The sequence below is a fragment of the Dactylosporangium sp. NPDC000555 genome (assembly GCF_040300025.1).
Lineage (GTDB): Bacteria > Actinomycetota > Actinomycetes > Mycobacteriales > Micromonosporaceae > Dactylosporangium.
The window spans coordinates 1-115,343 of sequence record NZ_JBEPDB010000008.1; the positions used below are offsets into that span (position 1 = coordinate 1).

Sequence of the window (115,343 nt, forward strand, 5' to 3'; positions counted from 1 at the left end):
CCCGCACACGCGGACTGGCCCGCATCGCCGCCGACTTCAACCTCCTCGCCGCCGCCACCAACCTGGCACGGCTAGCCATCCTCGGCCTCACCCACACCACCAGCCACGGCTGGACCACCCACCCCGCCTGAAACGCCACCACCCCGACACCCACCCCTCAACAACGGCTCCCACCACCCAAACCCCTTACCCACCAACACATCCACACTCCAAACCGCTCGCCACACACCACCAACCCACCGCGGCCAAACGACAACGGTGGCCGATCGGACCCGCCGATCAGACCACCGTTTAACACCAGCCACCTAGCCTGGCTCTTGCTTCGCTCGAGCATCGGTGGGGGGGGTTCCCACCCCACACCCCCCATGCCCGCTTCGCGGGCACTGCATTGCTTCGCTCGCCCTGCCGGGGGCTTCGCCCCTGCGACCCCATCGGCGCGCGCTTCGCGCGGGCGCCGGTGGGTGAGTGAGGTGGGTGGGTGTGGGTGTGGGTCAGTTTGTTTCGCCGGCGCGGAGGCGGTCCAGCCAGGTCGCGGCGTCGGCGAAGTCCTCGTCGGACAGTCCTGGGGCGGGGCGGGGCGGGGCGTCGCCGTTGGCGGCGCGCGGGTACGAGCCCAGGAACCGCACGTCCGCGCAGATCCGGCGCAGGCCCTGCAATGCCTCGCCCATCTGCCGGTCGGCGACGTGGCCGCCGCAGTCCAGGAAGAAGACGTATCGGCCCAGGCGCTCGCCGGTCGGGCGGGACTCGATCCGGGTCATGTTGACGCCCCGGACGGACAGCTCGGTGAGCACGGACAGCAGCGCCCCGACCCGGTCGTGGGCGATGTAGACGGCGAGCGTGGTGAGGTCGTCGCCGGTCGGCGGAGGCGGCGGGCCGGGGCGCGACACCAGCGCGAAGCGTGTCATCGCGTTCGGGTTGTCGGCGATGTCCTTCGCCAGGACGCTGAGGCGGTAGCGTGCGGCGCTGATCTCCGCGCACACGGCCGCGTCGAACTCGCCCTCCGCGGCGCCGATCGCGGCCGTCGCGTTCGACAGCACGTCGATCACCGCCGCGCCCGGCGCGTGCGTGCGCAACCACCTGCGGCACTGCGCTCCGGCCTGCGGGTGCGCGGCGACGGACCGTACCGAATCCAATGGCCTGTCCTCGCGGGCGGCGAGCACGAACTGCACCGGGAGGACCACCTCGCGGGTGATCACCAGCGGATCGCCGCTCGCCAGCTCGTCGAGGGTCACGCCGACCTGGCCGCCGATCGAGTTCTCCAGCGGGACCAGCGCGGCGTCGGCCTCGCCGCCGCGCAGCGCGTCGAGAGCCTCCGGCACGCTGCGTGCTGGAGTCAACACCCCGTGCTCGGTGGCCGGGATCGTCTTGAGTGCCTGTTCGGAGAAGGTTCCCTCCGGACCCAGGTACACGAATCGCATCGGCGGCACACCAGGCATGCCACCCAGCGTAGTCAGCAGTCGACGGTGGCCAGCAGGGCGGGGGGTGCCGTCGCGCGCACCTCGGCGGTGCACGGATCGCTGCCCATCGTGACGACCGTGAGCGCGGCCGGGTCGCCCTTCGTGATGACCCGCAGAGGCTCGCTGCCGGTCACGGTGAGCACGGTGTACTGCCAGGTGCCCGAGCACACCGGCGCCTTCCACACGGCCACGCCGTTGCCGGCCGGCAGGTTGGCGCGGTTGCGCCGGACCACGGCGACGACCTGTTCGCCGCTGGGCCGGCCGTTGCAGTAGGTGACATACGCCTCGGAGAAGCCGCTGGGACTCGGGGAGCCGCTACGGCTCGGCGACGCGCGCGGGCGGATGGGCTCCGGCGATGCGAAGGTCCCGGGGGGCGCCAGCGGATCCTGGCTGATGACGCTCGGGGCCGGGCGGGGCTGGGCGACCTCGGTCGGGTGCCGGCAGGCAGTCAACAGGCATCCAAGACTGACGATCGCAAGCGCGGTGGCCGCGGTTCGCATCCGCCCATCGTATGAGCGCCGGATGGCGGCGGGAAGTCAGGTGGTGACCCGGTGGCCGGCCGCACCCAACGCCGCCAGGGCCTCGTTGAGCCGCACCGCCGGGACCAGCAGATAGTCGGTGTCATACGTCGAGAACGCGAAGATGTTCACCCGCGCGTCGGCCAGTGGCGAGACGATGGACGCGAGGATGCCCGTCAATGCGAGCTGGACCGGACCGGCGACCCGCAGGCAGCGCCACGGGGTCTCGACGGCGGCGCCCTCGGGGGCGAACTCGGCCGGGCAGAGGATCGAGACCTCCTCCGGCGTCCAGGTCACCGAGAAGACCTCCATGCGCGACGCGTCGGCCTCGGCGAACCCGGCGGGCATCGGCGATCCGGCAGGTAGCCGACAGATCGCGTAGTCGCCCGGCAGGAGCGAGAGGTCAAGCATGACAACGAGCGTACGGCCCCAACGCACACCGTGGCGGCGTGCGTGACGACAGTAACTCCGCATTGACGGACTTAGCGCCTCGTTCATGACTGAGGCGGGGCTGCGCGGGCCTACTGAATCGCGGAGAAGAACGTCAACGAGCCCACTACCTTGCTTCCGTCGGTCAGTGGCGCCGCGATGGCGTCGAATGTGCACGGTCCGGTGGCGCAGCGGATCCGGACCAGGCCACGGGCGAGCCGGCCGGAGGAAAGGGCCAGCAGCGGGGGCATCCGCGCGACCTCGGTCTTCTCCAGCGGCTTGCCGTCGCCGAAGTCGAGCACCTGCATCACCCCGTCGCCGTCGAGCAGCGGCCGGTTGACCGGCGACGCGGCGAGGCCGAGCATCTCCTCGAACGACGCCGACATCGCCACGACGACGACGTCAGAGTCGACCACCAGACAGGGCTCGGCGGCGCCGTCGACCGTCGCACCCCAGCGGTCCAGCGCCGACTCGGCCGGATCGAGCGAGCGAGCCTGCGCGCGGGGCTGGTGCGGGTCGGAGATGGAGAACTCGACGTGCTGCGGCACAGCGCCTCCTCAGGCACCGGTCGTGCGAATGCGAACACTCGGCGTTTCGGCCCGATCGTGACTCTTCATCGCATCGCTTCCGGCCACCCAGAAGAGGCTACTCCGCGTTACCCCGCTTGTCAGTGCCCACCCGCTCCCCGTCGCGGTACCAGCGGTACTCCTCGGCGAGGTCGTCGTACTCCGGCGGATACCAGGTCCCGGGGTGCGTGGCCAGCGCAAACACCTTGTCGACCGTCTCTGCGGCGAGCCGGTGGCCGCGGGCGTTGAGCACCCTGGGCAGCTCGTGGTACGCGGTGACCAGGCAGCCCTTGGGCAGACCGTAAAAACTGATCTTTCCGCTACCGGCGAACGCGAGGACCGGCATCACCGGGATCGAGACGCCGGCGCTGCGCGAGAGCGCCTCCGTGGCGGCTCGGGCCTCGCGGCGGGCCTCCTCGACATACCGCGGGCGCTTGCCGTCGATCTGGACGACATCCCCCGCGAACGACACGCGGCTGCGGCCGTGGCCCTTGACCGTCACGGCGAAGACACCGCCGGGCCCAACCGCGAGAAAGCCTTCGCGCTCCACGCCGCCGAGCTCGCGCAGGTCCAGCACGTGCCATTCCTCGCCGAGGTTGCCGATGAGGGTGCCGATGCGACGGTACAGCCGGCTGTGTGCCGCTTCCTCCCGGCGCGTTTCGCGCTCCGCCCTACGAGCACGAACCCAGTCAATGGGGGTCGTCCGGCCGGCGTCGACGATGACGCCCGGCTCGTACCCTTCGGACTGCGAATCTTGACCGCGGTGCAAGACGTCGGCCATCTCGCACACCTCCGATGTCGCCGCTTCGGTTGCGTGTGTCCCAACACCGTACGTGAGCGGGCGCACACTCGGAATGACAGGAGGCCGGAATGACATGGAATGAAGTGGATGAATGCCACATTCACGACGCCGCGTGAATTTCACATAGTGACAAACGAAGGATATCGGATCGGCCGAAAGGTTGACCCCGCGAGCGTCTGACAACAAGGTCACAGCAAGGTCAGATACCTGGTCACGGTGCTGTTGCACCGCCTCGGGGCGGACCACGGTGCGTGTCCGCCCCGATCCCAGCGGGGCCCAGGGCTGCTACCGCAGCGGCTGCAGCCGACCGATCAGGCCCTGCTTGCTGCGGCGCTCCGATGCGGTGAGGGGCTCGGTGACGGCCAGTGCCGCCTGGTAGCGCTTGGCGAACTCGGCCACCGGCGCCTCCCAGTGCTCGGCCTCGACCTCCAGCGGCAGGTCCCAGACCGGCGCCAGCAGCCCGTGAGCGCGGAACATCCCGGCGAACTTGGTGTTATCGCCCAGCAGCAGCCCGCCGCCGGCCGACAGGCGCGACAGCGCGTCGAGCGCGCGGTCCTCGTCGTCGCCGAGCACCAGGCGCACGTGGGAGCGGTCCGTCACCCGGCACCAGTACGTTGCCGGCGCGGCGGCCAGCTTCACGGTCGGGAAGATGCTGGCGTTGGCCCGCTCCAGCGACGCGCGCACGTTGGGATCATCGGAGGCGTCGTCGTCGAGCCAGAACTCGAAGCCGGTGTGCACCGTGATGTCGAGCGGGGCGTTCTCGATGACATCCTGGAGGCGGTCACCGAGGCCGGGCAGGGCGGGGATGTCGACGGTCTTGCCGGGCGGGGTCTCCAGCGCGCACTGCAGGGCCACGGCGAGGTCACGGGACACGTCGCCGGACTGCACGTGCCGCTGCAGGCCGATCATGACGCGGCCGTCGGGCTTGGTCATGGCGGGCCAGGCCATCGGCAGGACGGTCGCGAGGGTCACCGGCCGGTCGCCGTACTTCTCGGCGAACGCGGGCGCCAGCTTCAGGGGTGCCGAGGCGGCCGGCACCAGTTCCCGCAGGGCAATCCATTCCGGCTCGTCGGCCAGGCCCTCGAACGGCCGGCCCACGTACACGTCCCGGATCTTCTCGCGCTTCTCGCCGCTGCTGGCGCGGCCACGGGGGGTCTTCGCACGCTTGCTCACGGCGATCCAGCCTAGGCGCTCCCGCTCCGCCGCGTGCGCGCACCGCCGTCGCCGGGCGCGTCACTCACCCGTCCCGGTCCCGTCATTCCTGACATTTCCGGAATGTCGCCCATGGCACCGACCGGGACATGATCACCGCGGAGCGTCACCGGATCAGAGAGTCGCCCAGACGCACTGGCCCAGGCCGTCGCGCTCGACGCCCCAGCCCGTGGCCAGCGCCGCCACGATCGTCAGGCCGCGACCGTCCAGCGCGTCGGGGGCGGCCACGCGCAGCTGCGGGCCCGCCGCAGAGCCGCCATCCGTCACGCGGATCTCCAGCGTGTCGTCGGGCAGCAGGCGCCAGGCCATGCGGATCACGTCACCCGGCAGGGGGGCGGCGTGGCGCACGGCGTTGCCGACCAGCTCGGCGGCGATCGCGATCGCGTCGTCGAGGCGGTCGGCCGGGATCAGGGCGTCGAGCTCGTCCGCGAGCCGGTGCCGGGCGACGTGCGCGCCCCGAGGGTGGTGGGGCACCACGACGCACCAGGCGCGCGGTTCCGCGACGGTTGTGGTCACGCTCTCAAGCCTCCCCGGGGCCCTCGGCGTCAGCTCGGGGCAGTCGCACCTCGGCGACGGTGCCTCCCCCTCGACGTGGTCGCAATGATACCCATCCATGTTGACGCTCGACGATTCTGCGCACCAGATACAGGCCCAGGCCGACACCCCCACCGGTGCGCTGGTCGCTGGTCTCCAGCTGCCAGAACCGGTCGAACGCCCGCTCGACGTGCTCCGGCCGAATCCCGATACCCCTATCCGAGATCCGGAACCAGACGGTCTGCGGGTCGGCCCCGGCCGTCAACTCGGCCTGTACCCACTTCGGGGAGTATTTACCCGCGTTGGTCACCAATTCCGCCAGCACTGTCGCCAGGCTCGCCCGGTCGCCCCACGTCTTCGGCAGCGTGGGGGGCAGCGACACGCTCAGCGACCGGCGCTGCTCGGCATTGAGCTCGTCGACCGCGGCGCCGAGCGACTCGACCAAGTCGAACGGCAGCAGGGTGGTGGGCTCCACCGTCGGTCCGTCGTCGCCGACCGCGTTGAGCAGCCGGTCGACCAGGCGGCTCAGCTCCCGAGCGCGCTGCCCGACCACGTTGATCGCCTCGCGGCGCCCGTCCTCGGTCAGGGACTCCCAGTGGTCGACGAGCGTGTCGGCGTACCCCCGGATCACCGTGATCGGCGTGCGCAGCTCGTGGCCGGTGAGCGCGATGAACAGGTCGCGGCCGTCCGGCGGCTGCTCCGGGCGGGCGCGGAAGGAGACGGCGAGGTCGCTGGAGGCCGGCACGGCGGCGGCGCGGATCTCGATCCAGGTGCCGGAGGGGATCCGGTACTCGACCGTCTCGTCGCCGGTGGGCAGCGGGAAGGGCCACGGCTCGCCGATCGCGCTCTCCGCCGGGCGGGCGGTCAGCAGAGCGGCAGGCGGGTTCCACGAGCGCACCCGGCGCTCGGCGTCCAGCAACACAAACGGCTCGGCGGCCGGCCTCACGGCTTTGCCGTCGCCGTAGACGGGCAGGCCCCGGCCCAGGCCGTACTGCAGCGCCACGAACGACGCCAGGAAGCTCAGCGCGGCGCGCTGCTGCTCGTCGGCGGCGCCCTCGGCGTCGTTGTAGCTGACCACGAGCACGCCGACGCCGGTGCCGTTGGCGGTGACCTCGGCGGCCAGGATGCGGTGCAGGCCGCGGCTGCCGAGCTGCTGCCCGCCCGAGGTGCCGATGAGGCTGCTCGGGAACTCGCGGACCCTCGAGCCGAACCGCATCAGCCCCCGCACGGCGGGGTGGATGAGGTCGATGGGCCGGCCGAGCGACCAGTCCAGGTCGCCGGCGACCGCCACGACCCGGCCGCTGTCCTGCGCGAACTCGATGAACGCCGCGCCCGTCGCCCCGGTGGCCACGGCGGCCACCTCGACCGAGCGCTGCAGGCCGGTGAGGCCGCCGCCGCCGGAATTGAGCTCCTCGGCCACCTCGGCGAGACCGCCGAAAATCAGCGGACCAGCATCGACCATGCTGCGAGTCTCCCTCGCCGGGCGGCGCTTTGAAAGGTGGTCGACGAAAGTTGTCGAGGCTGGATTCGGTCGCACGCGGTGTCCGTGACCAGGGATTCGCGCATGCTAATCGCGCAGGCCCATGTCGCGGAGGCGCTCGATCACGTACGCCGGGCGGTCCGAGATGATGCCGTCGACCCGTAGCTTGACCGCCAGGTCGACCTCGTCCGGCTCGTTGACCGTCCAGACGTACACCGGATATCCCCGCCGATGCAGGCGCTCCACCAGCTCCGGGGACGCGCGCAGCAACTGCACGCCGGGCCCCCCGATCGTGCTGCCGGGCGGGAGCCAGCCGATGCGGCTGGGCACCGACCACACGTCGATGAGCATGACCGTCGGCAGTCCGGGCGCCTGCTGGCGCACCCGCCGGACCGCCGTCGTCGAGAACGACATCACGCTCACCTGGAGCGGGCGGTCCGGGCGGGGCAGGTCGAGGCCGTACCGGCGCAGGAGCCTGAGCAGCTCCATCTCCACCGCGCCGCCGTAGCGGACCGGGTGTTTGGTCTCGATGAGCAGGCGCATCGGGCGGCCGGCGTCGGTCGCCACACCGAGCAGCCGGTCGAGCGTCAGGACCTTGCCGCGCCAGCGGTCGTCGACCTGGTTGCGGTCCACGATGAGGTCGTCGGGCGAGTCGGGCAGGTCGGAGCGCCAGGAGGCGAAGTCGAAGCGGTCCAGCTCCGACAGCGTCTGCATGCTGACCCGGCCGCGCCCGTCGCTGGTGCGGTCGATGCGCGAGTCGTGCAGGCACACCAGGTGGCCGTCGCGGGTGAGCCGGACGTCGCACTCGAGCCCGTCGGCGCCCTCCTCGATGGCGAGAAGGTACGCGTCGAGGGTGTGCTCGGCGTGCCGGCGCGACGAGCCCCGGTGCGCGAAGACCAGCGGCCGCCAGTGTTCGGACGGCTGCTCAGACGACCCGGGGAGCACCGCCGTCCTCGCTCACCATCGGCCGGCCGGAGGCCGCCCAGCTCTGCATGCCGCCGTCGAGGTTGATCGTGCGGTCCCGCCCGTTCTGCTGCAGGAACGCGACGACCTGCGCGGAGCGGCCGCCGACCCGGCAGACCACGACGACGTCGCGGTCTTCGGGGATGTCCTCGATCCGCGCCGGGATCTGCATCATCGGCACGTGGAGGGCGTCCGGCGCGTGGCCGGCGACCCACTCGTCGTCCTCGCGCACGTCGAGGATGAAGGCGTCGTTGGCTATGTCCCCGACCGTCGCGGTCGGGATGGAAGGTCCCCTGAACACCGGATCAGGCTACCTGCGGCCGCCCGGCTACATGTGGTTGACCCACGTGGGGTTCTCGACCGCCCAGGAGTCCAGCCGGTCTGCCCGCAGCGCCGCGTAGAGCGCCTCGGCCTCGGGAAACGCGATCACGTAGGAGATGCGGCCGATGTCCCGCGACTCGGAGGGCAGCTGCAGACCCATCAGGTTTTCGGGGCGAATGTTGCGCAGCGCGAACATCAGATCGGCCAGCGACACGCCGTTGGTGTCGACGGTGAGCGCCTGGCCGATCGCCCGGATGAACCGGTCGGCGGCCATCGGGTTGGTGGTGAGCCCCTGCTCCTTGGCCTGGGTGAGCATCGCCCGGATGAACCGCTGCTGGTTCTTCTGCCGGTCGTAGTCGCCGTTGTGGAGGCTCTTGCGCTGCCGGACGAGGTCGAGCGCCTGGAACGGCTCGAGGTGGTGGCAGCCGGGCTCGTAGACGGCCGGGTGTCCGCCCTTGGCGGGCGAGAGGTAGTTGCCCTTGTCATCCCAGCCGACGTGGATCGAGGTGACCTTCTGGTCGATGCACATGTTGACGCCGCCGAGCAGCTCGACCGCGGTCTTGAAGCCGTCGAAGTTGACGATCGCGGCGCCGTCGAACCGGATGCCGAGCAGGTTGTGCAGCGTCTCCGAGAGCAGCTGGACGCCGCCCTCACCGCCCCCGCCGTACTGGAACGCGCCGTTGATCTTCTCCTGCGACACGCCCCGGAACTTCGTCGCCGGGAACTGGGGGATCCTCACCCGCAGGTCGCGCGGGATCGACAGCAGGTAGGCGCGGTCCATCGTGGCCGGGATGTGCAGGATGATGATCGAGTCGGAGCGCTGGCCGTCCTCGGGGTCGAGCGCGCGCTGGTCGGAGCCGATGAGCAGGAAGTTGAGGGGCCCTTCGACGTCGCCGTGCCGCGTCTCGTCCGGGTCGCCCGCGCGCGAGTTCTCACCGAGCAGCGGGCGCTGGTTGACGCTCGCGGTGTAGCGCTGGTTGAGGAGGTTGACGCCGGCGACCGCGGTGCCGGAGATCAGCACGATCGCGACGCCGAGAACGATGAGCAGCCGCGCCCAGATGGGATCGTGCCCGGGGAGCCTGACCTTCGTCGACCCGCCCGGCTTGCCGGCCTTTACCGCGCCGGATCCGGAGGTTTCGGGACTATCCGGATCATTCTGGCCGACGGCGGAGCCTTCGGCGTTACCGTCGAACTCCTTCTGCATCACTGCCCCCGAACAGCCGCCCACGCGTCAGGCGGGAATTCATCCGAGTCTACGTCCGCGGCGACGAGCCTGCGCGCCGCGAACTCGGCGCGCGATCCCTCGGAAAGCCGTCAACACGCGATTTTTACTCGTTGACGGCCGGTTTCGGCAATGAGATATATGCGACAGCTCGGGCATGCAACCCCACGTGGGAGCCGACATGTCCGAGCTTGCCCCTTTTCTCACTTAGTCTTGGCACTAGCCTTCACCGACGGCGACGTGGACGGCTTCGGACTGTTGGCCGTCCCCATCCAATCGGCCATCTTGTCGTTACGCACTGCGTCGTACAGCGCGGTGGCCTTCTCGCTGTTCGGCACCACGACGTCCTCGCCGCCGATCATCTTGCTGCCGTCGTTCGGGCTCACCAGGAAGGTGAGGTCGTCACTGCGCAGGTTGCGGAACTGCAGCGCCATGTCGGCGAGCGAGAAGTCCTTGTCCACGGTGATCGCCTTGGTGACCGCCTTGAGAAACGCGTTGAGCTTCGCCGGATTGGACACCGTTCCCGAACTGACGGCCTTGTCCAGGATGGCCTTCATCATCTCCTGCTGGTGCCGCATGCGGGCGAAGTCGCTATCGGGGAACTGATAGCGCTGCCGCGCGTAGTCCAGCGCCTCGTCGCCGTTGAGGTGGTTCATGCCCTTCTTGAACTGCCGCTTCGGCGGGTGAATCGAGGTGATGTCCTTCTCGATGTTCATGTCGATGCCGCCGAGCGCGTCGATCACCTGCTTGAACCCGCCGAAGTCGATGAGCAGCACGTGGTCCATGCGGACCTTGGTGTACTCCTCGATCGTCTGCACGGTCAGCGGCGTGCCGCCCCACGAGAACGACGCGTTGAGCTTGGCTTTGGTGTTGCCGTACTGCGTCGTCTTGCTCTTGGGGATGTGCACGTAGAGGTCGCGCGGCATCGAGATCAGGTACGCGTGCTTGTGGTCGGCCGGGATGTGCAACATGATCATCGTGTCGGTGCGCCACTCACCCGCCTTGCCCTTGTTGTCGGGGTCGCGGGAGTCGCTGCCGAGCAGCAGGATGTTGAGCGCGCCGTCCGCCACCTTGGGCGGCCGGCCCTCGGTGATCTGTGAGAACGGGTCGTCACGGTTGAGGCCGGAGTCGACGTACTTGTAGTAGATGACGCCGCCGATGCCGGCGAGGAGCGCGAGCAGAAGGACTCCGCAGCCGGCGACCAGGGCGATGCGGCCCCAGCGCGGGCGGACCTTCTTCCGGCCCGAGTACTCGCCGCCGTTGCCGGGCGTGCGACCGGGCCGGTTGGGCGGAGCACCGGCCGGCCGGCCGTACACGCCGGGCGCGGCGGAGCCGGTCTGGGCCTTGGCCCCGGAGACGCGAGCGCGGCCGTCCGGCGTCGATGCGCGCGCGCCGGGCACTGCGGCCCGACCCGAGGACGGGCCGCGCGAAGCGGGCGTGGTGGGCATGAGACCACCATACGAAGTCGATGCTGCCCCACCACGCAACTACGGCAGGCGCGGCACGAACCCGGGAGAGTTAGCGGCTGCGGAAATACGCGACCGTGCGCGCCAGGCCATCCTCCGGGCCGATGACCGGCTCGTATCCGAGCAGCTCACGCGCCTTGCTCAGATCGGGACGGCGACGCTCGGGGTCGTCCGCGGTCCGCGCCACCAGCGCCACGCGGGAGGTGCTGTCGGAAAGCCGCACGATCGACTCGGCGAGCTCGAGCATGGTCATCTCATGCTCGGTACCACAGTTGATCGGCCCGGTCTCCGTCGAGTCGAGCAGCAGGAGGATCCCGCGGACCAGGTCGGAGACGTAGCAGATCGAGCGCGTCTGGGTGCCCGTGCCGTGCACGGTGATCGGCTCGCCCCGCAGCGCTTGCGAGACGAAGGTCGGGATCGCGCGCCCGTCGTCGGGGCGCATGCGCTCGCCGTACGTGTTGAAGATCCGCACGATGCCCACATCGGCGCCGCGGCCGCGGTGGTAGCCCATGACGGCCGCCTCCGAGAAGCGCTTCGCCTCGTCGTAGACGCTGCGGATGCCGACCGGGTTGACGTTGCCCCAATAGGACTCCGGCTGCGGGTGGACCAGCGGGTCGCCATACGCCTCCGAGGTGGAGGCCATGATGAACCGCGCCCCGTCGGCGACGGCCCGCTCCAGCAGCTGCAGCGTGGCGAGCGAGCCGACCCGCAGGATCTCCACCGGCAGGTGCGCGAAGTCCGTCGGGCTGGCCGGCGACGCGAAGTGCAGGATCGCGTCGAACCGCTCGGCGAGCGCCTCCACCGCCGGCAGCGGCTCGGTGACATCGGCCTCGACGAGGGCGAATCGCGGGTTGTCGTGCAGGTGCGCGACGTTGTCCTTACTTCCAGTGAGAAAGTTGTCGACAACGACGACGCGCGCCCCCCGGGCGAGGAGGGCATCGGCGAGGTGGGAACCGACGAATCCGGCACCACCGGTCAGAAGGATCCGATGTCCCTCGCCGTAACGCTGCGCAACGACCATGACGCACAGCCTAGCGTGTCCCCGCGCCGGGCCCGGGGGGTCGGCAGCGCCCCAGGCCCGGCACGGTCAACGGCTTCGGATCAGTGCGCTCCGGCCCCGGTCAGCGACCGGGCCTCCAACTCGCTGTACTTGTCGGGGTCGCGCTCTTTGCTGGTGATCGCCCCGATCGCGGCGAAGATGAACCCGAGCGGGATCGAGATCAGGCCCGGGTTCTCCAGCGGGATCGGCGCCGCCGTCGTGCAACTGAACAGCGCCGTGGCGTTGGAGACCTGCTTGGAGTTCTGCGGTACACCACAGTCCTTGGCCTGCGCCGCGGTGAGCGTCGCCGGGGTGCGTGCGTCGCTGACACCACCCCAGGCGATCGGGCTGAGCAGCACCACGCCGACGGCCGAGATGAGGCCCGCGTAGATGCCCCAGGTCGCGCCGCGGGTGTTGAACCGCTTCCAGAACAGCGAGAAGAGGATCGCCGGCAGGTTGGCCGATGCGGCGATCGCGAACGCCAGCGCCACCAGGAAGGCGACGTTGAGGTTGCGGGCCACGATGCCGAGCACGATGGCGACCGCGCCGATGAAGAACGCCGCGTACCGCGCGACAAGCACCTCCTGCCGCTCGTCCGTCTGGCCGCGCCGGATGACGTTGGCGTAGAGGTCGTGCGCGAGCGAGGACGACGACGCCAGGGTCAGCCCGGCGACGACCGCCAGAATGGTGGCGAAGGCGACCGCGGCGATGATCGCCAGGAGCAGCGATCCACCGAAGTCACCGCCGAGGTAGCGCCGGCCGAGCTCCTGGGCGAGCTGTGGCGCCGCGGTGTTGCCGGCCGCATCCTGCGCGACGATCGCCGAGCGGCCCACCAGCGCCGCCGCGCCGAAGCCCAGCGCCAGCGTCATCAGGTAGAACACGCCGATGAGGCCGATCGCCCACACCACGCTCTTGCGGGCCGCCTTGGCGTTGGGGACGGTGTAGAACCGGATCAGGATGTGCGGCAGGCCCGCGGTGCCGAGGACCAGGGCCAGGCCGAGCGAGATCAGGTCCAGCTTGCTCGCCAGCGTCGCCGTGGCGTTGTTCGCGAACTCCCGCCCGTAGCGCAGGCCCGGCTGCAGGAACGACTCCGGCGGCGTGCGGCCCGACTTCGCCGCGGCCTCGCCGAGCAGGTTCGACAGGTTGAACTTGTAGGCCGCGAGCACCAGCAGCGTCAGCACCAGCGCGCCGATCATCAGCATGAATGCCTTGACGATCTGCACGTACGTCGTGCCCTTCATGCCGCCGACCGTCACGTAGACGATCATCAGCACGCCGATCAGCGCGATCGTCACGATCTTCGCCGTCTCGGCGCTCATGCCGAGGAAGGTGTCGCTGGCCTTGATGCCCAGCAGCAGGGCGACGAGCGCACCGGCCCCGACCATCTGGGCCAGCAGGTAGAAGATCGAGACGATGATGGTCGAGATGCTGCCGGCGGTGCGCACGGGCGCCTGCCGCATGCGGAACGCCAGTACGTCGGCCATCGTGTACCGGCCGGAGTTTCGCATCAGCTCGGCGACCAGCAGCAGGGCGACCAGCCAGGCGACGAGGAAGCCGATGCTGTACAGGAACCCGTCGTAGCCGTTGAGCGCGATGATGCCGGCGATGCCGAGGAAGCTCGCCGCCGACATGTAGTCGCCGCCGATCGCCATGCCGTTCTGGAAGCCGGTGAACGAGCGGCCGCCGGCGTAGAAGTCCGCGGCGTTGCGGGTCTGCCGGCTGGCCCAGATCGTGATCGCGAGCGTGACGCCGACCAGGATCACGAACAGCGTGAGCGTGAGGGTGCGCTGGGTGCCGACCGATGTGGCGGCGAGGTACACGGGCTCACTCATCGCCGGCTCCCTCGATCCTGGCGCGGAGGTCGTCGGCGAGCGGGTCGATGCGCCGGTCCGCGTATCGCGCGTACAGCCACGCGATAAAGAACGTCGACACGAACTGCAGCAGCCCGAAGATCAGCGCGATATTGATGTGGCCGACGACCTTGGTGCTCATGAAGTCGCGGGCGTACGCGGACAGCAGGACGTACAGCGCGTACCAGAGGAGGAACGCGGCGGATACCGGAAACACGAAGCGGCGCAGGGTGCGGCGCAACGCGTCGAATTCCGGCGTGCGGGCGACGGCGACGTAGCGGTTATCGCCGGTGTCCGCGGATATCGGTGTCTCGGTGCTCATGGATGATCACCACCTGCGGCTTGGGGGGTGCGGGTAACCGCGCACGCTAAGAACCCCGCAGGCATCAAGAAAGATCTCTCCCAGCATCGGTACGCCGCGAGCGCCGAACGGCACCATCCGTGCGCCGGGTGACGTGGTTCACGCCGCTTACCGGCACAGCCCGCGACTCGAGCACCGGGCAACGTATCTGAGTTGTCGCAATCAACGCATTGTCTACTGAGACCTCCTTAATTGGCCAATAATGCGAAAAAGGGTCGACGAGCCTCCGCTGGTCTCTCGACTCAACGGCGGAGCCGTCTTGCCCCCGGCACCGACGTGGTGGTGTGCAGATTTGAACGTGATTGTCCATTTGCCGAAACGATCGTGTTCGGTCGTGCGGGCGGCGCGTCCCGGCCCACTCGAAGGGCGTCGGCACCTGATTAGGCGGCTCGACTGGCTGTTCGTTCGATCCCGAACGACCTTCCGTGTTGTAACGTCGCAACGCAAACATTGCCGGATCTTTGAGCGCTTGGAAGTCGTTGGTGAGGACGTAGACAGCATCTGTTGAGACTCCACAGCCACGACTGGTCCAGTGCTGGCAGTGACAGCCAGCTCGTCCTCAGGGCGTCGCCGTATTTGGTCGAGTCGCCGGCCAAGAAATGGGCCGGTTCGATATCGACAAAGTTATGCCCTACCCGGGGCCGGGCTCCGTCGACGCCTGGAGTCAATCAGTAGGCGGTCCCGCCCAGGTGCCTTTCCTTGAAGGAGAATCAGTGCTTCAGCGCCTCCGCGCGGCCCGTGAGAACGAGAGCGGCTTCACGCTCGTCGAACTCCTCATTGTCATCGTCATCCTCGGCATCCTCGCCGGCATCGTGGTCTTTGCCGTGGGCGCCTTCAACGACCGCGGCGAAAAGGCCGCATGCAAGGCCGACAAGAAGACCGTCGAGGTCGCGGTGGAGGCCTACAGGGCTCAGACGGGCACTTATCCGGCCGCAGGCGGCTGGGAGGTACTCACCAGCCCCAGCGATGCCGCTAAGCGGTACCTCAAGGAAGAGCCAGCTACCAACGACAAATACAAGATCACGCTGGGCGCTAACGGAGAGGTGACCGCAACCGGGGCCTGCAGCTGACGACCGGATAGGGAGGGCCACCGACGGCGGCCCTCCCTATCCGCGTTCCGACATCTGTGCGGCACCTTTGGAGGTTGGTATGCACGATCGCCGCGATCATCTCGATGCGCTGCTCGATACGCTGTGGCGGGAGCGCGGCACCGACCTGCTGCTCACCGTAGGCATGCCCCCACAGATCCGCGTGCACGGTGAGTTGAACCCGGTGGCAGGTCACGAGGTGCTCAGCAGACGCGACACCGACGCCCTCCTCGCCGCGATGCTTACCGACGAGCAGACATTGGCCTGGCACGCGTCCCGCGAGTACGACTTCTCCTTCAGCTGGCGCGACCTTGCCCGGATCCGGGGCAGCGCCTTCAACCAGCGCGGACAGACCGCTGTGGCGCTGCGGATGATCTCGCAACGCGTTCCGACGATGGCCGAGCTGGGCCTACCCCCCGTGCTGTGGCATTTCGTCCGCCAGCATCAGGGGCTGGTCCTGGTCACGGGGCCGACCGGGTCGGGCAAGTCGACCACGCTCGCCGCGATGGTCAACCAGATCAACAGCGACCGGGCCTGCCACATCCTCACCATCGAGGATCCGATCGAGTACATCCACGAGCACAAACGCGCGATGGTGAACCAGCGCGAGGTGGGCTCGGATACCGCGTCGTTTCCGGACGCGTTGCGCTCTGCGCTGCGCGGCGACCCGGACGTGCTGCTCGTGGGCGAAATGCGTGACCTGGACTCGATCCAGTTCGCCCTGACCATCGCCGAGACCGGCCACCTGGTCCTTGCGTCGTTGCACACCAACGACACCGCCCAGTCCCTCGCCCGCATCATCGACGTATTCCCAGCCGAGCAGCAGGCCCAGGTCCGCACGCAGCTCGCGGCAGCGCTCACCGGAATCGTGTACCAGCGGTTGATCCCCCGGATCGGCGGAGGTTTGGTCGGCGCCCACGAGGTGCTCGTCGCGACAAGCGCGGTCCGGAACCTCATCAAGGAGGGCAAGACCCACCAGCTGCGTAACTCGCTGGTGACCGGCCACAGGGACGGCATGGTCACCTTCGAACAATCGCTCTCGTCGCTCGTCCAGGCCGGTACGATCACCCACGACGACGCCGTGGCCCGCAGTCTGTATCCCAAGGACATCGAGACCCATCCTCGACCGCGGGCGGGCGTAACGGCATGAGACTGCGGAATCGGGGACAGTCGGCCGAGCCCGCCGAGGCGACACCGACGCCACGCGCACAGCGGATCGAACCGGGTCGTCCCGACGACCTGACCGTGCAACGGGGTGGCCGTCGCCTCGGCGAGATTCTCGTCGAGGCGAACGTGGTCAATCCCCAGCAGGTCGTTTCGGCCTTGGCGGAGTCGCAGCACGGTCCGGCGAAGTTCCTGGGCGAACGCCTGGTCGAGCTCGGCCTGCTCAACGAGCGCGACCTCGCGTGGGCGGTCGGCGCGCAGTACTCAATGGACGCCATCGACCTCCGCGAGATCACGCCGGAGCCCTCGGCAGTCGAGTTGCTGGACGAGGCGACCGCTCGCGAGCTGGTCGCCATCCCGTTGGCGCTGCGCGGGGAGGCCGTGATCATCGCGGTGGCCTTTCCCGCCACTGCGCAGGCGCTGCATGAGGTCATCGGCCGGCCGCTGATCGTCAAGGTCGCGTCGCGTCCCGAAATCAGCCGCGTGATCGCCAACAGCTATCGTGCGCTTGCCGCGGTCAGCTCCCAGGTCAGGGTCTTCGAGTCGCAACAGTCGTTGCGCAAAGAGGTGGCCAGGCTCGACCCCGCCGTCGCCAACGACGACGCGCCCGTGGTGCAGATCGTCCAGCTCATCATCACGCAGGCCTTGCGGGACCGCGCGTCCGACGTCCACATCGAACCGCAGCCGGAACGGGTCCGGGTGCGCTACCGCATCGACGGTGCCTTGCACGATGTCCTCGACCTCCCGGCGGCCATGGGGCCCGTCGTGGCGAGTCGGATCAAGATCCTCGGCGGGATGAACATCGTCGAGCGTCGCCGCCCTCAGGACGGGCAGATCAGCATGGACATCGAGGGCCGAGGCGTCGACATCCGCGTGTCCACCACCGCCGTCATCGACGGCGAGAAGGTGGTCATGCGACTGCTGGACAAGAGCCGCCCGCTCTTCCGCCTAGAGCAGTTGGGCATGCCGAACGACATGGCCGCTCGGTACTCGGCGTTGCTGCGCTCGCCCTACGGAATGGTGATCTGCGCCGGCCCGACGGGCAGCGGCAAGACGACCACGTTGTACGGATCGCTGAGCGAGATCAACACCCCCGAGCGCAACGTCACGACGATCGAGGATCCGGTCGAGTATCGCATTCCGTCAATCAACCAGATTCAGATCAACGAGCAGGCCGGCATCAGTTTCGCGGGCGGCCTCCGGTCGATCCTGCGACAGGACCCGGACGTGATTCTGGTCGGTGAGATCCGCGATGTCGAAACCGCCCGCATCGCCGTCCAGTCGGCACTCACCGGACACTTCGTGCTCTCGTCCCTGCACGCCACCGATGCTCCATCGGCTCTGCTTCGGCTGCTCGACATGGGTATCGAGGGCTTCCTGGTCGCGTCGTCGGTCACCGCAGTGCTGTCGCAGCGCCTCGTGCGGCGCATCTGCACCCATTGCCGGGAGCTGTACACCCCCTCCGCCGAGGAGATGGGCCTGCTGCACGCGATCCAGGGATTGCCGCCGAGCGGTGGCTTCGTGCGTGGGCGCGGCTGCAACTTCTGCACACACACCGGTTACCTCGAACGAATCGGCGTCTACGAGATGTTGACGGTGACGGGGAGGATTCGCGAAATGATCCTCGACCGCGCATCGCACGAGGAGATTCGCAAGGTGGCGCGGGCTGAGGGGATGCGCACCCTTCAGGAAGAGGCCGCTCGCCTTGTCGAAGGCGGCGTGACCACCCTGGCCGAAGTTTTGCGTTCAATCTATGTGGTGGGGGCCTGAGGTGACCGAATACGGCTACCGCGCTGTCCGTCCGGACGGACAGCGCGCCACTGGTATGGAGCAGGCCTACACCGCCATCCATCCCGACGGACTGCGCGCCGCTGACATGGAGCAGACACAGAACCTACGGGTCGCCGAGCGGGCGCTGCCCGAGCCGCAGTCGCGTGACAGCAAAGTCAGCGAGAAGAAGAGCTTCTGGCAGATCGAGCTCTCCCCGCCCCGGGTCAAGCGTGAAGAGGTCATGCACCTGTCCCGCCAGCTCGGGGCGTTCGTCCGCGCCGGACTGCCGATCATCGACGCGGTTCGCGCGATCGGCGAGGAGGCGACGAACTCCAGCGTGCGGCGCATGATGACCGAGGTGGAGGAAGGGTTGCGCGCCGGGGAGAGGTTGTCGGACTGCTTCGACCGGCACCCGAAGATCTTCCCCGACTTCTATCGCGGCATCCTGCGCTCGGCCGAGCTCACCGGTCAGCTGGACTCGGTCCTGGAACAGCTCGCGAAATACCTGGAGCGGGACCTCGAGGCAAGACGCAAGATCAAGGCAGCCTCGATCTACCCAGGGATGATCGCGCTCATGTCGTTGGTCACCGTGGTGGTGTTGGCCGCGTTCGTCCTGCCCCGGTTCAAGGTCTTCTTCGCCGGCCTGAACGCCGAGCTACCGCTGCCCACGCGCATCCTTATGGCGATCACCGACTTCTTTACGCAGTGGTGGTGGGCCGTGCTGGCGGGCGTTGTCGTCGTAGCGGCGGGCATCTTCCTCGCGCTGCGCACAGAAGGCGGCCGGTATGCGAGAGACCGCCTCGTGCTGCGCATACCCGTGATTGGCGCAGCGGTCCAGTTCGCGCTCGTCGAGCGCTTCTGCCGCATCCTCTCGTCCATGGCCAGCGCCGGCGTCGCTCTGCCGGAGGCGCTGCGGGTGGCCACGGAGTCGTTGCGCAACCTGGTATTCGTACGTTCGCTCGCGCAGGTGGGCGACGCGATGCTCGAAGGTCAAGGCCTGGCCCAGCCGTTGGCCAGCACCGGACTCTTCCCTGCGACCGCCGCTCGGATGATCCGAGTCGGTGAGGAAACGGGCACGCTCGACACTCAGCTGGAGGTCACCGCCCGCTACTACGAGGGCGAGCTCGACTACAAGCTCAAGAAGGTGACCGCGCTCTTCGAGCCGGCCGTCATCGTCGTCATGGGACTGGTCGTCGGATTCGTGGCTGTCGCGCTGGTTTCGGCGATGTACGGCATCTTCAACCAGGTGGACGTTTAGATGAAAACGGACCCGAACGATCGGGGGGAAACGCTGATCGAGCTGCTGGTCACGGTGGTCATCGTGGGAGTCGCGGTGGTGGCCCTCGTCGGCGGCATCGCGACCAGCATCCGGATGTCCGACATCCATCGGAAGCAGGCCCAAGCGGGCGCCTACCTGCGTACCTATGCCGAGACTATCGAGTATTACGTGACGGTCTCCGGCAAATACACCCCGTGCGGCACCTACAACGACGTCAGTTTTGATCACGATCCGGCTTACGAGCCGAAGATCACGGGCGTCAGGTACTGGAACAGCTCGTCGTCGGCCTTCGCGACCGTGTGCACCAGCGACAGCGGGATACAGAAGGTATCGCTGAAGGTCAGCACCAAGGACAACACGGTCACCGAGACCCTCGACATCATCATCCGCAAACCGTGACGTTCGGAGTCGCCATGCACGTGAAACGCGACGAACGCGGTCTGACCCTTGTCGAGGTGCTGGTTGCGATCGTCATCCTGGGCATCATCATCGTTCCCCTCGGCAACGCTCTGCTCAGTTTCATCCGCAACACCGACGACACCACCCGGCGCCTGAGCGAGTCGCACGACGTACAGATCATGGCGACTTACTTCAGCCAGGACGTGCAGAGCATCGGGATGCGGAACTGGGGCGGGGAAGGGTTCCCGCTCAAACAATCCATCTTCCGTAATGTCGACTTCGACGGTCCTCCTTATCGATGCGGTGATGCGAACACTCCGACGGCACTTGTCCGTTTTGCTTGGGACGACCCCGAGACATCCAAGATCGTTCAAGTGTCCTATGTGGTTGTGGTCAAGAATGCGGGCGTAGAGCGTCAACTGCGTCGTATCAGGTGTGTGGACCCGACGACTCCCCCCGACGTCGTCGTGCTCGCCCACAACGTCGACGGGGATCCCATCCTGGACTGCTCCTCACCAACCAACGACTGTTCCGCGGCGCCCGCCGTGCCGCAGGTTGTGACCCTGAAGGTCACCATCAAGGCCAGCGGCGGGCAGCAGCCGCTCATCGTCAACCTCACCGGCCAGCGGAGGCAGACATGACGTCCAGGGTCAAGCACACCGATGACAGCGGCGCGGCCCTGGTTCTCGCGCTCGTTGTCATCACGGTGGTCGCCGTCGTCATCGCGGCGGTGCTGTCGTTCGCGGACACGAGCATTCGCAGCACGCTGCACCTACGCGATCAGGCTGCGAAGGCCGCCGCCGCCGACGGGGCGGCTAAGATCGCGATCAACAAATTGCAACAGGGGAACTACTCCGGCACCGGAAACTGCTTCGAAGCTTTGGACAAGCTAGACCTGGGGAGCTTTTACCAGCCGCCGTCCGGCTCGGCGTACTCCGCAACCGTCAAGTGCACGAAGGACGAGAACAAGAGTTCCGCTTCCCCGGTGGTGATCAACGCAGCGAACAAGCCGGGCAGCGCGATCCTGACGCTGGGAACCACCGGCGATGGCCTCAACATCAAGGTCAGCGGCGGGGGGACCATAAAGGTCCATGGTGGCATTTTCTCCAATTCCAATATCACCATCAGCCAGGGCGTCCTTAGTACCAACACAAGTGTGACCGCGCGCGGCAACTGCACCGGCTCGATCACCAGCGCCCCGGCCAGGAAGTGCAACATCGGAACAGCCGCGGACCCACGTGGCAACGACCCGAACTACCCGGCACCGACGACGACCCCGACGCCTCCGACGTTCCCGACCTGCAGCGGCAACAACAAGGTCATAGACTTCCGGCCGGGGCTCTACGCCGACCTGGCGAAGCTGAACAAGATGACGGATGGGTCTTCCTGTAAGAACAGCATCTACGTGTTCCATCCGGGCACCTACTACTTCAACTTCGGTGGCGAATGGTTGATTGATTCGGGGTATCTGATCGGTGGGACCCCAACCACGAATCCAGTCGGCGGAACGCCGCCGACGATTCCAGGTTCATGCAAGACCCCGATTCCTCCCAATCCGCCGCCGCCCGGCGGCTGGACAAAGCCGGACGACAACGCTGGCGTGCAGTTCGTGTTCGGCGGCGACAGCCGAATCCGGGTCAAGGCGGCGCAGGTCGAGATCTGCGGCACCTACTCCAAAACCAGCCCGCCCATCGCGGTGTACGGGTTGAAGACAGCGGTCGAAAGTGTGCCCGCTCAGAGCGGTTGCATCACTGCATCGGGTTGCGCGGTGATCAAGACGGATAACTCACCGAACAGCAAGCTCTACATCCAGGGCACGACGTACGTGCCGAAAGCGGCCGTAGATATTTCGCTCAACAACGCGACGGCGCAGGTCTTCCGGTACGGCGTCATCGCTCGCAGCCTCGCCATTTCGGCCACCGGCAGCTTTGACCTTTCGAGCGCCCTGATCGAGGTGCCGGATGATTCGCCCGGCTTCGGAATGCGCCCCGTCGTCAACCTCAAGGTGTACATCTGCTCAGGCGCCGCCCCGTGTAGTACCGACGGCGATCCCAATCTGAAGGCGACGGTGGGGCTTTCGGATCAATCAGGCAAGCGGGAGGCCACGGTCTACAGCTGGAGCGTGCAGCGGTAGCCGGACGTTCAGAACGTCATGAAGTCCGCGTAGAACCGTGCGATTGGCGCGGCCGCGAAGAGGGCCACCAGAAACCCGGCGATCATGAACGGGCCGAACGGGATGGCCGTCTTGCGGTCGCCCTTTCGGGCGATTACGATGCCGACTCCGACGACGGCACCCAGCAGGAAGCCGGCGAACGCGCCGATTGCCAATGCGGACCAGGACAGATAGCCGAGTACGCCGCCGAGAATTCCGGCCAGCTTGACGTCCCCGAACCCCATGCCGGCGGGGTAGGCGAACACCAGCGTGAAGAAGAAGGCGAACAACGCCGCCGCGCTGATCGCGGAGCGTGCCAATGCCCACCAGTCGTGCTCCCAGGCCGCCGAAAGCGTCAGCAGGATCGCCAATACGGGATATGACGGCAGAACGATCGCGTTCGGCAGCCGGCGCCAGTCGAGGTCGATCACGGCCAGTGCTATGCCCGCCGCGGCGACGTAGAGGTACGCGGGCAATGCGCTGAGCAGGTCCAGCTGGTGCATGCGCAGCGCGACCGCGACGAAGAGCAAGGCCGTTGTCAGCTCGACAAGCGGGTACCGTACGCCTATCCGCACACCACAGTCGGCGCACCGGCCACGAAGGACGAGCCACCCGAGCACCGGGATGTTGTGCCGATGCCGGACCCCGTTGCCGCAAGCGGGGCAGCGCGACGGGGGCGTCACCAGCGACTCGCCCCGAGGCACGCGGTGAATCACGACGTTGAGGAACGAACCCACCGCCAAACCCAGCAATAACGTCACCGGAAGCAGAAAAGCGAGCTGGGTAACATGCACGGCCCTATCATGACGGCTGGCTCCGGCCGGCTGCGACGGGGAAGCGCAGGCCAACCGCTGCTCAGCGCGCGAACACCGACCTGAGCAACGGACGCCCGCACCGCCAACCCCGCGTCAAACGGCACGGGGACCTGAACGCTTACCCGCGCGGTCGGCTACGGCCCGTCGGCGAGCACGGTGGGCGCCAACCGTTTGCGATAAGCGGCGTGGACGGTGGGCCGAGGCGCTGCGTCCGCAGGCCCTTGGGCGTCAGCCGCGGCGGTACCGGCCGCGCTCGTGGATCAGCGGCGCGGCGTGGGCGGCGGCGAGTTCGACCCGCTCGATGACCGCCTCCACCAGCAGCGACCAGCCCATCTCGGTAGCGCCCACCAGGCGGCAGCCGGCCCAGCTGCGCCCCCGCGGCACCGGGCCCCACTCGGTGTGCTCCCACTCGCCCGTGGCGAACAGCCCGCCGGGCGCCGGCATCAGCCCGGCGAACTTGTCCGCGAGTTGGCGGTCCTCCTCCTCGAGCAGGCTGACCGCGAACCGGCCGGCCGACTCGGCGGCCTCCCACAGGTCGCTCTCCTCGTCGACCAGCCCGAGCACGCGGCCCGGATCGCCGTCGACGACCAGCATGGACGAGACGGTCAGGCCCTTGTCGCCCTGCCGTTCGCCGGCCGCGGTCCACAGCGTGACGGCGGCTGGCAGCCGCCCTCGCAACCGCCGGATGGGCGACTTCAGCTCGTCCGGCGTGGCGAACGGATCGGAGGCGTGGATGCTCATCGCCTCATTGTCGCTGCCTGCGGCTGCCGAGCGGCGCGGCCCTGTTCACCTGGCTGCTCGGCCTGCACTCGAGCTCCTCGCTCGCTCGCCCTGGGCTGCACGCTGATGGGCACCGCCACCGGCGAGGCCGAGTCGTTCGGTCAGGCCCGCTTCGGAGTGACGGCCGCCAGGACCTCCGGCGCGCGGCGCTGCAGCAGGTTGCCGGCCAGCCGGGTGCCCAGCCAGGCTAGGGCGAAGCCCCACGCCAGGCCGATCGGCAGCAACACCCACGACACGGCGTCCGGCAGGAGCAGGAACGCGATCGCCAACGGCGCGGTCAGCGCCCAAGTCGCGAACATGCTCACGAACGACAGAAGGCCCTTCGCGCCGCCGCGACCGGTGTTCATGGCGAACGGGTTGGTGGTGTCGGGCATCGGGTACGGGACGAGGACCGAGGTGATGCCGGACGCGCCGACCGAGATGCCGAAGGCGCACAGCCCCACCCCGAGGGCGGCCGGCAGCTGGGCGGTGTGCCCACCGACGATCGCCACCACGACCGTGACGGCGCTGAGCAGCGGCAACGTCAGGATGCCGACCGCCAGCGCGCGGGCGGCGAGCTCCACCTGGCCGGGCACGCTGGCGAGGATGTGCAGCGCATACGCCGTGCCGTCGTTGCCGAACTGGTTGACCAGCACCAGGCCGACGAACGCGCCCGCGACCATCAGGGATATCACGATGGCGCCGTGGCCGACCGGCCGGTGCTGGCCAGGGTTTGCGAGCCCGAGCGTGAACGCGAACGGGATCACCACGGAGGTGGCCAGCAGGGAGACGAGGCTGGCCCGCCGGCGCGGGTCGCGCAGCCAGTACCGCACCTCTCGGGCGATGAGGCCGGACAAGCGGGTCGGCGGCATGAAGCGCAGGGCGCGTGGGATGAGGGCACGCACCGGGCTCTCGACGGTGGCGGAACGTCGGGCACCGGGGCCGGCCGCGCTGCCGACCATCGCCGACTCGATCGTCCGCAGCCACCACCACAGCAGCAGCGCGACGCCGGCCACGCCGATGAGCAAGCGGGCGGCGACGAGCGCCCAGCGGCCGTCGATGGCGTCGACATAGGCGACGTACGGCGCGGCGAGCGGCGTCCAGGACAGCACCCGGGCGATCGCGGTGGCCTGCGGCGACTCGCCCCGGCCGACGAGCGCGAAGACGAGCTGGAAGATGGGGTTGCACGAGATGCCCATGAGGGCGAGGAGCAGCGCGGCGAGGTCGCGGACCCGGCGCGAGCGCAGCATTCGGGCGAACGCACTGGTCACCGCGCGGCTCACGGCGACGCAGACGCAGAGCCCGACGAGCGCGCCGAGGACCGCGACGATCGCCGGGGCCGGACCGTTGTCCACGGCACCGATGACCGAGCCGAGCGTGGCGAGCAGCGTGACAATCGGTGGGACGCCGATGAACGCGGCGGCGAGCATGCCCAGCACCAGCGTGCGGCGCGGCACGGGCAACAACGCGAAGCGGGCCGGGTCGAGGGTCTCGTCGACGCCGAACAGCAGGGGGATGAAGATCCAGGCGAGCACCACGGCGGCGCCGGCGAACGCGGCCACCGTCGGACGCAGGTGGGGGCCGGCCATACTGCTGCCGGCGAAGGCGGCGAAGCCTAGGAACGCAACCCACAGCCCGAACAGCGCACCGAGGAGCACGACGATGAGCCGCGAGTGCCGGCCGAACCAGCGCGACCTGCCGCCGAGCTGTCGCCGGCCCGGCCGCAGCGTGTTGCGCAGGATGCGCAGCTTGAGCCGCACGAAGTAGGCGACCCGCGGCCGTCCGCGACCGTCAACGGCCGGCGGCGCCTGCAGCTGCGGCAGCGGCGGCTCCGCAGGCGCCGGCCGCTGCTGCGGCATCTGCGCCTCCGGGCCCGACGCCCCTGGGCCCTGCGCCTCCGGGCCCTGCGCGGGCGGGGGCGTCACAGCCACGACAGCTCAGCGCCCGTCGCCACGCGGCCGCCGACGACGTCGACGAAGACGTCCTCGAGCTCGCGGCCGCCGCGCACCTCCTCCGTGGTGCCCACGACCTTGATCTGCCCGTCGGCCAGGATCGCGATGTGCGTGCACAGCCGCTCGACCACGGCCATCACGTGGCTGGAGAAGATCACCGTGCCGCCGTTGCGCACATAGCGGGTCAGGATGTCGCGGATCAGCGCGCCGGAGACCGGGTCGACGGCCTCGAACGGCTCGTCGAGCACCAGCAGCCGCGGCGCGTGCAGCATCGCGCAGGCCAGGCCGATCTTCTTCTTCATGCCGGCGGAGTAGTCGACGACCAGGGTGCGCCCGGCGTCGGCGAGGCCCAGCACGTCGAGCAGCTCGGCCGCCCGGGCGTCGACCACGTCCTGCGGCAGGCCGCGCAGCAGGCCGGTGTACGCCAGCAGCTCGCTGCCGGAGAGCCGGTCGAACATGCGCGCCGAGTCGGGCAACGCGCCGAGGCGCCGCTTGGCCTCGACCGGGTCGGACCACACGTCGTGGCCGAGCACATACGCATGGCCGGCGTCCGGGCGCAGCAGCCCGACGGCCATGGACAGGGACGTGGTCTTGCCAGCGCCGTTCGGGCCCAGCAGGCCGAAGAACGATCCCGTCGGTACATCGAGGTCGACGCCCGCGACCGCGACCTTGTCATCGAAACGCTTGGTGAGCCCCCGTAACGCGAGGGCCGAACTCGGCTCGCGATCCGTCACACCCTGAACGTAGGTCACGCTGTCCACCCCTGCCACCCCGCTGACGGTACGTGGCGGGTTACATCCGCAGCGCGTCGGGCGCGTGCAACCGAAGCATGATCGCTCCAACGCCCGCGGGCAAACGGTGCCTTGTCAGCAGGGAGACCAGGATCATCACCAGAAAGGCCAGCGGTACGGACCAAGCGGCTGGCTGGGTCGTGAGCACGCCGGCCCAGCCGTCGAGCGGGCCGCCGAGGACCGTCAGCAGTACCGCGAAGGCCGCCGCCCCGCCCCCGGCGACGATCCCGGCGGCGGCGCCGAACGCGGTGAGCCCGCGCCACCAGATGCCGAGCACGAGCAGCGGGCAGAAGCTCGACGCCGCGACGGCGAAGGCCAGCCCGACCACCTGAGAGACGTCCAGGCTCGCCACGAACAGCGCGAGTATCAGTGGTACCACCCCGGCGACCAGCGCCGAGCGGCGGAAGTCGCGGACCGAGCCGTGGCCGAGCACGTCGGTGGACAGCACGCCGGCGACGCTGGTCAGCAGGCCGGACGAGGCTGACAGGAACGCGGCGAACGCGCCCGCCGCGACCAGCGCGCTGAGTAGCCGGCCGGTCACGCTGCCTCCGAGGGCCGCGTGCGGCAGCAGCACCACGACGGCGTCGGTGTTGCCGGTCATGAGCAGCTGCGGGGTGTAGACGCGGCCGAGCACGCCGTAGAGGGTCGGAGTCAGATAGAACACGCCGACCAGGCCGAGCACGACGAGGGTGGTACGCCGGGCGGCCGACCCGTCGGGGTTGGTGTAGAAGCGCACGAGCACGTGCGGCAGGCCCATGGTGCCCAGGAACGTGGCCAGAATCAGCGAGTAGGTGGCGAAGAGGTCCTGGGAATGCTGGCCGGGGAGCAGCCAGCCGGCGGGGGAGTTGTCGGACACCGCCGACACCCGGGGTACGACCGCGGCTTCTGGAAAGATCAGGACCGTGCCCTCCGTGGCGGTGTGCTCGCCGGGCGTGAGAACGAGCGGGCCGGTCAGCGGGGCGTCGTCGAGAACGCCGCGCACGGTGACCTCGGTCGGCTCGGTCACGGTCAGCCGGGTCGGGTGGTCGATCGCGATGGTGGTCGCGGCCGCGAAGCGCGGCCCGTCGGGGGCGGTGAGCGCCGGCCGGCCGTCGTGCTGCCACTGCATGAGCAGGAACACCAGCGGTATGGCGAGGGCAGTGAGCTTCAGCCAGTACTGGAACGCCTGCACGAACGTGATCGAGCGCATCCCGCCGAGCGCCACGTTGAGCGTCACGACGACGCCGACGACCAGCGCGCCGAGGGCGTACGGCGCGCCCGTCACCGTCTGCAGCGTGAGCCCAGCACCCTGTAACTGCGGGACCAGGTAGAGCCAGCCGATGAACATCACGAACGCGGTGGCGAGCTTGCGCAGCCGCTTGGAGCGCAGCCGGACCTCGCAGAAGTCCGGCAGGGTGAAGGCACCCGAGCGGCGTAGCGGCGCGGCCACGAAGAGCAACAGCGCCAGGTAGCCGGCGGCGAACCCGACCGGGTACCACAGCACGTCCACGCCGTGCTTGAGCACCAGGCCGGCGACGCCGAGGAAGCTCGCCGCGGACAGGTACTCGCCGCCGATCGCCGCCGCGTTCCAGGTCGGGCTGACCATCCGCGAGGCGACCAGGAAGTCCGAGGTGGTGCGGGCGAAGCGCAGCCCGTAGAGGCCGATGGCGACGGTGACCAGCGTGACCAGCACAACGGCCGTCACCGAAAACGAACTCATGCCGTCACCTCCGCCCAGTCCGGCTCGATAGGGCTTCGCGCTGATCGACCCAGACCAGGCGCCGCTTCGCTCCGGCGGCGGCATGAGTTGCACCTGCGCCCCTGATGAGCGGCCCCTTCGCTCTGCTCCGGACCGCTCACGCGGGCGGCTGCTGGCCGCGGTCCTCGACCAGGGCCAGGAACTCCTGCTCGTTGCGCTCGGCCAGGTGCACGTAGACGAGGCCGATCACGTAGAGAAATGGGTACGCCAGCGCGCCGAGCAGCAGCCAGGGCAGCGAGACGCCGAACAGCCGGGCGTGCGCCACGGCCGGCGCGGCCGCGAACAGCAGCGGCAGGCCGCCGAGCCCGACGGCGACCACGGCGGCGAGCCGGACGGCCACGGACAGTTGCGCCCGCACGAGGCCGCGGGCCAGCGCCGCGCCGACCGGGCTCTGCTCCTCCAGCTCCGCGCGGGCTCGCGCGGGCCGGATCCGGGCGCGGGAGACGTCACCGAGCACCACGCGCACACGCGGAGTTGGCGGCTCCATAGACGGCAGTCTTGCAACGTCCGCGAAACAAAAGCAAGGGCCGACGTCCCCCGTCCGAACGTCGGCCCGGCTCTTTCCGCAGTACCGGGGAGGTACTGCGTCAGGCCGGCAACGTCACGCGAATCCGGCAGCCGGGAAGGTTGTCGGGCTGCTCGACGACGGCGATCGTGCCATCATGCAACTGCGTGAGCCACTGGGCGATGGCCAGGCCGAGCCCGGTGCCGCCGCCAGACGCGCGGGCGCCGCGGGTGAAGCGCTCGAAGACGCGCTCGCGCTCGGCGTGCGGGATGCCGAGGCCCTCGTCGGCGACCTCGATCATGACGCGGCCGGCCTCGCGGCGGCCGAGGATCGTCACCGTCCCGCCGTCAGGGCTGTGCCGGGTGGCGTTGTCGACGAGGTTGGTCAGGACGTGGTGCAGGCGCGCTCGGTCGGCGCTGACCAGCGCGTTCTCGGGGAAGGAGCAGGAGAGGTACTCGACCTTGTGGCCGGCCGCCACCGCCTTGACCTCGGCCTCGGCGACGACCTCGTGGAGGAGGTCCTCGAAGTGGAAGAGCTCGCGGTCCAGGGGTACGACTCCGGCGTCCAACCGAGAGATGTCCAGCAGCTCCGTCACCAGCCGGCCCAGCCGCTCGGTCTGTGCCAGCGCGGTGCGCAGCGTGGCCGGGTCGGGCTCCGCGACGCCGTCGACGATGTTCTCGAGCACCGCCTGCAGCGCGGAGATCGGGGTGCGCAGCTCGTGGGAGACGTTGGCGATGAGCTCGCGGCGCTGCTGGTCGGCGGTGGCGAGCTCGCTCACCATCTGGTTGAACGCGACGGCGAGCTGGCCGACCTCGTCCTTGGAGGTGGCGCGGACCCGCGTGGAGTAATCGCCGCGGGCCATCGCCCGGGCGGCGGCGGTCATCTCCCGCAGCGGGCGGGTCACCCCGTGAGCCAGCACCTGCGAGGTGACCAGGCCGGCGGTGAGCGCAATGTACGTCGTGTTGGGCGGGATCCAGCCGATGCCGATCCAGAACACGCCGAGGCCGGCGCTGGCCGAGGCGAGCAGCAGGACGGCCAGCTTGAGCTTGATCGACCGCAGCGGATCGAGCGGGCGCGGCAGCAGATCGGCAATCTTCTTCAGGCTTCGGTTCACGCCGTGACCTCCGTACCACTCACGCCGTGACCCCCGCTCCGCTCCGGCTGCGGCATGAACTGCACCTGCGTTCCTGATGAGCGGCCACTCCGCTCCGCTCCGTACCACTCACGCCGTGACCCCGCTCCGCTCATGCGGACTCCAGCGCGTAGCCGACGCCGTGGACCGTGCGGATGAGGTCGGCACCCAGCTTCCGGCGCAGCGCCTTGATGTGACTGTCGACCGTGCGGGTGCCCGACGCGTCCGCCCAGCCCCACACCTCGGCGAGCAGCCGCTCGCGGGGCAGGACCGTGCGCGGGCGGGCGGCCAGATTGACGAGCAGGTCGAACTCGGTCGGCGTCAGGTGTGCCTCGAGGCCGGCGCGGGTGACCCGCCGCTGCGCCCGGTTGATCTCGAGGTCGCCGAGAACGATCGGGGTCTGGTCGGGATCCGGCTGTACCTGCGCGAGGCGCTCGAGCCGCCGCAGCAGGACGTGCACGCGGGCGGCGAGCTCGCGCATCGAGAACGGTTTGGTCAGGTAGTCATCGGCGCCGACGGCGAGCCCGACGAGCATGTCGGTCTCGTCGTCACGCGCGGTCAGCATCAGTACCGCGACGGGGCGATCGGCCTGGATGCGCCGGCACACCTCGAGGCCGTCGAAGCCGGGCAGCATCACGTCGAGCACCACGAGGTCGGGCCGGATCAGCTTGGCCGCCGCAACCGCGGACGGTCCGTCGTGGGCTGTGTCCACGGAGAAGCCCTCGGCGCGAAGCCGCACCGCGATCGACTCCGCGATCATGCGCTCGTCGTCCACGACGAGCACGCGGCGACGCTCCCCAGCTGCGTTCATGCATTGCAGCGTATTCGCACGTCGTGCAGGCACTCGGTCGGCGATGTGGAGGGATTGTGGAGACCTCGGCCGCCGTTGGGCGCCCCGGACCGGACCAGATCCGCATATGTCACGACATGGCCGGATGATGCTCGGTGGCGCGGCTGTCAGTCAGGTCCAGGACTTGGCCGCGCGGACCAGGCGGTCCTTGAGCTCGCGCGTGTGCCGGCGCGACACGGGCAGCTCGTGATCGTCGATCAGCACCACATAACCGGTGTTCGTCATGCGCAGCTCGGTGATGAGCCTGAGCTGTACGAGGTACGACCGGTGGATCCGCACGAACCCGGCTTCGGCCCAGCGCTCGGCGAGCGCGGCCAGCGAGACCCGGACGAGGTGCGAGGCGTCCGCGGTGTGCAGGCGCGCGTAGTCGCCCTGCGCCTCGACCCAGCGCACCGACGAGCGGGGCAGCATCCTTGTCGTGCCGGCGAGCTCCACCGGGATCGTCGGGTCGTCCTGGCGGTCGCGGTGGGCGGCGACGGCCGGGTGCGTGGGGACCAGACGGGTGGCCAGCACCCGGCGCAGCGACTCGGCGATACGGTCGCGGCGGACGGGTTTGCGCACGTAGTCGGCGACGCCGAGATCGAACGCCTCGGCGGCGCGGTCGTCGTATGCGGTCACGAAGACCACCGCCGGCGGCTTGGCGAACCGGCCGAGCACGCGGGCCAGTTCCATGCCGTCCAGCCCGGGCATGCGGATGTCGAGAAAGACGGCGTCCACGTCGGCGTCGCGCAGCACGCGCAGCGCCTCGGTGGCGTCCCCGGCGGTGTACAGGCGCCCGACCCGCGGGTCGGCGCGCAGCAGGTACGCCAGCTCGTCGAGGGCCGGCACCTCGTCGTCGACGGCAAGCACGCGCAGAAATCCCTGTCCGGTCACGCGCCCTCCTCGCTTCGCTCGTCGGTTGCGTGACCTGAAGGCTGAGCCAGCCGGTGCCCGGCCCCTCCGCTCCGCTCCGGACCGGTCACGCGCCCTCCTCGCTTCGCTCGTCAGTTACGTGACCTGAAGACTGAGCCAACCGGTGCCCGGCCCCTCCGCTCCGCTCCGGACCGGTCACGCGCCCTCCTCGCTTCGCTCGTCGGTTACGTGACCTGAAGACTGAGCCAACCGGTGCCCGGCCCCTCCGCTCCGCTCCGGACCGGTCACGCGCCGCTCCTCACTCCCGGGTGGAACTTCGGCACGCGCATGCTCACCTTGGTGCCGGCGTCGGGCGCGGTCTCGACCACCACCCCGAAGCCGTCACCGAAGACCGAACGTAGCCGATCGTCGACGTTGCGCAAGCCCACGTGCTGTCCGGCGTCGATCGCGTCGTCGGAGTCGAGCAGCGCGGCCGGGTCCATGCCGACGCCGTCGTCCTCGACGGTGATGTGACACTCGGCCCCCGCGTCCCGCGCCACAATGCTGACCGTCCCCATGCCCGGTTTGCGAGACAGCCCGTGCCGCACGGCATTCTCGACCAGCGGCTGCAGGCACAGGAAGGGCAGCGTCACCGGCAGCACCTCGGGGGCGATCTGCAGCCGGACCTGCAGTCGTTCGCCGAAGCGGGCCCGCTCGATGGTGAGGTACCGGTCGATGGAACGCAGCTCCTCGGCAAGGGTGGTGAACTCGCCGTGTGCGCGGAAGGAGTACCGCGTGAACTCGGCGAACTCCAGGATCAGCTCCCGGGCCAGCTCGGGGTCGGTGCGCACGAAGCTGGCGATCGCGGTCAGCGCGTTGTAGATGAAGTGCGGGCTGATCTGCGCGCGGAGGGCGCGCACCTCGGCGCGGGCCAGGCGGGCCCGGGAGGTGTCGAGCTCGGCCAGCGCGAGCTGGGTGCCGACCCAGCGGGCGGTCTCGGCCGTGGCCTGGACCAGGCCCGGCGCGGGCGGTCCGTCGGACAGCGCGACCAGCGCACCCTCCCGCTGGGCGAGCGGGACGACCACGGCGCCGCGGATCTGGCAGTCGACCACGTCGCACGGCAGTTCGCGGCTGCCCAGGACGGTCGGCCGCCCGGCCGTCACGGCCCTGGCCGCACCCGCGGCGGCCTGATCGCAGTGATGCTCGCCGGCCCCGTCGAACGCCAGCACCCGTCTCGCGTCGGTGACCACGATCCCGGCCGCCCCGGTGAGCGTGCGCAGATGCCGGATCGCCTTGCCGGCCGCCGCCTCGGTGAGCCCGTTGCGCAACGGCTCGGCGGCGAGTTCGGCGATGTGCAGCACGTCGTACGTCGCCCGCTGCGCCGCGGTCGCGATGGCGCGCCGGCCGCGCAGCCGGATGACCGCGTACACGGCGCCGCCGAGCGCGGCGGCAAGCACGACGACGACCAGCCCGGCCGCGAGGTTCGCTCCCACGCCCGCCATGGTGACCCCGCACCCGCGGGTTTGGATAGCTGGGACTGGGAGCTAATAGGCGCCCTTGCGGAACATGACCACGCCGATCGTGCGCCACAGGGTGTGCAGGTCCAGGACCAGGGACCAGTTGTCCACGTAGTACAGGTCCAGGCGCACCGCGTCGTCCCAGCTCAGGTCGCTTCGGCCGGAGACCTGCCACAGGCCCGTGATGCCGGGGCGGACCAGCAGGCGGCGGCGGACGTCGCCCAGGAAGTCGCCGTCCTCGGCGGGGAGGGGGCGGGGGCCGACCAGGGACATCTCGCCCACGAGGACGTTGATCAGCTGCGGCAGCTCGTCGATCGAAGTCGCGCGCAGCCACTTGCCGACCCTGAAGATGCGCGGGTCGTTCTTTATCTTGAAGAGCAGGCCGTCGCTCTCGTTCTGGTCGTGCAGCGTGGCCAGCCGCTCCTCCGCGTCGACATACATCGTCCGCAGCTTCCAAACGCGGAACGTCCTGCCCTCGCGGCCGATGCGCGTCTGGCGGAAGAAGATGGGGCCCGGGTCGGAAAGTTTGATTGCCAGCGCCACGAGCGGGAAGAAGGGCAGCACGATGAGTAGGCTCAGCAGGGCCAGCACCCGGTCGATCACGTTCTTGAACAGCCAGCCGACGCCGGAGAGCTTCGGCTCCTCGACGTATAGCAGCGGGATGCCCTCGATCGGGCGGATGTGCACGCGCGGGCCCGCGATGTCGGTCAGCTGGGGCGCCACGGCCAGGTCGATGCCGGTGCCCTCGAGCTGCCAGGCGAGCCGGCGCAGCTCGACCGGCTCGGCGCTGGCGGAGCCGCAGACGGCGATCGTGTCGGCGTTGAGCTCGCGCACCAGCGAGAGGATGTCGCGGCCGGCGTGCACGGGCACCGGCGTGACGGTGCTCGCCCGCGGGGCGTAGCCCTCGGTGAGGTGGATGCCGACCGGCACGAGGCCGGCGGCGGGGTCGCGGGCGATCGTCGCGTGGACCTCGAGGGCCTCCTGCAGGGTGCCGATGAGCAGCATCCGGTGGGTCGCCAGGTGAAACCTCGTGCGCGCGAACGCGAGCGCGCGCCTGGCGATGTACCGCAGAATCAGCACGTTGACGAGCCCGCAGACGAGCGCGGCGCCGCACGCGAACCGCGACGCGTCGATCTTGAAGGCGAACGCCGCGAACGCGACAATGGCCACGACCGTCCAGGAGGCGCGGACCACTCGCTTGAACTCGTCAGTGCCGGTGCCGAGGTAGCGGCGATCGTAGGCGCCGTGACCCCACAGCGCAAGCAGCCACACCGCGGGCAGCAGCACGAAGGATACGAGAGCGAACAGCTGCGGATTGTTCTGGAAGCCGGAGTCGGCCAGCGGTAGCTTGCGGGCGACGGTCGACGCCAGCGCCGCCGCGCCCGTGTCGAGCAGGACCAGCATCGCCGCATAGGGACGGTGCCAGCGGGCGGCGCGCTTGGTGCGCTGCCAGGTCGAGCGCGGCACTCCGGTGGCCCCCGGGGGAGCCACCGCATGGTCGGGCAGAATCTCGAAGCTGTCGAGTTCACCCAAGGTCGATCTCCGGCTCGGCGAAGTGGCCGGACGTTGGAGACTAGCGGTCACCTCAGTGCGTCCTCTCGCACCGCGATTCGCGGATCGCGGCGCTGCTCTGCTCGGCCGGTCGTGTCTCAAGTCCGCGTGGTCTGCTGGTTCACGGACACCGGAAAGCACGTGCACAGTGTCCCATGGCGGCCGGAGCTACCGATGACGACCGCACGACACTAGTTGCTCAACGTATTCGCTGTCGAGTGCACTGGCGTAGGGCGGACAGAACTCCGTGTGACAATCACCCCGAGTAGCACAGCCCCCACCAAAGCACACAGAAGGGGTGCCACGCTGCCGGCCGGCGGCGTCCAGCCGCCGCCGAACGGGTTGAGGCCCGCGGTGACGCCCCGCTCGAACCGGGTCATGACCCTGGTCAGGGCATAGAGCTGTATCGGTACCGTCAGCGCCGCACAAGCCAGCACCAGTCGATCCAGCCATCCGCGATCCGACAACCACCGTGCGTAGCGGTCCGCCAACGGTGCTAGGAGCACCACGCCCACGCCGAGCGGCATGACGTACCGGCCGTGCGCGAAGTGCCCGACCTTCGGCGCGAAGTACAGCTCCAGGGCCACCAGCAGCGCCACGCTGCCGGCGAACGCGGCAGCGATCCCGAGCCGCAGCCGCCAGTCGCCGAGCCACACGGCGGGCACGACGAGGGCGGCGACGAGGAGGTACCACAGCCCGATCACGGCGATCGAGAGCGTCATCTCGCCGTAGTTGAACTGGCCGACGATCTGGCGGGCCCAGAACTCGGCCCGCGAGTGCAGGATGTCGTTCAGGATCGCCCCGGAGGTCGCCGGCGGCACCGGGCGGCCCTGGCCCAGGTCGCTGCCGCGGGACGCGATGGCGGCCCAGAACACGGCGAACCCGGCGCCGAGCGCGGCCGGGACCAGAAACGCGCGGCGCAGCAGCTCGCGCGGGTGCGTCCGTGTCACGAAGAGCGACAGCGCGAGCACCGCCAGCACGAAGAACGGGCCGAGATCACGAACGGTGAACAGCAGCACCGAGGCCACGCCGGCCGCCCCCCAGGCCCGGCGCGGCACCGCGACGAACAGCAGCGCGGCCGCGCTGATCTCCAGCCCGTTCGGGTTGATCGACCCGGCCAGGTCGGCCAGCATCGGCGTCGTGACGAGGAGCACGGCCAGCGCGAGCAGCCGATTCCCGCTTGCCGACGCGCCCCTTAAGGCCAGTGCCAGGGCCCACGCGAGCAGCAGCGCGGACAACGCGGCCGACAGCAGCCGCGCCCAGATCAGGCCGGCGCCGTCGGGACTGATCCGCAGCGGCAGCCCGACCAGCGCGTAGTAGACCGGGCTGTACCTCGCCGCGGCACTGGGCACCAGCATGTTGGTCCGGTCACCGTTGGCGATCAGGCAGGATGCGGGGCGGTACGCCGGGCCGTCGATCCAGGTGCAGTCCGCGTTGCCGGGCAGCAGGCTGCGTGGGCCGGCGAACGCGCTCGTCTCGATCCCGCTCGCGTCCGTGGCACGCTCGTGTGGCAGCCACTGCCCGGTCCAGACCGCGAAGGCGCGGACGAGGTGCTGCTTCTCGTCGTACGTCCCGTTCACGGGCAGGGCGAGGGCCCACGCGCTGCCGAGGAGGAAGAATGCGGCGAAGGCCGCGACGAACGCAGGGCGAACGCGGCTCAACGCACGAGCTTTGAGAGCCGGCGGTCCGCCAATGGCTTGCCGCTGGTCTGGCACGTCGGGCAGTACTGCAACGACGTGTCCGCGAACGACACCTCGCGCACCGTGTCGCCGCAGACCGGGCAGGGCAGGCCGGTGCGCGCGTGCACGGCGAGCCCGGAGCGCTTCTCGGACTTCAGCGTGGCAGCCTTCTGCCCCACGGAGCGCGCCACGGCGTCGGTCAACACGGTGCGCATGGCCGCGTGCAGCCGCGCCATCGCCTCGTCGGTGATCTTGTTGGTCAACGCGAAGGGTGACATCTTCGCCGTGTGGAGGATCTCGTCGGAGTAGGCGTTGCCCACCCCGGCGAGGATGGTCTGATCGGTGAGGACTCCCTTGATCTGCCCGCGGCGGGAGCGCATGGCCGCGGCGAAGTCCTCGGCGCTCACCGACAGCGCGTCCGGCCCCAGCCGGGACACCCCCGGGACCAGGCGCGGATCGGTCACGAAATACGCCGCCAGGCTCTTCTTCGTGCCCGCCTCCGTCAGATCGAAGCCGGACTCGTCGTCGAGGCGCACACGCAGCGCGATCGGGCCGGAACCGGGCTTGAGCGGCGTCTTGGCGTTGAAGGAGTCGCGGTAGTGCAGCCAGCCGGCACGGGCCAGGTGGACGACCAGGTGAAGATCGGAGCCGATATGCACGTCGAGGAACTTGCCGTGCCGGGAGGCGCCGGTGATCGGGCGGCCGGCCGCGGCGGTGATCGGGGGGTCGAAGGTCTTCAGCGCGCTGATCGCGGAGACCTCGATGCGGTCGATGGTGTGGCCGGCGGCGCGCTCCCGCAGGAACGCGGCGAGCGCCTCGACCTCGGGAAGCTCGGGCACCCGTCCAGTCTGCCGCAAAACACGGTCCGTAGGCTGCCTGCATCATGAAGGTCGTCGTCGCGCACAACCGGTACGCATCCGGGCAGCCGTCCGGCGAGAACGTGATCGTCGATGCCGAGATCGCGCAGCTCGGCGCGGCCGGCGTCACCGTGGTGCCCTTCCTGCGCAGCTCGGACGAGATCGGCACGTTCACGACGGCGCAGAAGGTGCTGCTGCCGCTCTCCCCGCTCCGCAACGGCGCGTCGCTGCGTGCGCTGTCCGCGGTGATAAAAGCGGAAAAGCCGGATTTGGTACACCTACACAATCCGTATCCGCTGATCTCCCCCTCGATCGTGAAGACCGCACACGCCCACGGCGTCCCGGTCGTGCACACCGTCCACAACTACCGGCAGGTCTGCGCGCCGGGCCTGTACTTCCGCGACGGGCACATCTGCACGCAGTGCCGGGGCCGGACGTTCCCCACGCCGGCCATCACGCACGCGTGTTATCGCGGCTCCAAGGCGCAGTCGGCGGTCATGGCGGCCACCCTGACGTACCACCGCGGCACGTGGAAGCAGGTCGACCACTTCGTCGCGCTGACCGACCGCATCGCCGCCCACCTCGCCGACTTCGGCATCCCCGCCGAGCGCATCACCGTGAAGCCCAACGGCATCCCGGACGCCGGCGTGGCGACCGAGCCCGGCAACGGCTTCCTCTACGCCGCGCGGCTGACCCCGGAGAAGGGCCTCGAGCTGGTGCTGGACGCCTGGTCGCGGCACGACGACGGAGCGCTCGGGCCGCTGCGGATCATCGGCGACGGGCCGCTGCGCCCGCGCGCCGAGCGGGCCGCGGCCGAACGCGGGGACGTCACCTACCTCGGGCCGGTCGACAACGCCACCGTGCGCGCCGAGGTGGCCCGCGCCGCCTGCGTGATCGCCGCCTCCACCTGGCACGACGTGCTCCCGACGATCATTCTCGAGGCGCTGTCCGGCGGCCGCCCGGTGCTGGTCACCGACCGGGGCGGGATGCCGTACCTGACCGGCGAGGCCGGCTGGGTCGTCGAGCCCGACGCCACCTCGCTGGCCGACGGGCTGCGCAAGGCACACGAGGGCGCGGCGGCGCTGGCCCCGGTGGCGCGGGCGCGCTACGAGTCGCAGTTCGCCCCGGACGTGCTCACCGAGCGGCTGATCGGCGTGTACCGAGCGGTTCTCGAGCGCGGCGCCGGCCCGGCGGCGGGCTGATCACAGCCCGCTCAGACCGGAGCCTCGCTGGGCTTCTGTGGAACGTCCGCACGCGGCGCGGGTGTGCCCGGCGGCGGGCCGACCGACTTCAGGGCGTAGGCGTACAGGATCACCATGCAGATCAGGCCGACGGTCGAGCCGGTCAGCAGGCCCCACGCGGCGCCGTGCAGCCCGCCCCAGTCCGCGCCGAGGGTCAGGCCGCTGAGCGAGACCGTGGCGAACACGACGTACTGCAGGAACAGCATCCGCGCCCGGTGCATCCCGCGCATCGCCGCGGTGAAGGGCACCTGCAGCAGGTACACCGCGCCCTGCAGCGCGATCGGCAGGGCCAGCGGGGCGGCCTCGGCGAACTTGTGCGTGTGCACGAGCACGAACGAGACCACCGGCCAGACGATCAGCACCATCAGCACGCCGAGGATGGCGAAGACGGTGGCCAGCCGCTGGGTCTGGCGGCGCAGCGCCAGGGCAGCCTCGATGCCCTCCGGGCCCGGCTTGGCGGCGGTTGCGGCGTTGCGGGAGGCGCGTGGGACGAGCAGGCTCTGGATCGCGGTGATCAGGTTCTGGATCGGCGAGAGCTGCACGGTCTGCACGAAGCGCAGGTTGCCCAGGTCGACCTTGGAGAGCCGGCCGGCGACGACGAAACTGATCGCGAGCACCTGCACCTGGGCCACGATCGCGGTGGCGGTGAACCAACTGGACAAGTGTCGGGTCTCCGACAGCCAGGCTGGCGGGCTGCCCCGCCACGGCAGGCGGCGCTCGCGCACCAGGTAGACGGTGGCGCCGGCGGTGGCGCCGAGGCCCCAGACCGTCAGCAGGCCGGCGGCGCTGGAAGTGTGCGTTACGATCATGACGGCGACCATGACCGCCTGGGTGCCGGCCCAGACCAGGTCGATGCCGAGGGCCTTGTCCGGGCGCCGGTCGGCGAGATAGTCGCAGCGTGCCGTGTCGTGCAGCATGATCGGCACCATGAACGGCGCGAGCCAGATGAGCTTGCCCAGGTCGATCTCGCCCGTGTTGGGCCAGACGGCCCAGAGCACCACGAAGATCACGGTGGCGACCACGCCGGAGCACAGCGCGGTGGCCACGCCGTTGCGGGCCAGCCGCACGCGGGGCTCCCCGTCGTACCGCGACGCCAGCGCCAGCAGCACGTCGCCGACGACCGCGCGGTTCATGTACATGGCGAAGTAGCCCACGGCGAGGGCGAGCGCCAGCGCGCCGAACTGCTCCTTCGGCAGCAAGATGCCACCCAGGAGGGTGTTCGCCGAGTTGGCGGCGGCGATGACCACCTGGTCCAGCAGGCCCGCGCCGACGAAGCGAGAAGCGCCGCCCAACCCCTGCAATCGGCGCAATAACGGGCGTAGGTTCACGAGCCGGAATGGTCGCGATCGAGATTCACGAGAGGCACCTTACGTGACCTGCGTGTGACCGGACCATCCGACTTTTGCCGCAATCACCAGCTCACGTCGAGAGGTTTACCCTCCGCGTAACCCGCGGCGCTCTGCACGCCGACCGTCGCGCGCTCGGCGAACTCGGCCATGTCGGCGGCGCCCGCGTAGGTGCAGGCGCTGCGCACCCCGGCCACGATCTCGTCGAGGATGTCCTCCACGCCGGGGCGGCGCGGGTCGAGGTACATCCGGGAGGAGGAGATCCCCTCCTCGAACAGTGCCTTGCGGGCGCGCTCGTAGGCCGTGTCGTCGGCCGTGCGGCGGCTCACCGCGCGGGCCGAGGCCATGCCGAAGTTCTCCTTGTAGAGCCGGCCGTCGGGGTCGCGGCGCGGGTCGCCGGGCGACTCGTGGGTGCCGGCCAGCCAGGAGCCGATCATCACGTTGGAGGCGCCGGCGGCGAGGGCCAGGGCCACGTCGCGCGGGTGGCGGACCCCGCCGTCGGCCCACACGTGCCCGCCGTGGTGGCGCGCCTCGGCGGCGCACTCGAGCACCGCGGAGAACTGCGGGCGGCCGACCCCCGTCATCATCCGGGTGGTGCACATGGCGCCCGGCCCCACGCCGACCTTGACGATGTCGGCCCCCGCGGCCAGCAGGTCGGCGGTCCCCTCCCTGGTGACCACGTTGCCGGCCACCACCGGCACGGCCGGGCCGAGCGCCCGCACCGCCCGCAGCGTGCCGATCATGCGCTCCTGATGGCCGTGCGCGGTGTCGACCACGAGCACGTCGACGCCGGCGGCGATGAGCTTGTCCGCGCGCCCGGCCGCGTCGCCGGTGATGCCGATCGCGGCGCCGATGCGCAGCCGGCCCTCCGCGTCGACGGCCGGGGAGTAGAGCGTGGCGCGCAGCGCGGCGTTGCGGGTCAGGATGCCGACGAGCCGGCCGGCCGGGTCGATCACCGGCGCCAGCTTGTGGTGGCCGGCGGCCAGCCGGTTGAACGCCTCCTCGGGCGTCGCGTCGTCGGGCAGGGTGAGCAGGTTGCGTGACATGACGCTGCCCAGCTGGGTGAAGCGGTCGACGTCGGTGCAGTCACTCTCGGTGACCACGCCGATCGGGCGGCCGTCCTCGACCACGATCACCGCGCCGTGCGCCCGCTTGGGCAGCAGGTCCAGGGCGAGGGAGACGGTCTCGGCCGGGCCGAGGGTGATCGGGGTGTCGTACACCAGGTGTCGCTGTTTCACCCAGGAGACCGCCTCGGCGACGACGTCGATCGGGATGTCCTGAGGGATGATCGCGAGGCTGCCGCGGCGGGCGACGGTCTCGGCCATGCGCCGACCGGCGACGGCGGTCATGTTCGACACGACGATCGGGATCGTGGTGCCGCTGCCGTCGTGCGTGGTGAGGTCGACCTGCATCCGCGACTCCACGGCCGAGCGACTCGGCACCATGAAGACATCGTCGTAGGTAAGATCGTGCCCAGGCGTCTGGTCCTTGAGAAACCGCACGTCGTGCAACTGTATCGCGGGCGCCTTGCCGGGTGAGCAACTCTTGAGAGTTCGTCTCCGAAGCGAGACGATGTCCGTACCGTGCCTTGCGAGGAGTTGATGCGCCATGCAGGTTCACGAAGCCATGTCCACGGCCGTCGTCCAACTCGGCCCGGACCACACCCTACGTCAGGCCGCCGCGCTCATGTCGGGGCGGAAGGTCGGCTCGGCGATCGTGATCGACCCGGACGGTGCCGGCGTGGGCATCATCACCGAGCGGGACATCCTCAACGCGATCGGCACCGATCTCGACCCCGACGTCGAGCGGACCGCCGACCACATCACGTGGGAGGTTGTCTACGCGACCCCCTCGTGGACGATCGAGCAGGCCGCGGCCGCCATGGTCCGCGGCGGCTTCCGCCACCTGGTGGTCCTCGACGGCGACGACGTGCTCGGGGTGATCTCTGTGCGCGACATCATTCGTGTCTGGGTTCAGACGACAATCCTGGCGTGATCGTCGGTCCGCGACGCGGAATCGGCCCCGGCGGGGTCGCCGCACCGGAAAAACGCCGGTCAGGGCCTTCGTCGCCCCAGGTGGCGGGCGGGGAACTCGGCTGAACGGCGGCCGCGCGGCTGCGTAGGCTGCCACCATGCAGCTGATTTCTTTCGCCCGTGGCGCGCCGAGTCTCGACATCATCGACATCGACGGGCTCAAGGCGGCCGCGGTACGCGCCTTCGAGGCCGACCCGGCCGGCATCACCGCCTACGGCACGTCCGTCGGCTACCTTCCGCTGCGCTCGTGGATCGCGGCGAAGCACGGCGTGGAGCCCGACCACGTCATCGTGACCAACGGCTCGCTGCAAGCCGACGCGCTGCTCTTCGAGCACCTGGTCAAGCCCGGCGACGTCGTGGTCGTGGAGAAGCCGACCTACGACCGCACCCTGCTCAACCTGCGCAACCTGGGCGCCACCGTGCACCAGGTGACGGTGCGGGAGGACGGCCTGGACGTCGAGGAACTGCGCGCTCTGCTGGAGAGCGGCGTCCGCCCGCGGCTCGCGCACATCATCCCGAACTTCCAGAACCCCGCCGGCGTGACCCTGTCGGCCGAGAAGCGCCGCGCGCTGGTCGGGCTGGCCGAGCAGTACGGGTTCACGATCTTCGAGGACGACCCCTACGCGGACATCCGCTGGCGGGGCGAGAAGCTGCCCACGATGCTGTCCCAGGACACCGCCGGCGTCGTGGTGCACGCGAGCTCGTTCACCAAGACCATCGCGCCCGGCCTGCGGGTCGGCTACCTGGTCGGTCCGCAGGAGACGATCGCCGCGATCGCGAAGCGGGCCACCAACCTCTACATCTCGCCGAGCATGGTGGCCGAGGCGATCACGCACCAGTTCTGCGTGAACGGCGACATCGAGCGTTCGATCGCGACGGTGTCCGCGACGCTGGGCGAGCGGGCCCGGCTGCTGGCCGAGGGGCTGCGCAAGCACATCCCGGACGCGACGTTCGTCGAGCCCGACGGCGGCTACTTCCTCTGGGTGGAGCTGCCCGAGGACGTCGACACGACGGAGCTGGAGAAGGTGGCGGCCCGGGACTTCGGCGTCGCCGTGGTCAAGGGCAGCGACTTCCTGCTCGAGGGCGGACGGCACTCGGTCCGGCTCGCGTTCTCGGCGGTCCTCACGGATCAGGTCGACGAGGGCGTCCAGCGCCTCGCGGCGGCGATCGAGGCGGTGCGCAGGGCCGGCTGAGGCCATTCACGTCCCGTCGGCGGCAAGTCCAAGCAAGCTGACACCAAAACGTGATGGTGGGGGTGGTTCCCCAGGCGGTACCGGATGGATCAAAATCCAGCCCGGCGCGCTTTGCGAATCGCGCTGCAGGCATCACCCCCCGCCCCCAACGGCACCGGGTGGGCCGACCGCGCCCCCACCCCCCCCACCTGCGGTCGGCCCGCCCGGTGCCAACTTTCGGGCGGAAGTTTGCACCCCGCGGGCCGACCTCGCTCCACACAGGGAGGTCGAGATGGCCGACGATCAACACTCCGGCACCCGTCCGCTGCAGCGCGCGCTGTCCCGGCCGGTGCGGGCCATGTCGCGGATGCTCAACAGCTCCACGCCACTGGCGGCCAAGTCCGCCGCGCAGCCGCCGGAGCAGAGCGCGATCGTGGACTGCGCGCTGTACATCGACGGCGTGCGCCAGCCGGGCAACCGCAACTACGCGGAGGCGCTGCAGACCGCCCGGCGGCACCACGGCTTCGTGTGGATCGGTCTGAAGGAGCCCGAGGCGGCCGAGATGGCCGCGATCGCGGAGACGTTCCAGCTGCACGAGCTGGCCGTCGAGGACGCGGTGCAGTCGCGGCAGCGGCCGAAGGTCGAGCGGTACGGTGACATGACCTTCCTGACCATGCGCACCGCCCGGTACGTCGAACACGACGAGCTGACCGACACCAGCGAGGTGGTCGAGACCGGCGACGTGCTGATGTTCATCGGCGAGCACTTCGTCATCACCGTCCGGCACGGCGACGCGAGCCGGCTCGCCCCGGTCCGCTCCGGGCTGGAGCGCCGGCAGGAGGTGCTGGCCCGCGGGCCCTGGGCCGTCGCCTACGCCGTCGCCGACAGCGTGGTCGACATGCTCGTCGAGGTCGCGACGGGAATCGAGGAGGACGTCGCCGCGGTCGAGGACCAGGTGTTCAACCCGCAGCGCGGCGGGCGTCGCGACGCCGACCGCATCCAGCGCATCTACCAGCTCAAGCGCGAGCTGATGGAGTTCAAGCGGGCGGTGCTGCCGCTGCAGCGGCCGATGTCCGGGCTGGTGACCGGGCAGCTGGCCGACGTGCCGGACGAGATCCGCCGATACTTCCGCGACGTCGGCGACAACCTCGCCCGCGCGGTCGAGCAGGTGCTCTACCTCGACGACGTGATCAACTCGGTGCTCGCGGCGCGGCTGGCGCAGGTGAGCGTCGACCAGAACAACGACATGCGCAAGATCGCCGCGTGGGCCGCCATCGCCGCCCTGGTCACCTCGATCGCGGGCATCTACGGCATGAACTTCGACTTCATGCCCGAGACGCGCTGGGTCTTCGGCTATCCAGGCGTGATGACGCTGATGGTCGGTGGCTCGGCGGCCTTGTTCTGGGGGTTCCGCCGCAGCGGCTGGTTGTAGACGGTGGGCGTAGGTGGGCCGTCCCCCGTGGCCGGGGACGGCCCACCTACGCGAACGCGCCCTGAGGCCCGTTTCATGACTGAGGCGAGGCCAAATCTGGACTTCGCCTCGCTCCCACCCCAGTCATGAAACAGGTCTCAAGAGCGGCTGTTCTTCGACGCGGCCTGCGACATCGGGGACTTCTCGTGCTCCCCGCTGCCGCTCGGGCCCGTGTTGGTGCTCTTGTGGCCGATCAGGTCGGAGGCGCGGTCCTTGGCCGCCTCCCCCATCGTCCGGGCCTTGTCCATGCCCGCGTCCATCGTGGACTTCGCGGACTCGAGCATCGAGCCGCTGTCACTCGTCGTGCGGGTCGCGCCGTACTCGTCCCAGCTCTGCTGGTCGCGGCGTCGGCGCAGCATCGCGCTCGCCACGCCGACGGCGGCGCCCGCCATCAGAAGCCCACCGATCATCTTCGGCCAGCGCCGCGATGACCCCTGCCCGTTCTTCATCATGCCGACTTTCCCCTTGCGCCCCATCTTGGCCGCCTTGCGGCCGGCCAGCCGCGAGCGGTCCCGCGCGATGATCATGACCGTGTCCACGCCGCCCTTGGCACGGCTCATGCCGCTCTCCAGATGCGGCTTCATGGCCCTGCGAGCGGCGTCGACGCGCGGCGCCAAGGCGCCCGAAGCGCCATCGGCGGCGTGCGCCGCGGCCATTCGCAGGTGATCGAGGCTTTCCCCGAGCTCGTCCCGTACGAGCCGGCTGTGCGTCTGCACCTGACGACGTCGAAACACTTGCTCCACCTCCTGAGGCGCGGAAACCCGTCCGTCCCTGGTTACCCCGATCCGACCAGGGAGAACCTCAGGAGCAGGTCCGCTCCGGGTCATCCTGCAACGAACCGGCCGCCCGTACACCCGGATCCGCCAGAATCGACGTCGGATACGGTGATGACAGAATGTCACCAAGGAAAGGGAGAACTGGTGGCCGAGCAACTGTTCGCGACGCTGCACACCAACGTCGGTCCCATCCGGCTTGAGTTGTTCCCCAACCACGCGCCGAAGACCGTGGGCAACTTCGTGGAGCTCGCCGAGGGCACCAAGGAATACACGGACCCGCGGACGGGCGAGGGGGGCAAGGGGCCGTACTACGACGGCGTCATCTTCCACCGCGTCATCGCCAACTTCATGATCCAGGGCGGCGACCCGACCGGCACCGGCACGGGCGGCCCGGGCTACAACTTCAATGACGAGATCCACCCGGAGCTGTCCTTCAACCGGCCCTACCTGCTGGCCATGGCCAACGCCGGCATCCGCTTCGGGCAGGGCACCAACGGGTCGCAGTTCTTCATCACGGTCGGCCCGACGCCGCACCTCAACGGCAAGCACACGATCTTCGGCGAGGTCGCCGACGAGAATTCCCGCAAGATCGTCGACCAGATCTCGACCGCGCGGACGGGTCGGATGGACCGCCCGGTGGACGACATCGTCATCCAGCGTGTCGATATCGAGCGCACCGCGTAGCGAGCCCCGGGTGAGCCACGACAATGCCTGGCTAACCTTGTCAGCATGACTCAGCCGCCGGCGAACGTGGTCCCCGTCTGCTACCGGCACCCAAACCGCGAGACGTATGTCCGGTGCACCCGCTGCGACCGGCCGATCTGCCCCGACTGCATGAACGAGGCCTCGGTCGGTTTCCAGTGCCCGGACTGCGTCCGCGAGGGTACCAAGACGCAGCGCCAGGCTCGGACCGCGTTCGGCGGCGCCCGCACCGGCGCCGAGGGCACGGTGACGATCTCGCTGATCGTCGTCAACGTGCTGATCTTCATCGCCGGCATCATCAGCGCCGGCCGGAATGCGGCCCATGGGCTCGGCGGCGGTGGGATGGGCGGCCTGCTCGGTGGCTCGACCCCGCTCAACGACTGGGGCGCGGTGGTGCCCTACTGGGCCACCCAGACCGGCGTGCGGGTGGCACACAACGCCGTCGCCGACGGCGAATGGTATCGGCTGTTCACCGCGATGTTCCTGCACTACGGCCTGGTCCACCTGTTGCTGAACATGTGGGCCATATGGGTGCTCGGCCGGCCGCTCGAGGCGGCGCTGGGCCGGCTGCGGTTCCTCGCGCTGTACCTCCTGGCCGGGCTCGGCGGCAACGTGCTGGCCTTCATGCTGACCGGCCCCAACGTGCAGAGCGCCGGCGCCTCGACCGCCGTCTACGGCCTCTTCGCCGCAATGATCGTGGTGCTGCGCAAGATGCGGGCCAGCGTCGCCGGTATCGTCCCGGTACTCATCTTCAATCTGGTGCTGTCGTTCAGCATCAGAGGCGTCTCCTGGCAGGGCCACATCGGCGGGCTGATCATCGGCGGGATCGTGGCCGCCGGCTTCGCCTACGCCCCGCGCGAGCACCGCAACGCCACACAGATCGCAACGGTCGTCGGCACGCTGGTCCTGCTCGGCATCGGCTTCGCCGTCGGCCTGTCGTGGATACCGGCGGTGGGCTATCCGGCCTGAGACCGGTCCGTGTGCCAGACGCGGCCCTGCAACAGCGCGTCGGCGCCGACCCAGACGAAGTTCATCATCCGGGTAGCCGTCTGCTCCGGATCCTCCTCCTCGTGGTCGGCGAGCCAGTCCGCGAGGGACTCGGCCGCGCCCACGTAGGCGTAGGCCATCGCCAGGAAGTCGTCCGGGCGGGCCGGTGTCCGGGTCCGGCTCGCGAGGTCGGCCTGCGCGCAGGCGCCCTCCAGCAGCCCGGCGACCACCTCCACGATCCGGGTGCGCATGCCGGCCAGTTCGCCGGCGAAGCGCGGCTCGCTGCGGGCCTGCTGATAGAGCACCCGCCAGCCGTCCCGGTGCGCGCCGACGAACGCGAAGAACGCCCGCAGCCCGTTCCACAGCTGCTCGTCGGGGCGGGCGGTCGGGCGCACGCCACCGGCCACCGCCTCCATCAGGCGTGTGGCCTCGCGCTGCAGGCAGGCCAGGAACAGCTCGTCCTTGGCGCCGAGGTAGGCGTACACCATCGGCTTGGAAATGCCGGCCAACTCCGCGATCTCGTCCATGGACGCCGCATGGAAGCCCCGGTTGGAGAAGACCTTCACCGCGGCGTCGAGCATCTGCTGCTCGCGGACCACGCGCGGAAGCCGTTTCAGCATCTTGCCACCCTACTTACTCGTGCGTAAGGTTACGCATGAGTAGCTTAATATCTGCGGAGGACACACCATGACCGATCTTGACGCCCTGGGCGACTTCACCAGCATCGACCCGAAGCAGTTCGCGCAGCTCGTGAAGAGCACGCCGGACTCCCGGCTGGCCGAGATCATGAGCAGCCCCCAGCGCAAGACCGTCCTGGACACGATCTTCTCCCGGTTCCCCGAGCTGTTCCGGCCCGACCGCGCCGGCTCGACCAACGCGATCATCCACTGGAACATCACCGGCGCGGCGGACGGCGGCACCGACGCTTACGAACTGGTCATCGCCGACGGCGCCTGCAAGCTGTCGCCGAGCCCGGACCAGAGCCCGAAGCTCTCGATCACCGTCGGCCCGGTCGACTTCCTCAAGGTCGTCTCCGGCGCAGGCAACCCCATGATGATGTTCATGACCGGCAAGCTCAAGGCGAAGGGCGACCTGGGCCTGGCCGCCAACATCGCGAACCTCTTCGACATTCCCAAGGCCTGATCCATGCCCGAGTTCTCGCTCGACCTGAACGAGGAACAGCGGGACCTCCGCGACTGGGTGCACGGCTTCGCGGCCGAAGTCGTGCGCCCGGTCGCCGCGGAGTGGGACGCCCGCGAGGAGACGCCGTGGCCGGTGATCCGGGAGGCCGCGAAGGTCGGCCTGTATGGCTTCGAGTTCCTCGCCAACGCCTGGGCGGACCCGTCCGGCCTCTCGCTGTGCCTGGCCAACGAGGAGCTGTTCTGGGGTGACGCCGGCATCGGCATGGCCATCTTCGGCACGAGCCTCGCCGTCGCCGCCATCTACGGCAACGGCACCCCTGACCAGATGGTCGAGTGGGTCCCGCAGTGCTTCGGTGACGCCGCCGACCCGAAGGTGGCCGCATTCTGCACCACCGAGCCCGAGGCCGGCTCCGACGTCGGCTCGATGCGCACCCGCGCCCGTTACGACGAGGCCACCGACGAGTGGGTCCTCAGCGGCCAGAAGGCGTATGCCACCAACGGCGGCATCGCCAACGTCCACGTGGTGACCGCCAACGTCGAGCCGGGGCTCGGATCGCGGGGCCAAGCGGCGTTCGTCGTGCCGCCGGGCACCGCCGGGCTCGACGGCGCGAAGAAGCTCAAGAAGCTTGGCCTGCGCGCTTCGCACACCGCCGACGTGTTCCTCGACGACGTACGGGTGCCCGGCGCGTGCCTGCTCGGCGGCAAGGACGTCCTCGACGAGCGGCTCGCCCGGGCCCGCGAGGGCCGCAGGGCGCAGGGTCAAGCGGCGATGCGCACGTTCGAGCTGTCCCGCCCCGCCGTGGGCGCGCAGGCGCTCGGGGTGGCCCGGGCCGCATACGAGTACGCGCTGGAGTATGCCAAGGGGCGGGTGCAGTTCGGCCGGCCGATCATCGAGAACCAGGCCATCGCGTTCGCGCTTGCCGACATGCGCATGGAGATCGACGCCGCCCGCCTGCTGGTGTGGCGCGCCGCCTGGATGGGGCGCAACAACCGCCCGTTCGAGGCCGGCGAGGGCTCGATGAGCAAGCTCAAGGCCGGCGAGGTGGCCGTGGCGGTGACCGAGAAGGCCGTGCAGATCCTGGGCGGCGCGGGCTTCCTGCGCGAACACCCCGTCGAGCGCTGGTACCGCGACGCCAAGATCTACACCATCTTCGAGGGCACCAGCGAGATCCAGCGCCTGGTGGTGTCCCGCGCGATCTCCGGCACCTACATCCGCTGACCAGCGACGCGCGGGGTTGCCTACGGCAGGACGATGCTTCCCTCCGCCGCGGCGAGCGCGATGTCGGTGCGGAACTGGGCGCCGTCGAAGTCGACACCGCGCACCAGGGCATAGGCGGCGTCGCGGGCCTCGGCGAGGTTCGCGCCCAGCGCGGTGCAGGTCAGCACGCGGCCGCCGGCCGTCACCAGGGCCCCGTCGGCGGTGCGGGCGGTGCCGGCGTGCAGCACGCCCGGCACGCCGTCGGCGCCGGTGATCACGTCGCCCTTGCGGGCCGATTCCGGGTATCCGGCGCTGGCCAGAACCACGCAGACGGCGGCGCCGGAGCGCCACGCCAGCGGCGGGTCCTCGGCAAGCTTGCCGACCGCGGCGGCGTGCAGCACGCCGGCCAGCGGGGTCTCCAGCCGGGCCAGCACCGCCTGCGTCTCCGGGTCGCCGAAGCGGCAGTTGAACTCGATGACCTTGGGTCCGTCGGCGGTGAGCGCCAGGCCGACGTAGAGCGTGCCGCTGAACGTCGCCTCGCGGGCCCGCATCTCGGCCAGCGTCGGCTGGACCACCGTCGCCATGACGCGCTCGACCAGGTCCGGCGGCGCCCATGGCAGTGGCGAGTAGGCGCCCATGCCGCCGGTGTTGGGGCCGCGGTCGCCGTCGAAGATGCGCTTGAAGTCCTGGGCCGGCTGCAGGGGTACCGCGGCCACACCGTCGGTCACCACGAACAGCGACACCTCGGGGCCGGCGAGATACTCCTCGACCACGACCCGCCCGCAGGCCACGCCGTGGGCCAGCGCGGCCTCGCGGTCGTCGGTGACCACGACGCCCTTGCCGGCCGCGAGCCCGTCGTCCTTCACCACGTACGGCGGCCCGAACTCGTCCAGCGCCGCGGCCAGCTCCTCCGGCGTGGTGCACAGGAACGAACGCGCGGTGGGCACGCCCGCCGCGCGCATCACGTCCTTGGCGAACGCCTTCGAGCCCTCCAGCTGCGCCGCCTGCTGCGACGGGCCGAAGCAGGGGATGCCCTTCGCACGTACCGCGTCGGCGACCCCGGCCACCAGCGGCGCCTCGGGCCCGACGACCACCAGGTCGGCGGCCAGCTCCACGGCGAGCGCCGCGACGGCGCCCGGGTCGAGCGGGTCGACGTCGGCAAGCTCGCCCAGCGCTGCCATGCCCGGGTTTCCGGGGGCGCAGATCAGGGCGGTCACGGCCGGGTCAGCGGTCAGGGCGGCGGCGAGGGCGTGCTCGCGGCCGCCGGTACCGATGAGAAGTACACGCACTGCAGCAGACTAGTCGGACGGACTAGAGCAGCTCGTGCCGGACCACGTTTTCCTCCCGGCCGGGCCCGACCCCGATGATGGACACGCGGGTACCGGCGAGCTCCTCGATCCGCTCGATGTACCGCCGGGCGTTGGCCGGCAGGTCCTCGAACGCGCGGGCCTGCGAGATGTCCTCCCACCAGCCCGGCAGTTCCTCGTACACCGGCGTGGCGTGGTGGAACTCGGTCTGCGTCATCGGCATGTCGTCGGTGCGCTTGCCGTCGACCTCGTAGCCGACGCAGATCGGCACTGTCTTCAGGCCCGAGAGCACGTCGAGCTTGGTCACGACCAGGTCGGTGATGCCGTTGAGCCGGGTGGCGTACTTCGCGACCACGGCGTCATACCAGCCGGTGCGCCGCTCGCGACCGGTCGTCGTGCCATACTCCCGGCCGACCTTGCGCAGATGGACGCCGTTGTCGTCGAAGAGCTCGGTCGGGAACGGGCCGGAGCCGACGCGGGTGGTATACGCCTTGGTCACGCCGATGACCTGGGTGATCGCGGTCGGCGGGATGCCCGCCCCGACGCAGGCGCCGCCGGCGGTCGGGTTGGACGACGTCACGAACGGGTAGGTGCCGTGGTCCATGTCGAGCATGGTCGCCTGGGCGCCCTCCAGCAGGACCGTCCGGCCCTCCTCCAGGCCCCGCCACAGGACCTGCCGGGTGTCGGTGATGTACGGGCGGAGCCGCTCGGCGTAGGTCAGATACTCCTCGACCACCGCGTCGACGTCGATCTCCTTGCGGTTGTACACCTTGAACAGCACCTGGTTGCGCTCACGCAGCACGATCTCGAGCTTCTTGCGCAGGATGCCCGGGTCGAGCAGGTCCTGCACCCGGATGCCCATGCGCGCGACCTTGTCGCCGTAGGCGGGCCCGATGCCGCGGCCGGTGGTGCCGATGCGGGACGAGCCGAGGTAGCGCTCGACCACCCGGTCCAGCGCCCGATGGTGCGGCATGATGAGGTGTGCGTCACCCGATATCATCAGGCGGGACACGTCGACGCCGCGCTCGGCCAGCCCGTCGATCTCGGCCAGCAACACCTTGGGGTCGACCACGACCCCGTTGCCGATCACGATGGCCGCGTTGGGCCATAGGGCACCGGACGGCATGAGATGAAGGGCGAACTTCTGCCCATCGGGTGTCACCACCGTGTGACCCGCGTTATTGCCGCCGGAGTAGCGCACGACGTAGTCCACGTCGCCGCCAATCATGTCGGTAACCTTGCCCTTGCCCTCGTCGCCCCATTGTGCGCCGAGGAGCACGATCGCTGGCATGTCTGCTCGCCCCTCCAAGGTCGGGCGACCCGAGTTCGCCCGGATGCCAGGCTAACAACCTTCGGAAAGGCAGGCTGACAACGGTGGTCGACATCGTGCTGCTCGCGCTCGGCGACGACTCGCAGTGTGCCTGTGAAAACGGCGCGTGCGGCACCCGTACTCCCATTCTTGCCTGCCGCGACGCGCTGCGCACGGCTACCGCCGAGGTCCGGACGGTCGTCGCGCACGACGACGCGGAGATCGACGCGGCGCTGCGGGCGCTGCCCGAGTCGCGGCTGATCGTGGCCACCGCCGCCGACGGACAGCTGCGGGCCGTCGTGCGCCGGCTCGTGCGGATGTACGCCCCGGCGCCGAGCAAGCGCCCCGAGACGCTCTCCGAGGACCGCACCCTCCCCGACCTGCCGCCGATCGGCGTCCTGCCGCTCGGCCCCGACCCGACCGATCTGGCCACCCGGCTGGGCCTGCCGCGCGCCCCCGCCGACGTCGCCGCCGCGGTGCTGGGTGGCCGGGTGCGCCGCCTCGACCTGCTGCGCAACGACGGCGGCTCGATCACGCTCGACGGCGCCCTGCTGGGCGGCGTGGACGCCGGCGGCTCCGCGGGCACCTACCTGGCCCGTGTCGAGGTCGACGACGCCGTGCTGGCCGACGGGACCGAGCCGGTGCTGATGTCGGTCGTCGCCAACGCCGCGCGATACGCGACCGTCGACGGCCTGCCGCTGGTCGCCGCGCCGGCCATGGACGACGGCGTGCTCGACGTGGCGGTCGCCGTGCCAGTCGCCTCCCGCGGGCTCTTCCGCCGCCCGCGCGTGGAGATCCAGGTCCGCCGCGCCCATGGCCGGGCCGTCGCCATCTCGCCCCGGGCCGACGTGCCGTTCGTCGACGACGGCGTGGAGGGCACGCTCACCCGCAAGCGATCGTGGTGGATGGAGCGAGGCGCCTGGGGCGTCTACGTACCATAGGGCCCTTCGCGTCCCTGTCCCCTACAGACGTGCCGTACGGCGGACCCGTCGCATACGGTGGTAGCGCACCGTGGGGAGGGAAGCGATCGTGAACGACATGGTCTGGCCGCCGGACGAGAACATCGACGGGCGGCGGGGTGGGTCGCCGGCACAGCCCGGCCCCGAGCATGTCGGCTCGCCGTGGTCGCAGCCGCCCGGCAGCGTGGAACCGCCGGCGTGGCCGGTCCGCGAGGGCTCGCACCAAACAGACTCGCGCCAAACAGGCGATGCCGGCCAAGCGAACCAGCCCGACGACCGTGGACAGCCCGGGCACCCCGACGCCCCGTTGAGCCCGCAGCACGGCCTCGACGGCTGGCCGGGCCCGCAGCACGGCCGGCCGGTGCCGCACGTGCCGACCGGCGGTGAGCCGGTGTCCTCGCCGGGCGGCGGGGGCATCCCCGTGTCCGGCTCGGGCGCGATCCCGGTCTCCGGCGGCGGTGGCATTCCGGTGTCCGGCGGCATTCCGGTCGGCGGGCCGCTCGCGGGGCCGCCGCCCGCGTTCCCGGTGCCCCGGAAGCCCGTCTCGGGACCGCCGCTGCCCGGCCCGGTCTCCGGCCCGCCACAGGCCCCGCCGGCGCACCCTTATCCGCCCCCACCCCAGGGACCGCCGCAAGGCTTTCCGCCGCCGCGACCACCTCAAGGACCGCCACCTCAAGGACCGCCGACGCAAGCTCCGCCGTTGCAAAGACCTCCGGTGCAGGGGCCACCGCCGCAGGGGCCACCGCCACCGCCCGCGGTACCGCCGCTGCCCCCGCTGCCGCGGGAGCACTGGCACGACGGGAGCACCCCGACCGCCGAGGAGTTCGCCCGGCGCCGGCAGGCTCGGCCCGCCGACCCGGTCGCCTCGCGGGGCGTGCGGGCGGCGCTGTCCAAGGGCACGCTGGGGCTCGTCACGCTGCCGCCCGGGCGGCGGGAGATGGAGCACCGGAAGGAAGTCGAGATGGTCCGCCGCAACTTCGGTGGGCTGCGCCAGGTGACCGTGGTCAACCCGAAGGGTGGCGCCGGGAAGACCGTGGCCGTGCTGCTGTTGGCGATGACATTCGGGCAGAAGCGCGGCGGATACGTGCTGGCCTGGGACAACAACGAGACCCAGGGCACCCTCGGCATGCGCGCCCAGCAGGACTTCCACACCCGCACCGTGCGCGACCTGCTGCACGACATGGGAAACTTCCGGGGCGCGCAGGGCCGCGTCGGCGACCTGTCGCAATACGTGCGGGCGCAGGGCGAGGGCATGTTCGACGTGCTCGCCTCCGACGAGTCGGCGACGGCCGGCGAGATGCTGACCGCCGACGCGTTCGGCGAGATCCGTGACGTGGTGAGCCGGTTCTACAAGCTGATCGTGGTGGACACCGGCAACAACGTGCGCGCGGAGAACTGGCAGGCCGCGATCGACGCGACCGACCAGCTCGTGGTCACGATGTCGGCGCGCAACGACTCGGCCGAGACCGCCTCGCGGATGCTCGACCACCTGGAGCAGCACGGCCGGCAGCGGCTGGTGCGCCAGGCGGTGACGGTCGTGTCGATGCCGCCGAGCCGGCGCCACGTGGACGTGCCCGCGATCACCCGGCACTTCGCGGCCCGGACCCGCACCGTGCTGATCGTGCCCTACGAGCGGTTCATCGACTCCGGCGAGCCGATCCGCTACCCGGGCCTGTCCACGGCCGGCCGCGACGCCTGGCTCAAGGTCGCGGCGGCCGTGTCCGAGGGCCTGTGAGAGCCGTGTCCGGGAGGCTGTGACCGGAGGTCAGCCGGCGAGCGCGGCGGTGGCGGCCGGGTCGCTGTCATTGAGGAACGTGGCGCACCGCTCGGCCTCCTCGGCCTCGCCGATCGCCCCGGCGGCCTGGCCGAGCGCGTGGAGCGCGCGCAGGAAGCCCTGGTTGGGCTCGTGCGCCCACGGGATCGGGCCGGCGCCGCGCCAGCCGTTGCGCCGCAGCTGGTCGAGGCCGCGGTGGTACCCGGTCCGCGCGTACGCATAGGCGGTCACCGGCTCGCCGGCGGCCAGCGCCAGCTCGGCCAGGCGCGCCCAGGCGGCGCTGTAGGCCGGGATCGCCCCGGCGACCGCCTTGACCGCCTCTTCGGTGTCGGCCTTGGCCAGCAGCTCGGCGGCGTGCGGATCGGCGGGGAGCAGGGTGGGCGCGGGCTCGGGCAGCAGGTTCGGCATGCCGCAATTACATCAGAGGCGGCCTGGCTGAACGGTTGAGGCCGCGTTCCAGCGCACGGGGGGGTGTGCACACCCACTGCGCGTACTACAAATAAAGGTCCGGAGCCTCCCCAGGACCCGGTTAGCGATGGCTCGATCCTCGGGATCGGGCCATCGCCCTTTGTGCGCACGTCCCAGTGGTGTCCATTTGCAAGGATGTACGCGTGCCGACCCCGCCACCCCCTGACGTCGTCGCCCTGCACGACCATTCGCCGGACGAGATCGAGTCGCCGGAGGAGCTGCGGTTCCACCTCGACCGGAACACCCTGGCCGGCAAAATCATCCAGGGCCTGGACCTCGCCGCCGTCGACCTGTCCACCGTGGACGTCGCCGACGCACTCTTCATCGGCTGCCACTTCGCCGATCTCGACCGTGTCGTGGACCTGATGCTGCGCCGTGCGGTCGTGGTCCCCGAGTTCGCCGGCATCCCGTATCCGACGCACCCGTCGCAGCTGTACGGCCCGGCGGACCTCGCCGCCGGCTTCGTCTCCGACGGCTTCGATGGCATGTTCGACACCACCGTCTACCGGCACTTCCGCGCCACCGGCGGCGCGACGCCGGAGATCCGCGAGGCGGTCGCGCAGCGCATGCACGACTCCGGCATCGACAACGCCCTGGCCAACGTGACCGCCGGGTGGATCGCCGCGCGCGGGCCGGCGGCGGCGATCGGCATCATGGGCGGGCACGCGGCGCTGCGCGGTGCGGCGGAGTACCGCAGCGCGGCGGAGCTCGCGTGGCGCCTGGCCCGCGCCGACCGCCTGGTCGTCACCGGCGGCGGCCCGGGCGTGATGGAGGCCGCCAATCTCGGGGCATTCCTGGCCGACCACCCGCTCGACACGCTGTGCGAGGCGATCGACACGCTGGCGAAGGCGCCCGATTTCCACGATCACGATCCCTACACACAGGCGGCCCTGGCCATACGCGACAGCTTCGCCGACCCCGTCCCGCCCACACCGGACTCCGCCTCATACGCGCTGACCGGCCCGGCCAGCCGGGCGAACGGCGACGCGGTCACCTGGGCCCGGCGCGGCGGCCTGGCGATCCCGACCTGGCTCTACGGCCACGAGCCGGCCAACCTGTTCGCGGCGAAGATCGCGAAGTACTTCTCCAACGCGATCCGCGAGGACACGATCCTGCGCCTGTCGCGCGGCGGCATCGTGTTCGCCCCGGGCATGGCCGGCACGGTCCAGGAGGTCTTCCAGGCGGCGACGAAGTCGTTCTACGCCACCGACGGCACGAGCGGCCCGTTCGTCTTCCTCGACGTGCGGCACTGGACCGACCGCCTGCCGATCCGCGGGCTGCTCGAGCCGCTGCTCGCCGCCTCGCCGGTCGGCGACCTGCGTCCGCTGCTGCACATCACCGACGACGTGGCGGAGGCCGCCGAAATTCTGACCACCTGACTGAGGGCAATTTGCCAATACGATGAGTAACGCAACTGTTACGTTGAGTCATCACGCGTAGGGACGGCGGCACATGCTGCCGTACCGCACCAGAGAGGACCCGACGCAGATGCCGCTCCACCGATTCTGGCGAAAACGCGCCGTCGCGCTGAGCGTGAGCGCGAGCGCCGCCACGGCCGCGATCGTCGCGGGGCTGCCGCACGTGGCGTACGGCGCCACGCTGCCCGGCACCATCACGATCACCTCGCCGACCACCGGCAAGATCGCCGCCGGCACCGACAAGCAGGTGCTCTTGCTCACCGTCGCCGGGCAGACGCTGTCCGAGGCGCTCGTGACCGGGGTCAACCTCGGCGCGGACCCCGACTGCCAGAACATCTCCTCGTATGTCGTCACCAGCGCGACGACGATCGCGGTCAAGACGCCCACCGGCGGCTGCCCGGCCACCACCGCACCGACCGGCGACAACATCGACATCGTCTTCGCGGGCAACAACACTGTGCGAAAGACCGGGGGCCTGTACTTCGTCACCCCGCCGGCGATCGCGGCCGTGAGCAACAAACCGGTCATCAATGAGAACAGCGCGCTGCTGTTGGCGGCGAACCAGATCACCCGGTTCGTCACCAGTGGCGGGCAGACCGTCCGGGTGAAGGCCGACGCCAACTACGCGTTCGACCCCCGCGCCTCGGCCGGCCTCGGGGTCACCTTCGGCGGCAAGCCCGTCACCGAGCTCAAGGTCTACGACAGCAGCGGCACCCAGGTGCTCGCCACCACGACCACCGCGCCCGCCGTCGGCAACTACCTGACCTTCAAGACCGGCGCCGGCATGTCGGCGAACGACTCGAGCCTGACCGTCACCCAGAACGGCGTGAGCAAGACCTTCTCGTCCACCGACACGGGCGTCAGCGTCGTCGCCGCGCCAACCGTCACGTCGCTGAGCGTGACCTCTGGCAAGATCAAAGCGCCGGTCAGCACCATCGTCACCGGCGCGAACTTCAGCAAGACGCTCGCGGACTACACCGGAACGCCGACCTGGAAGGTCAACTTCTGCAACACCGCCGGCACGGTCACCGCCATCAACGCCGCTGGTACCACGCTCACCGTGACGACGCCCGACGTCAGCAACGACGTCGACGGCCTCGGCACCGGCGTCTACGCCGGCACCTGCCCGGTGACGATCGTGGACGTCACCAACAGCATCACCAGCCCGATCAGCGCGGGCGGCTACTTCAACTTCCTCAACGAGTAGGCGGTGCGCACGCGGACGAGCAGGCGCGGTGCGCATACAGCAGAACGGCCCGGCTGGTTCCAGCCGGGCCGTTTCGTACGACGAGAGGGTCGAGCGCCTTACTTGCTGAGCGCGGTGCCGGTCGAGCGCAGGTGCTCGCAGGCCTCGACCACGCGGGCGGACAGGCCGGCCTCGGCCAGCTTGCCCCACGAGCGCGGGTCGTACGCCTTCTTGTTGCCGACCTCGCCGTCGACCTTCAGCACGCCGTCGTAGTTGGCGAACATGTGGCCGGCGACCGGGCGGGTGAAGGCGTACTGCGTGTCGGTGTCGATGTTCATCTTCACCACGCCGTAGTCCAGCGCCTCGCGGATCTCCGACAGCAGCGAGCCCGAACCGCCGTGGAAGACCAGCGACAGCGGCTTGTCCTTGCCGTACTTGGCGCCGACCGCGTCCTGGATCTGCTTGAGGATCTCCGGGCGGAGCTTGACGTTGCCCGGCTTGTAGACGCCGTGGACGTTGCCGAAGGTCAGGGCGGCCATGTAGCGGCCCTTCTCGCCGAGGCCGAGCTTCTCGACCATGGCCAGGCCGTCCTCGACGGTGGTGTACAGCTTCTCGTCGATCGCGCCGACGACGCCGTCCTCCTCGCCGCCCACGACGCCGACCTCGATCTCCAGGACCACCTTGGCCGCGGCGGCCTCCGCGAGCAGGTCCTCGGCGATCTCCAGGTTTTCGGCCAGCGGGACCGCGGAGCCATCCCACATGTGCGACTGGAACAGCGGCTCCTCGCCCTTGGCGACGCGCTCCTTGGAGATGGCCAGCAGCGGGCGGACGAAGCCGTCGAGCTTGTTCTTCGGGCAGTGGTCGGTGTGCAGCGCGATGTTGACCGAGTACTTCTTCGCGACCTCGTGCGCGAACGCGGCCAGCGCGACCGAGCCGGTGATCATGTCCTTGACAGTCGGGCCGGACAGGTATTCCGCGCCGCCGGTCGAGACCTGGATGATGCCGTCGCTCTCGGCCTCGGCGAAACCACGGATCGCCGCGTTGAGCGTCTGCGACGACGAGACGTTGATCGCCGGGTAGGCGAACGCGCCGGCCTTGGCGCGGTCGAGCATCTCGGCGTAGACATCGGACGAGGCGATGGGCATGACGGCGCTCCTTGACTATGTGGATCGTGCGGTTTTGGAGCCGACAGACACGGGCTCCATGCGGACCGCGCTGTCCTACCAGGAGTATCTCGCAGCGGCACGGACCGCTCGACGCCGGGTGACGTGCCCGCCCGGGAGGGGGACTAGGCAGAGAATTGCGCGGCCCGGAGGCAAACCGGCCGGAACAGTCGTACGGTTGAGAGCGGCCCGAACGGAGCCCGAAGCGCGAAGACCACGGGAGACCACGAGCGACAGGGAGCCCCGGCGATGACCCACCCAGACGAGGAACTGCTGACCGTCGACGACCGCCTCGACCCCGACGTGCGGGACCCGGAGGCCTCGCCGGCGGACGCCGCCGAGCAGGCCCTGCCGGCCAACCCGCTGGAACGCCCGCAGACCCCGCACTCGCGCCCGTGGGACGCCAACGAGTACGACGCCATCGAGCAGGACCGCGAGGTCGATCTCAACGACGAGTACTGACCCGGGCGCCGACCGTCAGACCGCATATTGCGGGTGGGCGGCCAGCCAGGGGCCGACCCGGCCGGTGCGCAGCGCGTCGTAGAGGCCGTCGCCGTCGGGCAGGGGCGCCCGGCCGGTGCCCAACCGGGTCGACGGCAGGCGAAGGCCGGACACCCGGCTCGGGTCGATGGCTCGCAGCGTGCCGGCCAGGCCGGCGAGCGAGCCGGCGCCGAGGTGCAGTTCGACGCCGGCACCCACCGCGGCGAGCAGCGCGGGCAGCCGGGCTGGATCGGACGCCGCGGCGGCCAGGGCGATCAGATACTGACGCAGCGCGCGCTCGTCGCCGGCGCCCGCGGCCTCGCGCAGGTAGTCGACGGCCTGGCGGGCGTCATAGTGGCGGCAGCCGGGCTCGTAGACCACGGGCGCGCGGCCGTAGGCAGGCTCGGTCACGCCGCCCCGCCCGTCGTAGGCGAGACGGCGCGACTGGATGCGCCGCTCGACGCACAGGACGACCCCTCCGGCGGCGCCGGTGATCGACTCCAGCGCGGCGATGTCGGCGACCACGCCGCCGTCGAGGTGCACGCCGGTCAGCCGCTCCATCGCGTCCGCGGCGAACCGGTAGCCGCCGACCAGGTAGGCGCCGTCGGCGCGCTGGCGGCCCAGGCCCGGAAGGTCGAACATCAGGTCGCGCGGGACCACGACCGCATACGCGGTGCGCGCCACGGGATCGATGTGCACCAGCATCATCGCGTCCGCGCGCACCTGGGCCGCGGGCTCCTCGCCGGTGCGGTCGATGCCGACGAGCAGCAGGTGCAGCGGGGCCGGGGGCGCGGCGACCTGCCGGTGCGCCGTCTGCCGGGGCAGCGGCGCGATCGGCACCGCGAGCAGCGCGACGATGACGAGGACACCGGTCAACAGGCCGGTCCAGGCCCAGCGGCGGCGGGCACGCCGACGGCGGGCGCCGGTGAAGATCGCCGCGCGCAGGCCGGGCGGAGCGGCCGGGACGAGTTCCTCGTGCCGGGCGAACATGTCGCGCAGCAGCTGATCCATCACGGCGTATCACCGCCGGCCATGGCCGGCGAGACCTGCGCGCGCAGCGTGCTCAGGGCACGGGAGATCCACGAGCGGACCGTGCCGACCGGGCGGCCGAGCACCTCGGCGATCTCGCCGTCGGTCAGGCCCTCGTAGTAGCGCAGCACCAGGGCCGCCCGCTGCTGGCGGGGCAGCCGGCCCAGCCACAGCCACATCTGGTCGCGATCGGCCAGGTCGTCCGCGTGATCGCCGACCGTGCGCGGCGCCAGGGTTTCGTCGAGGTCGACACCGCGCAGGACGACCCGGCGCAGCCACGAGCCGCGGTGCAGGTCGATGTAGACGTTGGTGAGCATGCGTTTGACGTATCGCTCGGGCAGGTCCGCGGCGGCGATCCGGCGCCACTGCAACTGCGCGCGGATCATCGTCTCCTGCACGAGGTCCTGCGCCGTGTGCGGGTCGCCGGTCAGCATGACCGCATAGCGCAGCAGCGCCTGCAGCCGCGCCTCGACGAACTCCTCGAACGTCAACCGACCCCTCCGCCGACCCGGCCGCCAGCCCGGCCGGTCTTGACCCTATGACGGATCGGGACCGGCCGAACATTGCGACACCCAGCGGATTTCGCCGCGCTACGCAGCGTCACGCGACAAGGAGGCGGCAGCGTATCCGACGACCCGCTCCGCGGGGCCACCCTCGTCCGCCGAGGTCGCCAGGTGCAGCAGGCGGACCGTCGGGCGTAGGTCGCGCGCCCACGCCAGCAGGCCGCGCAGCGCGTACCGCCCGCACGCGTCCCACTCGCCGATCCGCTCCGGCTCCAGTCGTACGATCGCGTCGGCGGTCGCCGCGTCGGTTCGCCGCGCCTCCTCCTGGGTCAGATAGTGGGACAAATCGGTGCTGCACAGCACGAGCGAGCCGGGCACCGCGACGACCGACAGCAGTGCGGCCACGGCGTCGGCACCGGCGGCCCCGACGCACACCGGCAGCACCCGGGAAACCCCCAGGACCTGAAGGAACGGCAGCTGTACCTCGAGCGAGTGCTCGAGCGCGTGCGGCTCGTCGTCGGCATGGGCCAGGCCGTCCGCCACGAGGTCCCGGGCGCCCCCGGCGTCGAGGTCGACCGGGCCGAGGGGCGTCGACCAGCGCTCCTCGGCCGGCACGGCGATCCCCCGCAGCGGCACTCGGTGAGCTGGGCCGAGGATCACCACGCGGTCGATGTCGCGGCCGGCCAGCTCGGCGTAGACGTGCGCCGCCGTCGGGCCCGACCAGCGGTAGCCGGCGTGCGGAACGACGTATGCGATCGCCCTGTCGGCGACGCGGCCGGCCTCGCGCCGTACCGTGTCGAGCAGCGTCTCCACCGTGGCGCGCAGCTCGGTCGGGTCGGCCGGGTAGAAGCTGCCGGCCACGGCCGGCGGCCTCAACCGATGCTCACCGGCAGGCGCCGCCTTCCCCACCCGCCCGCGGGGCCCTCGTACACCCCGGGGATCGCGTGGCCGCACGCCGCGCAGCGGCCGTCGTCGGTGATGGCGTAGGACACCAGGTCGTACCAGTTGCGCACGACCGCCGCCGCGCCGCAGCCCGGGCAGCTCGTGGTCTGGCCGTCGGGGTCGTACACGTTGCCGGTGTACACGTAGCGCAGCCCGGCATCGAGCGCGATCCGCCGCGCGCGGCGCAGGGTCTCCGGCGGGGTCGGCGGCACGTCGAGCATCTTGAAGTCGGGATGGAACGCGGAGAAGTGCAGCGGCACGTCCGGGCCGAGATGGGTCAGCAGCCAGTCGCACTGTCGGCGCAGCTCGTCGTCGCCGTCGTTGTGCCCGGGGATGAGCAGGGTGGTCACCTCGAACCAGACGTCGGTACCGCGCAGGTACTCCAGCGTGTCCAGGACCCTGTCCAGCCGGGCGAACGTGATCTTGGAGTAGAAGTGGTCGCTGAACGCCTTGAGGTCGATGTTCGCCGCGTCGATGTGCCGGTAGAACTCCTCGCGGGGCGCCGGGTTCATGTAGCCGGCCGAGACCGCGACCGACTTGATCCCGTGCTCGCGGCAGGCATCGGCGACGTCCATGGCGTACTCCATGAAGATCACCGGGTCGTTGTACGTGAACGCGATGGAGCGGCAGCCCAGGCGCTCGGCCGCGGCGGCGAGCTGTTCCGGGCCGGCGGCGGCGCCGAGCGTGTCGATCTCCCGGCTCTTGGAGATGTCCCAGTTCTGGCAGAAGCGGCAGCCGAGGTTGCAGCCGGCCGTGCCGAACGACAGCACCGGCGAGCCGGGCAGGAAGTGGTTGAGCGGCTTCTTCTCGATCGGGTCGACGCAGAACCCCGACGAGCGGCCGTAGGTGGTCAGGACGATCTCGTCGCCCTCGCGCCGGCGGACGAAGCAGAAGCCGCGTTGGCCCTCGTGGAGCCGGCAGTTGCGGGGGCACATGTCGCACTGGACCCGCCCGTCGTCGAGCCGGTGCCAGTGTGCGGTCGCCACCACCGCCATAGGTCGAGCCTAGCCCGCGGTAATTGCCTCGGCCGTTGCTTTTTCGGCCGCCATGATGAACGAGTGCTGCTGACCGTCACGACCACCCACCGCCCGGCGACCGATCTGGGCTACCTGCTGGTGAAGCACCCCGACCGGCTGCAGACCTTCGGCGTCTCCGCCGGCCGCGCCCACGTGTTCTATCCGGAGGCCGGCGAGGAGCGCTGCACCGCGGCGCTGCTGCTGGAGATCGACCCGGCGCTGCTGCGCACCCGGCAGCAGGGCGAGACGTTCACGCTGCACCAGCATGTCAACGACCGGCCGTACGCGGCGTCGAGCCTGCTCTCCGCGGCGCTGGGCCGGGTGTGGCGCTCGGCCCTGCGCGGGGACTCCCGGGACCGGCCCAAGCTCGCCGCCACGCCGATCCCGCTCGAGCTGCGCATCCCGGCGCTGCGCTGCAAGGGCAGCGCGGAGGAGCTGTTCGCGCCGCTGGGCTGGGCGGTCGAGGCCACGCCGATCGCGCTGGACGCCCAGCACCCCGAGTGGGGGCCCAGCCGGTACGTCGACCTGCGCCTCACCGGCACGCTGCGGCTCGCCGACGCGCTGAACCAGGTGTACGTGCTGCTGCCCGTCCTCGATGACGCCAAGCACTACTGGGTCTCCCCGGACGAGGTGGAGAAACTGCTGCGAGCCGGCACGGGCTGGCTCGCCGGACACCCGCGCAAGGCGCTCATCGCCAAGCGGTACCTGGCACACCGGGCGGCGCTGACCTCGGCGGCGCTGGCCCGGCTCTCGGATCATTCGGAGATGTCGGAGCTGCCGGAGGAGCCGGCGCCGCGCCCCGAGTCGCTGCACCAGCTACGCCGGGCCGCCGTGCTGCGCGCCCTGGCCGAGTCCGGCGCGACCCGGGTGCTCGACCTCGGCTGCGGCCCCGGCGCGCTGCTCGGCGAGCTCGTGCGCGACCGGCGGTACACGGAGATCGTCGGCGCCGACGTCAGCACCGTCGCTCTGGAGATGGCCGCCCGCCGCCTGCACCTCGACCGGCTCCCGGAGCGGCAACGGGCCCGGATCCGGCTCCTGCAGACCGCGCTGACCTATCGCGACGACCGGCTCAAGGGCTTCGACGCCGCGGTGCTCATGGAGGTGATCGAGCACGTCGACCCGCCGCGGCTGCCGGCGCTCGCGGCGAGCCTGTTCGGCCACGCCGCCCCCGCCACGGTGGTCGTGACCACGCCGAACGTCGAGTACAACGCGCTGTACCCGGGGCTTGCCCACGGCCATCTGCGCCACGCCGACCACCGCTTCGAGTGGGACCGCGCGCAGTTCGGCACCTGGTGCGACGAGGTCGCGGCCGGCTACGGCTACACGGTCACCCGCTCCGGCATCGGCCCCGAGGATCCGGCCGCCGGCGCGCCTACCCAGATGGCGGTGTTCAGCAAGTGAGGATTCCCGAGCTCTGCCTCGTGGCGCTCGTCGGCGTGTCCGGATCGGGCAAGTCGACGTTCGCCCGGCGGCACTTCGCACCCACGCAGGTACTGTCCTCCGACGCCTTCCGGGCGATGGTCGCCGACGACGAGAACGACCAGTCCGCCTCCGGCGAGGCCTTCGACGCGCTGCACTACGTCGCCGGCAAGCGGCTGCGGGCCGGCCGGCTCACCGTCGTGGACGCCACCAACGTGCAGCGGCACGCGCGGCAGGCGCTGGTCGCCCTCGCCCGCGAGCACGACGTGCTGCCCGTCGCGATCGTGCTGGACGTGCCGGAGGACGAGTGCTGGGCGCGCACGCAGGCCCGGCCGGACCGCGACTTCGGCCGGCCCGTGGTCGCCCGGCAGCACCGCGACCTGCGCCGCTCGCTACGAGGCCTGGCCCGGGAGGGCTTCCGGCAGGTGCACGTGCTGCGCGGGGTGGCCGAGGTCGACGCGGCCACGATCGAGTACGAGCCGCTGTTCAACAACCGCCGGGAGCTCGCTGGACCCTTCGACGTAATCGGCGACGTGCACGGCTGCCGGGCCGAGCTGGAGCTGCTGCTGGACAAGCTCGGCTACGCGATCACCCGCGACTCGCTGGGCCGCGCCGCCGGCGCGGCGCACCCGGAGGGGCGCACGGCGGTCTTCGTGGGCGACCTCGTCGACCGCGGGCCCGACTCACCGGGCGTGCTACGCCTGGTGATGGGCATGGTCGACGCCGGCAGCGCGCTGTGCGTGTCCGGCAACCACGAGGCCAAGCTGCTGCGCAAGCTGCGCGGGGCCAACGTGCAGCTGACGCACGGCCTCGCCGAGACCATGACCCAGCTGGCCGGCGATCCGGATGTCTCGGCACATGCCGCGAAATTTCTGGAAGGGCTCATCAGCCACTACGTCCTGGACGGCGGCCGGCTCGTCGTCGCGCACGCCGGGCTCAAGGAGGCGTACCACGGCCGCGCCTCGGGCCGGGTCCGCTCCTTCGCGCTCTACGGCGACACCACCGGCGAGACCGACGAGTACGGCCTGCCGGTGCGCTACCCGTGGGCGACCGAGTACCGCGGCCGGGCCATGGTCGTCTACGGCCACACACCCACCCCGAGCCCGGAATGGGTCAACAACACCATCTGCGTCGACACCGGCTGCGTGTTCGGCGGCTCGCTGACCGCGCTGCGGTACCCCACGCGCGAGCTGGTATCGGTGCCGGCCGAGCGGGAGTACTACGCGCCGGTCCGGCCGCTGGCCCCGGCGCCGGGAGGACTGGGAGGCTCGGGGGGCTCGGCTTTCGAGGGGCTCGACCTCGCCGACGTCACCGGCCGCCGAAGCCTGGAGACGCCGGCCGGGCGGGTCACGGTCGCGGCCGAGAACGCCGCGGCGGCGCTGGAGGTCATGAGCCGGTTCGCGGTCGACCCGGCCTGGCTGGTCTGGCTCCCGCCGACGATGGCGCCCGCGTCGACCTCGGTCCAGGAGGGGTACCTCGAGCACCCGGTCGAGGCACTGGCCGACTATGCCCGGGCCGGCGTGGCGCGGGTCGTCTGCCAGGAGAAGCACATGGGGTCGCGCGCGGTGCTCAACGTGCGCCGCGACGGCTCCGGAGCGGTGTACACCCGCACCGGCCGGCCGTTCTTCCCCGACGCCGCCCCGCTGGTCGAGCGGGTCGTCGCCGCGATCGGCCGCGCCGGGCTGTGGGACGAGCTCGGCACCGACTGGCTGCTGCTCGACGCCGAGGTCCTGCCCTGGTCGGCGAAGGCCGAGCCGCTCATCCGCGACCAGTACGCGAGCGTGGCCGCCGCGGCCGGCGCCGCCCTGCCCGCGGCGCGCGCGGCGCTGGTCGCGGCCGCCGGGCGCGGCATCGACGTCGGCGACCTGGCCGGGCGCTTCACGGCGCGGGAGTCGTCGATCGCGGCGTTCGCGGAGGTGTACCGGCGCTACTGCTGGCCGACCGACGGCCTGGCCGGTGTCCGGGTGGCGCCGTTCCACGTGCTGGCGGCCGAGGGTGCGAACCATGCGAGACAGGGGCACGACTGGCACCTGGCGCTGGTGGATCGGCTGGTCGCGGCCGAACCGGAGCTGTTCACGACCACCCGTCGGCTGGTCGTCGACCCCGCCGACCCGGACGGGGTCGCGGCGGTCACGCGCTGGTGGCTGGAGCTGACCGGGACGGGCGGCGAGGGCATGGTCGTCAAGCCCGCGCACGACGCCGGGCCACGGGTGCAGCCGGCGATCAAATGCCGCGGACGGGAGTACCTCCGGATCATCTACGGGCCGGACTACACCGAGCCGGAACGGCTCGCCACGCTGCGCAACCGCAACCTCGGCCGCAAACGCGGCCTGGCACTGCGCGAGCAGGGTCTTGGCCTGGCCGCGCTCGACCTGCTGGCGGCCGGCTCGCCCGCTTGGCGGGTGCACCAGCTCGTTTTCGCGGTGCTCGCATGTGAAAGTGAGCCCGTGGATCCACGGCTGTAAGGAGACTCACGTACCCTGGTGACCCGTGGAAGAAAAGACCAGTGCCGTGCGCGACCTGCTCTCCCTCAACCCTCTCGACGCGAAGGGCTTGCTGAGCAACTTCGGCGTGGTCGGCGTCTGGCTGATCATGTTCGTCGAGACCGGCCTGCTCGTCGGCTTCTTCTTCCCGGGTGACTCGCTGCTGTTCCTGGCCGGCGTCGCCTCGTCGCCGGCCGCCTTCGACCTGCTCGGCGTGCAGCTGAGCCTGCCGATGCTGCTCATCGGCGCGCCGATCTGCGCCATCGTGGGTGCCCAGCTGGGTCATTTCCTGGGTGCCCGCTACGGCCGCCGGATGTTCGACCGGCCCAACTCGAAGATCTTCAAGAAGGAGTACGTCGAGAAGGCCGAACACTACTTCGAGAAGTTCGGCCCGGCGAAGGCCGTGGTGCTCGCCCGGTTCATCCCGATCGTGCGCACGTTCCTCAACCCGGTCGCCGGCGTCGTGGGCATGCCCGCCCGCCAGTTCTTCCTGTGGAACGTGATCGGCGGCATCCTGTGGACCGACGGCATCATCTTCGCCGGCTGGGCCCTGGCCAAGCAGATCCGGGAGCTGATCCCGCCGGAGAAGATCGACACGTACCTGCTGCCGGCCGTGCTGCTGATCGTCCTGCTCTCCGCCATGCCGATCTTCATCGAGATCTTCAGGGGCTGGCAGGAGCGGCGCAGCGGCGGACACGCCTCCGCCGCCGCGCAGGACCCGGCGAACGCGCCGACCGAGGTCCTGCCGACGATCCGCCCGAACGACCACCCCGGCGGCCACCGCGTCCGCGACTAGCGCCTGTTTTCATAGCTGGGGCGGGAGCGAGCCACCGGCGTTCTCCGCGGGACGCCGCCGGGCGGAATCTGGGCCCCGGCGCAGCCCGCCTCAGCTATGAAACAGGCGCTGAGGCCCGCTCGTCTCAGGCGGTGGCGCCGGGCGTGGTGAGCCAGCCGGTCGGCAGCGGTTCCAGCGTGCGACCGACGGCCAGGGCGCGGTAGGTCAGCCGCGCGGCCTCTTCGAGGTAGAACGCCCGCTTGTGGGCGAGTTCGACGGTGTCGGCAACGACCGAGCAGCCGTGCCGGGACAGCACGACGCAGTCGGTGCCGTCGGCGCACGCCTCGGCGGCCAGGGTGCCCACCTCGGGGCGGCCCGGCGGCACGAACGGCGTGGTCGCCACCCGTCGCAGGTAGAAGGCGTGGTCCGTGGTGGCCAGCCTGATCGGCTCACCGATCGCGTCGAGGAGCAGGACGGACTGTGGGTGCAGGTGCACGACCACGTTGACGTCCGGCCGAACGCGGTAGGTGGCGAGGTGGAGCGCGAGCTCCGATGACGGCGCGGCCTTGGCATTGTTGTCAAGAGCCGCGCCGTCGCTGATTCGGATCCGAACGAATGAACCGCGGTCGAGTCGGTCGAGCCATGTCCCGGCCGCGGTTACCCAGCATTCGTCCGCGCCTGGTGCCCGGGCGGAGAGATTGCCACCCGAGCCCACGACGAGTCCGGCCTGCACGACCGCCCGCCCGACATGGGCGAGCTGGTCGCGGAGGTCCCCGGTCGGGTAGTGCCGCAAAGCCCTACCCGACCCTGTTAGCGAGGCGACTTCTTGGTCGCGCGCTTGCGCGGCGGCGTCAGAAGGTCGGCGATGGTGCCGATCGCGGAGGGCACGAGGCGGTAGAACGCCCACACACCCCGCTTCTCGCGCTCCAGCAGCCCGGCCTCGGTCAGGATTCGCAGGTGGTGGCTCACCGTCGGCTGCGAAAGCCCGAGCGGGGCCGTCAGGTCACACACACACGCCTCGCCGTCGGGCGCCGACTGGATCAGGCTCAGCAGCCGGAGTCGGGCCGGGTCGGCAAGTGCCTTCAGGACGCCGGCAAGACGCTCGGCATCGGCGCGGTCAATCGGCTCGCCGGCAAGCGGCGAGATCTGGGGCAGGGTCATCTCAGCCAGCGCAGTTCCCACGTTTCCATCCTTCCACCAACACCATCGACCCGCCTGCATATGCGCAGGTCCGAATCGACAATTTTTCAGCCCTATCGGCCGAGGTCGGCCAACGAAAATGCTGAGCGATAGCTCAGCCCCGCGGCGCGAACCGCCTTTTCCGCGCCTCTATCGACGATCACGGCCACGCCGACCACCTCGGCGCCTGCCTCTCGCAACGCCTCGACGGCCGTCAGGACGCTTCCACCCGTGGTGGAGGTGTCCTCGACCGCGAGAACGCGGCGGCCGGCAACGTCGGGTCCTTCGATCCGGCGTTGCAGACCATGAGCTTTGTCACTCTTACGGACGACGAACGCGTCGAGCGTCCGTCCCCCGCGGGCGGCCGCCGCATGCAGCATCGCGGTGGCCACCGGATCGGCGCCGAGGGTCAGCCCTCCCACGGCGTCGAACTCCCAGTCGTCGACAAGATCGAGCAGAACTCGGCCGACCAACGGCGCACCCGCATGGTGCAGCGTCAAGCGACGGAGATCCACGTACCAGTCGGCAACTTGTCCGGACGACAGCGTGACTTGTCCGCGTACCACGGCCAAGTCGTGTACGAGTTTCAGCAGGTCGTCACGGTCGGTCATGACCGAACTGTACGCGCTAAATCCCCGCAGTGAATCGATGACCCGCACTCTCGGCCAAATTTAAGGCCGTCAAGTGGACGAGGGCGAATACGAAGGTGATCGCAGCGATCACCACGAGTGACGCAAGGGGTGACGGTGGCAGGGGATGACGATCTACCGATACGCCCGCAAAAACCCGAATCTTATTCTCATTGGATCGTTGCAATGGTCGACGCACAGCGCTGACCTGCGAGAATGCCCGATCGGGCAGCCTCGGGCCGACCGGACGCCCACACGAATGGTACCAATCGGCCATCATCCGAATGTACGTGACCACAATCATGCTCGATACACAGCAAATTCAATGCTTGTCGTAGTGCACAGATCTGCCACCGACAAGGGCGTTAACGCTCCTCGTGCCCGATGCGTCCCCTGGTGTCCCGGGCCACGCGGTGGACCAGGCCGCGCGGCGCGTGGCGGATGCCGAAGACCGCCAGCTTGTACTTCCAGCCGGGGACGCTGACCATCCGGCCGCGGCGCAGGTCCCGCAGGCCCGCTCGCACGACCGCCCGGGCGTCCAGCCACATCCAGGAGGGCGTCCGGCTCATGTCGATGCCCGCCCGGTCGTGGAACTCGGTTCGGGTGTACCCCGGGCACAGCGCCATGACCCGCACGCCCATCCCGCGCACCAGTTGCGCCTGCGACTCGCTGAAGTTGGTGACCCAGGCCTTGCTCGCCGGGTAGGTCGAGCCCGGCATCATCGCCGCGAACCCCGACACCGACGAGACATTGACGACCTCGCCGCGCCCCCGCTCGACCATCCCGGGTAGCGCGGCCAGCGTGAGCCGCATGACGGCGTGGACGTTGAGCCGCAGCAACTCCTCCTCGAGCTCGGCCGTCGAGCGCAGGAAGGAACGGTTGAGCGACCGGCCGGCGTTGTTCACGAGCAGGTCGACGGGGCGCCCCGCATCGGTGAGCCGGGCCGCGACGGCGTCGCACCCCTCGGCCGTCGCGAGATCGGCCCGCAGCACCTCGACGGGCACGGGCAGCTCGGCGGCGAGGCCCCGGAGCCGCTCCTCGTCGCGGGCCACCAGGATCAGCCCGAAGCCCTCGGCGGCAAGCTCCCGGGCGAAGGCGGCCCCGATACCCGCGGTGGCTCCGGTCACGAGTGCGGTACGCCGTTCGGTCATCGCGGCAATGTAGCGGAAAGGGCCGGACGACCTCGTCCGGCCCTTTCCATGGGCGCTCAGGCGGTGGGCGGCCCGGGTTGACCGGGATCGCCCGGCTGGCCGGGCTGACCCGGGAAGCCACCGGGTCCGCCGGGCACGGGCGGCTCCCACTCCTGCTGCGGCTTGCGGAAGTACGGGTGCGAGGCCGGCAGGGCGAGCAGGATGATCGGCACCAGGATCGCCAGGATCAGCAGGATGCTCAGCACCGTCGTGACGGGCTGATACCAGCCGGGGACCTCGGCGCTGACGATCCGCTGGTATTCGTCCCAGGTGGGCAGTTTCGGCGTGGCCTTGCGGGCCTGGTCCCACAACGGCTGGGCGAACAGCAGCGAGCCGAGCCCGAACAGGTTGCAGCAGAAGGCGATGCCGCCCAAGACCCAGGTGAGGATCCGGGCGACCTGGCTGCCGCGGCTGATGAAGTAGCCGAGCAGGACCAGGATCACGACGATCACGAAGCCGAAGACGACGTTGACGGTGGCGCCGATGGCCGCACCCGTGCTGTTCGTGGGCGCGCCGGCCTGCTCGTAGACCCTCTTCGTGGCCTCGGCGATCTTCTGGGCGTACAGCAACGAGAGGACGACGTTGATCACTTCGATCGCCGCGGCCGCGAAGAGCAGCATCGCGGCGAGGCTGACGGTGGACGGCCGGGCGCGCGGCGCCGAGGCCGGGACGGCGAATGACATCCGGTTGGCTCTCCTCCCAGGGAATCCCTGGGGATCACCGTATCGATGCGGCGCTCGCCGCGCAGCCCGGTCCCGGGCGCGGCCACCAGGGTGGACTCGGCGCCGGGCCGCTCGGGTCAGTCCTGCAGGCGCTCCTCGGCGTAGCGGGCCACCGTCGTGCTGCCCATGATGCAGCCGCTGAACGTCTTGATCTCGCCGCTCTGGCCCTCGAGCCGATGCCAGGCGGCCTGGCCGGCCGCCGCGTCGGCGTGCGTCAGCAGCTCGGCGGCGTAGACCCGGCCGGCCGGGGTGGCGCGGTCGACGAGGACCTCCAGCCGCGGACGAAGCTCGTCCCCGTGCTCGCGGAGGCCCTCCTCGATCGCGAAATACGCCTTGGTGGCGGGCAGAAGGGCGCCGGCGATGCCGACCCCGCCGAACGCCAGCGTGTCGGCGTCGGCGAGCAGACGCAATTCGTCGTCGAACGCGCGTTTCTTCCTGAGCATCTGGCGCACCCTTCCACACTTCTATCCGGCGGTCACGGTGAGCGCCTTCTTGTCGTCCGACAGGTCGACCACGACGCGGTCGCCGTCCCTGATCTCGCCGGCCAGCAGCGCCCGGGCGAGCTGGTCGCCAATGGAGGTCTGCATCAGGCGGCGCAGCGGACGCGCGCCATACACCGAGTCATACCCGAGACTGGCCAGCCAGTCACGCGCCTGGTCGGAGACCTCGAGCGTGAGCCGGCGGTCGGCCAGCCTCCGGCCCAACGCATTGAGCTGGATCTCTACGATCGCACGCAGATCCGCCTGGGACAATGCGTCGAAGACCACCATGTCGTCGAGCCGGTTCACGAACTCCGGCTTGAAGTGGCCCCGGACCGCGGCGATCACCGCGTCCTGGCGCTGCTCGGCGCTGAGCGTCGGATCGTCCGCCAGCAGCTCGGAGCCGAGGTTGGAGGTGAGGATCAGGATCGCGTTGCGAAAGTCGACCGTGCGGCCCTGCCCGTCGGTGAGCCGTCCGTCGTCGAGCACCGCCAGCAGCACGTCGAACACGTCCGGGTGCGCCTTCTCGACCTCGTCCAGCAGCACGACCGTATACGGGCGGCGGCGTACCGCCTCCGTGAGCTGGCCGCCCTCCTCGTAGCCGACGTAGCCGGGCGGCGCGCCGACCAGCCGGGCGACGGTGTGCTTCTCGCCATACTCGCTCATGTCGATGCGCACCATCGCGCGCTCGTCGTCGAACAGGAACTCCGCCAGCGCCTTGGCCAGCTCGGTCTTGCCGACGCCGGTCGGGCCGAGGAACAGGAAGCTGCCGGTCGGGCGGTCCGGATCGGCGATGCCGGCCCGCGCGCGGCGCACCGCGTCGGAGACGGCCTGGATCGCGCGCTCCTGGCCGATGACCCGGCTGCGCAGCGACTCCTCCATGCGGAGCAGCTTCGCGGTCTCACCCTCCAAGAGCCGCCCGGCCGGAATGCCCGTCCAGGAGGCGACGACGGCCGCGATGTCGTCGGCGGAGACCTCTTCCTTGAGCATCGCGCCCGAGGACTGCAGGGCGGTGAGCTCGCTCTCCGCCTGCGTCAGCTCGTGCTGCAGCTGGGGGATCACGCCGTACCGCAGCTCGGAGGCCCTCGCCAGGTCCCCGTCGCGCTCGGCCCGCTCGGCCTCGCCGCGCAACTGCTCCAGCTGCTCCTTGGTGTTGGAGATCTTCTGGATGTGCTGCTTCTCGTTCTGCCAGCGATCGGTGAGCGCCGTCAGCTGCTCGCGCCGGTCGGCGAGCTCGGCGCGCAGCCGCTGCAGCCGCTCGGCGGAGGCGGCGTCGGGCTCCTTGGCCAGCGCCATCTCCTCGATCTCGAGCCGGCGCACGCTGCGCTCGACCTCGTCCACCTCGGTCGGCCGCGAGTCGATCTCCATGCGCAGCCGGGACGCGGCCTCGTCGACCAGGTCGATGGCCTTGTCCGGCAGGAAGCGGTCGGTGATGTACCGGTCCGACAGCGTGGCCGCGGCGACCAGGGCGGCGTCGGTGATCCGCACGCCGTGGTGCACCTCGTAGCGCTCCTTCAGCCCGCGCAGGATGCCGATGGTGTCCTCGGTCGACGGCTCGCCCACGACCACGGGTTGAAACCGCCGCTCCAGTGCGGGGTCCTTCTCGATGTGCTCGCGATACTCGTCCAGCGTCGTCGCGCCGACCATCCGCAGCTCGCCGCGGGCCAGCATCGGCTTGAGCATGTTGCCGGCGTCCATCGAGCCTTCGCCCTTGCCGGCGCCGACGACCGTGTGCAGCTCGTCCAGGAACGTGATGACCTGCCCGTCGGATCCCTTGATCTCCTCCAGCACGGACTTGAGGCGCTCCTCGAACTGGCCGCGGTACTGCGCGCCGGCGACCATGGCGCCCAGGTCCAGGCTGACCAGCCGCTTGTCGCGCAGCGACTCGGGCACGTCGCCGGCCACGATCCGCTGGGCCAGGCCCTCCACGATCGCGGTCTTGCCGACGCCGGGCTCGCCGATGAGCACCGGATTGTTCTTGGTACGCCGGGACAGCACCTGGATCACCCGGCGGATCTCGGCATCACGCCCGATCACCGGGTCGATCTTGCCGTCCCGCGCCGCCTGCGTCAGGTCGACGCCGTACTTCTCGAGCGCCTGGAAGGTCTGCTCGGGGTCGGCGGAGGTGACCTTCCGGTCGCCGCCGCGCACCTGCGGGAACGCCGCGACGAGCGTCTTCTCGGTCGCGCCGGAGTCCTTGAGCAGCGTGGCGACCGCCCCGCCGACCTGGGCGAGGCCGGCCAGCAGGTGCTCGGTCGAGGTGTACTCATCGCCCAGCGGCCGGGCGATCTGCTCGGCTGCCGCGATCGCGTTGGCGAACTCGCGGGCCACGTTGGGCTCCACCACGCTCGCGCCGCGGGCGCTGGGCAGCCGCTCCACGGCGTGCAGCGCCGCGCGTCGCACGTCGGCCGGGTTGGCCCCCACCGCGCGCAGCAGGCCGGCGGCGGTCGAGCCGCCCGTGTCCAGCAACGCCAGCAGGAGATGCCAGGCTTCAACGGTCGCGTGCCCACGCTGGCTCGCAGCGTCCACGGCGGCCTTGATGACCTCGCGACTCTTGGTGGTCAGGCGTTCGGCGTTCATCGACTCCTCGTTCCAAGCGCGTCCGTCAGGAGGTACGACACCAACGAGGTTGAGTCTATTCCACTCAATTTCTGGCTTGGCTCTCGCTCCGCTCGAGCATCAGTGGGGGGTTCCCACCCCACACCCCCCATGCTCGCTTCGCTCGCACTGCATCGCTTCGCTCGCCCCTACCGGGGGCTGCGCCCCTGCGACCCCATAGCGTCGTTACTTGTTGTTAGCGGGCGCTTACTGTTATGTGGGACCAGTCGCATGCCTTGTTCTTTGTTGTGCAGAGCCAGACTTCGCCCGACTGCTGGGCCGGGTAGCCCAGGATGGTCTGGGCGTCCAGTCGCCGGAGCCGGAAGATCAGCCGTGCGCCGGTATCGCGGGTGCGCTGTTGCTGGTCGAGGACCCAGACGCCCTGGTTGCCGGCGATCAACACCGCGCCGCCGGGCAGGACCTCGGCGTTGAACACCTCGGCCACCTCCCGCATCGCGGTCGCCTCGGTCCAGACGGAGGCCGAACCGGTCGTGCCCCGCTGGCGGCGGGCGGCGAAGTGGGGGCCGACCAGCCAGACGTCGGAGCCGTCGGGGGCCACCACCGGGCGGACCACGGCGGTCTCGTCCGTCGCGTGCGCGGTGCCCTGAGGCCGCCAGGTGTGGCCGTGGTCGGCGCTGCTCCAGACGGCGACCGTCGAGCTGGCCGCCGGAGAGGGCGTGCCGACCAGGGCCTGGGCGGTCAGCCACAGGGTGCCGTCGGCGGCGGAGGTGAGGCCGGTGTACCGGTGGTCGCCGGGCGGTCTCGCGGGCAGTGGGGCGCGGTTGCCGTCGTCGCCGATGATCCACGGCTGCTCGGGGCAGCCGTTCGCGGCGGTGAGGCAGCCGACCGAGTACTGCGGCTCGGCGAGGTTGAGCTCGACGGGCGGCGGGGTCAGCGGGCGGCGCTCGAAGGTGCGGCCGGTGTCGCGGGAGATGAAGTACCCGCCCGGCGCCGCCTTGATGATCAGCACGTTGCCGCGGCCCAGGCGCATGTCCACGTCGATCGCGTCGTCGAACGGCAGCTTGCGCTGCACCCAGCTCGAGCCGCCGTCGAGCGTGAGCACCAGCCCGACCTGGCAGGGCCGGCCGGCCACGCACGAGGTGAACAGCGCATATCCGGTGTTGGAATCGGCGAACTCGACGCCGCGCGGCGAGGTTCCCTTCGGCACCGGCACCACGTTCTGCCGGTTGTGCGGGTCCTCGGAGCCGCCGGGGGTCGCCGGCACGTCCTCGTAGGAGACGTCGTCGCTGGGGGCCTGCTGTGGCGCGGCGGTGCCGTTCGGCGAGCACGAGCCGGCGCTCAGCGTCGCGAGCAGCATCGCGGCCAGCGCGACGACCAGGACCGGCCGCTTCGCTCCTACTACCAACGCCAGCGCCAGAATCGGCGCTGGTAGCGCACGCGCACGCTGCTGCTGCGCACCTCTCCGCCGATCCTGAAGATGACGCCCTGCCCCGGCTGGTCATACGCCGCTGGGACCTTCTGCTTCACCGAGCTCGCGTGCGGGGCGATGCTGCCGATGTCGGCGGTGGCCCCGCGCGGCAGGACCAGATCGATCGAGCTGGACCGCGCCTCGAGCTGGACCTCGACCACGGGACTGGTGAACACCGCCTCGGTGAAGTCGAGCTTGACCGAGCCGGCCCGAGTGCTGATCAGCAGGCGGCGCGACACCGTCCATCGACCCTGGCGCTTGAGGCTGGACGAGCGGTTGCGGATCTCCAGCTGCTCCGGGACCGCTATGGGCCCCTTGTGCGGCAGGTCGCCGACATACGGCTCGATCTCCCCGAACGTGCGCGAACGCAGCACCCCGTCGACGCGATCCTCGAACTCCGAAAGCGTCAGCCGACCCTCCGCGACAGCGGCGTTGAGCTGGGCGACCACAAGCTCCCGCTCGGCGTCGGAGATGCGCATGTCCGGACGGTCCGTGCTCACGACGACACTCTAGACCCCATCGTGAGTCATTGACATACTGCGTTTTGCCACCCACTTCGGGTGGAAAAATGCGGGTTCAGCGCGGCTCACCGCGGGTGAGCAACACCATCGCCTCTTCCCATACAACCTGGTGACGGGCTAAGTTGTCGCCCAACCAGGGCCTGACGAGTGGCGGCATCCCTGGTGACCACCCGCTGGCCACGGGAGCTGATGGTGAGCGTGACACAGGCGGGATTCCGGGGTTTCCAGAACCCAGTCGACCCTACCCCAGCCGAGCTGCGCGCGTGGGCCTACCATCCGGACGCCTCGCTGCTGCAGACAATGCCCCCGGACTGGGACCTGCTGGTCGCCGGCGACCGGCTGATCGGCACCCTGTTCGAACTGGCGATGGACCCGGCCTGCCCGGCGCGCCGGTTCGCGCTGCACTGCCTGTACATCTACGCGGCCGACGGCATCCGCACGCACTTCCGCGCCCACCCGAGGCGCCGCCTGAAGAAGTTCGTGGAACAGGCCGAGAGCAGCGGCGACGAGCCACTCACGACGTGGGCCCACAACTCGAGAATGCTCCTGGCCCGCCCCGAGCTCTTCGACTACCACGACTGGTGCGAGGGCGGCCTGGTAAGACAACCAAGAAAGCTGAGCTGAGAGGCGCCGCTTCGGCATGCGGCGCCTCTCAGGCCTGACGCTGGTTCACACGTTCTTCGACGGGCGCCACACCACCAGGGCCGTCTGCTGCTGGTTCGTCGGGACCAGGTCGCGACGCGGGAAGCCCGCGGCCTCGATCTGGGCCAGGCGGGTGCGGGTCCGTATGAGCTCCGCCTCCAGCTCGGCCACGCGTTGCCGCAGGTCGCCGACCAGGCCCTCGAGCTCGATGATGCGCTTGATGCCGGCGAGGTTGACGCCCTCCTCCTGGCTCAGCCGTTGCACCTCGCGCAGCAGCGCCACGTCGCGCTCGCTGTAGCGGCGGCCGCCGCCGGAGGTGCGGCCGGGCTGCACCAGACCCATACGGTCATACTGCCGCAGGGTCTGCGGGTGCATCCCGGCCTGCCGGGCCGCGATGGAGATGATCAGCACCTTGGCGTCGGAGACCGCCTCGATGCTGAGAAACACCTCGCGCGGGTCCATGCCGTCGTCATCGCTCATAGCTGCTGCGCTCCCGTGCGATCGCGTCGAGCCGCTCCCGTGGAGCCGGCGGCGCCGCGGCCGCATAGTCGGACAGGGCCTTCCGGGCCTCCTCGGACAGCTCGTCCGGCACGTGGACGTCGATGGTGACCAGCAGGTCACCGACGTTGCCGTCGCGCCGGGCGACGCCCTTGCCGCGCACCCGCAGCGTCCGGCCGCTCGGCGTGCCCGGGGGCACGCGCAGCAGCACGGTCGCGTCGAGCGTCGGCACGCGCAGGTCGGCACCGAGGGCCGCCTCCGCGAACGTCACCGGCACCGTCAGCGTCAGGTCGTCGCCGCTGCGGCCGAAGACCGGATCGGGACGGACCTTGATGAGCACGAACAGGTCACCGGGCGACCCGCCCCGGGTGCCCGGCTCGCCCCGGCCGGCAAGCCGGATGCGCTGGCCGTCGGAGACGCCGGCGGGGATCCGAACGTTGATCGTGCGGGTCTTGGTGACCCCGCCGGTGCCGTGGCACTCCGGGCACTTCTCGTCGACGATGGTGCCCACGCCCTGGCACTCGCGGCACGGCTCGGTGAAGCTGAACGAGCCCTGGTTGCTGCTCACCACGCCGAGGCCGCGGCACTTGGTGCAGGTCCGCGGCGACGAGCCCGGTGCCGCGCCGTTGCCGTGGCAGGTCTCGCAGGTGCCGGGCGTGCGCAGGGTGATCGGCAGCGTCGCACCCTGCACCGCGTCGACGAAGTTGAGCACGACCTCGGTCTCGACGTCGCGCCCGCGGCTTCGGCGTCCGGTCGCCGGCGCGCCTCCACCACCCGAGAAGATCGAGCTGAACAGGTCCGAGAAGCCGGCGCCGCCGAAGCGGCGGTCGGCGCCCTGGGACGGGCCGCCCGCGCCCGCCCCGGCGTTGCCGAACAGGTCGCCGAAGTCGAACCCGGGACCGCCCGCCCCCGCCGGGCCGCCGGCCCGGGCGTTGCGGCGGAACTGTCCCGCGCCGAACAACGACCGCATCTCGTCGTACTCCTTGCGCCGCGCCGTGTCGGAGAGCACGTCATACGCCTCCGACACCGCCTTGAACCGCTCCTCGGCCGCCGCGTTGTTGGGGTTGCGGTCGGGGTGCAGCTCACGCGCGAGCTTGCGGTACGCCTTCTTGATCTCGTCGGTGGAAGCGGATTTGGTGACGCCCAGAACCGCGTAGAAATCCTTTTCCAACCAGTCCTTCGAACTCATCGCGCCACCTCCTCCAGGCGTTCGTCTACTCCGGGTCGGCGACCGCGACCAGGGCCGGTCGCAGCAGCCGCTCGCCGAGGAGGTAGCCGCGCCGCATCACGTCGATGCAGGTCGGCTCGGACACCTCGGCCGAGGTCAGGTGGGCCACCGCCTCGTGGCGCGTCGGGTCGAACGGGTCGCCCTTGGCCCCGAAAACGGTCAGTCCGAACTTGGTCAGCGCGGCGATGAGCTGCTCCGCCACCGACCCGAACGGCCCGACCAGGTCGCCGTGATCGCGCGCCCGGTCAAGGTCGTCGAGGACGGGCAGCAGCGCGCCCAGCACGTTGGCGCTGGCCTGCTCGACCACCAACGCCCGGTCGCGGTCGACCCGCTTGCGGTAGTTGGCGTACTCCGCGGTGACCCGCTGCAGGTCCCGCGTGCGCTCGTCGAGCTCGGTGCGCAGGGCCGCCAGCTCCGCGCCCAGCCCGTGCTGGTGCGCGTCGTCGGTCGTGCCCTGCGCCGCCGCCTGGTTGGGTGCCTCCGCCTCGGCGGCCGAATCGGGGGCATGAACGGTGAACTCCTCGTCCACGATCTCGCCCTCGACCGGCTTCTCCTTCTCCGGCTCCGCATCGGCCTCGGCCTCGGCCGTCACGACGGTCTCGTCGACCGCGTCGATGGCCTCCGCCTCGGGCGCCTCCGGCGCGGCCGGTTTCTGCGCATCCGTCACTTCTTGTTGTCCTCGTCGATGATCTCGGCGTCGACCACGTCGTCCGGGCCGTTGCCGGCCTTCGCGCCAGTGCTCGCGCCGCCCGTGGCGCTGCCGGCGTCGCCGGTGGCCTGCTGCTGCCGCTGCTGCTCGTAGAGCGCGCTACCGGCCTGCTGGGAGACCTGGGCGAGCTTCTCGTGCGCCGCCTTGATCCGCTCGGTGTCGTTGCCGCCGAGCGCGCTGCGCAGGTCGCCGAGCGCCTCGTTCATCTGCTCCTTGGCCTCGGCGGGGATCTTGTCGCCGCTCTCGGCCAGGAACTTCTCGGTCTGCCACTGAAGGGCCTCGGCGAGGTTGCGGGTCTCCGCCTCCTCGCGGCGGCGCTTGTCGTCGTCGGCGTGGTCCTGCGCGTCGCGCATCATCCGCTCGATGTCGTCCTTCGGCAGCGCCGAGCCGCCGGTGATCGTCATCGACTGCTCCTTGCCGGTGCCCAGGTCCTTGGCGGACACGTGCACGATGCCGTTGGCGTCGATGTCGAAGGTGACCTCGATCTGCGGCACGCCGCGCGGCGCCGGGGGCAGGCCGGTCAGCTCGAAGGTGCCGAGCCGCTTGTTGTACGCCGCCATCTCGCGCTCGCCCTGGAAGACCTGGATGAGCACGGAGGGCTGGTTGTCGTCGGCGGTCGTGTAGACCTCGGAGCGCTTGGTCGGGATGGTGGTGTTGCGCTCGACCAGCTTGTGCATGATGCCGCCCTTGGTCTCGATGCCCAGCGAGAGCGGGGTGACATCGAGCAGCAGGACGTCCTTGACCTCGCCCTTGAGGACACCGGCCTGCAGGGCGGCGCCGACGGCGACGACCTCGTCCGGGTTGACGCCCTTGTTGGGCTCCTTGCCGGTGAGCTGCTTGACCAGGTCGGTCACGGCCGGCATACGGGTCGAGCCGCCGACGAGGATGACGTGGTCGAGCTTGGCCATGTTGATGCCGGCGTCCTTGATCGCCTGCTCGAACGGCACCTTGGTGCGGTCCAGCAGGTCCTGCGTCATCCGCTGGAACTCCGAGCGCGACAGCTGGGTGTCCAGGTGCAGCGGGCCGTCGGGGCCGGCGGTGATGTACGGCAGGTTGATCGAGGTCGTGGTCGCCGCGGACAGCTCGATCTTGGCCTTCTCGGCCGCCTCGCGCAGCCGCTGCATCGCCATCTTGTCGGCGGACAGGTCGATGCCGTGCTGGCCGCGGAAGGTCTTGACCAGGTGGTCGATGACGCGCTCGTCCCAGTCGTCGCCACCGAGGTGGTTGTCACCGGAGGTCGACTTGACCTCCACGACGCCCTCGGCGAGCTCCAGGACGGAGACGTCGAAGGTGCCGCCGCCGAGGTCGAAGACCAGGACGGTCTGCTCCTTGGAGCCCTTGTCCAGCCCATACGCCAGGGCGGCCGCGGTGGGCTCGTTGACGATGCGCAGCACGTTGAACCCGGCGATCTCGCCGGCCTCCTTCGTGGCGGTGCGCTGCGCGTCGTTGAAGTATGCCGGCACGGTGATGACCGCGTCGGTGATCTGCTCGCCGAGGTAGGCCTCGGCGTCGCGCTTGAGCTTCATGAGCACCCGCGCGGACATCTCCTGCGGGGTGTACTTCTTACCGTCGATGTCGGTGGCCCAGTTGGTGCCCATCTCGCGCTTGACGGAGCGGATGGTCCGGTCCGGGTTGGTGACGGCCTGCCGCTTGGCGACCTCACCCACGAGAACCTCGCCGTTGCGGGCGAACGCGACGATCGACGGCGTCGTGCGCGCACCTTCGGCGTTGGCGATGACGCTGGGCTCGCCGCCCTCCAGGACACTGACCACCGAGTTGGTGGTTCCGAGGTCGATGCCGACCGCACGTGCCATAGCTGCTTGACCTCCATGCGGCAGTCGGCGTTGGCCGCCGGCTGCGAAGTTGAGTGACAGTCACTCAATAGTGCCACGAGACGCCCGATCGTCAAGTGGAACCTTGAGCCCGTTGGACGCAACCCTAAACCGGCCCGGGTGATTCCCGGGTGTGATCGCGCAGGGTCGCATCGATGTTCACGCGCATTGGATGGCGTTGCCGAGCCGCATCGTGCACGCTTTATCCGTGACCACACAGGGCGAGTCGGTGTCCGCCCGGTCGACGGCCGCCGACCCTTCGCCGGATGGCCCGTCGCCCGGTCGGCCCCCGCGCCCGCGCCGGCCGGACCAACCGCTGGCCGCCGCTCTGTCGGATCTGCGCGACACGGCGCGGGCGACGAGGTTCGCCCTGCCGCTGCCCAGCGCCGAGCGCGCCGAGACCGTCGCCGCCGCGATGGCCGGCCAGCTCGACGACTACCTGCTGCCCCGGCTGGAGCGCCTCGACGCACCGCTGCTGGTGGTGGTTGGCGGCTCGACCGGCGCGGGCAAGTCGACCCTGGTCAACAGCCTGATCCGCACGCCGGTCAGTCCGGCCGGGGTGCTGCGCCCGACCACCCGGGCCCCGGTGCTGGTCTGCCACCCGAACGACATGTCCTGGTTCTCCCGGGCCAACCTGCTGCCCTCGCTCACCCGCACGAGCGGGCCGAGCGGCGACGCGCGCTCGCTGCAGGTCGTGTCGGCTCCGGCGCTGTCGCCCGGGCTGGCCCTGCTCGACGCACCCGACATCGACTCGGTCGTCGACGCCAACCGGCAGCTGGCCGGCCAGCTGCTCGCCGCCGCCGACCTTTGGCTCTTCGTCACGAGCGCCGCCCGGTATGCCGACGCCGTCCCCTGGGGCCTGCTGCGCACCGCGCGCGACCGGGGCACCGCCGTCGCGCTCGTGCTCGACCGGGTGCCCGGCGCGGGCGCCGCTGACGAGATCGGCCCGCACCTCAGCCAGATGCTGCGCGACCGCGAGCTCGGCGGGGTGCCCCTGTTCCTGCTCCCGGAGACCCGGCTGGACAGCCAGGGCCTGCTCGGCGAGGCGCAGATCGCGCATCTGAGCGCCTGGCTCGACCGGCTCGCCCACGACGCGGAGGCGCGTGCCGCGGTCGTACGGCAGACCGTCGGCGGGGCGATCGACGCGCTCACGGTGGACGTGGTCATCCTGGCGGCCGCCGCCGAGGAGCAGGTCACGGCGGCGACGGCGCTCGGCGAGGCGGTCCGTGTGGCGTACCGCGCGGCGACCGAGTCGGTGGACAAGGGCATCCACGACGGCGCGCTGCTGCGCGGCGAGGTGCTGGCCCGCTGGCAGGAGCTCGTCGGTACCGGCGACATCATGCGCGCGCTGCAGACCCGGGTCGGCAGGCTGCGCGACCGCGCGGTCGCCGCCATCACCGGGCGGCCCCCGCCGGGCGAGCAGTTGCAGGAGGCGCTCGGGTCGGGGCTCGCGGTGCTGCTCAAGGGCGCCGCGACCGATGCCGCGGAGCGGGCCGGGACCTCTTGGCTGGCGCATCCGGCCGGGGCGGCGCTGCTGGACACCGCACCCAACCTGGTGCACCCCTCCGAGGACCTCGACGAGCGCATCGACCGGCTGATCCGCGACTGGCAGCGCTCGGTGCTGGAGCTGGTGCGCACGGAGGCCGGCGACAAGCGGGTGGTCGCCAAGGCCAGCGCCTACGCGGTCAACGCGACCGGCCTGCTGGTCATGGTCACCGTCTTCACGACCACGGCGTTCATCCCGACGGGCGCGGAGATCGCGGTCGCCGGCGGCACCACGATCGCGGCCCAGAAGGTCCTCGAGGCGATCTTCGGCGACCAGGCGGTGCGGTCGCTGGCCGAGCGCGCCCGGAGTGGCCTGGCCGAGCGGGTCGGGGCCCTGTTCGACGAGGAGGCGGACCGGTTCCGCGGCGCGCTGGCCGGCTCGGGCGTCGACGAGGAGCTGTCCGCCCGCCTGCGCGCCCTGAGCGTGGCCATCCACAAGGCACGCCCCGAGTTCGACGCATGAGCCCGGTGGAAAGGGACGGCATTACGGCATGAGCCTGGTGGAGAGGATCAAGCAGGTGGTCCCGCGGCAGACGCGACCGGTCGACGCCGACCAGCTGGTCACGCGGGTGGAGGCGATACGCCGGTTCGTCGCGGCGGCCGACGGCCACGTGCCCGAGGAGCAGCTCGTCACCGCCCGCACGGTGATCGACCGGGCCGGCGAGCGGCTCGCGCTGTCCGGCGCACACACCGTTGTCGCGCTAGCCGGCGCTACCGGCAGCGGCAAGTCCAGCCTGTTCAACGCGATCTCCGGCTTCCAGCTCTCCCGCGTCGGCGTGCGCCGGCCGACCACCGGCGTCGCGCACGCCTGCGTCTGGGGCCAGGCGGGCGCCGCGCCGCTGCTGGACTGGCTCGGCGTGCCGCCCAACCGCCGGTTCACCCGGGAGAGCGCGCTCGACGGCGACGACGAGGCCGCGCTGCGCGGGCTGGTGCTGCTCGACCTGCCCGACTTCGACTCGATCGAGTCGGGGCACCGGCTCGAGGTCGACCGGCTGCTGCGCCTGGTCGACCTGGTGGTGTGGGTGCTCGACCCGCAGAAGTACGCCGACCGCGTGGTGCACCGGCAGTACCTCGAACGGTTCCAGCGGCACCGCGACGTGACGGTGGTCGTGCTCAACCAGGCCGACCGGCTGGTCCGCGCCGATGCCGAGCGGATCGTCGCCGACCTGCGCCGGCTGCTCGACGCCGACGGCCTGACCGGCGTGCCGGCGTTCACGACGTCGGCGAAGGGCCGGCCGGGCCTGGCCACGCTGCGCACCGCGCTGGAGCGCGCGGTCGCGACGCGGCAGTCCGCGCTGCTGCGCCTCAATGGCGACGTCACGGACGCGGTGGCCGCCCTGCAGCCACTCGTGGCCTCCGGATCCAGGCCCTCCGCCGATGTACCGCGGGCCACGGTCGACCGCCTGGCCGAAGCGCTCGGCAACGCCGCGGGTGCCCCGATCGTCGCGGAGGCGACCGAGCGCACCTACCGGCACCGCGCGGCCGGCACGCTGGGCTGGCCGGTGCTGCGCTGGGCGCGCCGGATGCGCCCCGACCCGCTGCGCCGCCTGCACCTCGACGCGGGCCCGGTCGAGCGGCCCGACGCCACCTCGCTGCCGGAGTCGACGGCGGCGCAGAGGGCCGCCGTCTCGCTCGCCTCGCGCGAGGTCGCCGCGGCTGCCTCCGAGGGGCTGCCGGAGCCGTGGCCGGCCGCGATCGCCGCCGCGTCGCGCTCGCGGGTCGACGACGTGCCCGACGCGCTCGACGTCGCCGTCGCCTCCGCCGACCTGGGCCTCGACCGGAAGCCGGTCTGGTGGCGGCTGGTCGGCGCGCTGCAGTGGCTGGGCGCGGCGACCGCGCTGGCCGGGCTGGTCTGGCTGGGGGTACGGGCGGTGTTCGCGCTGCTCGGCCTGCCCAACGTCGACGGGCCGAAGGTCGGCGCCGGGATACCGCTGGCGACCGTGCTCCTCGGCGGCGGCCTGCTGTTCGGCCTGCTGCTGGCGATCGTGGTGCGGCCCCTCGTCGGCATCGCCGCGCGCCGCGCGCGGGTCCGGACGGAGCGCCGGCTGCGCGAGTCGATCGCGGTCGTCGCGGGCACGCACATCGTCGCGCCGGTGCAGGAGGTGCTGCGCTCGTACGATGACGCGCGTGAAGCCCTCGCTGCCGCCGCCTAGACTCGTCCGCCCGGTCCGCCGGCTGGGCTTCGGTGTCCTCGGACTGGTCAACCTCGCATGGGTCGGGTGGGCCGTCGCGGCGACCCACCACCTGAAAGAGGCCGGCTGATGGACCTGCGGTACCTCAGGGAACACCCCGCCCAACTGCCCGTGTTCATCCAGCACCAGCGGATCCGCGAGACGCCGGTGCCGGGCGGCTCCATCTGCACCGCCCAGCGGCTCACGCTCGACGACGGCAGCTCGGTCTTCGCCAAGTCTCTCGCCGACCCGCCGGAGGGGTTCTTCGCCGCCGAGGCCGCCGGGCTGCGCTGGCTGCGGGCGACGCACGCGGCCCCGGTACCGGAGATCATCGCCGAACTGCCGTCCATGCTCGCCCTGGAGTGGATCGACCACGGCGAGGCGACCCCGGCCGGCGCCGAGGAGCTGGGGCGCGGACTCGCCGGGCTGCACCGCTCGGGCGCGGAGGCGTTCGGGGCGCCCTGGCCCGGATACATCGGCACGCTCCGGCTGCCCAACGAGCCCTCGTCGCTGTCGTGGGGCCCATGGTTCGCGCAGTTCCGGCTGCGCCCGTTCCTGGAGGCCTCAACCGGGGCGCTGACCAGCGACGACATCGCCGGGGTCGAGCGGGTGATGTCGGAGATATCGTCGTACGGCGGGGACGAGCCGCCCTCGCGCATCCACGGCGACCTGTGGCCCGGCAACGTGCTGTGGGACCGCCGTGGCCGGGGCTGGCTGGTCGACCCGGCCGCTCACGGCGGGCACCGCGAGACCGACCTGGCGCTGCTCGGCCTGTGGGGCGGCGTGCCGCACCACGATCGGTTACTGGCCGCATACCAGGAGTCATGGCCGCTCGCGGACGGCTGGCAGGAGCGGGTGTCGCTACATCGGCTCTACCTCATGCTGGTCCACACCGCTCTCTTCGGCGCGGCGTACGGCGATTCCGTCCGATCGCTACTGCGCGCGCTCTGAACCGAAGAGACGTTCGGGTACCGTTCGAATCATGACCCACCAGGTTCCGCCGGAGCCCCCCGGGGCCGGCCTGGCCGACCGGCACGGCCGCGTGGCGACCGACCTGCGGGTTTCCCTGACCGATCGGTGCAACCTGCGGTGCACGTATTGCATGCCCGCCGAGGGTCTGGACTGGCTGCCCAGCCCGACCCTGCTCACCGACGCCGAGGTCGTACACCTGATCGACGTCGCCGTGCACCGCCTCGGCGTCACCGACGTGCGGTTCACCGGCGGCGAGCCGCTGCTGCGCCGCGGGCTGACCGAGATCGTCCGCGCCGTCGCCGCGCTGCCCGGCCGGCCGCGCATGATGCTGACCACCAACGGCATCGGGCTGAGCCGGCTCGCCGCGCCGCTGGCCGAGGCCGGGCTGGACCGGGTGAACGTGTCCCTGGACACCACCGACGCGGCCCGGTTCAAGACGCTCACCCGCCGTGACCGGCACGGTGACGTGGTCGCCGGGCTGACCGCCGCGGCCGAGGCCGGCCTCGTGCCGGTGAAGATGAATGCCGTACTCCTGCGTGGCGTCAACGACGACGAGGCCGTGCCACTGCTGCGATTCGCCCTCGAGCGCGGCTACGAGCTGCGCTTCATCGAGCAGATGCCGCTCGACGCCGGGCACACGTGGCGCCGCGACGAGATGGTCACCGGCGCCGAGATCCTCGCGCAGCTGCGCGGGGCGTTCACCCTGCTGCCCGACCCCGACGCGCGCGGCGGCGCCCCGGCCGAGACGTGGGTCGTCGACGGCCACGCCGGCATCGGCGGGCGGCCGGCCAAGGTCGGGGTGATCGCGAGCGTGTCGAGCCCGTTCTGCGGCGCGTGCGACCGCACCCGGCTCACCGCCGACGGCGCCGTGCGCTCGTGCCTGTTCAGCCAGGACGAGACCGACCTGCGCACCGCGCTGCGGACCGGGGCGAGCGACGAGGAGCTCGCCGACCTCTGGCGCAAGGCGATGTGGGCCAAACCGGCCGGGCACGGCATCGACGACCCGAGGTTCCTGCAGCCGGCCCGCCCGATGTCGGCAATCGGAGGCTGACCACCGTGCTCACCGCACGCCCACCTCGCGCGGCCGCCGCGCTCTCGATCGGAGACTGACCCACGTGCTGCTCGTACGCTATTTCGCGGGGGCCCGCGCGGCCTCCGGCCTGCCCGAGGAGAAGGTCGAGGCGGCGACGCTGGCCGAGCTGGTCGCGGTGATCACCGCGGACCGCCCGCGCCTCGCCTCGACGCTGACCGCGTGCTCGTTCCTGGTCGAGGGCACCTCATGGCGCGACCGCGAGGCCGCCCTACCGGCCACGGCGACGGTCGACGTGCTGCCCCCGTTCGCGGGCGGCTGACCGGGTGATCGTCATCATGCTGGCGGTGGCGCTCGCCATCGTCGCCCCCATTCACTGGTACCTCTGGAAGCGCCTCGTCAAGGACACCACCCGCACCCGGCGCGCTCGACGCGTCGGCACCGCGCTCGTCGTGCTGCTGGCCCTGGCGATCCCGGCGACGCAGGCGCTCTCGCGGGTGCTGCCGTACTCCTGGCAGGCGCTGGTCGCGTGGCCCGGCTTCCTGTGGCTCGCGCTGATGTTCTACCTGCTCGTGACGCTGGCGATCCTGGAGATCCCACGCCTGGCCCTGGTCCTGTGGCGGCGCCGCTCGCGCTCCACCGCCGCGTCCTCCGCAGATTCGGAACTTTTCGTCGATAACCGAGATGTCGTATTCGCCGGTCACAAGGTGGCGGACAACTCCGAACTGCCAGGCAACTCGGCGGCCGGGAGCTCGGCCGAGGCGGCCGGCAAGGCGGCCGTCGCGACGGTCGAGCCCGCGGCGCCGGCCGACGAGCGGTTCGATGCCGGACGGCGGCTGCTGCTCGGGCGGTCGCTCGCCGCCACCGCGGGAGTGCTCTCCGCGAGCACGGTCGGCGTCGGCGTCTTCCAGGCGTTGGGCGCGCCCGACCTCAAGCGGGTGCCGATCCGGCTCCCCAAGCTGCCCGCGAGCATGGACGGCTTCCGGATCGCGCTGGTGTCCGACATCCACCTCGGGCCACTGCTCGGGCGCGGGCACACCGAGCGGATCGTACGCATGATCAATTCCGTCGACGCGGACCTGGTGGCGATCGTCGGAGATCTTGTCGACGGCAGCGTCGCGCAGCTCGGGGCGGCGGCCGAGCCGCTGCAGGACCTGCGCGCCCGGCACGGCAGCTTCTTCGTGACCGGCAACCACGAGTACTTCTCCGACGACTACCAGGAGTGGGTCGACGAGGTGAACTCGCTGGGCGTCCGCGTGCTGCGCAACGAGCGCCTCGACGTGCAGGGACTCGACCTCGCCGGGGTCAACGACCTGAGCGGGGCGGGCGTCGGCGACGGGCCCGACTTCGGCAAGGCGCTCGACGGGCGCGACGCCGCCCGGCCGGTGGTGCTGCTCGCCCACCAGCCGGTCCAGGCGCACGAGGCCGCCCGGCACGGCGTCGACCTGCAGCTGTCGGGGCACACCCATGGCGGGCAGATGGTGCCGTTCAACCTGCTCGTCGGGCTGCAGCAGCCGGTCGTCGCCGGGCTGGGCAACGTCGACGGCACGCAGGTCTACGTCACGCGGGGCGCCGGGTTCTGGGGGCCGCCGGTGCGCTTCGGGGCACCGCCGGACATCTCGGTCATCGAACTGCACGGCGCGTAACCGGCGGCGATCCGGGCGGCTGTGACAGGATGCAGCGTGCCTTCGAACGCCGCCGCCTCCGATTCATCCGGCGAAGATCCCTCGTTTGTGGCCGATCTCCACATCCACTCGAGGTACTCCCGGGCGTGCAGTCGCGACCTCAGCATCGAGACGCTCACCTGGTGGGCGCGGCGCAAGGGCATCGCTCTGCTCGGCACCGGCGACTTCACGCACCCGGCCTGGCACGACCACCTGCGCGAGGCGCTGGTGCCCGCCGAGCCGGGCCTGTTCCGCCTGCACCCCGACCGCGAGGACGACATCCTGCGCCGGCTGCCGCCGCGGCTCGGCCGCGTCACGGGCGTGGCCGACCAGGCCGTGCGGTTCATGCTGTCGGTCGAGATCTCCACGATCTACAAGCGCGGCGACCGCACCCGCAAGGTCCACCACCTGATCTATCAGCCGGACTTCGAGGCGGCCGGCCGGTTCAACGCGGCGCTGGGCCGCATCGGCAACCTGGGCTCCGACGGCCGGCCGATCCTCGGGCTGGACTCGCGCGACCTGCTGGAGATCACGCTCGAGGCGAGCCCGGACGGCTTCCTGGTCCCGGCACACATCTGGACGCCGTGGTTCTCCGCGCTCGGCTCGAAGTCGGGCTTCGACGCGATCGCCGACTGCTACGCCGACCTGGCCGAGCACATCTTCGCCGTCGAGACCGGCCTGTCCTCCGACCCGGAGATGAACTGGCGGGTGTCGTCGCTGGACGGCTACCGCCTGGTGTCGAACTCCGACGCGCACTCAGCTCCGGCGCTGGCTCGCGAGGCCACGGTACTGCGGGGCGAGCTGTCCTACACGGGCGTGCGCGACATGCTCCGCACGGGCAACGGGCTCGTCGGCACGCTGGAGTTCTTCCCCGAGGAGGGCAAGTACCACGCCGACGGGCACCGGGCGTGCGACGTCAACTGGCCGCCGGCACGCACCCGCGAGGCGCAGGGGCGCTGCCCCGAGTGCGGCAAACCACTGACCGTCGGCGTGCTGCACCGGGTCGAGGAGCTCGCCGACCGGCCGGAGGGCTTCGTGCCAGCGGGCGCGCCCCGGGTCACGCACCTGATCCAGCTGCACGAGATCCTGGGCGAGATCAACGGCGTGGGGCCGAAGTCGAAGACGGTCGACGAGAAGCTCGCCGCGCTCGTCGCCCAGCTGGGCCCCGAGCTCGCCATCCTGCGCGACGTGCCGGTCGAGGACATCGCCCGGGCCGGCGGCGAACTGCTCGGCGAGGGCATCGCTCGGCTGCGGCGGGGCCAGGTGCACCGCACGCCCGGCTACGACGGCGAGTACGGCGTGATCCGGCTCTTCGAGCCCGCCGAGCTGCGCGGGAGCGCGCAGGAGGACGTGCTGTTCGAGGTACCGATGCCGGAATTGCCCAAGCAGCGCAAAGCGGAAGGGGCCCCGAAACCCCAGGCGAAGCGGCGTCGGCCCCAACCCGCGGAGCCCGCGCCGCCCCCACCGCCGATCGCGCCCCCGCCCTCGCCGCACGAGCCCCTCGAGCCCATGCTGGCCGGCATGGAGGAGGTCGGCACCGGCCTGCTCGACCGGCTCGACGCGCTGCAGCGGGTGGCGGCCTCCGCGCCCGGCGGCCCGCTGCTCATCGTGGCCGGGCCGGGCACGGGCAAGACCCGGACGCTTACGCACCGCATCGCGTACCTGTGCGCCGAGCTCGGCGTATTTCCGGAGGAGTGCCTGGCGATCACGTTCACCCGCCGCGCCGCCGAGGAGCTGCGCGAGCGGCTGGAGGTGCTGCTCGGGCCGGTGACCGAGGCGGTGACGGTCTCCACGTTCCACGCGCTGGGCCTGTCGATCCTTCGGGAGAATGCGGCCGCCGTCGGGCTGACCCCGCAGTTCCGCATCGCCGAGGAGGCGGACCTGCTGGCCGCGCTGGAGCCGCTGCCGGAGCGCGAGGCCCGCAAGGCGCTCGCCGCGATGGAGCCGGCGACGCGGGAGTCCCTGGCCAAGGCGCTGCGGGCGCGCGACCTGGTGTCGCTCGACGAGCTGCTCACGCTCACGGTCGAGTTGCTGACCGAGACGCCCGCGCTGGTCGACCGCTACCGGGCGCGCTGGCAATGGATCTTCGTGGACGAGTACCAGGACGTCGACCCGGTGCAGTACGAGCTGCTGCGGCTGTTGTGCCCGCCGGGCGGAAACCTGTGCGCGATCGGCGACCCCGACCAGGCGATCTACGCCTTCCGCGGCGCCGAGGTCTCCTTCTTCCTGCGCTTCACCGGCGACTTCTCCACGCCGGAGGTCGACGCGCGCGTGGTGCGGCTGACCCGCAACTACCGCTCGTCGGCGCCGATTCTGGCCGCCGCGGTGCAGGCGATCGCCCCGACGACGCTGGTGCCGGGGCGCCGGCTGGACCCGGCGCGGCTCGACCTCGAGGCGCCGATGGTCGGGGTGTACCCCGCCGCGTCGGTCGCCGACGAGGCGGACTTCGTCGTGCGTACCGTGGACGAGCTGGTCGGCGGCCTGTCGCACCGCTCGCACGACGGCCGCGTCGACTCCCGCGCCGCGGTCGGGGCGATGTCGTTCTCGGACATCGCCGTGCTCTACCGCACCGACGCCCAGGCCGCGCCGGTCGTCGACGCGCTGTCCCGGGCCGGCGTGCCGGTGCAGAAGCGCTCCCACGACCGCCTGCTCGATCGCCCCGGCGTCGCCGCGATCGCCCGGGAGCTGCGCTTCGCCGACGGCCTCGGCGGCTCGATCGCGGCCCGGGTGCGCCTGGCCGGCCAGGTCGTCGCCGGCCGCTGCGGCCAGCTCGACAGCGACCTCATCGGGCTCTCCGAGGCCGATGTGTGGAACGCCGTCGACCTGATGACGCCGCTCGCCCTGCGCGCCGGCAGCGACCTCGACGAGTTCCTCGGCGCGCTGGCCACCGGCGCGGAGGTCGACGGCTGGGACCCGCGGGCGGACCGGGTGCACCTGCTCACCCTGCACGCCTCGAAGGGCCTGGAGTTCCCGGTCGTGTTCCTGGTCGGCTGCGAGGACGGGCTGCTGCCGCTGCGGGCGTTCGCGGGCGCGCGCCAGTCGGAGGACGACGTCGCCGAGGAGCGCCGGCTGTTCTTCGTCGGCCTCACCCGCGCGCAGGACCGGCTCTTCGTCTCGCACAGCCGCATCCGGTTCCGGTACGGATCCGAGCGGGAGATGACGCCGTCGCCGTTCCTCTCCGCGATCGATCCGGGCCTGCTCGAGCGGCGCGGCGCGGCGGCCCCGCGCAAGCCCAAAGATCGACAGTTGCGCCTGATCTGAGCCGCTTTTGGCGCGGATCCGTGAGGTCACGGTGTTGGGGGGTGGAGCTACCGTAGCTGCATTCGCGCCGATAGGCTCACCACGCCGACCACGGCCGAGGACCAGGAGGACATCATGTCGGGTTACGGACCGCCGGGCGGACCGTACCGGGGTCAACCTCAGGACCCATGGCAGCAGGGCGGTCAGCAGGGCCCCTATGGGCAGCCGGAACAGGGTCAGCCGACATCCGGTCAGCCGACATCCGGCCAGCCGTCGTGGGGCCAGCCGGAACAGGGCTACGGCCAAGGCGGCTACGGCCAGGGCAACCAAGGCGGTTACGGCAACCAGGGCGGTTACGGGCAGGGCGGCTACGGCGACCAGGGCGGCGGCTACGGGACTCCGGGCGGGTATGACGACCGGCGCGGCTTCGGCGACGACCGCACCTACCAGCAGCCGGGCGGTTACCAGCCGTACGGTAACGAGCCCCCGGGCTACAACGACGAGCCGCCGTGGGGCCCGCCGCCGGCGGCGGAGCCACCGAAGAAGAAGCGCTCCGGCGGCACGATCGCGGTGGTCGCGGTCCTCGCGCTGCTGCTGTGCGGTGGCGGCGGCGCGGGCGCGTATTACGTGCTCAAGGACAACAAGAAGGACACCCCGGCAGCCGGCGCTTCGGCGAATCCGGACTCGTCGAGCTCCGCAGCCGCCAGTGGCGGCGCCCCGTCGGCGGGCGGCAGCGCTGCCCCCTCGAGCGGCGCCAGCAAGCCGGGCGCCCAGGCCGGCGACGCGGCGAACGCGAAGGTCGGCGACTGCCTCAAGAACGTGGGCAGCGACGACAAGCCGGTCATGCGGAAGGTGACCTGCGCGAAGGGCAGCTACGAGGTGCTCAAGACGATCCCCGGCACGAACGACACGACCAAGTGCGCGGGCACACCGGAGTACAAGTATCACTACTTCTTCAAGAGCCCGGACGGCTCACAGGACTTCGTGCTCTGTCTGAAGCAACGCTGAACCTCCGAAGCCGCCGGCCAGGCACTCGCCCGGGCCGGCGGCTTTTTCGGCCCCCTTGCGAGGGGGCCCCGCAGAGGTGTAGTACATTAGTTCGAGCAAGTCATCGAACGCCTGTTCGGTATCGTTCGATGGCGCCTTATAAGGCTGTCTTGCGTGCGCGCTAGACAGCCGTAGATCTTCCACGACGACACGCCGTAGAGGTTCTTCTACGCGGTTCTAGCCTGCGCGCTAGAAAGCCCGATACTGTGCGATTCGTGGACCCGGTTCGCAATCCCTATGCGCCCGGCGCCGGGCAGCGCCCGCCCGAACTCGCCGGGCGCGACCGTGAGCTGCACGCCTTCGACGTGGTGCTCGAGCGGATCGCCCGGGGCCGGCCCGAGCGGTCGCTGATGCTCACCGGGCTGCGGGGCGTCGGCAAGACCGTGCTGCTCAACACGTTGCGCTCCGAGGCGATATCGCACCTGTGGGGCACCGGCAAGATCGAGGCGCGGCCCGACCAGTCGCTACGCCGGCCGGTCTCCGCCGCCCTGCACATGGCCGTCCGCGAGCTCGCGCCGCACCATCGCGCGCCGGACCGCATCGACGAGTTCCTCGGCGTGCTCAAGGCGTTCGCGCTGCGCGAGGACCCGCGCAAGCCGCCGTCGAAGCTGCGCGACCGCTGGCAGCCGGGCATCGACGTGCCCGCCGCGACTGGCCGGGCCGACTCCGGCGACATCGAGATCGACCTGGTGGAGCTGTTCACCGACGCCGCGAGCGTCGCCACCGACGTGGGCACCGGCGTGGCGCTGTTCATCGACGAGCTGCAGGACCTGGCGGCCGACGACATCTCGGCGCTGTGCGCGGCCTGCCACGAGCTGTCGCAGACCGGCGCGCCGCTCATCGTCGTCGGCGCCGGCCTGCCGCACGTGCCCGCGCTGCTGTCCGCCTCGAAGTCGTACTCGGAGCGGCTGTTCCGGTATCAGCGCATCGACCGCCTCGACCGGATCGCCGCCGACCTGGCGCTCACGGCGCCGGCCGAGCGCGAGGAGGTCGAGTACGAGCCGAAGGCCCTCGACGCGCTCTACGAGGCCTCCGGCGGCTACCCGTACTTCGTCCAGGCCTACGGCAAGGCGACCTGGGACCACGCGCCGCGCTCGCCGATCACCGCCGCCGACGTGCGGGTCGCCGCGCCCGAGGCGGAGGCGGAGCTGGCCGTGGGCTTCTTCGGCTCGCGCTACGATCGCGCGACCCCGGCCGAGCGCGAGTACATGCGCACGATGGCCGCCCTGCTCCCGGCCGTCGACGTGTCGGAGGCGGTGGCGACCTCGGAGATCGCCCGCACGCTCGGCCGCCGGCCGGCCAGCCTGTCCCCGGCCCGGGACGCGCTGATCAAGAAGGGCCTGATCTACTCCGGCGAGCGCGGCACGGTCGCCTTCACGGTCCCCCACTTCGCCCGCTACCTGCGGACCCAGCCGGCGGAGTAGGTTTCGCCGCCGCGCGCTCCATGATGCCGCGCAGGTCGCGGCGCTCGATCGCGGCCGCCATCAGCTCGGGGAACACGTCCGGGGTGCAGGCGAAGGCCGGCACCCCGAGCGCGGCGAGCGCCGCGGCGTTCTCCCGGTCGTAGTCGGGCGCGCCCTCGTCCGACAGCGCGAGCAGGGTGATCACCTGCACCCCGGCCGCCGTCATCGCCGCGACCCGGCGCAGCATCTCCTCGCGCACGCCGCCCTCGTACAGATCGCTGATCAGCACGAAGATGGTGTCCCGCGGCCGGGTGATGAGCTGCTGACCGTACGCGATCGCCCGGTTGATGTCCGTGCCCCCGCCCAGCTGGGTGCCGAACAGCACGTCGACCGGGTCGCTCAGCCGGTCGGTCAGGTCGACCACGGCGGTGTCGAACACGACCAGCGATGTCTTCAGCGAGCGCATCGAGGCCAGGACCGCGGCGAATACCCCGGAGTAGACGACCGAGGCGGCCATCGACCCGGACTGGTCCACGCACAGCACGATGTCGCGCTGCACCGCCTGCGCCCGCCGTCCGTAGCCGATCAGCCGCTCCGGCACGATCGTGCGCCGCTCGGCCTGGTAGTGCTTGAGGTTCGCCCGGATCGTGCGATCCCAGTCGATGTCGCGATGCCTCGGCCGGTTGATCCGCGCGGCCCGGTTGAGCGCGCCGCTGAGCGCGGTGCGGGTCGGCTGCGCGATGCGCCGCTCCAGCTCGGCGACGACCTTGGCCACGACCTTGCGCGCGGCCCGCTTGCTCTTGTCGGGCATCACCCGGTTGAGCGACAGCAGCGTGCCGACCAGGTGCACGTCGGGCTCCACCGCGTCGAGCATCTCGGGCTCGAGCAGCAGCCGGGTGAGGTTGAGCCGCTCGATCGCGTCGGCCTGCATGACCTGTACGACGGTCGACGGGAAGTACTGCCGGATATCGCCCAGCCAGCGCGCGACCCGTGGCGCCGACGCGCCGAGCCCCGCCCCGCGCTGCCTCGCCTCGCCGTCCGCGCCCCCGTCGTAGAGCGCGCCGAGCACAGCGTCGACCGCCGCATCGGTGCCGCTCAGCGCATACCCGGTCCCCTCCGCGCCCGGCGCGCCGCCGAGCGCCAGCCGCCACCGGCGCAGCCGCTCATCGGCCTCGGGGTCGCCGGTCCGACCCGCCTCGTCAGACATGCAGTGCCCTCCCCAGCAGCCGCGCCGCGACCGGCAGCAGCAGGGCGCCCCGGGCCGCGTCCACGTCGTCGTCCTCGCGGGCGCCCGGGCGCCCGGTGCCGATGTGCGCCGCCCGCTCGCCGATCATCCGGCGCTGCGGCGCCGGGTAACCACTGAACGTGCGCCGCAGCAGCGGCAGCACCTCGACGAACGCCTCCCCCGGTATGCCGGTCAGCCACGCGTCGACCAGCGCCAGCAGGCGTTCGTCGTGCACCAGCAACAGCCCGTCGCCGGCCAGGAACCCCTCGATCCACGCGGCCGTGCGGGCCACCGGCACGCCAACCGTCAACACCAGCGCCATCCGGGCGCCGACCTCGTCCGTGTCCACCGCGCCGGCGTCCAGCAGCAGCCGGTTCATCCGTCCCGTCAGCAGGCCGTGCAGGTCGCCCCGGGTGGACAGCCCGCCCAGCACCGTCTGCCAGCGCGCCTGCGCCTCGGCGTCGTCGACCAGCGCGAGCGCGGCCTGCACCCCGTCGATCCGGTCCCGCATGACCGCCGCGGCGGTGTCGTCGAGCCCGCCGACCGCCGCCGGCAGCCCGACGCAGATACGGGTGATCATCCCGAACGTCACGTCGCGCAGCGCGGACAGGTCGGTCCCGCGCACGTCGCCGTATCGCAGCGTGCGCGCCAGCGCCGGCAGCGCGTCCATCAGGTGCGCCACGTCGGCGTCCAGCGCCATCCGCTCGTCCAGCGCGTCGAGCACACCCGGCAGCGCGTCCGGCAGGTCTGCCAGCAGGCACCGCTCCACCAGCGCGGTCACGTCCGCCAGCGTCGCCGCGGCCGCGGCCTGCTCGGCGACCCGGGTGGTGGCGGCCTCGAGCACCGTCGTGCCATACGCCCCCGCCTCCACCAGGTCGACCGCGAACTCTGGCTGCCACGCGATCTCCCACTCCTCGCGGAACGTGCCCTTGCCCCTGGCCGCGGCAAGCACCTTGCCCCACTCGACGCCGAGCAGCCGCAGCCGATGCAGCAGCCGGCTGCGCTCCAGGTCGAACGGCTGACGCAGGTCGAGCTTCAGCTCGCGGCGCTCGACCCGAGGGGGCAGCCGCAGCCGCCGCTGGCTGCCGGCCACGTCTCGGGCGATCGGCACGCCGGGCGTCTGATCCGGCACCCGCCCGAGCCGGTCGCCCACGACCAGCCGCCGATTGATCAGCGCCAGTCGCAGGTCGTCGCCGTCGCACAGCACAGCGTGCGCCGCGTCGGTGACCTCGGCGAGCCCGGCGAGCGGCCGGCCGCGCATCGTTGCCAGCGCCTCGGCCAGCCGGGTCGCCTCGATGACGTGCGCGCTCGAGACCGGGACGCCGTCCTTGCGCAGCACGCCCGCGGCCCGCACCAGCCACCGCTCGATGACGTGCGCGTCGACCGAGGTGAACAGGTGGTGATACCAGCCCGGCGAGCGCACCCCGGCCCCGTAGCCCTGCCACGACGCCAGCCGCGCGTGCGTCCACGGCACCCACGCCATGGCCACTTTGACCTTGGGCAGCCCTCGCACGGTCGCCGCGTCGGCCGAGGCGCTGGGCAGCGGCGCGGTCAGGGCGGGCACGTGCCACGCGCCGCAGACCACGGCCACCCGCTCGAACTCCTTCAGCGCCGTGCGCAGCCCGATGCGCATGTACGCCTCGCGCCGCTCCTCGTCCACCCGCTCCGCCTCGGGCGGCCGCGGTGCGTGCGCCCGCACGACGGTCATGGCCTCCGCGATCGCGGCGAACGGCGCCGTCGCGGCCCGCAACTCGGCCTCGTCCACCTCCGCCTCGACGGCGAAGATCCCGACACCGCCCAGCGCCCCAAAATCGGAAATGTTCGATTTATCGGTCTCTGTCGGTGGTTCCGCGATCTCGAAGCGGTGCTCGACCACGTCTTCCCACCAGCGCTCGGGGTCGTCATACCCGGCCGCCTCGGCCAGCGCACCGATCGGGTCGATGCGCACCGCGTCGTCGTCCGAGGCCGCCGCCTCCGCCGAGGCCGGCGGGGACGCCAGGCGGATGGTGGCCGGCAGGTCGATGAACCGCACCGGCACCTCCCGCGCCACCGCCCACCGGATCGCCTGCCACTCCGGGGAGAACTCGGCGAGCGGCCAGAACGACGCGCGCAGCTTCGGGTCGGGGTTGTCGGCCGGATATGCCAGCAGGGCCACCGGGGCGCGCATGTCTTCGTCCCCGGCATACGGCACCAGCGGGTCGGCCTCGGGCGGCCCCTCGATCAGCACGACCTCCGGCTGGAACGCGGCCAGGGCCCGTCGCACCGCGCGCGCCGAGCCCGGGCCGTGGTGGCGCACGCCCAGCAGGAGCGGCTCACTCGCCACGGCGGGCCGCTCGGTAGAAGTCGCGCCAGCCCTCACGCTCGCGAATGACCGTCTCCAGATATTCCTGCCAGACGACCTGGTCCGACACCGGGTCCTTGACCACGGCGCCGAGGATGCCGGCGGCGACATCGCCGGCGCGCAGCGCGCCGTCGCCGAAGTGGGCGGCCAGCGCTATGCCGTTGGTGACCACCGAGATGGCCTCGGCGGTCGACAGCGTGCCGCTGGGCGACTTGAGCTTCGTCCGGCCGTCCTCGGTGACGCCGTTGCGCAGCTCGCGGAACACTGTGACCACGCGCCGGATCTCGTCGACGGCGGGCGGCATCTCGGGCAGCTCCAGGGCCTTGCCCAACGCCGCGACCCGCCTGGCCACGATGTCGACCTCCTCCTCGACGCCGGCGGGCACGGGCAGGACCACCGTGTTGAACCGACGGCGCAGCGCGGAGGACAGCTCGTTGACGCCCCGGTCCCGGTCGTTGGCGGTGGCGATCACGTTGAAGCCCTTGCGGGCCTGGACCTCCTGGCCCAGCTCCGGCACCGGCAGGGTCTTCTCGGACAGGATCGTGATGAGGGTGTCCTGCACGTCGGACGGCACGCGGGTCAGCTCCTCGATCCGCGCGATGCGCCCGTCGGCCATCGCCCGCAGGACCGGGCTCGGCACCAACGCGCCCCGGCTGGGACCTTCGGCGAGCAGGCGGGCGTAGTTCCAGCCGTAACGAATGGCCTCCTCCGGCGTGCCGGCGGTGCCCTGCACCAGCAGGGTCGAGTCGCCGCTGATCGCCGCGGCCAGGTGCTCCGACACCCACGTCTTGGCCGTGCCCGGCACGCCGAGCAGCAGCAGCGCCCGGTCAGTGGCGAGCGTGGCGACCGCGACCTCCATCAGGCGGCGCGGCCCGACGTACTTCGGGGCGATGAGCGTCCCGTCGGCCGCCTCGCCGCCGAGCAGATACGTCACGACCGCCGCGGGCGAGAGCCGCCACCCCGGCGGCCGCGGCCGGTCGTCGCCGGCCGCGAGCGCCACGAGCTCCGCGGCGAACTCGTCCTCGGCGTGCCGCCGCTGCACCGTCTCGGCGACGGGCGCCCCGTCGACGTGGGCGGCTGTGACATCGACTGTGGTCACGCGAGCTCCTCGAGCATGTCGTGGCGGAACCGGAGGGTGTCGGCGAAGCGGCCGACGATGGAGGACATCGGGTCGTCGGAGGGCAGCCCCGCGGCCAGCGTCGCGGCGCGGAGGGCGGTGCCGGCGGGCAGCCGGAGCGCGGCGAGCTCGCACAGCCCCGCCAGTCGCCAGCCGGCGGAGCGGCGGCCACCCAGGTCGTCGAGCGCGCCGAAGACGGCCTCGACCAGCGCGGGCGGCCACGGCCGCGGGCACAGCTCGAGCACGTGCTCGACCCCGACCGCGGCGGCGCCGGCCAGCCCGCGGCGCAGGACCTCCACCGCGATCGTGGCCAGCGCCTTGGGGGGCAGCGCGTCGTAAAGCGCCTCGAGCAGCAGCCGGTCGTCGGGCCGCCCGCCCGCGACGACCTCCTCGGTCAGCCGTTCGGTCAGCGCCGTGGCCCAGCCCGGCTCACGCTGCCCGGCGGCGGCCCGAGCCAGGCCGCGGCGCAGGACCGCGGCCCACTCGTCCATCACGGGCAGGCTCAGGAACTGCTCCGGCGCCCCCCACACCCGCAGCGGAGTGCGCGTGAGCAGCTCCTCCAGCCACCAGGCCCGCTCGCCCACCCCGGCCGGTGGCCGCGGCGCAATGCCGTCGCGGCGCATGCCCTTGTCGCAGGCCGCGGGCGGCACCACCTGTATGCGCCCGCCGACGACCCGCACGCACGCCGTGCTCCGCTCGATCATGCGCCGGGCGTAGGCGCTGTCCGGCAGCAGCGTGAGCAGGTCGAGCGCGGCGATCCGCACCTCCTTGCGCCGATCGTCGAGCGCGCCCTCCAGCACCGGCTCGTCGGCGCCGGAAAGCCCGGTCGCCAGCGCACCCAGTAGTGCGGCCCGGTCGTCGGGCGTCTCGCTCGCCCAGACCTCGGCGAGCATGTCGCGGCCGCGCTGCTCGCCCTCCGGCCCGCCGCGGCGCACGGCCGTCAGGATGCCGACCCGCCGGCCGATCGAGCCCAGCTCCCAGCCCTGCGGGTCGTCGGCGGGCGCCTCGACCGCGGCGGCGTCGAGATATCCCCAGTCGGGCCGCTGCGCGGCGAGCCAGGCGGCGCGCGGACCACCGGCCGCGGCGACGAGCACGCGCAGCGCTCGGTGCCGCCGCCCGATCTCCAGCAGCGCGGGCAGCAACTCGCCGGGGACGCGCCGGTGCCCGACCGCCCCGAGCCACTCGGCGAGCAGCTCCATCCGCCCGTCGGCGTCGCGGACCGGCACGGCGTTGCTGGTCCCGTATCCGGCCGCGTCCACGGCCAGCAGATCGGCCGCCCGGGCCGCCGCGGACCACGACACGAGCGGAATGTCCGAGTCGTCCGGCGCGGGCACCGGCACGGCCAGCCCGGTGCGCGCCCGGAACCCGGCCCGCCGATACAGCGTCAGCGTCCCCGCCGCATCCAGCAGCGCCTCGGCCGGATCCTCGCCCGGCGTGCCCACCCCGGCGGGCAGCGTGCGCCGCTGCGTGCCGACGAGCGCGGTCGCGAGCACGTCTCCCCAGTCGGGAAGACCGGATAAATCCGAAATGCCCGGTGCATGCCCCGCAGGCACGGACGACGGCACGGGCGACGAGGCGACCCCGGAGGCGCCCGGGGTCGACGGCGGGGCGGTCACAGCCGCACCAGCCTGTCGTCGGACCACACGCCCAGAGGGCGAAAGCCGGCCGCCGACCACTCGCCGGTGACGGTGGCGGGGCGGCCAGCGGTGACGGCGACGAGGCGCCAAGGCTCGCCGGCCGCCGGGTCGAGCGGCAGCCCATTGCCCGCGGCGTCGGCGAGGAGCCAGGCGGCGCCGTCGCGGACGGGACAGACGGCGTCGAGGGCCATCGGCCAGTAGTCCAGCCAGGGGTCGCCGGCCAGGGCCTCCGCGTGGGTGCGCAGGTTGGCCTCGATGCCCGCGCGGCCGGCGACGGCGTGCATGCGCTCGGGCGGGGCGTGGCGCTTGGCGATGAGGGCGCGCTCGGGCCGGCCGCCGGGGTAGAGGCACACGTCGGCGTCGAGCTCGGTGCCCGGCAGCAGGTCGATCGGCAGCGACTGGCCGGCGACGGCGAACGACAGCACGATCAGCGGGCGGCCGGAGCCGGCCCCGCGCAGCCAGGCGCGGCGGACGGTGAGCTGGTCCTCGATCTCGTCGCGGACGCCGTGCACCTGCCAGCGGTCGCGAACGGCGGGGCCGGCGAGGACGGTCTCGGTGGCGATCGGCACGCCGACGCGCATGCGCACGCTGGCCGCGAGGTCCTCGGGCAGCTCGGCGAGGCGCCGGTAGCCGCCGACGAGCAGGTGCAGCCGGGCGAGCTCGCCGAGAAGCCGCTCCGGCGAGCCCATGACCGCGGCGGTGCGGCGCAGGATCCCCGCGGCGCTGGCGGCCTGGGCGTCGACCAGCCGGGCGGTCATCGTGTCCCAGGAGGCGCCGCCGCGGCCGACCCCGGCCAGGCCGGAGCGGGCCTGGTCGGCGAGCCAGCGGTCCAACTCCTCGAGCCCGGCGGCGATCCGGTCGGCCCGCCTGGCCTGTGCCTTCTCGCTGGGGGCGGACCTGCCCGCGGTGCCGCCCCCGGATGAGGGCCGCTCGGAGGCGGCCGCGGCGGCGCGATCGGCGCGAGCGGCCCGCGACGCCTGCCAGGCGCTCGCCCACGAGGGCGCGACGGCCTCGGGCACCGCACCCGACGACCAGCGCAGCAGCAGGCCCAGCGCGTGCTTGCAGGGAAACTTCCGGCTCGGGCAGGTGCACTTGAAGGCGGGCTCGGTCAGGTCGACCGCGGTCTGATAGGGCGTGCTGCCGCTGCCCTGGCAGAGGCCCCACAGGGTCGGGTCGATGTCGTCCGCGGCGCTCAGCCCGGTCTCCAGCCAGGCGCGGTCGCCGGCGAGCCCGCGCGCCGCCCGCTGCGCGGACGAGTCGGGCGCCAGCGCCATCACCTGGTCGGTGGTCCAGACCGTGGTGACCGTCGTTGTTTCGGCCATGCTGCTAACCGTAGTGAGGGGGTACGACATTTCTCGGGTGGGTATGTCTCGGTCATGAGACCCGTGCGTACCGCAGCCCGCTCGATGCTCGCTGCGATCTTCGTGATCCAGGGCTGGGCCGCGTTCCGCGACCCGGAGAAGCTCGCCGAGCCCGCGCGGCCGGTCACCGACCGGCTGGAACCGACGATCAAGGCGCTGCACCCGAGCCTGCCGACCGAGGCGGAGACGCTGGTGCGGGTCAACGGCGCCGCCCAGATGGCCGGCGGCATGCTGCTCGCCACCGGGCGCGCGGCCCGGCCGGCGGCGCTGCTGCTGGCCGGCTCGCTGGTGCCGACCACGCTGGCGGGTCACCGGTTCTGGAGTATCGAGGACCCGCAGCAGCGCGCCGCGCAGCGGGTCCAGTTCCTCAAGAACCTCGGGCTGGCCGGCGGCCTGCTGCTGGCCGCGCTCGACCACGAGGGCCGCCCGGACCTGCGGTGGCGGGCCGGTCAGGCGAAGCGGACCCTGCGGCGGGCGAAGCGGCGCCTCAGGGACAGTTCACCCACTCCTCTTCGCCGTCGGTGAACACCTGACGCTTCCACACCGGCAGCCGAGCCTTGACCTCATCGACCAGCCGGGCGCACAGCGCGAACGCCTCCGCCCGGTGCGCGGTCGACACCGCGGCGACGAGCGCCACATCGCCGATCTCCAGGCGGCCGACCCGGTGTGACACCGCGAGCGCGTGCACGGCGGGGTCGGCGGCGAGCTCCGCGGCCACCTCGGCGAGGACGTCGCCGGCGCTGGGGTGCCCCTCGTACTCGAGCTCGAGCACGCCGCGCCCGCCGTCGTGATCACGCACGACGCCGGCGAACGACACGACAGCCCCGGCGGCGCGGTGCTCGACGGCGAGCTCGTGTGCGCGCACGTCGAGCGGCTCGGTGGTCACCTCGGCCCTGATCACGATCGGTCCCCGTCCAGCAGCGGTACGAGCTGGGCCACCGTGCCCTCGTGTCCCTCGGCACCCGGCGGGATCACCGCGAACCCCACCGAGTTGGCCAGGCCGCGCAGCATCGCCGAGCCGACGTGGGCGACGGGGTGCGCCCGGCCGTCGGCGAGGGTGACGAGCGCGAGGTGGGTGAAGTCGCCGCGGCCGGGCACACCGGCGCCCAGCGTCACCGTGCCCAGCGCCGGCATCGGGCGGCCGGTCAGCCCGGCCAGCAGCGGCAGCACCAGGGACACGAGCGCGACGAACGTGGACTGCGGGTTGCCGGGCAGGCCGGCGACGAACTGGCCGCCGGGCAGCTGCGCGACGAGCATGGGGAACCCGGGGCGCACCGCGACGGTGTTCACGACATACGTAGCGCCCAGTTCGGCCAGCGCCGGGTGCAGGTGGTCGACCGGCCCGTGCATGGTGCCGCCGGTGGTGCAGATCAGCTGGGCGCCCGCGTCGACCGCGGCGCGCAGCGCGGCGACGTGGTCCTCGAGCGTGTCGGCGACCGGCGCGCGCGTGAGCACCACGTCGGTGCCCGCCCGGCGCAGCCAGGACGGCAGCGAGGGGCCGAGCGCGTCGCGGACCCGTCCGGCGCCGGGGGTGCCGGCGGTGAGCAGCTCGTCACCGAAGACCAGCAGCGCGGCGCGCGGGGCGGGGCGGCAGGTCAGGGTGTCGTACCCGCACGACGCGGCCAGCCCGATGACGCCCGGCGTGATCGGCGTGCCGGCGGGCAGCAGTGCCTCGCCCGCGGCGGCCTCCTCGCCCTGCTCCCGCCAGTCGGGCAACCGCCGGGGCTCGCCGGTGACGGCGCCGTCGGCGACGGCGGAGTCCTCGACCCGGACGATCGCGGTGGTACCACCGGGCACCATGCCGCCCGTCGCGATCTCGACGCAGGTGCCGTCCTCGGTCAGCGGCGCCGCGGTGTCGCCGGCGAGCACCCGCCCGACGATCCGCCACGGGGCCGGGCCGCGCGTCGCCCAGCCGTCGACGCTGGAGGTCGGGAAGGCCGGCAGGTCGGTCAGGGTCACCAGGGGCGCGGCGAGTGTGAGGCCGTCGGACCCGGCGAGCGGGACCGGGATGGGGCCCGGCGCAGCCGCCGAGCCCGCCTCGAACACCGCCTCGCGGGCGGCCGCCCACGCGATCGGTAACGTCACGACGAAAGCCTAGACCCTCAGGTGCGCTTGATCACCAAGCGAGCCTCACCGGGCGCGGCGGTGCCGACCCTGGTCGTGCGACTGGACCCGGGTCCGTCAGTGATCGCCGCCATGGAGCTGGTCGACGGCATGCGCCAGGACGGGACCGAGGACCGCCAGGCCGTCCTTCGCCCCGCCGCGCGAGCCGGGCAGGTTGACGATCAGCGTGCGCCCGGCGACGCCGGCCAGCCCGCGGGACAGGATCGCGGCCGGGACCTTGGCCGCGCCGGCCGCGCGGATCGCCTCGGCGATGCCCGGCACCTCGTAGTCGAGCACCCGCCGGGTCATCTGCGGGGTCGCGTCGGTGGGTGTGATCCCAGTGCCGCCGCTGGTCAGCACGACGTCGGCACCTTCGGCGACGGCCTCGCGCAGCGCGGCCTCGACGGGCGGGCCGTCAGGCACCACGACCGGGTCGCCGACGGCGAAGCCGAGCTCGCGCAGGCCGGCCACGAGGATCGGGCCGCTGGTGTCGGCGTACACGCCGGCCGCGGCCCGGTTGGAGGCCACGACGACGACGGCCTTCACGACCGCTCCCACACGCCGGTCTTGCCGCCCTCTTTGCGCAGCACGCGCACCGATTCCAGCGACGCCGCCGGGTCGACCGCCTTGATCATGTCGATCAGCGTGAGGCCGGCGGTCGCCACGGCGGTGAGTGCCTCCATCTCCACGCCGGTGCGGTCGGCGGTGCGCGTCACGACCTCGACCTCGATCACGTCGTCGCGAAGCGTCAACTCGACCGTCACACCATGCAGGGCGATCGGGTGACACAGCGGGATAAGGTCCGGGGTGCGTTTCGCGCCCATGATCCCGGCGACCCTGGCGACCGCCAGCGCGTCGCCCTTCGGCAGCGCGCCGTCACGCAACAGGTCAACCACTTCGCGTGTGGTTCGGACGAATCCCGCCGCGACGGCCCGCCGTGCGGTCACGTCCTTGGCGGCCACATCGACCATCCGGGCGGCGCCCGATTCGTCCACGTGGGTCAGCTCTTTCGACACCCGGCGAGCTTAGTCCTCCCACCCGGAAGCCAAGTTGATCATGCCCACTGGGGCCGGAACGTCAAATTCACTATACAGAGCGTCACATTCACACCAGCAAATCGTGACAACGCCCGCTATAGTTCGCAAACTATGATTCGACCGACAAATCGCCTTGAGCATCTTGCACCTTGCGCCCTAGGCTGCGTACAGCGCTCAACACGTCGACGAACATCGATTAATGAGCCGAACACGGGGGTTGTATCCGCAAACGACCTTTGGGGGAGAAATGCAGAAGAAGGACTATCTCTGGGGCTGAACCCGCTCGACGGGTTGACAAGCCGGGAGCGGCATCGGCCACGATGAAGCTCGACGCAATGCAGAAACAACCGCGAACCGACGACGCGACCAACCGGCGCCTGTGGCGTCTCGTTGGTCCCGTCGTCGTCGGCGGGGCCGGGGCCGCGATCTGGGCACTCTGGCACATCTCCGACCACAGCCGCCTGGCCGGCGCGATGGCGGTACTCACCGTCGTACTGATCGGCAACGGTTTCGCCAACGTCGAGGTCCGCATCCGCTCGACCTCGACGCTCATCACACCGACCACCGCGGTGCTCACCCTCGCCGCCGTGTTCCTACCGCCGCCGCCGGTGATTCTCGGTACAGCCTGCGGCACCTTTCTCCATCTGCTGGCACAGCGCCGCACCGACCTGGCAAAAATCAGCTTCAATGTGGCAAAGGAGACGATCGGCGCGACCGCCGCGGTTTTCGCCGTCGCCGCCACCGGTCAGGCGCCGATTCTGCTGAATCCGGGATTCACCATCCCCGGCGTCATACCGGGCGCTTTCGCCGCGCTCGTCGCCTACGCGCTGGTCGACGAGATCGTGTCGCACGCGCTATTCGCGATCGTCACGCACACCTCGTTCCGGCAGCGCCTCCTGGCGCAAAGCGACGTGCGGGTGATCACCCGGCTGGGCCTCTTCGCCGTCGCCCTGGTCACCGTCGCGGCGTACCGGATCAGCGAGTGGCTGCTGCTTGTGCTGCCCCCGCTGGTTTACGCGATCCACCTCGCCGCGGCCAACCAGATGCGCACCCGCCAGGGCAATGAGGCCTGGCAGCGCCTCGCCGAGGCCACCGACGAGTTCAACTCCGTCGACCAGACCGCGGTGCTCTACGCCGCCGTCCGCCGCGCCGCCGACCTCTTCTCCACCGACGAGGCCGAGGTCGAGATCCATCCGCCGAACGAGGACGCGCGCCTGGTCCGCAGCGACGGCACGCGGATCCTCTTCGACGGCCCGCCCTGCGACGCGCCGACCGCCGAGGGCTTCCTGATTCCCATCGCACTGGAGAGCTACCGCGGCGATGCCGACCTCGGTGAGCTGCGGCTGCGCTTCCGCAGCGGCGGACCGGTCCGGTTCACCGAGCGCGAGCAGTACACGCTGCGCACCTTCGCCGCCGCGCTGTGCACCGCGATCCGCAACGCCGCCACCTTCGCCGAGACCCGGCGCCTCGCCGACAGCCACGCGCGCGCCGCGGCGCAGGACCCGCTCACGCGCCTGGCCAACCGGCGGAGGCTGCAGCAGTACGGCGACGAGGTCCTCGCGGCCGGCCGCGGCATCGGCGTCGTCGGCGTGCTGCTCATCGACCTCAACCACTTCAAGGAGGTCAACGACACCCTCGGGCACGCCGAGGGCGACCGGGTCCTCATCGCCGTCGCCGAACGCCTCGCCGGGGCGGCCCGGCCCGGCGACCTGGTCGCCCGCTTCGGCGGCGACGAGTTCGCCGTCGTCCTCGCCGGCCTGAGCGCACCCGCCCTCGCCGAGCTGCACGCCCACGCCATGCTCGACGCGCTCGCCCCACCGATCGAGCTCGACGACATGCGCATCAGCGTCGAGGCCAGCTGCGGCGTGACCACCGGCAGTGGCGGCACCGTCGGCGAGCTGCTGCGCCGCGCCGACATCGCGCTCTACCAGGCCAAGCAGGACGGGCAGCGGGTCGTCGTCTACGCCCTGGCCCGCGACACCGCCGACATCGGCAGCCTCACCCTCGGCGGCGACCTCGCCCGAGCCGTGACCGAGCAGCAGTTCACCGTGCACTTTCAGCCGATCCTCGACCTCGCCGGCGGGCGGGTCATCGCCGCCGAAGCCCTCACCCGCTGGCACCACCCCGACCGCGGGCACCTCGCCCCCGACCGGTTCCTCGGCGCCATCGAGCGCTCCGGCCAGCTCGCCGCGTTCGCCGACGCCGTCCTCGACCAGGCCCTCATCGCCGCCCTCCAGTGGGCCGACGCCGGCCATCCCGTCCCCGTCGCGGTCAACGTCTCCCCGCGCAGCCTGCTCGACCCCTCCTTTCCCGACGCGGTCGCCCGCCGCCTCACCGCCCGGGGCGTGCCCTCGTCCTCGCTCGTCATCGAGCTCACCGAGTCCGTCACGATGAGCAAGCTCGAGGTCGTCGACGAGGTCCTCGCCGCCCTGCGCGAACAGGGCATCCGCCTCGCCCTCGACGACTTCGGCACCGGCTTCTCGTCGCTGGCCACCCTCGCCCGCGTCCCCGTCGACGAGCTCAAGATCGACCGTAGCTTCGTCGCCGCGATGAACGCCTCCGCCCCCGGCGCCGTCGTCCGCTCCACCATCGACCTCGGCCGCAGCCTCGACCTGCTCATCGTCGCCGAGGGCGTCGAGCGCGAGGATCAACGCCGGCAACTCTGGGAGCTCGGCTGCACGGCCGGCCAGGGCCACCTCTTCGCCCGCGCGATGCCCGCCGATCGGCTCCTCGCCGCCCTCCGGCGTGGCGAGGGCCGCCTCGCCGACCCGCTGCACGACACCGGAGCCGTCATCCGCATGTCGCGCAGCCGCCGCGCGCGCCGGATGAGCATGGGCGAAGAGCCCCCCGGCCGGGAGAGGTCGACCTGATCCCCCGCGCCAGATCAGCTGCGCCAGAATGGTCCGCATAGCCACCGACCTGCGCCCCCGCCTCCTCGATGCCACCGGATACGCGCTCTGTGCCGCGTTCGCCGGCGTCACCGCGCTCACCTCCACCCTGCTGCCGCACCGCGCGTGGGGCGCCATCGCGTGGATCGGATACGCGGCCGCCGCCCTCGCCGTCCTCGTCTTGGGCCGCCTCCGCGTCGTGCCCCTCGCCTTCGCCGCGACCGCGCTCCTGCCGCTCGTCGTCCAAGCCGCGCAGCGCGCCGCCGGCCGCACCGACCGCGCACAGGAGGAGGTCATCGTCGTCGAACACATGGGCGCCCGCCTCGCCGACACCGCCACGCCATACCTGAGCCACGCCGCGATCACCACCCTGCCCGCGGACGAGCGACTGCTCGGCTACGCGCCGTACCAGCCCGGAATGGCCCTCTTCGGCCTGCCCCGCGCCGCCTTCGGCGCGGGGTGGTGGACGGACGCCCGCGTCTGGTTCGCGGTGGTCACCGTTTTCTGCCTGGTGTACTGCATGAGCCTGCTCCGCCCCGACTCCCCTCCGCAGCGTTCCCTGCGCCTGGCCCAGGCGGTGGCCGTGCTGCCCCTGTGCACCCTGACCCTCGCCACCGGCGGCGACGATCTGCCCGTGCTCACGCTCTGCCTGCTCGCCCTGGCCCTCGCCGCCCGCGACCGTTTCGTCGCCGCCGGCATCGCCGTCGGCCTCGCCGGTGCGCTCAAGCTCTTCGCCCTCCCGGTCGCGCTGGTCCTGCTCGCGCTGGTCCTGGCCGCCCGCAGCCCAGGCTCCCCGCCCGCGTCCCGGCTCCTCGACCGGTTCGCGATCTCCCGGACGGCCTGCTGGTTCGCCGTCGGCGCGTTCGGCATCCCACTGCTCGCCCTCGCGCCCGCGCTGATCGTCGACGCCGACGCCTACATCGAGAACGCGCTGCGCTTCCCCACCGGCCACGGCCTGGTCACCAGCCCCGCGCAGTCCCCGCTGCCCGGCCACCTCATCGCCGCGAGCGTCACCGGCGGCCGCGCCATCGCGCTCGCTCTGCTCCTGCTCGCAGGCGCGGCCATCGCCGTCCGCCTGCTGCGCCGCCCGCCGACCAGCGCGGGCACCGCGGCCGCGTACGTCGCCGCCGGCCTCACCGCCGCCATCATGCTCACGCCGAGCACGAGGTTCGGCTACCTGCTGTACCCGGTCGCCTTCCTCGCCCTGTGGTGGTCCCTGCGCCCCGCACGCCTCACCGACTCGGCCTAGCTTGAGCTTTAACCGTCAGCGGGTCGGCATCGACCCCGGCTGATCATGGGAACAGCCCTTGGGTGATCATTCCTCTTGTCTAGGGAAGAACACCACAACCAAGGGCTGTCCATGATCAGTGTGCCTGAGGCCCGGCCGGTGGATGCGGCCGGGGACCTTGCCACGTTCCGGCGTGAGGTCTACCGGTCTCTGACCCGCCGTGGTGACGCGTTGTTCGAGCTCACCGACGCGGTGTTGTGCGCCGACGGGCCGGTCCGTTCGTTGGCTGAGTTGTCGCTGGTGGCCGAGCATCGTCGTGGACACGGCGCGTCGTACGACGCCCTCGCGCAAGGCCACATCGACGTGGGCCGACTGCGTGCCGCCCTGACCGCCGCGCCGATGCCCCGGGCAGCGGACGACCGGATCGTCCTGGCAGTGGATGTCACCAGCTGGCTACGGCCGGAAGCGCACACCGCGCCGGAACGGATCCTGTGCCACACCCACGGCCGGGGCAAAGACCAGCACATCATGATCCCGGGCTGGCCGTACTCGTTCGTGGTGGCATTACAGACCGGTCGAACGTCGTGGACCGCGCCGCTGGACGCGGTCCGTCTCGCGCCAGGCGCAGACCTGGCCGCGGTCACCGCCGCGCAACTGCGTGACGTCGTGGCCCGGCTCATCACCGCCGGGCACTGGCAGCCCGGCGACGCCGACATCTGGGTCGTGATGGACGCTGGCTACGACGCGTCCCGCCTCACGTATCTCCTGCAAGACCTGCCGATACAGGTCCTGGCCCGGCTGCGCTCGGACCGGGTGCTGCGCCGGGCCGCACCCCCGCACACGCCCGGCACGCTGGGCCGACGGCGCCGCCACGGCGGCGAGTTCATCTTCGCCGATCCGACCAGCTGGGGCGCCCCGGACGTGGCCACGGTGACCGAGACCCGCCTCTACGGCCCGGCGACCGCCCGTGCCTGGCACCAGCTGCACCCCCGGTTGACCCGCCACGCCGCCTGGGCCGACTGCCCCGACCTGCCCATCCTGCCCGGCACCGTCATCCGCCTCGACGTCGAGCGGCTGCCGTCCGGTGCGACCCCGAAACCGGTGTGGCTGTGGTACTCCAGCGGCGCGGACCACAACCCGGACCCAGCCACGGTCAACCTGCTGTGGCAGGCGTTCCTGCGCCGCTTCGACATCGAACACACGTTCCGGTTCCTCAAGCAGACCCTCGGCTGGACCACCCCGAAACTGCGCACCCCACACGCAGCGGACCGCTGGACCTGGCTCCTCATCGCCGCCTACACCCAACTACGCCTCGCCCGGCCCCTCGCCGCCGACCTACGCCGGCCATGGGAACAACCCACACCACCCGACCGGCTCAGCCCAGCCCGGGTCCGGCGCGGATTTCGGCACCTCCGCCCAACAACCACCTGCCCAGCCCGTGCACCGAAACCCACCCGGCCAGGCCCCGGACGGCCACCCGGCCGCCGCAACACCCACCCCACCCCCCACTACCAGGTCCACCTCGCCGCCAGCGGCGACACTTGGCAACCACAACCCAAAAAGAAGAAATCCGTCAATCCCCGACCGCGCCGCACAGGTTAAAACTCAAGCTAGCGCCTGTTTCATAGCTGGGGTAGGAGCGAGGCGGAGTCCAGATTTCGTCTGGTGGTGGCCCCCGGGAGCCAGGCTACCGGTGTTGTAACCGGGCTTCCGTGGGACGCCGCCAGGCGGAATCTGGGCCCGCCGCAGCCCCGCCTCAGTTATGAACCAGGCGCTAGTCCTCGCCCGGCGGGGGAGCCGATCGGTGACCCCGTGACGCCGGGCGCCCGCTGGGCGTACACAGGAGGTATGGGCTTCCGCAACCGGGTCGAGGCCGGCTCGGCGCTGGCCGATCGCCTGGCCGGATACGCCGACCGCGCTGACGCCGTGGCCCTGGGCCTGGTCCGCGGCGGCGTCCCGGTAGCGGCCGAGGTCGCCCGCCGCCTGCGCATCCCGCTCGACGTCCTGGTCGTGCGCAAGCTCGGCGTCCCGTGGGCCCCCGAGGTGGCGTTCGGCGCCCTTGGTCCCGGCGGCATCCAGGTCCTCAACGAGGAGATCGCCACCCGCCTGGACGAGGTCGAGATCGACCTGGTGGTCCGCCACGAGACCACGGAACTGCGCCGCCGCGAGCGTCTCTTCCGGCTCGGCCGCCCGCCCCTGGACCTGACCGGCCGCACCGCCATCATCATCGACGACGGCCTGGCCACGGGCGCCACCGCCGGCGCCGCCGTGGCCGTGGCCCGCACCCTGTCCGCGGCCCACGTGGTCCTGGCCACACCGGTGGGCGCCGTCGCCGCCGTGACCCGCCTGACCCGCCTGGCCGACGAGGTCGTCTGTCTCCTGGAGGAATCCGACTTCGGCGCCGTGAGCCGCTATTACGACGACTTCCGCCAGCTCGCCGACTCCGACGTGACCCGCCTGCTCGCCTGAACCTCCGGAAACAGGCGCTAGATCGCCATGTCCACGAACCGGGAGAGGTGCAGCTGCGCAGCGACGGTTACCGTATCCGTCGGGCCGTTACGGTGCTTGGCCACGATGAAGTCGGCCTCGCCCGCGCGCGGGGACTCCTTGTCGTAGTAGTCGTCGCGGTGCAACAGGATCACCACGTCGGCGTCCTGCTCGATCGAGTTGTGTGTGGCTATCCCGTTGGCCACGAAGTTGTGCACGCCGGCCACGGTCGCGTCGTAGACCTCCTGCTCGCCGATGCTCTCGATCGACCGGATCTCATCCCAGCAGACGTCGTTGGTGGCGTGCAGATCGAGGTCCGCGCTGTCCAGCACCGCAGCGATCCTCCAGAGCCGCGAACGGCTCGAAGCCCCGGTGGCATGCGCGAACTCCCGATGCGAAACGCCCTGCTCCAGCAGCACGGCCCGGACGGAGTTCCAGACGTCCGTCGGGATCGTGTCGACGTTGGTGTCGCTCTGCACCGCCTCCAGCCGAGCGCGTAGCCGCTCGCAGGCCTGGCCCCGCTCGCCGTGCACACCGATCTCTCGGAGGAAGCGAAGCTGGTCGTCGCGACCGGAGACGTCCAAGGTGTGCAGCGGCTGATACCGGCTTGGCGTGCTCGTGCGAACCGCGGACGTGATGCCGAAGCGGAGCAGTAGGCGTGCGATGCCGTTGAGCATCGCCTCGCTCGTGGAGGTGAAACAGACCCGTCCGCCGCTGCCGCCGTCCAGCCGGACGGTCACCGACCCGCCGGTCGCCCAGAGGTGGTGCAGGAAGAGCCGAACCTGCTCCTTGGGCAGCGAGTGGAGGCGCTCCGGCAGAAACCTCTCGTGGGACCGCAGTCCGAAAAGCCCCATTCCGTCGAGCCACTCGGCGATGGGATCGCGCTGTCCGCCCGCGAGCCCGGTGGGTGCGGGAAGGCGCAGCGTCGTGGCGCTCTCCGCCGACTGCTCGTCCCGGATCGCGGTGACGTCGAAGTGACGGGCCGCCTCCGTGACCGCGGCCAGGTTGGCCTCGTCCACGCTCGCGTAACCGATCGGCTGCCCGTCGACGAACGAGCCGTCGCCGAGCAGGTGCGCCAGGAGCACCACCTCGGGCTCCGGCCAGGGCTCGATCCGCAGCGGCGGCGGAACGTGACGCGGGACGGCGATGCGACCGCCCACCCGCAGCTCGCCGAGCGGCGTCCACCCGGCGAAGGCAAGGAACGGGTGGTTGGCCGTCGCCTCGATGACCTTTCCGGACGCGAGCCGCATCCGGAAAACCTCCTTGCGGCCGCTCGAGAATGCGTGCGTCATCGTTCGCGGCACGTACTGAAGCTTCTCGTTGAGGGCCCAGACCGGAATGTCCCGCGCGCCCGAGCTCAGCAGCTCGCCGATCGTCGTTTCGGTATTGGTGTCGGCGCGCATGATCCGGGTGCCGGCCGTGAGACATCCCGACTCACGCAGGTCGGACAACTGGGGACGCTTGTCGGTGCGCTGCTCGGGGCCACGGTTGAGCTGGCTGACCGCGACGACCGGGCACTCGACCTCCTTGGCCAGCAGCTTCAGGCCACGGGACAGGTCGGCGACCTCCTGCTGCCGGCTCTCGGTGCGCTTCGGGCTCGTCATCAGCTGCAGGTAGTCGACCACGATGAGCTTCAGGTCGTGCCGCTGCTTGAGCCGGCGCGCCTTGGCCCGGATCTCCATGAGGTTCATGTTGGGCGTGTCGTCGACGAACAGCGGCGCCTCGCTGATCTCGCCCATGCGCCGCGCGAGCTTGGTCCAGTCGTCGTCGGACAACTGCCCGGACCGCAGCACGTGCAGCGGCACCCGCGCCTCCGCCGACAGCAGCCGCATGACGATCTCGACCTTCGACATCTCCAGGCTGAAGATCGCCGAGGCCATGTTGTGCTTGACCGAGGCCGCCCGGCTGAAGTCCATGGCGGCCGTCGAGTTGTGGGTCGGGATCATCGCGCGGCCGGCGAGGTAGAGGTGGTCGGCGTTGTCGACCTGCACGCAGCGCACCGGCACGCTCGGCACCGGCCGCACCGCGACGACATACCGCGCCCGGGTCCTCGCGTCGTCGGTCGTGAAGGTGAGGTCGTAGGTCGCTCCCCGGGTCATCGTGCACCGGTAGCCCAGGCTGACCACCAGCTCGAACACGTCGTTCGCGAGGCGCTCGGCAGTGGAGGTGAACCGGACGTCGCCCGTCGCCGTGACGGTGCCGCCGGTGTCGAGCAGCCCGGCCAGCAGTTCCCGGCGCTGCCGCTCGGACGCGCGGAGATACCGCACCGGGATGTGCTCGTCGTCGAGGAGGCCGATCGCACGCAGGTCGCGGGCCGCGGCCGAGTGGCCGTCGCCGAGCCAGACGCCCAGAGTGTACGGCGGAACGGGGAGCTCCCGCTCGGGCAGTCGCAGCGCGGCCGTGTTCTCCACGGCGTGGTTGAGCCGGCCGTCGACCGGATGCCGCAGCGTTGCGGCGATCTCCGCGGTCGTGACCGCGTCCGGATGCGCCGGCGTGGTCTCGGCGCGCATCGTCCGGTCGACCCGCCGGCGCGGCTCGGTCAGCGGGGCCTGCCACGAATACGCCCGCGTCGGCCACTGCCGCGGCCGGCCCGACGTCGTGTCCTGGCGCGTCGCCAGGCCCGGCGCGCCGGCGTCGACCGGCGGCATGCCGTGGCCGGCGACCCGCAGGACATGCCGGAACCGCCCACCGACCGGTTCGTCCGGCGCCGCCACTGCCGCCCGATGAGCCGCCGCGATCGCGACGTGCTCGGCCGCCGGCCACTGCGGCGCGCGCTTGGGCTCGGCGTGTCGCCGGCGGGCCCGGGCCGTGGTCTTCCACAGGTGCTCGGCGTCGGCGACGATCACCGAGCCGTCGGAGAACTCGACCTCGTAGCACGGGCGATCGTGCAGCACCTCGAAGGCGTTGACGACGGTCGTCGGGCGGCCGTCGGCGCCGAGCAGCCGATCACCCGCTTTGACCTGCCCCATCGTGGTCCAGCCGTCGGGGGTGGGCAGCGGCGTGTCGAGGGCCAACGCCTTGCCGAGGCCGGGGCGGCCGGCGACGATGATCAGCTGGCCCGCGTGCAGGCCGTTGAGGAGGCGGTCCAGGTCGCTGAAGCCGGTCGGGACGCCGGTCATCATGCCGCCCTGGGCGCCTACCGCCTCGATCTCGTCCAGGGTGGGCTGGAGCATTTCGGCCAGGACGGCGAAGTCCTCGCTGACGCGCTTCTCGGTGACGTCGTAGATGGCCTGCTGGGCCAGGTCGACCACATCGTCGACGTCGCGGCCGCCCTGGCCGCCGGTGCCGTATCCCAGCTGCACGATCCGCGTGCCGGCCTCGATGACGCGGCGCAGGACGGCGCGCTCGGCGACGATGCGGGCGTAGTAGCTGGCGTTGGCGGCGGTCGGGACCGTCGTCATCAGGGTGTGCAGATATGGGGCGCCGCCGATCTTCGCGATGTTGCCGGAGTCGGCGAGCGTGGCGGCGACCGTGACGGCGTCGGCGGGCTCGCCGCGGCCATACAGGTCGAGGACCGCGTCGAAGATGACGCTGTGGGCCGGCTTGTAGAAGTCGTTGGTCTTGAGGATCTCCACAACGTCGGCGACGGCGTCCTTGGACAGCAGCATGCCGCCGAGGACGCTCTGCTCGGCGGCGATGTCCTGGGGCGGGGTGCGCTCGAAGGTCTCGGCACCGCCGGAGGGTCGTTCGGCGCGTTCACCGCCGCCGCGTGACTCGGGCGGGGACGCGTCGTCCCACGGATCCGTTCGCCTGTCTTCGGTGATCGACACTTCGCCCTCCAACGCCACACCCGCAAGGACCAGTAGACCGCGCGGGTATGACAAAACCTTCGCCGGCGCGCGA

Annotated in this window: 101 protein-coding genes (1 of these 101 running past the window's edge); 38 read left to right on the forward strand and 63 right to left on the reverse strand. The window is 71.3% G+C overall.

What is annotated here, in order from left to right:
* Positions 1–491 precede the first annotated feature (491 nt).
* The 15 genes from pheA to ABT297_RS07675 all read right to left on the reverse strand — a co-directional run bounded on the left by pheA (position 492) and on the right by ABT297_RS07675 (position 14,181).
* Positions 492–1,436, reverse strand: a complete 945-nt coding sequence (pheA, locus tag ABT297_RS07605) for a prephenate dehydratase (protein WP_350545867.1) — start codon at positions 1,434–1,436, stop codon at positions 492–494.
* Positions 1,437–1,450: 14 nt separating this feature from the next.
* Positions 1,451–1,957, reverse strand: coding sequence for a hypothetical protein (locus ABT297_RS07610; RefSeq protein ID WP_350545869.1), 507 nt, complete (start codon positions 1,955–1,957; stop codon positions 1,451–1,453).
* 36 nt (positions 1,958–1,993) lie between these two features.
* Entirely contained in the window at positions 1,994–2,386 is a 393-nt protein-coding gene (locus tag ABT297_RS07615) for an ACT domain-containing protein (RefSeq protein ID WP_350545872.1), read from the reverse strand.
* 110 nt (positions 2,387–2,496) lie between these two features.
* Positions 2,497–2,952: a hypothetical protein gene (locus ABT297_RS07620; protein ID WP_350545875.1), complete on the reverse strand. Its 456-nt coding sequence runs from the start codon at positions 2,950–2,952 to the stop codon at positions 2,497–2,499.
* Positions 2,953–3,049: 97 nt separating this feature from the next.
* Positions 3,050–3,751 (reverse strand): hypothetical protein, encoded by a 702-nt coding sequence (locus ABT297_RS07625; protein ID WP_350545877.1) that lies wholly within the window; start codon positions 3,749–3,751, stop codon positions 3,050–3,052.
* 306 nt (positions 3,752–4,057) lie between these two features.
* On the reverse strand, positions 4,058–4,945 hold the full coding sequence (locus tag ABT297_RS07630) for a DUF5926 family protein (protein ID WP_350545879.1): 888 nt from the start codon (positions 4,943–4,945) through the stop codon (positions 4,058–4,060).
* Positions 4,946–5,098: 153 nt separating this feature from the next.
* Positions 5,099–5,500 (reverse strand): ATP-binding protein, encoded by a 402-nt coding sequence (locus ABT297_RS07635; RefSeq protein ID WP_350545882.1) that lies wholly within the window; start codon positions 5,498–5,500, stop codon positions 5,099–5,101.
* A gap of 4 nt (positions 5,501–5,504) precedes the next feature.
* Positions 5,505–6,980: a sensor histidine kinase gene (locus tag ABT297_RS07640; protein WP_350545885.1), complete on the reverse strand. Its 1,476-nt coding sequence runs from the start codon at positions 6,978–6,980 to the stop codon at positions 5,505–5,507.
* A gap of 105 nt (positions 6,981–7,085) precedes the next feature.
* Positions 7,086–7,943 carry a glycerophosphodiester phosphodiesterase gene (locus ABT297_RS07645; protein ID WP_350545888.1) on the reverse strand — a complete coding sequence of 286 codons (858 nt, stop codon included), beginning with the start codon at positions 7,941–7,943 and terminating at the stop codon, positions 7,086–7,088.
* On the reverse strand, positions 7,924–8,262 hold the full coding sequence (locus ABT297_RS07650; protein WP_350545891.1) for a rhodanese-like domain-containing protein: 339 nt from the start codon (positions 8,260–8,262) through the stop codon (positions 7,924–7,926). Before ABT297_RS07650 ends, ABT297_RS07645 begins: the two co-directional genes overlap by 20 nt.
* A gap of 27 nt (positions 8,263–8,289) precedes the next feature.
* On the reverse strand, positions 8,290–9,486 hold the full coding sequence (locus ABT297_RS07655; protein ID WP_350545894.1) for an LCP family protein: 1,197 nt from the start codon (positions 9,484–9,486) through the stop codon (positions 8,290–8,292).
* Between the two features lie 221 nt (positions 9,487–9,707).
* The gene (locus tag ABT297_RS07660) at positions 9,708–10,952 is read right to left on the reverse strand and encodes an LCP family protein (protein WP_350545897.1); all 1,245 of its coding nucleotides are present in this window, start codon (positions 10,950–10,952) and stop codon (positions 9,708–9,710) included.
* 70 nt (positions 10,953–11,022) lie between these two features.
* Positions 11,023–11,991, reverse strand: a complete 969-nt coding sequence (locus ABT297_RS07665) for an NAD-dependent epimerase/dehydratase family protein (protein WP_350545900.1) — start codon at positions 11,989–11,991, stop codon at positions 11,023–11,025.
* Between the two features lie 80 nt (positions 11,992–12,071).
* Positions 12,072–13,841: a monocarboxylic acid transporter gene (locus ABT297_RS07670; protein WP_350545903.1), complete on the reverse strand. Its 1,770-nt coding sequence runs from the start codon at positions 13,839–13,841 to the stop codon at positions 12,072–12,074.
* Entirely contained in the window at positions 13,834–14,181 is a 348-nt protein-coding gene (locus tag ABT297_RS07675; RefSeq protein WP_350545906.1) for a DUF485 domain-containing protein, read from the reverse strand. The genes ABT297_RS07670 and ABT297_RS07675 overlap by 8 nt, the downstream gene beginning before the upstream one ends.
* A gap of 752 nt (positions 14,182–14,933) precedes the next feature.
* Between ABT297_RS07675 and ABT297_RS07680 the strand changes: the two genes are divergently transcribed.
* The 7 genes from ABT297_RS07680 (at position 14,934) to ABT297_RS07710 (ending at position 22,054) form a co-directional block, all read left to right on the forward strand.
* Positions 14,934–15,290, forward strand: a complete 357-nt coding sequence (locus tag ABT297_RS07680; protein ID WP_350545909.1) for a competence type IV pilus major pilin ComGC — start codon at positions 14,934–14,936, stop codon at positions 15,288–15,290.
* Between the two features lie 79 nt (positions 15,291–15,369).
* On the forward strand, positions 15,370–16,458 hold the full coding sequence (locus tag ABT297_RS07685) for a type IV pilus twitching motility protein PilT (RefSeq protein ID WP_350545912.1): 1,089 nt from the start codon (positions 15,370–15,372) through the stop codon (positions 16,456–16,458).
* Positions 16,455–18,242 (forward strand): GspE/PulE family protein, encoded by a 1,788-nt coding sequence (locus ABT297_RS07690; protein WP_350545914.1) that lies wholly within the window; start codon positions 16,455–16,457, stop codon positions 18,240–18,242. Before ABT297_RS07685 ends, ABT297_RS07690 begins: the two co-directional genes overlap by 4 nt.
* 1 nt (position 18,243) lies before the next feature.
* Positions 18,244–19,500, forward strand: a complete 1,257-nt coding sequence (locus ABT297_RS07695) for a type II secretion system F family protein (RefSeq protein ID WP_350545915.1) — start codon at positions 18,244–18,246, stop codon at positions 19,498–19,500.
* Positions 19,501–19,920, forward strand: a complete 420-nt coding sequence (locus ABT297_RS07700; RefSeq protein WP_350545917.1) for a prepilin-type N-terminal cleavage/methylation domain-containing protein — start codon at positions 19,501–19,503, stop codon at positions 19,918–19,920.
* Positions 19,917–20,561, forward strand: coding sequence for a PulJ/GspJ family protein (locus ABT297_RS07705; protein ID WP_350545918.1), 645 nt, complete (start codon positions 19,917–19,919; stop codon positions 20,559–20,561). The genes ABT297_RS07700 and ABT297_RS07705 overlap by 4 nt, the downstream gene beginning before the upstream one ends.
* On the forward strand, positions 20,558–22,054 hold the full coding sequence (locus tag ABT297_RS07710) for a hypothetical protein (protein ID WP_350545920.1): 1,497 nt from the start codon (positions 20,558–20,560) through the stop codon (positions 22,052–22,054). The genes ABT297_RS07705 and ABT297_RS07710 overlap by 4 nt, the downstream gene beginning before the upstream one ends.
* A gap of 8 nt (positions 22,055–22,062) precedes the next feature.
* Here the strand turns inward: ABT297_RS07710 and ABT297_RS07715 are convergent, their stop codons facing one another.
* The 13 genes from ABT297_RS07715 to ABT297_RS07775 form a co-directional block, all read right to left on the reverse strand.
* Positions 22,063–22,920: a prepilin peptidase gene (locus ABT297_RS07715; protein ID WP_350545923.1), complete on the reverse strand. Its 858-nt coding sequence runs from the start codon at positions 22,918–22,920 to the stop codon at positions 22,063–22,065.
* Between the two features lie 195 nt (positions 22,921–23,115).
* Complete coding sequence (locus ABT297_RS07720; RefSeq protein ID WP_350545925.1) at positions 23,116–23,628, reverse strand: flavin reductase family protein; 513 nt, start codon at positions 23,626–23,628, stop codon at positions 23,116–23,118.
* 140 nt (positions 23,629–23,768) lie between these two features.
* Complete coding sequence (locus tag ABT297_RS07725; protein ID WP_350545927.1) at positions 23,769–25,577, reverse strand: ABC transporter permease; 1,809 nt, start codon at positions 25,575–25,577, stop codon at positions 23,769–23,771.
* A complete protein-coding gene (locus ABT297_RS07730; protein WP_350545929.1) occupies positions 25,568–26,332 on the reverse strand; it encodes an ABC transporter ATP-binding protein in 765 nt (254 codons plus the stop codon). Before ABT297_RS07730 ends, ABT297_RS07725 begins: the two co-directional genes overlap by 10 nt.
* 58 nt (positions 26,333–26,390) lie before the next feature.
* On the reverse strand, positions 26,391–28,088 hold the full coding sequence (locus ABT297_RS07735) for a sodium/solute symporter (RefSeq protein ID WP_350545932.1): 1,698 nt from the start codon (positions 28,086–28,088) through the stop codon (positions 26,391–26,393).
* Positions 28,089–28,224: 136 nt separating this feature from the next.
* Positions 28,225–28,614: a hypothetical protein gene (locus ABT297_RS07740; RefSeq protein ID WP_350545935.1), complete on the reverse strand. Its 390-nt coding sequence runs from the start codon at positions 28,612–28,614 to the stop codon at positions 28,225–28,227.
* Positions 28,615–28,714: 100 nt separating this feature from the next.
* Positions 28,715–29,746, reverse strand: coding sequence for a HAMP domain-containing sensor histidine kinase (locus ABT297_RS07745; protein ID WP_350545938.1), 1,032 nt, complete (start codon positions 29,744–29,746; stop codon positions 28,715–28,717).
* Positions 29,747–29,876: 130 nt separating this feature from the next.
* Positions 29,877–30,575: a response regulator transcription factor gene (locus ABT297_RS07750; protein ID WP_350545941.1), complete on the reverse strand. Its 699-nt coding sequence runs from the start codon at positions 30,573–30,575 to the stop codon at positions 29,877–29,879.
* Positions 30,576–30,725: 150 nt separating this feature from the next.
* A complete protein-coding gene (locus tag ABT297_RS07755) occupies positions 30,726–31,487 on the reverse strand; it encodes a LytR/AlgR family response regulator transcription factor (protein WP_350545944.1) in 762 nt (253 codons plus the stop codon).
* 263 nt (positions 31,488–31,750) lie between these two features.
* A complete protein-coding gene (locus tag ABT297_RS07760) occupies positions 31,751–32,938 on the reverse strand; it encodes a sensor histidine kinase (RefSeq protein WP_350545947.1) in 1,188 nt (395 codons plus the stop codon).
* Between the two features lie 51 nt (positions 32,939–32,989).
* Positions 32,990–34,495, reverse strand: coding sequence for a sugar transferase (locus ABT297_RS07765; protein WP_350545950.1), 1,506 nt, complete (start codon positions 34,493–34,495; stop codon positions 32,990–32,992).
* A gap of 209 nt (positions 34,496–34,704) precedes the next feature.
* Positions 34,705–36,174, reverse strand: coding sequence for a DUF2142 domain-containing protein (locus ABT297_RS07770; RefSeq protein WP_350545953.1), 1,470 nt, complete (start codon positions 36,172–36,174; stop codon positions 34,705–34,707).
* On the reverse strand, positions 36,171–37,031 hold the full coding sequence (locus ABT297_RS07775) for an Fpg/Nei family DNA glycosylase (RefSeq protein WP_350545956.1): 861 nt from the start codon (positions 37,029–37,031) through the stop codon (positions 36,171–36,173). The genes ABT297_RS07770 and ABT297_RS07775 overlap by 4 nt, the downstream gene beginning before the upstream one ends.
* Positions 37,032–37,075: 44 nt before the next feature.
* Here ABT297_RS07775 and ABT297_RS07780 point away from each other — a divergent pair, with 44 nt between their 5' ends.
* Positions 37,076–38,251, forward strand: coding sequence for a glycosyltransferase family 4 protein (locus ABT297_RS07780; protein ID WP_350545959.1), 1,176 nt, complete (start codon positions 37,076–37,078; stop codon positions 38,249–38,251).
* Between the two features lie 11 nt (positions 38,252–38,262).
* On the opposite strand, the gene ABT297_RS07785 is transcribed toward ABT297_RS07780, so the two are convergent.
* The gene (locus tag ABT297_RS07785) at positions 38,263–39,582 is read right to left on the reverse strand and encodes an MATE family efflux transporter (protein WP_350545962.1); all 1,320 of its coding nucleotides are present in this window, start codon (positions 39,580–39,582) and stop codon (positions 38,263–38,265) included.
* Between the two features lie 119 nt (positions 39,583–39,701).
* Positions 39,702–41,138, reverse strand: a complete 1,437-nt coding sequence (locus tag ABT297_RS07790) for a GuaB1 family IMP dehydrogenase-related protein (RefSeq protein WP_350545965.1) — start codon at positions 41,136–41,138, stop codon at positions 39,702–39,704.
* 106 nt (positions 41,139–41,244) lie between these two features.
* Between ABT297_RS07790 and ABT297_RS07795 the strand changes: the two genes are divergently transcribed.
* The 3 genes from ABT297_RS07795 (at position 41,245) to ABT297_RS07805 (ending at position 44,273) form a co-directional block, all read left to right on the forward strand.
* Positions 41,245–41,631 (forward strand): CBS domain-containing protein, encoded by a 387-nt coding sequence (locus tag ABT297_RS07795; protein WP_350545968.1) that lies wholly within the window; start codon positions 41,245–41,247, stop codon positions 41,629–41,631.
* A gap of 136 nt (positions 41,632–41,767) precedes the next feature.
* Entirely contained in the window at positions 41,768–42,862 is a 1,095-nt protein-coding gene (locus tag ABT297_RS07800) for an aminotransferase-like domain-containing protein (RefSeq protein WP_350545971.1), read from the forward strand.
* A gap of 271 nt (positions 42,863–43,133) precedes the next feature.
* Entirely contained in the window at positions 43,134–44,273 is a 1,140-nt protein-coding gene (locus tag ABT297_RS07805; protein WP_502885518.1) for a magnesium and cobalt transport protein CorA, read from the forward strand.
* A gap of 137 nt (positions 44,274–44,410) precedes the next feature.
* On the opposite strand, the gene ABT297_RS07810 is transcribed toward ABT297_RS07805, so the two are convergent.
* Positions 44,411–45,055 (reverse strand): hypothetical protein, encoded by a 645-nt coding sequence (locus ABT297_RS07810; protein WP_350545973.1) that lies wholly within the window; start codon positions 45,053–45,055, stop codon positions 44,411–44,413.
* Between the two features lie 177 nt (positions 45,056–45,232).
* Between ABT297_RS07810 and ABT297_RS07815 the strand changes: the two genes are divergently transcribed.
* Both ABT297_RS07815 and ABT297_RS07820 read left to right on the forward strand, forming a co-directional pair.
* Positions 45,233–45,772: a peptidylprolyl isomerase gene (locus tag ABT297_RS07815; protein WP_350545975.1), complete on the forward strand. Its 540-nt coding sequence runs from the start codon at positions 45,233–45,235 to the stop codon at positions 45,770–45,772.
* A gap of 45 nt (positions 45,773–45,817) precedes the next feature.
* Complete coding sequence (locus ABT297_RS07820) at positions 45,818–46,759, forward strand: rhomboid family intramembrane serine protease (RefSeq protein WP_350545977.1); 942 nt, start codon at positions 45,818–45,820, stop codon at positions 46,757–46,759.
* On the opposite strand, the gene ABT297_RS07825 is transcribed toward ABT297_RS07820, so the two are convergent.
* Positions 46,747–47,397, reverse strand: coding sequence for a TetR/AcrR family transcriptional regulator (locus ABT297_RS07825; protein ID WP_350545980.1), 651 nt, complete (start codon positions 47,395–47,397; stop codon positions 46,747–46,749). The genes ABT297_RS07820 and ABT297_RS07825 overlap by 13 nt on opposite strands.
* Before the next feature lie 67 nt (positions 47,398–47,464).
* Here ABT297_RS07825 and ABT297_RS07830 point away from each other — a divergent pair, with 67 nt between their 5' ends.
* Together ABT297_RS07830 and ABT297_RS07835 are read left to right on the forward strand one after the other, a co-directional pair.
* On the forward strand, positions 47,465–47,920 hold the full coding sequence (locus ABT297_RS07830; RefSeq protein WP_350545983.1) for an SCP2 sterol-binding domain-containing protein: 456 nt from the start codon (positions 47,465–47,467) through the stop codon (positions 47,918–47,920).
* Between the two features lie 3 nt (positions 47,921–47,923).
* Positions 47,924–49,138: an acyl-CoA dehydrogenase family protein gene (locus ABT297_RS07835; RefSeq protein ID WP_350545986.1), complete on the forward strand. Its 1,215-nt coding sequence runs from the start codon at positions 47,924–47,926 to the stop codon at positions 49,136–49,138.
* A gap of 20 nt (positions 49,139–49,158) precedes the next feature.
* On the opposite strand, the gene purD is transcribed toward ABT297_RS07835, so the two are convergent.
* Together purD and ABT297_RS07845 are read right to left on the reverse strand one after the other, a co-directional pair.
* Positions 49,159–50,406: a phosphoribosylamine--glycine ligase gene (gene purD, locus ABT297_RS07840; protein WP_350545988.1), complete on the reverse strand. Its 1,248-nt coding sequence runs from the start codon at positions 50,404–50,406 to the stop codon at positions 49,159–49,161.
* A 22-nt stretch (positions 50,407–50,428) separates the two neighbouring features.
* Positions 50,429–51,715, reverse strand: a complete 1,287-nt coding sequence (locus ABT297_RS07845) for an adenylosuccinate synthase (protein WP_350545991.1) — start codon at positions 51,713–51,715, stop codon at positions 50,429–50,431.
* 83 nt (positions 51,716–51,798) lie between these two features.
* On the opposite strand from ABT297_RS07845, the gene ABT297_RS07850 reads away from it, so the two are divergent.
* Positions 51,799–52,674, forward strand: coding sequence for a diacylglycerol kinase family protein (locus ABT297_RS07850; protein WP_502885519.1), 876 nt, complete (start codon positions 51,799–51,801; stop codon positions 52,672–52,674).
* 97 nt (positions 52,675–52,771) lie between these two features.
* Complete coding sequence (locus ABT297_RS07855; RefSeq protein ID WP_350546149.1) at positions 52,772–54,427, forward strand: chromosome partitioning protein; 1,656 nt, start codon at positions 52,772–52,774, stop codon at positions 54,425–54,427.
* A gap of 30 nt (positions 54,428–54,457) precedes the next feature.
* Here ABT297_RS07855 and ABT297_RS07860 read toward each other — a convergent pair whose 3' ends face one another.
* Positions 54,458–54,874, reverse strand: coding sequence for a DUF3151 domain-containing protein (locus tag ABT297_RS07860; protein WP_350545993.1), 417 nt, complete (start codon positions 54,872–54,874; stop codon positions 54,458–54,460).
* A gap of 203 nt (positions 54,875–55,077) precedes the next feature.
* Here ABT297_RS07860 and ABT297_RS07865 point away from each other — a divergent pair, with 203 nt between their 5' ends.
* The gene (locus tag ABT297_RS07865; RefSeq protein ID WP_350545995.1) at positions 55,078–56,313 is read left to right on the forward strand and encodes an LOG family protein; all 1,236 of its coding nucleotides are present in this window, start codon (positions 55,078–55,080) and stop codon (positions 56,311–56,313) included.
* Between the two features lie 109 nt (positions 56,314–56,422).
* Positions 56,423–57,559 carry a hypothetical protein gene (locus ABT297_RS07870; RefSeq protein ID WP_350545997.1) on the forward strand — a complete coding sequence of 379 codons (1,137 nt, stop codon included), beginning with the start codon at positions 56,423–56,425 and terminating at the stop codon, positions 57,557–57,559.
* 98 nt (positions 57,560–57,657) lie between these two features.
* Here ABT297_RS07870 and fbaA read toward each other — a convergent pair whose 3' ends face one another.
* On the reverse strand, positions 57,658–58,683 hold the full coding sequence (fbaA, locus tag ABT297_RS07875; RefSeq protein ID WP_350545999.1) for a class II fructose-bisphosphate aldolase: 1,026 nt from the start codon (positions 58,681–58,683) through the stop codon (positions 57,658–57,660).
* A 267-nt stretch (positions 58,684–58,950) separates the two neighbouring features.
* Between fbaA and ABT297_RS07880 the strand changes: the two genes are divergently transcribed.
* Positions 58,951–59,163 (forward strand): Rv3202a family protein, encoded by a 213-nt coding sequence (locus tag ABT297_RS07880; protein WP_350546001.1) that lies wholly within the window; start codon positions 58,951–58,953, stop codon positions 59,161–59,163.
* Positions 59,164–59,178: 15 nt separating this feature from the next.
* On the opposite strand, the gene ABT297_RS07885 is transcribed toward ABT297_RS07880, so the two are convergent.
* From ABT297_RS07885 to amrS, 4 genes are all read right to left on the reverse strand, one after another.
* Positions 59,179–60,192 carry an LCP family protein gene (locus ABT297_RS07885; protein WP_350546150.1) on the reverse strand — a complete coding sequence of 338 codons (1,014 nt, stop codon included), beginning with the start codon at positions 60,190–60,192 and terminating at the stop codon, positions 59,179–59,181.
* Positions 60,192–60,701, reverse strand: coding sequence for a SigE family RNA polymerase sigma factor (locus ABT297_RS07890; RefSeq protein ID WP_350546003.1), 510 nt, complete (start codon positions 60,699–60,701; stop codon positions 60,192–60,194). Before ABT297_RS07890 ends, ABT297_RS07885 begins: the two co-directional genes overlap by 1 nt.
* A 99-nt stretch (positions 60,702–60,800) precedes the next feature.
* Positions 60,801–61,589 (reverse strand): AmmeMemoRadiSam system protein B, encoded by a 789-nt coding sequence (gene amrB, locus ABT297_RS07895; protein WP_350546005.1) that lies wholly within the window; start codon positions 61,587–61,589, stop codon positions 60,801–60,803.
* A complete protein-coding gene (gene amrS / locus ABT297_RS07900) occupies positions 61,586–62,650 on the reverse strand; it encodes an AmmeMemoRadiSam system radical SAM enzyme (RefSeq protein WP_350546007.1) in 1,065 nt (354 codons plus the stop codon). Before amrS ends, amrB begins: the two co-directional genes overlap by 4 nt.
* A gap of 63 nt (positions 62,651–62,713) precedes the next feature.
* Between amrS and ABT297_RS07905 the strand changes: the two genes are divergently transcribed.
* The 3 genes from ABT297_RS07905 to ABT297_RS07915 are packed head-to-tail and all read left to right on the forward strand — an operon-like array spanning position 62,714 to position 67,369.
* Complete coding sequence (locus ABT297_RS07905) at positions 62,714–64,072, forward strand: 3' terminal RNA ribose 2'-O-methyltransferase Hen1 (protein WP_350546009.1); 1,359 nt, start codon at positions 62,714–62,716, stop codon at positions 64,070–64,072.
* Complete coding sequence (locus tag ABT297_RS07910; protein ID WP_350546011.1) at positions 64,069–66,555, forward strand: polynucleotide kinase-phosphatase; 2,487 nt, start codon at positions 64,069–64,071, stop codon at positions 66,553–66,555. Before ABT297_RS07905 ends, ABT297_RS07910 begins: the two co-directional genes overlap by 4 nt.
* 25 nt (positions 66,556–66,580) lie before the next feature.
* Positions 66,581–67,369 carry a DedA family protein gene (locus ABT297_RS07915; RefSeq protein WP_350546013.1) on the forward strand — a complete coding sequence of 263 codons (789 nt, stop codon included), beginning with the start codon at positions 66,581–66,583 and terminating at the stop codon, positions 67,367–67,369.
* Positions 67,370–67,493: 124 nt separating this feature from the next.
* Here the strand turns inward: ABT297_RS07915 and ABT297_RS07920 are convergent, their stop codons facing one another.
* From ABT297_RS07920 to ABT297_RS07960, 9 genes are all read right to left on the reverse strand, one after another.
* Positions 67,494–68,141 (reverse strand): class II aldolase/adducin family protein, encoded by a 648-nt coding sequence (locus tag ABT297_RS07920; protein ID WP_350546016.1) that lies wholly within the window; start codon positions 68,139–68,141, stop codon positions 67,494–67,496.
* 17 nt (positions 68,142–68,158) lie between these two features.
* Positions 68,159–68,509 carry an ArsR/SmtB family transcription factor gene (locus tag ABT297_RS07925; RefSeq protein WP_350546019.1) on the reverse strand — a complete coding sequence of 117 codons (351 nt, stop codon included), beginning with the start codon at positions 68,507–68,509 and terminating at the stop codon, positions 68,159–68,161.
* A gap of 92 nt (positions 68,510–68,601) precedes the next feature.
* Positions 68,602–69,138, reverse strand: a complete 537-nt coding sequence (gene pyrE, locus ABT297_RS07930) for an orotate phosphoribosyltransferase (protein ID WP_350546022.1) — start codon at positions 69,136–69,138, stop codon at positions 68,602–68,604.
* A gap of 383 nt (positions 69,139–69,521) precedes the next feature.
* The gene (locus tag ABT297_RS07935) at positions 69,522–70,307 is read right to left on the reverse strand and encodes an SDR family NAD(P)-dependent oxidoreductase (protein ID WP_350546025.1); all 786 of its coding nucleotides are present in this window, start codon (positions 70,305–70,307) and stop codon (positions 69,522–69,524) included.
* Between the two features lie 56 nt (positions 70,308–70,363).
* Complete coding sequence (locus ABT297_RS07940) at positions 70,364–71,029, reverse strand: hypothetical protein (RefSeq protein WP_350546027.1); 666 nt, start codon at positions 71,027–71,029, stop codon at positions 70,364–70,366.
* Positions 71,030–71,145: 116 nt separating this feature from the next.
* Positions 71,146–71,511, reverse strand: a complete 366-nt coding sequence (locus ABT297_RS07945) for a hypothetical protein (RefSeq protein WP_350546029.1) — start codon at positions 71,509–71,511, stop codon at positions 71,146–71,148.
* Between the two features lie 21 nt (positions 71,512–71,532).
* Complete coding sequence (gene clpB, locus ABT297_RS07950) at positions 71,533–74,127, reverse strand: ATP-dependent chaperone ClpB (protein WP_350546031.1); 2,595 nt, start codon at positions 74,125–74,127, stop codon at positions 71,533–71,535.
* 214 nt (positions 74,128–74,341) lie between these two features.
* Positions 74,342–75,511, reverse strand: a complete 1,170-nt coding sequence (locus ABT297_RS07955) for a beta propeller repeat protein (RefSeq protein WP_350546032.1) — start codon at positions 75,509–75,511, stop codon at positions 74,342–74,344.
* The gene (locus ABT297_RS07960) at positions 75,505–76,074 is read right to left on the reverse strand and encodes a DUF1707 SHOCT-like domain-containing protein (protein WP_350546034.1); all 570 of its coding nucleotides are present in this window, start codon (positions 76,072–76,074) and stop codon (positions 75,505–75,507) included. The genes ABT297_RS07955 and ABT297_RS07960 overlap by 7 nt, the downstream gene beginning before the upstream one ends.
* A gap of 210 nt (positions 76,075–76,284) precedes the next feature.
* Between ABT297_RS07960 and ABT297_RS07965 the strand changes: the two genes are divergently transcribed.
* Positions 76,285–76,719: a hypothetical protein gene (locus ABT297_RS07965; RefSeq protein ID WP_502885526.1), complete on the forward strand. Its 435-nt coding sequence runs from the start codon at positions 76,285–76,287 to the stop codon at positions 76,717–76,719.
* Between the two features lie 45 nt (positions 76,720–76,764).
* Here the strand turns inward: ABT297_RS07965 and ABT297_RS07970 are convergent, their stop codons facing one another.
* From ABT297_RS07970 to dnaK, 4 genes are read right to left on the reverse strand one after another with little or no spacing between them, the layout of a single operon-like run.
* The gene (locus tag ABT297_RS07970; protein ID WP_350546036.1) at positions 76,765–77,217 is read right to left on the reverse strand and encodes a heat shock protein transcriptional repressor HspR; all 453 of its coding nucleotides are present in this window, start codon (positions 77,215–77,217) and stop codon (positions 76,765–76,767) included.
* A complete protein-coding gene (gene dnaJ / locus ABT297_RS07975) occupies positions 77,207–78,424 on the reverse strand; it encodes a molecular chaperone DnaJ (protein ID WP_350546039.1) in 1,218 nt (405 codons plus the stop codon). Before dnaJ ends, ABT297_RS07970 begins: the two co-directional genes overlap by 11 nt.
* 25 nt (positions 78,425–78,449) lie before the next feature.
* Positions 78,450–79,130, reverse strand: a complete 681-nt coding sequence (gene grpE / locus ABT297_RS07980; RefSeq protein WP_350546042.1) for a nucleotide exchange factor GrpE — start codon at positions 79,128–79,130, stop codon at positions 78,450–78,452.
* Entirely contained in the window at positions 79,127–80,986 is a 1,860-nt protein-coding gene (dnaK, locus tag ABT297_RS07985) for a molecular chaperone DnaK (RefSeq protein ID WP_350546045.1), read from the reverse strand. Before dnaK ends, grpE begins: the two co-directional genes overlap by 4 nt.
* A 226-nt stretch (positions 80,987–81,212) precedes the next feature.
* Here dnaK and ABT297_RS07990 point away from each other — a divergent pair, with 226 nt between their 5' ends.
* From ABT297_RS07990 to ABT297_RS08030, 9 genes are all read left to right on the forward strand, one after another.
* A complete protein-coding gene (locus ABT297_RS07990; protein WP_502885520.1) occupies positions 81,213–83,012 on the forward strand; it encodes a GTPase family protein in 1,800 nt (599 codons plus the stop codon).
* 28 nt (positions 83,013–83,040) lie between these two features.
* Entirely contained in the window at positions 83,041–84,702 is a 1,662-nt protein-coding gene (locus ABT297_RS07995) for a GTPase family protein (RefSeq protein ID WP_350546048.1), read from the forward strand.
* 108 nt (positions 84,703–84,810) lie between these two features.
* Positions 84,811–85,671 (forward strand): fructosamine kinase family protein, encoded by an 861-nt coding sequence (locus ABT297_RS08000; RefSeq protein ID WP_350546050.1) that lies wholly within the window; start codon positions 84,811–84,813, stop codon positions 85,669–85,671.
* A 31-nt stretch (positions 85,672–85,702) separates the two neighbouring features.
* Positions 85,703–86,743, forward strand: a complete 1,041-nt coding sequence (gene moaA / locus ABT297_RS08005; RefSeq protein WP_350546052.1) for a GTP 3',8-cyclase MoaA — start codon at positions 85,703–85,705, stop codon at positions 86,741–86,743.
* 64 nt (positions 86,744–86,807) lie between these two features.
* Entirely contained in the window at positions 86,808–87,044 is a 237-nt protein-coding gene (locus ABT297_RS08010; protein WP_350546053.1) for a MoaD/ThiS family protein, read from the forward strand.
* 16 nt (positions 87,045–87,060) lie between these two features.
* A complete protein-coding gene (locus ABT297_RS08015; RefSeq protein ID WP_350546154.1) occupies positions 87,061–88,368 on the forward strand; it encodes a metallophosphoesterase in 1,308 nt (435 codons plus the stop codon).
* Positions 88,369–88,404: 36 nt separating this feature from the next.
* Positions 88,405–91,647, forward strand: coding sequence for a UvrD-helicase domain-containing protein (locus ABT297_RS08020; RefSeq protein WP_350546055.1), 3,243 nt, complete (start codon positions 88,405–88,407; stop codon positions 91,645–91,647).
* Positions 91,648–91,761: 114 nt separating this feature from the next.
* On the forward strand, positions 91,762–92,634 hold the full coding sequence (locus tag ABT297_RS08025) for an LppU/SCO3897 family protein (protein WP_350546057.1): 873 nt from the start codon (positions 91,762–91,764) through the stop codon (positions 92,632–92,634).
* A 254-nt stretch (positions 92,635–92,888) separates the two neighbouring features.
* Entirely contained in the window at positions 92,889–94,097 is a 1,209-nt protein-coding gene (locus ABT297_RS08030; RefSeq protein WP_350546059.1) for an ATP-binding protein, read from the forward strand.
* Here the strand turns inward: ABT297_RS08030 and ABT297_RS08035 are convergent.
* The 5 genes from ABT297_RS08035 to ABT297_RS08055 all read right to left on the reverse strand — a co-directional run bounded on the left by ABT297_RS08035 (position 94,048) and on the right by ABT297_RS08055 (position 101,718).
* Entirely contained in the window at positions 94,048–95,283 is a 1,236-nt protein-coding gene (locus ABT297_RS08035) for a VWA domain-containing protein (protein WP_350546061.1), read from the reverse strand. The genes ABT297_RS08030 and ABT297_RS08035 overlap by 50 nt on opposite strands.
* On the reverse strand, positions 95,276–97,624 hold the full coding sequence (locus tag ABT297_RS08040) for a DUF5682 family protein (RefSeq protein WP_350546064.1): 2,349 nt from the start codon (positions 97,622–97,624) through the stop codon (positions 95,276–95,278). Before ABT297_RS08040 ends, ABT297_RS08035 begins: the two co-directional genes overlap by 8 nt.
* The gene (locus ABT297_RS08045) at positions 97,614–98,741 is read right to left on the reverse strand and encodes an ATP-binding protein (protein WP_350546066.1); all 1,128 of its coding nucleotides are present in this window, start codon (positions 98,739–98,741) and stop codon (positions 97,614–97,616) included. The genes ABT297_RS08040 and ABT297_RS08045 overlap by 11 nt, the downstream gene beginning before the upstream one ends.
* Positions 98,738–100,252, reverse strand: coding sequence for a DUF5691 domain-containing protein (locus tag ABT297_RS08050; RefSeq protein WP_350546068.1), 1,515 nt, complete (start codon positions 100,250–100,252; stop codon positions 98,738–98,740). The genes ABT297_RS08045 and ABT297_RS08050 overlap by 4 nt, the downstream gene beginning before the upstream one ends.
* 119 nt (positions 100,253–100,371) lie before the next feature.
* Positions 100,372–101,718, reverse strand: coding sequence for an SWIM zinc finger family protein (locus tag ABT297_RS08055; protein ID WP_350546069.1), 1,347 nt, complete (start codon positions 101,716–101,718; stop codon positions 100,372–100,374).
* 54 nt (positions 101,719–101,772) lie between these two features.
* Here ABT297_RS08055 and ABT297_RS08060 point away from each other — a divergent pair, with 54 nt between their 5' ends.
* Entirely contained in the window at positions 101,773–102,282 is a 510-nt protein-coding gene (locus ABT297_RS08060; protein ID WP_350546071.1) for a DoxX family membrane protein, read from the forward strand.
* Here ABT297_RS08060 and ABT297_RS08065 read toward each other — a convergent pair.
* The 4 genes from ABT297_RS08065 to moaC all read right to left on the reverse strand — a co-directional run bounded on the left by ABT297_RS08065 (position 102,245) and on the right by moaC (position 104,876).
* Positions 102,245–102,658 carry a molybdenum cofactor biosynthesis protein MoaE gene (locus ABT297_RS08065; protein ID WP_350546073.1) on the reverse strand — a complete coding sequence of 138 codons (414 nt, stop codon included), beginning with the start codon at positions 102,656–102,658 and terminating at the stop codon, positions 102,245–102,247. The two genes, ABT297_RS08060 and ABT297_RS08065, sit on opposite strands and share 38 nt — an antisense overlap.
* Positions 102,655–103,842 carry a molybdopterin molybdotransferase MoeA gene (locus ABT297_RS08070; RefSeq protein WP_502885521.1) on the reverse strand — a complete coding sequence of 396 codons (1,188 nt, stop codon included), beginning with the start codon at positions 103,840–103,842 and terminating at the stop codon, positions 102,655–102,657. Before ABT297_RS08070 ends, ABT297_RS08065 begins: the two co-directional genes overlap by 4 nt.
* 96 nt (positions 103,843–103,938) lie before the next feature.
* Positions 103,939–104,406: a MogA/MoaB family molybdenum cofactor biosynthesis protein gene (locus tag ABT297_RS08075; RefSeq protein ID WP_502885522.1), complete on the reverse strand. Its 468-nt coding sequence runs from the start codon at positions 104,404–104,406 to the stop codon at positions 103,939–103,941.
* On the reverse strand, positions 104,403–104,876 hold the full coding sequence (moaC, locus tag ABT297_RS08080; protein ID WP_350546076.1) for a cyclic pyranopterin monophosphate synthase MoaC: 474 nt from the start codon (positions 104,874–104,876) through the stop codon (positions 104,403–104,405). Before moaC ends, ABT297_RS08075 begins: the two co-directional genes overlap by 4 nt.
* A 356-nt stretch (positions 104,877–105,232) precedes the next feature.
* Between moaC and ABT297_RS08085 the strand changes: the two genes are divergently transcribed.
* The 4 genes from ABT297_RS08085 (at position 105,233) to ABT297_RS08100 (ending at position 111,482) form a co-directional block, all read left to right on the forward strand.
* Complete coding sequence (locus tag ABT297_RS08085; RefSeq protein WP_350546078.1) at positions 105,233–107,767, forward strand: putative bifunctional diguanylate cyclase/phosphodiesterase; 2,535 nt, start codon at positions 105,233–105,235, stop codon at positions 107,765–107,767.
* A 28-nt stretch (positions 107,768–107,795) separates the two neighbouring features.
* Positions 107,796–109,034, forward strand: a complete 1,239-nt coding sequence (locus ABT297_RS08090; RefSeq protein ID WP_350546080.1) for a glycosyltransferase 87 family protein — start codon at positions 107,796–107,798, stop codon at positions 109,032–109,034.
* Between the two features lie 111 nt (positions 109,035–109,145).
* On the forward strand, positions 109,146–110,615 hold the full coding sequence (locus ABT297_RS08095; RefSeq protein WP_350546081.1) for an NF041680 family putative transposase: 1,470 nt from the start codon (positions 109,146–109,148) through the stop codon (positions 110,613–110,615).
* A 246-nt stretch (positions 110,616–110,861) separates the two neighbouring features.
* On the forward strand, positions 110,862–111,482 hold the full coding sequence (locus ABT297_RS08100) for a phosphoribosyltransferase (RefSeq protein WP_350546084.1): 621 nt from the start codon (positions 110,862–110,864) through the stop codon (positions 111,480–111,482).
* A 17-nt stretch (positions 111,483–111,499) separates the two neighbouring features.
* Here ABT297_RS08100 and ABT297_RS08105 read toward each other — a convergent pair whose 3' ends face one another.
* Positions 111,500–115,343, reverse strand: partial view of a replicative DNA helicase gene (locus tag ABT297_RS08105; protein ID WP_350546085.1) — the 3' portion only. The gene runs 140 nt beyond the window's last position; only the last 3,844 of its 3,984 coding nucleotides appear in the window; the start codon falls outside the window, past its right edge — the gene reads right to left on this strand; it ends in the stop codon at positions 111,500–111,502.

What these genes read in the sequence shown, in the direction of transcription:
- pheA (WP_350545867.1), bottom strand. Translation starts at nt 1,436, where the DNA reads ATGCCTGGTGTGCCGCCGATGCGATTCGTGTACCTGGGTCCGGAGGGA.
- ABT297_RS07610 (WP_350545869.1), bottom strand. Translation starts at nt 1,957, where the DNA reads ATGCGAACCGCGGCCACCGCGCTTGCGATCGTCAGTCTTGGATGCCTG.
- ABT297_RS07615 (WP_350545872.1), bottom strand. Translation starts at nt 2,386, where the DNA reads ATGCTTGACCTCTCGCTCCTGCCGGGCGACTACGCGATCTGTCGGCTA.
- ABT297_RS07625 (WP_350545877.1), bottom strand. Translation starts at nt 3,751, where the DNA reads ATGGCCGACGTCTTGCACCGCGGTCAAGATTCGCAGTCCGAAGGGTAC.
- ABT297_RS07640 (WP_350545885.1), bottom strand. Translation starts at nt 6,980, where the DNA reads ATGGTCGATGCTGGTCCGCTGATTTTCGGCGGTCTCGCCGAGGTGGCC.
- ABT297_RS07655 (WP_350545894.1), bottom strand. Translation starts at nt 9,486, where the DNA reads ATGCAGAAGGAGTTCGACGGTAACGCCGAAGGCTCCGCCGTCGGCCAG.
- ABT297_RS07660 (WP_350545897.1), bottom strand. Translation starts at nt 10,952, where the DNA reads ATGCCCACCACGCCCGCTTCGCGCGGCCCGTCCTCGGGTCGGGCCGCA.
- ABT297_RS07665 (WP_350545900.1), bottom strand. Translation starts at nt 11,991, where the DNA reads ATGGTCGTTGCGCAGCGTTACGGCGAGGGACATCGGATCCTTCTGACC.
- ABT297_RS07670 (WP_350545903.1), bottom strand. Translation starts at nt 13,841, where the DNA reads ATGAGTGAGCCCGTGTACCTCGCCGCCACATCGGTCGGCACCCAGCGC.
- ABT297_RS07675 (WP_350545906.1), bottom strand. Translation starts at nt 14,181, where the DNA reads ATGAGCACCGAGACACCGATATCCGCGGACACCGGCGATAACCGCTAC.
- ABT297_RS07685 (WP_350545912.1), top strand. Translation starts at nt 15,370, where the DNA reads ATGCACGATCGCCGCGATCATCTCGATGCGCTGCTCGATACGCTGTGG.
- ABT297_RS07690 (WP_350545914.1), top strand. Translation starts at nt 16,455, where the DNA reads ATGAGACTGCGGAATCGGGGACAGTCGGCCGAGCCCGCCGAGGCGACA.
- ABT297_RS07700 (WP_350545917.1), top strand. Translation starts at nt 19,501, where the DNA reads ATGAAAACGGACCCGAACGATCGGGGGGAAACGCTGATCGAGCTGCTG.
- ABT297_RS07710 (WP_350545920.1), top strand. Translation starts at nt 20,558, where the DNA reads ATGACGTCCAGGGTCAAGCACACCGATGACAGCGGCGCGGCCCTGGTT.
- ABT297_RS07720 (WP_350545925.1), bottom strand. Translation starts at nt 23,628, where the DNA reads ATGAGCATCCACGCCTCCGATCCGTTCGCCACGCCGGACGAGCTGAAG.
- ABT297_RS07735 (WP_350545932.1), bottom strand. Translation starts at nt 28,088, where the DNA reads ATGAGTTCGTTTTCGGTGACGGCCGTTGTGCTGGTCACGCTGGTCACC.
- ABT297_RS07740 (WP_350545935.1), bottom strand. Translation starts at nt 28,614, where the DNA reads ATGGAGCCGCCAACTCCGCGTGTGCGCGTGGTGCTCGGTGACGTCTCC.
- ABT297_RS07750 (WP_350545941.1), bottom strand. Translation starts at nt 30,575, where the DNA reads ATGAACGCAGCTGGGGAGCGTCGCCGCGTGCTCGTCGTGGACGACGAG.
- ABT297_RS07780 (WP_350545959.1), top strand. Translation starts at nt 37,076, where the DNA reads ATGAAGGTCGTCGTCGCGCACAACCGGTACGCATCCGGGCAGCCGTCC.
- ABT297_RS07795 (WP_350545968.1), top strand. Translation starts at nt 41,245, where the DNA reads ATGCAGGTTCACGAAGCCATGTCCACGGCCGTCGTCCAACTCGGCCCG.
- ABT297_RS07800 (WP_350545971.1), top strand. Translation starts at nt 41,768, where the DNA reads ATGCAGCTGATTTCTTTCGCCCGTGGCGCGCCGAGTCTCGACATCATC.
- ABT297_RS07805 (WP_502885518.1), top strand. Translation starts at nt 43,134, where the DNA reads ATGGCCGACGATCAACACTCCGGCACCCGTCCGCTGCAGCGCGCGCTG.
- ABT297_RS07820 (WP_350545977.1), top strand. Translation starts at nt 45,818, where the DNA reads ATGACTCAGCCGCCGGCGAACGTGGTCCCCGTCTGCTACCGGCACCCA.
- ABT297_RS07825 (WP_350545980.1), bottom strand. Translation starts at nt 47,397, where the DNA reads ATGCTGAAACGGCTTCCGCGCGTGGTCCGCGAGCAGCAGATGCTCGAC.
- ABT297_RS07830 (WP_350545983.1), top strand. Translation starts at nt 47,465, where the DNA reads ATGACCGATCTTGACGCCCTGGGCGACTTCACCAGCATCGACCCGAAG.
- ABT297_RS07835 (WP_350545986.1), top strand. Translation starts at nt 47,924, where the DNA reads ATGCCCGAGTTCTCGCTCGACCTGAACGAGGAACAGCGGGACCTCCGC.
- ABT297_RS07845 (WP_350545991.1), bottom strand. Translation starts at nt 51,715, where the DNA reads ATGCCAGCGATCGTGCTCCTCGGCGCACAATGGGGCGACGAGGGCAAG.
- ABT297_RS07855 (WP_350546149.1), top strand. Translation starts at nt 52,772, where the DNA reads ATGGTCTGGCCGCCGGACGAGAACATCGACGGGCGGCGGGGTGGGTCG.
- ABT297_RS07860 (WP_350545993.1), bottom strand. Translation starts at nt 54,874, where the DNA reads ATGCCGAACCTGCTGCCCGAGCCCGCGCCCACCCTGCTCCCCGCCGAT.
- ABT297_RS07870 (WP_350545997.1), top strand. Translation starts at nt 56,423, where the DNA reads ATGCCGCTCCACCGATTCTGGCGAAAACGCGCCGTCGCGCTGAGCGTG.
- fbaA (WP_350545999.1), bottom strand. Translation starts at nt 58,683, where the DNA reads ATGCCCATCGCCTCGTCCGATGTCTACGCCGAGATGCTCGACCGCGCC.
- ABT297_RS07880 (WP_350546001.1), top strand. Translation starts at nt 58,951, where the DNA reads ATGACCCACCCAGACGAGGAACTGCTGACCGTCGACGACCGCCTCGAC.
- ABT297_RS07885 (WP_350546150.1), bottom strand. Translation starts at nt 60,192, where the DNA reads ATGGATCAGCTGCTGCGCGACATGTTCGCCCGGCACGAGGAACTCGTC.
- amrS (WP_350546007.1), bottom strand. Translation starts at nt 62,650, where the DNA reads ATGGCGGTGGTGGCGACCGCACACTGGCACCGGCTCGACGACGGGCGG.
- ABT297_RS07925 (WP_350546019.1), bottom strand. Translation starts at nt 68,509, where the DNA reads ATGACCCTGCCCCAGATCTCGCCGCTTGCCGGCGAGCCGATTGACCGC.
- pyrE (WP_350546022.1), bottom strand. Translation starts at nt 69,138, where the DNA reads ATGACCGACCGTGACGACCTGCTGAAACTCGTACACGACTTGGCCGTG.
- ABT297_RS07935 (WP_350546025.1), bottom strand. Translation starts at nt 70,307, where the DNA reads ATGACCGAACGGCGTACCGCACTCGTGACCGGAGCCACCGCGGGTATC.
- ABT297_RS07940 (WP_350546027.1), bottom strand. Translation starts at nt 71,029, where the DNA reads ATGTCATTCGCCGTCCCGGCCTCGGCGCCGCGCGCCCGGCCGTCCACC.
- ABT297_RS07945 (WP_350546029.1), bottom strand. Translation starts at nt 71,511, where the DNA reads ATGCTCAGGAAGAAACGCGCGTTCGACGACGAATTGCGTCTGCTCGCC.
- clpB (WP_350546031.1), bottom strand. Translation starts at nt 74,127, where the DNA reads ATGAACGCCGAACGCCTGACCACCAAGAGTCGCGAGGTCATCAAGGCC.
- ABT297_RS07965 (WP_502885526.1), top strand. Translation starts at nt 76,285, where the DNA reads ATGGTGAGCGTGACACAGGCGGGATTCCGGGGTTTCCAGAACCCAGTC.
- ABT297_RS07970 (WP_350546036.1), bottom strand. Translation starts at nt 77,217, where the DNA reads ATGAGCGATGACGACGGCATGGACCCGCGCGAGGTGTTTCTCAGCATC.
- dnaJ (WP_350546039.1), bottom strand. Translation starts at nt 78,424, where the DNA reads ATGAGTTCGAAGGACTGGTTGGAAAAGGATTTCTACGCGGTTCTGGGC.
- dnaK (WP_350546045.1), bottom strand. Translation starts at nt 80,986, where the DNA reads ATGGCACGTGCGGTCGGCATCGACCTCGGAACCACCAACTCGGTGGTC.
- ABT297_RS07995 (WP_350546048.1), top strand. Translation starts at nt 83,041, where the DNA reads ATGAGCCTGGTGGAGAGGATCAAGCAGGTGGTCCCGCGGCAGACGCGA.
- ABT297_RS08000 (WP_350546050.1), top strand. Translation starts at nt 84,811, where the DNA reads ATGGACCTGCGGTACCTCAGGGAACACCCCGCCCAACTGCCCGTGTTC.
- moaA (WP_350546052.1), top strand. Translation starts at nt 85,703, where the DNA reads ATGACCCACCAGGTTCCGCCGGAGCCCCCCGGGGCCGGCCTGGCCGAC.
- ABT297_RS08015 (WP_350546154.1), top strand. Translation starts at nt 87,061, where the DNA reads ATGCTGGCGGTGGCGCTCGCCATCGTCGCCCCCATTCACTGGTACCTC.
- ABT297_RS08025 (WP_350546057.1), top strand. Translation starts at nt 91,762, where the DNA reads ATGTCGGGTTACGGACCGCCGGGCGGACCGTACCGGGGTCAACCTCAG.
- ABT297_RS08035 (WP_350546061.1), bottom strand. Translation starts at nt 95,283, where the DNA reads ATGTCTGACGAGGCGGGTCGGACCGGCGACCCCGAGGCCGATGAGCGG.
- ABT297_RS08055 (WP_350546069.1), bottom strand. Translation starts at nt 101,718, where the DNA reads ATGGCCGAAACAACGACGGTCACCACGGTCTGGACCACCGACCAGGTG.
- ABT297_RS08060 (WP_350546071.1), top strand. Translation starts at nt 101,773, where the DNA reads ATGAGACCCGTGCGTACCGCAGCCCGCTCGATGCTCGCTGCGATCTTC.
- ABT297_RS08085 (WP_350546078.1), top strand. Translation starts at nt 105,233, where the DNA reads ATGCAGAAACAACCGCGAACCGACGACGCGACCAACCGGCGCCTGTGG.
- ABT297_RS08090 (WP_350546080.1), top strand. Translation starts at nt 107,796, where the DNA reads ATGGTCCGCATAGCCACCGACCTGCGCCCCCGCCTCCTCGATGCCACC.
- ABT297_RS08095 (WP_350546081.1), top strand. Translation starts at nt 109,146, where the DNA reads ATGATCAGTGTGCCTGAGGCCCGGCCGGTGGATGCGGCCGGGGACCTT.
- ABT297_RS08100 (WP_350546084.1), top strand. Translation starts at nt 110,862, where the DNA reads ATGGGCTTCCGCAACCGGGTCGAGGCCGGCTCGGCGCTGGCCGATCGC.